Consider the following 115,343-nt stretch of genomic DNA (forward strand, 5'->3'; position numbering starts at 1 on the left):
GATCCAGCCGCCGGCGCGGCAACGCTTGAGGAATTCCGCCTGCCAGCCGGCGAACAGGCGCGCCTCATCGGACTGCGCCCCGGCCGGGTCGATCTGCCAGATGCGCGCCAGCGCCTGCGCCTCGACCGCCGAGGCGGCCATGCCTTGAATGTCGAAGAGCGGCGCCGCGGCGCTGTCGAGACCGTCGGCGATCACCGCCTCCCAGAGCAGGCGTTCGGCAAACGGATCGAGCGCCAGCGGCAGCTCGGCGATGCCACAGAGCAGCGCCTCCTCGCCGAGCTGCGCCAGCCACTGGCCGACGGTCAGCGCCGGCGGCGTCAGCCACACCGCGGCATCGGCCGGGCGCTGGCTGCGCCGGGTCTGGGCGAGGCGGGAGGTAGCGCAGAGCAGCAGCGAACTCATGTTGTCAGAAAACCGTCGATGATCGTCGAATGCTCACAGGTTCGGGCATGGGCACCGCTTCGCCCAACCCCAAACCCCTCCCAACCTCCCCTTGTCAGGGGAGGAGTCAGCGCATCCGGCGTCAGCTTGGCCTCCCTCCCCAGGCAAGGGAAGAACCGGGGAGGCTTCGATGACGAGATGCAGCGCTGAACGATGGCCTCCCTCCCCTGAAAAGGGGAGGGCTGGGGAGGGGTTTGCATGACAAGCAACAAGGCGTGGACTGCTTCCAAGGGAAAAAGGCCGAAAAAATTCAGTTGACCGCTGCCGGCCGCGCCGGAGCGGCGGGACGCGCAGGAGCTGCCGGATGGGCCGGCACAGCACCGGCGGGTGCCGCTGGATGCGCCGGCGGCGCGACCGAAGCCGGCTTGCCCGGCATGGCGGGACGGGCTGGCGCCGCAGGTGCGGCCGGTTTGGCGATGCCCGGTGCCGTGCTTGCCGGCGCGGCTTGCGCCTTGCCGGGCATGGCCGGGCGGGCCGGAGCGGCGGGCTGCGGGGCGGAACCGGAAACCCCACCCGCATCAGGTGCGCTCGCCGGTGTCACTTTGCCAGGCTGGGCGGGGCGAGCCGGGGCGGCCGGGCGCGGTGCTTCGGCGGCAACCGTGGCCGGTACGGCCGGCCGAGTGCCCGCCTGCGGCATCGCCGGTCGGGCTGGCGCCGGGGCGCTGCGCGGCATGACAGGAGCAAGACTGGGTTCACTGCGTGCCGGCGGCACGGGCACCAGTTCGCGCCGGGCCGGCGTTGCTGCAGCGGGGTTTACCGTCACCTCGCGGCGCAGGCCCTGCAATGTACTTTCGCCGATACCGGGCACCTGGCGCAGGTCGCTGACCGACTTGAACGGACCGTGCTGGCGCCGGTAATCGACGATCGCCTGCGCCTTGGCCGGGCCGATGCCTTTCAGGCCGTCAAGCTCTTCGACCCCGGCGCTGTTGAGATCGACGCGGGCCAGTGCCAGACCGGTCCACAGCAGGCCGGCGGCCAGAATCATCAGGAAACGCGTACGCATGAATTTCTCCCGGAAGCAGTAAGGCAGAAGTATGCCAGCCGGCAGCCCGAGCACAGTCAAGGCTTGCCGACGAAAAGGAAAATATTGGAGACCTTGCTCGTCGAGTAGCCGAAGCCCAGGTAGGCCGGGCCGAGCGGCGTTTGCCCGCCGAAGTAGAGGGCGAACGAGTTGAGCAGAGCATTGCTCTGCGTCTCGGTATAGCGCGTACCGACGTGCGCCGCCTCGATCGCGACACCGACCCGCATGTCGCCGCGCAGGCCGAGCGGCAGGCTGCCGACGATCTGTTCGGCGCGCAAGCCGGCGTAGATGACGTCATCGCCGAAAATCTGGTTCGGCGCATAGGCACTCAGATTGAGGAAGCCGCCCAGACGCGCCGCATCGAACGCGGGCAGACGGCCCTGCGGCGAACCGGTGTAATGCACACGGCCATTGAGCACGGTGCCGCCCAGTGCGTAGGCGGCACTCAGGTCGACGTCGGCGCGCGCGTAGCCGGCGCTCGCCGAATCGAAATAACTGAGTTGCGCCGCCCAGCCGCGGGTCGGGAAATACATGCGGTCGAACTGGTCGAAATCGAGCGCCGCGCGCCAACCGCCGAAGCGCGACTCGGCCGAGCGCAGCGAGGGCGCCCCGATGTCGCGGTCGAAACGCCGCTTGTGCTCTTCCCAGCCCAGGCTGACCTGGCCGAGCAGACCGATATTGGCACCGATGGCCAGGCCGAGCAGGTTGTTGGTTTGCCGGTACTGCGCGATGCGCTGGTCGTCCTCGTAGATATTGAAGCTCGACTGCTCGACACTGCCCTTCGTCTCGAGGAAATAGCGCTGGCGCGCATCGAGCGGCTGGTGGAAATTGACTGCGAAACGGTCGGTCGAGCCGACGTCGCCGGTCACCAGCAGTTCGCCGCCCAGGGAATTCAGCCAGGTCTTGTGATAGCCGAGGCGCAGGCCGAAGGTCGAGCCCTGGCTGTTGTCGGCATTGAGATTGACGGCGAAGCGCAGGTAATCCGGCCCCCAGCTCTTTTCCACCGGCATGACACGCAGGATGTTGCGTTCATGCTGGGTCAGCACCGTGTAGTCGACGCGCTCGTAGTAACCGTCGCCATACATGCGCAGCAGGTCGCGATTGATCTCGGCCGGGCGGATGGTCTGGCCCGGCTCAACATGCAGGTAACGCTGGACCATGGCCGGATTGACCCGGCCCAGGCCGACCACCTCGACCGCGTCGATACGCGGCGAGACGCGGCTGGCCACCTCGATGCCCTTCCACCACGCGGCATAGGCCGGCGCGTCGAGCGCCAGGCGGGCCAGTTGCGGCGCCATGGCCTCGGCGGCGGCACGACCGCGATCGGCAATCTCGCCGTTGCTCGAGAAGTCGCCGGCAGTAAAGCCCTGCAGATCGGGCTTGATGTAGATGTCGCCGGGCTTCAGCGTGGCCAGCGAGCGGGTGACATTCTGTTCGGTCAGGATATTGACCATCTGTGCCGAGACGGTGAGCAGCGAACCGACCTCCTCGGGCTTGAGCAGCGGCGAGCCGACATTGACCACGATCACCACATCGGCCTGGCAGCGCTCGCGCGCCTCGCCGATCGGCACGTTGTCGACCAGGCCGCCATCGACCAGCTTGCGACCGTTATAGTCGTGCGGCGCGAGCAGGCCGGGCACCGACATGCTCGCGCGCATCGCGCTGCTGAGCGGCCCGTCGCGAAAAACGACGCGCTCGCCGGTGCCGATGTCGGTGGCAATGATCGAGAGCGGCAGCGGCAGCTCTTCGATGCTGCGCTCGCCCTGGTTGGCGCGTACCAGTTGGTTGAAGAAGAGCTTGATCTTCTGGCCGGCAACGACACCGGCCGGATATTTGACCCCATCGGCCGTGACCCCGGACTCGGAACCGGGCAGGAAGTTGCGCGACACCTGCTTGTTGCGGTAACTCATCTCCGAATATTCCGGATTGTCGACAAACATGTCGTTCCAGTCCGCCCGCGCCAGGTTGTCGCGCATCACGCCGGGCGCCATGCCGGCCGCGTAGGAACCGGCAACCAGCGCGCCCATGCTGGTGCCGGCGACGCAGTCGACGGGCACGCGCAGTTTCTCCAGCACTTCGAGCACGCCGATATGCGCCGCACCGCGCGCTCCGCCGCCACCCAGCACCAGGCCGATACGCGGCCGGGGTGGCGCATCGGCCGCCTGGGCAAGGCTGGCCGCGGCAAGCAGGCAGAAGATCAGCGAACGGAGGAGGCGATGGCGGGCGGGCATGCGAGGAAATCCATGGTCATAAAAAAGCCCCGCGGCGCGGGGCTTTTGTTGAAGCGTCGGCAGATTACTTGGTGCCGATGACTTCGATGTCAACGCGACGATCCGGCTGCAGGCAGTCGATCAGGGCCTTGGTCTTGGCATTGCCCTTGCACTTGTCGCCGGTGACCGGTTGCTTTTCGCCCTTGCCTTCGGTGTAAACACGGTTGGCTTCGATACCCTTGGCAACCAGGTATTCCTTGACGGCAGCAGCGCGCTTTTCCGACAGCTTCTGGTTGTAGGCGTCACCACCGATACGGTCGGTGTGGCCAACGGCCAGGATCACTTCGAGCTTGATGGCCTTGGACTTGGCAACGACGTCGTCGAGCTTGGCCTTGCCTTCGGGGCGCAGGACAGCCTTGTTGAAGTCGAACAGGGCGTCGGCAGCGACGGTGATCTTTTCGCCGGACGGCTTCACACCGGCAACAGCCGGAGCAGCAGCGGCGGTCTTGGCGGCCGGGGCGGCACAGGCTTCAGCCGGCAGCAGGTCCTTGTCGCATTCGCAACCGGCCTTGTCCTTGGCGGCAGCAGCCGGGGTCCAGTAGCCATCACGCCAGCACAGGCCGAAACCGCTCTTGACGACGGTGTCGCGTTGGTCGATGGCGTAAACGCGTTCCTGGGCAACGGCAGAGAAGCCGATACCGGCGAGCAGGGCGAAAACGAGTGAATTCTTGGCGATGTTCTTGATCATAAGATTATCCCGGTGAGTAAATATAGACGGCGTATTGTAAGCCGAAATGACCACGCTTCATGACGCTTTGTTAGCGCTTGAGCGCGGTAACGCGCCGTTACCCCCTTTTTCGGTCGGTCCGCTAAGATCGGGGCTACTCATCCCGCACAAGAATGGAAATCCGCGCCCGATGGCAGCACTAAGCAAACTTTTCCGCGGCCTGTTCGCCCCCCGGCAGGATCCCGATGTCGCACTCGAACGCGCCCTCGTCGCCTTTCTTGACCCCGCGGCCGAGCCGCTCGAACTGGTGCGTCGCCTGGTCGCCAGCCTGCGCCCGCAAGGGCGCGGCGATAGCGGCGATAGCGGCCATGTCGAACGCCACGCACGCCTGCTGCAACGCCTGGAAGACGACGCCGAACTGCGCGCCGCGGTGATCGGCCATCTCGTGCATTTCGTCGCCAGCCGCCGGCTGATGACCTTTTTCACTGACAGCGGCATCCTGCCCGGCACCGGCTTTTTCTCGGAATGGTGGCGCATCCTCGGCAACCGCATCCTGCCGGAAGTGCCCGACGAGCGCCGCCTCAAGGATTGCCTGCACATCATCTACGAACGCAGCGACGACTGGCGCTGGCTGGAGCAGATCCCGCCCGAACTCGGCGAGCGTTTCTGGGCGCTGCTCGCGCCCTCGCGCGAATTGCGCCGCGTCGACTGGCGCGCCATCCAGGAACAGATGCTCGATGCCGTGCTGCTGCTCGCCCACCGGGTCAGCGGTCTCGGCGTCGAGAGCGAACTGATGCGCGCCTCGCCCGGCTTCGACGACGACCGGCCGCGCTTCATTGCCCTCTCGGCGGAGGCGCTCGATTTCGCCAACGGCCTGCGTGCCGCGCTCGACGATCCGGAGCAGCCGGGCGACGACGGCAGCCAGTTGCTGGTCATCGCCGACCAGTGCCTGGACACCCTGCAGCGCATCCGCAAGCGCGCCCTGACCGTCGGCACCAGCCTGCACCTGACCTACATCCTGACGCGCAGCGAGCAGAGCCTGCGCCGCCTGCACGAGCTGGTCGCCATTTTGACCGCCGCCGGCACGTCGACCGGTCGCCATGCCGCGTTCGATGCCTGGGCCGAATTCGCCGGCGCGGCGCTGCTCGCCGAGAACCGGCGCAACAGCCTGCGCTATTACCTGAGCCAGTTGTCCAGCCTGCTCGCCGTGCGCATCACCGAAAACGCCGCGCATTCCGGCGAACACTACATCTGCGAGACGAATGCCGACTACGGCGCCATGTGGCGCTCGGCAGCCGGCGCCGGCGTGCTGATCGGCGGCATGGCGCTGCTCAAGATCTTCACCGCCGGGCTGCACGCACCGCTCTTCGTCGAGGCCTTCCTGTTCAGCATGATCTACGGCCTCGGTTTCGTCGTCATCTTCCTGCTCGGCATGACCGTCGCCACCAAGCAGCCGGCGATGACGGCGCAAACGCTGGCCGGCCTGCTCGGCGATCTCAAGCCGAACCGCAGCGCCGATCTCGAACGCATGGTCGATGTCGTCGCCGCGGTCAGCCGCAGCCAGCTGGCGGCAATCGCCGGCAATGTCATGGTCGCGCTGCCGGTCGCCATCGCACTGGGCGCCGGACTCGGCGCGCTGTTCGGTACCCCGGTGATCAGCACGGAAAAGGGCGCCCACCTGCTGGGCGATCTCGATCTTCTGAGCTGGGCCCTGCCGCACGCGGCGATTGCCGGCTTCTACCTGTTCCTGTCCGGCCTGATTACCGGCTATTTCGACAACCAGGCAGCCTATGCCGACGTCGGCCAGCGCATCGCCCGCCTGCGCTGGCTCAAGCACCTCGCCGGCGAGGCGCGCGCGGCGCGCGTCGGCAGCTATATCCAGGAACACCTCGGCGGCATCATGGGGAATTTCCTGTTCGGCTGCATGCTCGGCTCGACCGGCGTCATCGGCACCATCCTCGGCCTGCCGCTCGACATCCGCCACATCGCCTTTTCGTCGGCCAATCTCGGCTACGCGCTGGTCGGCTTCCAGTTCGAACTGCCCTTGCAGGCGGTGTTCTGGGCGGCGCTCGGCATTGCCGCAATCGGCCTGACCAATCTCGCGGTCAGCTTCGCGCTGGCGCTGCGCACGGCGCTCGGTGCCCGCCGCATCCAGTTCGGCCACTGGGGCCTGCTGCTGCGCGCCATCGGCCGCCGCTTCCGGCGCCAGCCACGCAGTTTCCTGCTGCCGCCACGGCCAGCGGTCGACACCGCGCCAGGCGGGTAAACTCGCGGCGTGCCGATTCCGAATTTCCGTCGCCTGCTGCCGCCGCTCCTGCTCGCCCTTGCCCTGCCGGCCGGGGCGAACGAGCTTGTGCTGCAGGCGCCGGCCGACATCGAGCGCCTGCTCCGCCCGTGGTTGCCGGAAGAAGCCGGCAGCAGCCTGAAACTGCAGGGCCAGCTCGGCGAGATTCTCGCCACCGAAGGCTATTTCTCGCCGCAATTCGAATTCAGCGAGAGCGACAATGAATTGCGCCTGCAGCTCGATCCCGGCCCGCGCACGACCATCAGCGAAGTCGCCCTGACGGTCGACGGCCCGGTCGAGGCCAAAACCGTCGCTGCCCTGCGCGCCGACTGGCGCCTGCCGGTCGGCCAGCCTTTCCGCCAGGAAGACTGGAACGAGGCCAAGCAGCAGGCGCTGGCCGAACTGCTCGCGGTCGAGCATGCCGACGCCAAACTGCTCGACAGCCAGGCCGACATCGATGCCGAAAGCCACCAGGCGCAGCTGCGCGCCCATTACGACGCCGGGCCGCGCTACCGTTTCGGCGCCTTGCGCGTTGAGGGGCTGCAGCGCTACACGCCGGAACTGGTCGAGCGCTACAACCGCAGCGTGCGCGCCGGCCAGCCCTACCGCGAAGCGCAGTTGAACGCCTTGCAGACAACGCTGCTCGCGACGCCCTATTTCGCCTCGGTGCAGGCGACGCTGGACACTGCCGGCGCCAGCGTCAGCGACGGCATCGCCACCGCGCCGGTCGTCATCCGCGTGCGCGAGCGGGCGCCGCACCGCGTCGCCTTCGGTGCCGGTATCAGCTCCAACACCGGCGCCCGCGTCGAAGCCAATTACCACACGCCGGACGCCTTCAACCGCGCCTGGGAATTCGACAGCGGCCTGCGCCTAGAACAGAAGAAGCAGACCGCCTATGCCGACATCTTCCTGCCGCCGAGCGAGCGCCAGCACCGCAACAGCTTCGGGCTGATGCTGGAAAACACCGACATCCAGAGCCTGCGCACCAGCCGCTACGCCTTCGGCGCGCAGGACGTGCAGCAGCGCGGCCGTCTCGAACAACGCAGCTCGCTGAGCTGGCAGACGGAAAGACGCGAGCCGGCCGGCGCCACGGCCAGCACCAGCCAGGCACTGGTGCCCAACGTGATGTGGACCTGGCGCCGCGTCGACAGCGTGCTCGACCCGCATGACGGCCTCGTCCTCCAGGGCCAGGTCGGCGGCGGCGCCAAGGCGGCGCTCTCCGACCGCAACTTCGTCCGCCTGCACGGGCGCTACCAGCAGTTCATCCCGCTCGGCCGGCAGGACACGCTGACCCTGCGCGGCGAAGTCGGCTACACCGTCGCCGACTCGCGCCAGGGCATCCCGCAGGATTACCTGTTCCGCACCGGCGGCACCGGCTCGGTGCGCGGCTACGCCTACCAGAGCCTGGGCATCCGCGAGGGCAACGCCGTGGTCGGCGGCCGCTACCTCGCCATCGCCAGCGCTGAAGTCACGCACTGGCTCAACGACAGCTGGGGCATTGCCGCCTTCGTCGATGCCGGCGATGCGGTCGACAGTCTGGAAAACCTGAAAATGGCCGTCGGCTACGGCCTCGGCGCGCGCTGGCGCAGCCCGGCCGGTCCGATCGGCGCCGACCTTGCCTACGGCGAACGCACCGGCAGCGTGCAACTGCATTTCTCGCTGGCCATCCCGTTCTGACATGATGCTGCTGCCCAAATCCCGCAAGCTGATCGCCACCCTCGCCACGTTGGGTGCACTGTGCGGCGGCGCGGCCTGGCTGACCGGCAGCGAAAGCGGCCTGCAGACGCTGAGCGAACTGGCAAGCGACGCCAGCGGCGGTCAATTGCACATCGAACAGGCCAGCGGCCGCCTGCTCGGCCCGCTCACGCTAGCCCAGGTGCGCTGGAGCAGCCCCGACCTGCAAGTCGACATCGACGGCCTGCACCTGGACTGGTCGCCGGCCGAGTTGCTGCACGGCCATCTGCGGATCGGCGAATTGCGCATCGAACGCCTGCACATCACCAGCGCCGCGAGCAGCACGCCGCCGACGCTGCCGACCGACCTCAGCCTGCCGCTATCGGTCGACCTCGAAAAAACAGCGATTTCCCGCCTCGAATACGGCAACCTGCTGTTGGTGCGCGACCTTGCCGGGCACCTGCACAGCGACGGACGCAAGCACGCCCTCGACGACCTGTGCGCCACGCTCGGCGACGCGACCCTGAGCGGCCACGCCCGGCTCGCCGGCACAGCGCCCTTCGCGCTCGAAGCCAGCGCCGCGATCACCGGCCAGCTCGACAAACACGCCCTGGCGCTCAGCCTGCAAGCAAGCGGTCAATTGGAAAAAATCGCCCTCGCCGCCGTTGCCGAAAGCGGCATCAGCGGCCGTGCCGACGCCGTGCTGACGCCCTTCGCCAAAACCGCCTTCGCCAGCGCCCAAATCGCCATCGACGACTTCGACCCGGCCGCCTGGCAGGCCGGCGCGCCGAGCGCCCGCTTTGCCCTGCGCGCCGATCTCAAGCCGGACGCGGCCGGCATTGGCGGCCGCTTCTCGCTCGCCAACCGCATTCCCGGCCCGCTCGACCGGCAGCGCCTGCCGCTCGAACGGCTAGCCGGTCGACTCGTCTGGCAGGACGAAATTGCCCGCCTCGACGCCCTGCACGCGACGCTGCCCGGCCAGGGCGAGTTGAACGGCAGCGGCCGCTGGCAGGCCGGCACCTTGCACCTCGAGTTGCAGGCGAGCCGCCTCGACGCGGCGCAACTGGTCGCCGCCCTGCGGGCTACGCAACTGAACGGCCCGATTTCAGCCAATCTCGACGCCAACCGGCAAAGCCTGCAGCTCGACCTCAAGGACACGCGCTTCGCGCTGCGCGCCACGGCCAGCCAGGCGGCCGGCGAAATCGACCTGGCCAGCCTCGAACTGAGCAGCGGCCCGGCCCGCCTCAAGGCACGCGGCAAGCTGGCGCTGGGCAAGGACATGGCCTTCGGCGGCGATGGCGAACTTGAACAGTTCGACCCGAGCCGCTTCGCGCAAGTCACGCCGGCGCGCATCAACGCGCGCTTTGCGGCGAGCGGCAAGCTGCAGCCGCGGCCGCAGGTGGACGGCCATTTCGAACTCCGGGATTCACTGTGGGCCGGCCAGCCGCTGACCGGCCAGGGCCAGCTGAAAATAGACTGGCCGCAGATACCGCTGGCGGAAATTCACCTCCAGGCCGGCGTCAACCGTCTGGACACGCATGGCGCCTTCGGTCGCCCCGGCGACCGTCTGCAGGTCGAACTCGACGCGCCGCAACTCGCCCCCTACGGCATCGACGGCGGCGCCAGCGGCCACTTCGAACTGGCCGGCACGCCACAGCAACTGCAACTCGCCGCCCGCCTGCAAGCCGCCCGCCTCGGCCTGCCCGGCCGCGTCCGGGTCAGCGGTCTCAAACTCGATGCCACGGCCGGCGGCACCGCCAATGTCCCGCTCAAGCTCGACCTCGCCGCCGCCACGCTGGAAACGCCGGAGCGCCCCGCCCTGCTCCGCCAGTTGCGCCTCCAGATCAACGGCAACCGGCTGGCGCACCGCCTGAGCGCCAGCGCCGACCTCGCCGGCAAGAACCACCTGCTGCTCGAACTCGCCGGCGGCCTGCCCGAAACCAAAGACGCCCTGACCTGGCGCGGCCAGCTCGAACAGGCCAGCGTGCTCGCCGCCGACCCGGCGCGCAATGTCCGCCTCGTCGCACCGGCGCCGCTGCAACTCGCTGCCGAGCGCTGGCATCTCGGCCCGGCCAGGCTGGCCGGCGAACCGCTCGACTGGCAGGCGACACTGGACGTCGGCGCCGATCAGAAACAACTGGCCGCCAGCCTGCAGGCGCGCGGCTCGCGCGTCGGCCGGATCGACGCCCAATTGAACGCCGGCATGCAGGGCGCCTGGGCGCTCAACCGGCAGGCCGCCTGGCAGGGCAAACTGAACAGCGAAATCGCCGACCTCGCCTGGCTGGGTGAACTGATCGGCGAGCAATGGCGCACCGCCGGGCGCTTCAACGGCGAACTCAAGCTCGCCGGCACGCCCGACAAACCCGTCGCCAGCGGCCGTTTCCGCGGCAGCGAGCTGGCCCTGCGCCTGCCCGAACAAGGCCTCAACCTGAATCGCGGCGAGCTGGCCGTCGATCTCGACAACAACCTGCTGCGCGTCGGCAAGCTCGGCTTCGACAGCGTGCTGCAGGCAGCACCGCGCGCCCTGCAACTCTCCGGGCGCGGCGACCTGGCGGCGCTGACCGCGAAACCCGGCCGCCTCGAAATCACCGGCGAAATGCAGGTCGACCGTCCGGCCGGCGCCGAGCACGCCTTCCTCGACGTGCATCTCGACCGCCTCGGCGCCTGGCAGTTGCCCGACCAGTGGGTCAGCGTTTCCGGCAGCGGCCGCCTGAGCTGGCAGGACGGCACGCTGGGTGCCAAAGGCAAGCTCGCGGTCGACGCCGGCTACTGGCAACTGGCACGCAGCGGCGCGCCGCGCCTCTCCGACGATGTCGTCGTGCGCCGTGCCGGCCAGGAAAAAGCCAACACCAGCCTGCGCCCAAAACTCGATCTCGATGTCAGCACCGAGCTCGGCGACAACTTCCTGTTCTCCGGCGCCGGCCTCAACACGCGGCTGTCCGGCGACATCCGCCTGCGCGCCAGCGGCCGCGACCTGCCGCGCGCCAGCGGCACGATCCGCACGCGCGCCGGGCGCTTTGAAGCCTACGGCCAGCAACTCGCCATCGAGCGCGGCATCCTGACCTTCCAGGGCCTGCCCGACAATCCGGCGCTCGACGTGCGTGCCGTCCGCCAGGGCCTGTCCGTCGAGCCCGGCGTGCATATCACCGGCACGGCACAGCGCCCGGTCATCAAGCTGATCTCCGACCCCGAACTGCCGGACAGCGAAAAGCTCGCCTGGCTGGTCCTCGGCCACGGCCCGGAACAGATGGGCGCCGGCGACGCGACGGTGCTGCTCTCGGCGGCCGGCGGCCTGCTCGGCAACGACGCGGGCAATGTCGTGCAGCAATTGAAGAAGAATTTCGGTTTCGATGAACTCGGCGTGCGCACCGGCCAGATCGGCGACAACGGCAGCCGCCAGCAGATCAGCCGCGTCGCCGCCGGCACCTTCGACAGCACGGCCAGCACCGGCGCGCAGATTTTCAGCGTCGGCAAACGCCTGTCATCGAACGCCATGCTCTCCTACGAACAGGCACTGGGCAAGGCGGAAAGCGTCGTCAAACTGACCATCAGCCTGAGCCGGCAAATCTCGGTAATCGGCCGCGCCGGCAGCGACAACGCGGTCGACCTGTTCTACACGCTGACTTTCGGGCGCCCGGACAAAGCGGGCCCGCCCTAGGCGAAACTTACTTGCACAGCTTGGCGCTGTACTCGAGCTTGCCGATGAAGGTACTGTCGCGGCTGCTGTACTGATACTGGACGTCGTACAGGTTGATCAACTGCCGCTGCTGCGGATTGGTGCACCAGCTCGCCAGTTGCTTCGGATGCTACCTCTCGTCCGCTCAAGAGCCTTGCCAGGAAATAGAAGCTCTACTGTTTATGAAGCCCCGCACCAGGCACAAGGCAGAGAACACTTCTACCCCATTGGAAATATGCCAAATAATTGATTTCACAATGGATGAAGCATACAATCCGGTCCCATTCGACATTACAAAATCAAGTTTCGAGCGAACCCACTTGGAAGCAGGGGAATATGCAATTCAGGAATATCAGGAACGACCGGCTATTGTCGGCCGTTCTCATGATCGTGTGGAGCCTTGGCGCACACGGTCAGGCACTCAGAGATGAAGCTCGCCATTTAAGGGACGACGAGAAGCAACGGCAAAGGGATGAAGCGCTCGACAAACCCGCCCCGCCTATCGCCGGGCAGGCCAAGGACAGCGCGGAACTTGACGTTGCGCCCGACGCATTGGCAGAAACCGGGACGACATTCCAGATCAACGAGATTGCCATCGAAGGCGATACCGTTCTGGGTGACAGGATTCGACAACAAGTCGTCACGCCCTTCCTGGGTCTGGCGTTGGGTCAGCATCGTATCGACCTGCTGTTGCGCCGCCTGACGGCGGCATACCTTGATCGGGGTTATCCCACGACGCGCGCCTATCTCGCCCCACAAAACTTGGCCTCCGGTCGCCTGGTCATCTCCGTCGTTCCGGGGACAGTTGAGCGCATCGAGGTGGATGGCGCACCAATCAAAGGCCTCGCGGGTAGCGCATTCCCCTCTGGTGCAGGGGAAGCGTTACGGCTGAGCGACCTCGAACAGGCGGTCGACCAGATCAATCGCTTGCGTTCTCGCCAAGCCGAAGCGCGGATATTGCCCGGTCAGGCCCCGGGCGCTTCGACCATTGCCATCGACAGCCACGCTGAACGCCCGTGGCGTGTCGGCCTTGGCGCAGACAACTATGGGCAACGCGCCACCGGCGATCAGCGCCAGCGGCTTAGCGTCGAAGTGGATAACCTGCTCGGCGCCTGGGAAGCCCTGTCATTACAGCAACTGTATTCTCTCCACAGCCAGACCACCTTGTTCTCGTTAAGCGTCCCCCTGGGTTATGGGACCGTGAGCTACAGTTGGGCGGATTCAGAAAGCAGCGTAATGGTGACCGATACCATCAAGAGCCAGACGCAGGCCCAAAGTCACACGCTCGGCTGGAATTATGTGCTGACCCGGGACCAGATTTCGCGCTGGTCAATCGACGGCACCTTCTCGCATCGTACGGCGCAGCGCCGGCTCGATACCATTTCACTGCTGCCGCAGTACAACGCAAGCGGGCGCCTAGCGCTGAGCGGATTGCTGCGCGGACAGAAAGGTGCGCTGACCCTCGAAGTCGGTTATTCGCAGGGATTGCGTGCCTTTGGCGCGGACGGTGATGTCGACGGTTTGCCCAAGACGGCCCCGCATAACGAGTTCGAGAAATGGGATTTCGCCATCAGTGGGGCATGGACCCTGAGCCCGAGTCTGGCCTGGCGCACATCCATCGTTGGGCAGACTTCGCGGACCGGCCTTCCCGGTCACGAACAGCTATTTCTCGGTGGTAACGGAACCATCCGCGGATTTCGTGAAGGCATCATCGGTGCCGACAAGGGCGTCTATGTCCGTAACGAACTCCAATTCACCCGACTGCTCGACCAGGCAGCCAATGAGGCCGGCTGGCAATTTCAGCCCCTGGCCTTTCTTGACGCATCGTCTTCCCGGCTTCTTGCGGACACGACGTATCGACGCCTGACTTCTGTTGGGCTTGGGGTGCGGGCATCCTGGAAGGACATCAGTGCAGACGTTGCCTGGGGCAAGCCCCTGGACGCTTCTTCCGGTGTCGACAAAAGCGGCTGGGTGCATGCCGCAATCAATATTCAATTCTGAAAGCTGACATGAAACTCCATCGTTTGTTGTTGCCCCTGTGCGCCCTGTCTTTCTCCCTTCAGGTCTATGCCGCCGATGAACTGCGCGTCAATGGCGTGCTGATTCCGAATGCCCGTATCGAAGCGGCCATGCAGGCTGCGCTGGCCACCGGTGCCGCCGATACGCCGCCGCTGCGGATCGCGGTCCGTACCCAACTGACCACCCAGGAAGTGCTGCGCCAGGCCGCGCTCAAGAAGGGCTTCGACAAGGATCCCGCAGTGATCGCCTTGCGCGATGACACCATGATCCGGCGCTACCTGGCGGAAACGGTACGTCCGGCACCAATCCCGGAGGCGGAAATACAACAACGCTACTCGGGCATCATCGCCAGCCTTGGCGAAAAGGAATTCAAGTTCAGCCTGATTGCCGTCGATTCTGCGGACAAGGCCCGCGTAATTCTCGACAGCCTGGCCAAGGGTGCCAACTTTGCCGATCTTGCCCGCACGCAAAGCCAGCTTCCCTCTGCCCCACAGGGCGGCGCCCTCGACTGGGTTTCCTTCAAGCTGCCGGCCGTCGAAGGTAAAACCGCCGGTCTGCCGTTAGCTGTTGCACAGGCCATCGCCAGCTTGCCGCCCGGTGGTGTTAGCGCCGAGCCGCTCGTTCTGGATGCTCGCTTCTATCTGCTGCGGATGGATGATGTCCGGCCGACCCGCATACCGACCTATGCCGAGGCTGCGCCGATGTTGCGTCAGGTCCTGGAAGCCCAGGCCCGTGAGCGAGCCAGCGGGGATCTTGTTGCCCGCCTGATCAAAGAAGCCCGTGTAAGCCACTAATCCCCTCATTGAACCCCGAGTCCGCCCATGTCTTCTGCGCCTATTCCCGCCCACCCGGAAACTCCTCTCTGGAAACGCAGCCTGGCCGGGCTCATGACGGCGTGGTGCCTGTTGTCGCCCACCGGCCTGGTCTGGGCCGGACCGGTGGCCGACGCCACCGCCATTGCCTCGCAGCGCCCGACCATCAGCAGCACGGCCGCCGGCACGCCGCTCATCAACATCACGGCACCGAATGCGGCCGGGCTTTCCTACAACCGTTACCAGCGTTTCGACGTCGATTCGACCGGGGCCATTCTCAATAACAGCCTGGTGTCCGGCAGCAACTCGATGGGTATCCAGATTGGTGCCAATTCGAACTTCGCTGGGAAGAGCGCCACGGCCATCATCAACGAAGTCGTCACTGCGCTGCCCTCGCAGTTGTCCGGGCCGCTCGCGATCTTTGGTGACAAGGCGCGCATCATCGTGGTCAATCCCAACGGGATCACCTGCGATGGCTGTTCCTTCATCAATACCAGTGGCGTCACACTCACGACAGGGCAAGTCCAGTTCCTCAATGCGCCGGGGGGAACTGCCACCTCGTTTGACAACGCGACCGCCCTCTCCTTTGTCGTGAATGGTGGTCAGATTCGGGTGACCGGCAATGGCCTTGCCTCGCCACTGGCCCGTCTCGACCTGATCGCCCAGACCCTGAAACTCGAAGGGCCGACCAACGTCGGCAGCGGCAGCTTGAACCTGATCGCCGGCCGCAATACAGTCGATGCCGACACGCTGGCCATCCTGGCCCAAGGCAGCGGCAACGATGCCGCGACCCAGGGCGGCAGGCTGGCCATTGACGCCAGCCTGCTCGGCGCCATGACTGCCGGCAAGATTCTCATCGTGTCGACGGCCGCCGGCCTGGGCGTGCGCAGTGCGACCAACCTGGCGGCCTCGAGCGGTGATCTGCGGATTTCCGCCAATGGCGACCTGAGCCTGGCGCGCGCCGATGCGGCGGGCAACATCAACCTGTCTGCGGTCGGTACGCTTTCCCACACGGGCATTTCCGCCCAGGGCAATGCCGACCTGGCGGCCGCCGTGCTTAATAACCAGAATCAGACCATCGTTGCCCAAGGCAATGTCCGGCTCGTGGCACCGGCGCTGAACAACCTGGGCGGGCAGATTCTGGCGGGCGGAACGCTGAATGTTTCCGCGCCGGGTGGTGACTTCAATCTCTCGGATGGCACCCTCTACGGCACCAAAGGCCTGACGGTGGCCGCCCGCAACCTCAGCAACAGCGGCAACTTCTCGCACAGCCCGTCGGTCACCCTCGTTGCAGACAATTCGGTAAACAACACCGGCAGCTTCCTGGTCGGCGGCGATCTCGACATCACCGCCAGCACCCTGAGCAATGCCGGCACGCTCGGCAGTTTCGGCGCCTTCAAGGCCGCCTTGAGCAATCTGCTCAACCAGGGCACCCTGCAGTCGGATGGCGTACTCGACATCCGTGCCGTCAATCTGGACAACCAGAGTGGTGCGCAGCTCGTTGGTGGCGGCAACAGCCGGATCCTGCTCAGCGGTGCCTTGGCCAATGCCGGTACCCTCGCCAGCACGGGGGCATTGGAAGTTGCCGCCGATTCGCTGAATCACAGCGGGCGCACCGAAGCCCAGGGCGATCTGCAACTGAGCATTGCCGGCGCGGCCAGCAACAGCGGCCAGATGCAAGCCGGCGCCAAGTTCGACGGCAGTTTCGGCAGTCTCATCAACAGCGGCACCCTGCAGGCCGGGACGGATGCAAGTTTCAACCTGGGTGCGGCATCGGACAACACCGGTGGCCAGCTCCTCGCGATCCAAGATCTCAGCCTGACAACGACCCACAGCGGCGACCTCGGCGGCACCATCGGCGCCAACCGTGATGTCACCCTGAATTTCGGCAGCTATACCCACAACGGCGCCACCACCTTCCTGGCCGGCCGTGACCTGACGGTGAATGCCACGAACTTCACCAACAACGCCGTCATGGAGGCCTGGCAGAACCTCAACTTCAATGTCACCGGTACACTCGCCAATAGTGGGCAAATGCTGGCCGGCCAGGACATCACCCTCAAAGCCGGCACGCTGATCAACACCAGCGGCTTTGTTGAAGCCACCCGCGACCTGAACATCGAGGCCGACACGGTCATCAACACCCGGCTGCCGGTGACCACCGAACATACCAACTGGGGCGACAACGCACCGGCGGAATCAGTCAATTGCCGCTCCGATCATGGTTATTGTGAATCCTGGAAGCAGGTTGAAGCCGGACCGGCCGCCGTGCTGTGGGCGGGGCGCAATCTCAATGCCAAGGTCAGCGGCACGCTGACCAACGATGCCTCGCTGATCGCCGCGGTCGGTGATGTCTCGATCACGGCCGACACGTTTAACAATACTGCCCGGACCTTGACCACCACCTGGCACGGCCACTGGAAAGAATGGAAAGGTTCGTTGTGGGGCTACAAGGACCATGACGATTACGGCATCACGGTCACCGGCAATACCTCGGCGGATGTTAACGCTGGAGGCACCCTGACGGTCACGGCACCGAACCAGACCAACACCGGCAACCTGCTCGGCAACACCATCGCACTGGCCGGCACCCACCTGACCAACGGCCTGACCGATCCAAACCTGCAAACGCCGGCATCGACCGTCCCCTCGACCGAGCTGAGCCTGGGCGTGCCCGGCGTCAATGGCAAGAGCGTGCCGGCCAGCGTCAAATTCACCCCGACCGGCACCAGCTACTTCACAACGACCTCGCGCCTGGCCATGCTGGTGCCGGGGCTGGACATCAACAGCCTGTTGCCGGAGAGCCTGCGCAACACCGCCTCGCCCTTCCTGATGGATGCGTGGCTGGAACAACAAGCCATCCGGCAAGCGGCGCTGAGCGAAACCGGTCGGGCGAGCTTCCTCGCCATGAACGACCCGGCCGGCGAACGCGCCGTACTGCTCCAGGCCGGGGCAAGATTCGCCCAGGCCAACGGCATTCATCTGGGCGTTGCCCTGAGCGCAGAACAGGTCGCCAAACTCGACTCGCCGATTCTCTGGTACGTCTCTGAAAACTTCACGGGGCCGGACGGCAAGACCTATAGCGCGCTGGTCCCCAAGGTCTATTTGCCGGATGCGTCACGGATGGCGCTGGCCAATGTGGCCGGCGGCACGATTCAGGGCGGCACCGTCTCGCTGACCGGAGAGACGGTGCGCAACACCGGCTTCATCGTCGCCGACGGCAAGCTCTCGATGACCACCGAGAATCTCACCAATGAAAAGCGCTCGGCCGACCTCAACAACGGCGGCCAGGCGATGCGCCAATACGTCGGCACGCAAGGCTACTGGAAGATCACCGGCACAACCGTCCAGCCCGGCGGTTTCATCTCGGCGGCCGAACTCGATCTGAGCGCCAAGGCGATCAACAGCATCTCCGGTGAATTCATCGAGAAGAACCAGGATATCGGCGTCAAGCTGGCCGCAGCCATGGGCAACGGCTTCACGCTAAAGGAAGCCAAAGACGATATCCACCAGGACTACAAGCAACTGTCGAAGCCGAATGCTTTGGGGCAGGTGGTGGTGCTGGTGATTGTCGTGGTGGTATCGATTTATACCGCCGGCGCTGCTTCTGCCGCGATAGCCTCCGCGGCGCAAAGCTCTGCTCTTGCCTCGGGACTTTCTCTATCGGCTGCAGCCCAGGTTGGTGCTGCAGCGGCGAGTAGCACCATGGCGGTTGCGACTTCCGCTGCCATCGGAGGTATGGCGGGCAGTGCGACTTCCCAACTGCTGACTACAGGCAAGCTCGATGCCGGCCAGATGTTCAAGGCCGGCCTGACCTCTGGATTGACTGCCGGGATTACCAACGGTCTAGGCCTGGACAAACTCGATGGACTCTCAAATACGGCGAGTGGACCAGTAGCCACCGGTGCCAGTGCCACCAATTGGGGAGTGAAAGCCATGGGTTGGGCTGCCCGTGCCGGTGTCTCGGCAGGCGTCTCCACTGCGATCAACGGCGGTAGTTTCAAAACGGCTTTCGTCAATAACTTTGTTGCTAACGGTGCAGCCAGTATTGCCAACACCATCGGGGATCTTAAGCAGGACGGAACAATTAACGAGGTGCAGCGTGTTGCGGCCCATGCCGTACTCGGTTGTGCTGCTCAAGCGGCCAGCGGTGGGCAGTGCGCAGGTGGCGCCATCGGCGCGATGGCCTCATCGATTGCCGGCAACTTCGTGGATGACCCGAAAACACTGTTTGACAAGGCGCTGATCATTGGCGGGCTTTCGGGTCTGGGTGGGCTGGCGGCCATTGCTGCTGGCAAGGATGGTGTCTCTGGGTTTAATGCTGGAAAGAATGAGGTGCAGAACAATCGGTTGTTGCACCCGAAGGAAATCGAAAAAATTAAAGAATTGGCGAAAGCATATGCGGCCAAGTATCAACTTTCTCTTGCGGATGCAGAAGCCCAACTGACTGCACAAGCACTGCGCGATACAGATAAGGAATATCACGATGCGCACGCCCAAGAAAACTTAAATGCAGAAAAATTTTTGCGTTCGAATGCAACGAGTTTTGTTGACGAGCAAGGCCGAAAAATACTCATGTTCGCTAACAGTGGCTACTACAACGACTCAAGCATGTATGCCAACACCCGGCAAACCTATTCCAAGGAATACACGACAGCAGAACAAGTCGGAAAATTTGATCAACTGGATCGTAACAAACAAATCAACCAGGATACAGGCGGTCTATCGAAAATTGGTCCACTGGCAGTTGGTGCGGGGAAGGGAGCCGCTAAAGCGACCTATGAGTTAGTCGCTCCTGCCGGTGACCTCTTGCAAACAGGCAACGCTTTCGTTGGCTCTATTCTGACCGGAAAGCCCCAGGACTTTGACTGTTTAAGCAGTCTTTGCTCGCTGTCGAAGCAAGGAGCGTCTACCGGAGATCTCGTTACTGGAAGCTTCGATTACCTACTGAGGACGCCAGATCGGGCAATTGACGCTTACAACAAAGGTAATTACGACGGAACTGGCAAAGAAGTTGGTTCGCTTTTGCCTGGAATTGTCGTGGCGATTGAAGGGGGGCGCACGGGTTCCAGTGGTCGGACGACTGTTGTCGAGGAACCTCCTCTGACCAGTTCTAAAACGGTTCCCGAAGCGCCGAAAGTCGTCGAGATGCCTTCGCAAACGCCGGTGGTGGTTACGGAGGTGCCAGGACAAAAATCCGCAACCTTCTATGGCGAACCGGTAACCCCTTCTAACCAGTCAGCAGTATTTCATGGTACCAATAAGCAAACGCTGGGTCTGGATGGCATGACGAACATGGAGGCAGCGCAGCATCTGTACGAAAATGGACTCAATGCAAGAGGCACCAATATTGAACTTCAGGACCATGTTGCAGGAGTGCCGGATACGGCTTTCCGGGGCACCACAAACCAACTGAGTTCGCCCAACAAGGATGCTGGTGCTGTCTATTGGGCGGGGGATGATGGACTCGTCATCAAACTCAAGAATGTACCTGGCTATGACATCAACGAATTGCGGAACACCAGTTCGACAGGTGGTGGCCTGAGCGGTTATGTTCAAGGCAAGACAACCAGCGGCGAGTTGGAAATTTCGGTACCCGCCAAGATTGCGCCCGAGAATATCGAGAAGATATACATCAAAACAACAGATCCTGAATCAGGAAGAGTTAGCCTGACCGAGGTGAAAAGACAATGAAGCTTGAGGAACTGAAATCGCGCTGGCAGCAAGATGCGCTGCTAATCGAGGTTCGGGAAGTTTGCCTGACCAAAGTACCCCCCCGGCAAATATCCAGACGAGATTGGTATGAGCAATATTTTCCCAAAGAGGTCCATCCCCACACCAACGAGTATTGCAGAGATTTGAGAGGGATTGATCTGAGCGGCGGCGTCTTCGACAGTGACCACTGGTTTAGTGAGGCCCGCCTTGAGAATTCCAGCTTCAGGAAGGTCCGCATTGTTGAAACACACTTCCAGAACGCGGTATTGGCTTACGCCGATTTCTCCGGTAGTGAAATCACCGGAGGGCAGTTTCTGGTGATTTGTGCTCACCAGGCCAATTTCAGTCACTGTACGATCAACAAAAGCACCTTTGGAGGCTTCAATCCCATGAGGAATGGCCCAGGCCCCTTTGGTTACAGCGACCTGACCTCGTCGTCTTTTGCAGAGAGCACCGTCAGCAAAACCAGCCTGAACAACGTGGATTTCCGGGGGGCTGATTTCCAGGGAGCGGTATTCAGCGACTGCAACTTTACCGGCAGCGATCTGCGAGGTATTCAGCTCGACGAGCGTACACGGTTCATTCGTTGTGATTTCCGATGTGTCCTGTTGGACAATCGTCGGCCATTCAGGGCCATATTCCGGCACGGCCTTACGCCCGTGCTGGAGGATTGCCTGAATCTGGATGCCGTCAACTGGGTTCGGGATGCGAGCTTTCCCGATGATCCGGAATGGTTGCTGGATGCAGGCTTTGTGCTGCCCAAACGGCCGGTAACATTAGGCAATAAGGCACAATAAGGGGCCAGGCTCCAATGGCACTACCTTAGTATTTTGTCATCGAGCAATAAGGGGTCGGCTTGATTTGACTTTCACGCCACCGCTCATCCCAACCCGATTTCAATTTCAGCCCTTTTTTCCGGTTGACCGTAGAAGCCCGGTTTCACGCCATCCAAGGCCCCCGAGTTAGCAACCAAACGCCCATGTCTTCTGCGCCCATTCCCGCCCACCCGGAAACCCCCCTCTGGAAACGCAGCCTGGCCGGGCTCATGACGGCGTGGTGCCTGTTATCCCCAACCGGCCTGGTCTGGGCCGGACCGGTGGCCGACGCCACCGCCATTGCCTCGCAGCGCCCGACCATCAGCAGCACGGCCGCCGGCACGCCGCTCATCAACATCACGGCACCGAATGCGGCCGGGCTTTCCTACAACCGTTACCAGCGTTTCGACGTCGATTCGACCGGGGCCATTCTCAATAACAGCCTGGTGTCCGGCAGCAACTCGATGGGTATCCAGATTGGTGCCAATTCGAACTTCGCTGGGAAGAGCGCCACGGCCATCATCAACGAAGTCGTCACTGCGCTGCCCTCGCAGTTGTCCGGGCCGCTCGCGATCTTTGGTGACAAGGCGCGCATCATCGTGGTCAATCCCAACGGGATCACCTGCGATGGCTGTTCCTTCATCAATACCAGTGGCGTCACACTCACGACAGGGCAAGTCCAGTTCCTCAATGCGCCGGGGGGAACTGCCACCTCGTTTGACAACGCGACCGCCCTCTCCTTTGTCGTGAATGGTGGTCAGATTCGGGTGACCGGCAATGGCCTTGCCTCGCCACTGGCCCGTCTCGACCTGATCGCCCAGACCCTGAAACTCGAAGGGCCGACCAACGTCGGCAGCGGCAGCTTGAACCTGATCGCCGGCCGCAATACAGTCGATGCCGACACGCTGGCCATCCTGGCCCAAGGCAGCGGCAACGATGCCGCGACCCAGGGCGGCAGGCTGGCCATTGACGCCAGCCTGCTCGGCGCCATGACTGCCGGCAAGATTCTCATCGTGTCGACGGCCGCCGGCCTGGGCGTGCGCAGTGCGACCAACCTGGCGGCCTCGAGCGGTGATCTGCGGATTTCCGCCAATGGCGACCTGAGCCTGGCGCGCGCCGATGCGGCGGGCAACATCAACCTGTCTGCGGTCGGTACGCTTTCCCACACGGGCATTTCCGCCCAGGGCAATGCCGACCTGGCGGCCGCCGTGCTTAATAACCAGAATCAGACCATCGTTGCCCAAGGCAATGTCCGGCTCGTGGCACCGGCGCTGAACAACCTGGGCGGGCAGATTCTGGCGGGCGGAACGCTGAATGTTTCCGCGCCGGGTGGTGACTTCAATCTCTCGGATGGCACCCTCTACGGCACCAAAGGCCTGACGGTGGCCGCCCGCAACCTCAGCAACAGCGGCAACTTCTCGCACAGCCCGTCGGTCACCCTCGTTGCAGACAATTCGGTAAACAACACCGGCAGCTTCCTGGTCGGCGGCGATCTCGACATCACCGCCAGCACCCTGAGCAATGCCGGCACGCTCGGCAGTTTCGGCGCCTTCAAGGCCGCCTTGAGCAATCTGCTCAACCAGGGCACCCTGCAGTCGGATGGCGTACTCGACATCCGTGCCGTCAATCTGGACAACCAGAGTGGTGCGCAGCTCGTTGGTGGCGGCAACAGCCGGATCCTGCTCAGCGGTGCCTTGGCCAATGCCGGTACCCTCGCCAGCACGGGGGCATTGGAAGTTGCCGCCGATTCGCTGAATCACAGCGGGCGCACCGAAGCCCAGGGCGATCTGCAACTGAGCATTGCCGGCGCGGCCAGCAACAGCGGCCAGATGCAAGCCGGCGCCAAGTTCGACGGCAGTTTCGGCAGTCTCAGCAACAGCGGCACCCTGCAGGCCGGGACGGATGCCAGCTTCAACCTGGGTGCGGCATCAGACAACACTGGTGGCCAGCTCCTTGCGATCCAAGATCTCAGCCTGACAACGACCCACAGCGGCGACCTCGGCGGCACCATCGGCGCCAACCGTGATGTCACCCTGAATTTCGGCAGCTATACCCACAACGGCGCCACCACCTTCCTGGCCGGCCGTGACCTGACGGTGAATGCCACGAACTTCACCAACAACGCCGTCATGGAGGCCTGGCAGAACCTCAACTTCAATGTCACCGGTACACTCGCCAATAGTGGGCAAATGCTGGCCGGCCAGGACATCACCCTCAAAGCCGGCACGCTGATCAACACCAGCGGCTTTGTTGAAGCCACCCGCGACCTGAACATCGAGGCCGACACGGTCATCAACACCCGGCTGCCGGTGACCACCGAACATACCAACTGGGGCGACAACGCACCGGCGGAATCAGTCAATTGCCGCTCCGATCATGGTTATTGTGAATCCTGGAAGCAGGTTGAAGCCGGACCGGCCGCCGTGCTGTGGGCGGGGCGCAATCTCAATGCCAAGGTCAGCGGCACGCTGACCAACGATGCCTCGCTGATTGCTGCAGTCGGTGATATCTCGATCACGGCCGACACCTTTAACAATACTGCCCGGACCTTGACTACGACCTGGCACGGTCACTGGAAGGAATGGAAAGGCTCGTTGTGGGGCTACGACGACCATGACGATCACGGCATCACGGTTACGGGCAACACCTCGGCGGACGTCAATGCAGGCGGCACCCTGGCGATCAATGCCACGAACCAGACCAACAGCGGCAATCTGCTCGGCAACACCGTCGTGCTGGCCGGTACCCACCTGAGCAACGGCCTGACCGATCCGAAGCTGCAAACGCCGGCATCGACGGTGCCCTCGGCCGAGGTGACTTTGGGTGTACCCGGCGTCAACGGCAAGACCGTTCCGGCCAGCGTGAAATTCAACCCGACCGGCACAAGCTACTTCACAACGACCTCGCGCCTGGCCATGCTGGTGCCGGGGCTGGACATCAACAGCCTGTTGCCGGAGAGCCTGCGCAACACCGCCTCGCCCTTCCTGATGGATGCGTGGCTGGAACAACAAGCCATCCGGCAAGCGGCGCTGAGCGAAACCGGTCGGGCGAGCTTCCTCGCCATGAACGATCCGGCCGCCGAACGCGCCGTACTGCTCCAGGCCGGGGCAAGATTCGCCCAGGCCAACGGCATTCATCTGGGCGTTGCCCTGAGCGCAGAACAGATCGCCAAACTCGACTCGCCGATTCTCTGGTACGTCTCAGAAAACTTCACGGGGCCGGACGGCAAGACCTATAGCGCGCTGGTGCCCAAGGTCTATTTGCCGGACGCGTCACGGATGGCGCTGGCCAATGTGGCCGGCGGCACGATCCAGGGCGGCAACGTCTCGCTGACCGGCGATACGGTGCGCAATACCGGCTTCATCGTCGCCGATGGCAAACTCTCCATCGCCACCGAGAATCTCACCAACGAAAAACGCTCGGCCGACCTCAACAACGGCGGCCAGGCGATGCGCCAATACGTCGGCACGCAAGGCTACTGGAAGATCACCGGCACAACCGTCCAGCCCGGCGGCTTCATCTCGGCGGCCGAACTCGATCTGAGCGCCAAAGCGATCAACAGCGTCTCCGGTGAATTCATCGAGAAGAACCAGGATGTCGGCGTCAAGCTGGCCGCAGCCATGGGCACCGGCTTCACGCTCAAGGAAGCCAAGGACGATATCCACCAGGACTACAAGCAACTGTCGAAGCCGAATGCTTTGGGGCAGGTGGTGGTGCTTGTTATTGCTGTGGTGGTAGCTGTTTATACCGCAGGTGCTGCCTCGGCAGCGATTGCCAGCCAGTTTGGAACTGCGGCAGCGAGTAGCACGCTGGGAGTTGCAACCTCTGCTGCCGTAGGTGGTATGGCAAGTAGTGCGACTTCCCAACTGCTGACTACAGGCAAGCTTGATGCAGGTCAGATATTCAAGGCCGGCCTGACGTCGGGTCTGACAGCGGGGATTCTGAATGCTCCCCTACTCGAAGGTGGAGAGAGCATTAACCAGCTAGCCGGAATCAAAGATGTGGCCGGCACGGGCGCTCGCCTAGCGCACTTTGATCTTGGTACGTTAGGTCAGAACTTGGAAGGCATGGCCTTGCGTAGCCTGGTTACTGCCAGCGTGAAACAGTTAGTAAATGGCAAGGATGCAGGTGGTTTCGCTACTGCTTTCAGAGATAGTTTTGTTAATGATCTTGCGGCGGTTGGGGCTAATGCGATTGGGCAAGGTACGGATGTTCTCTCGCCGTTGAATGTCGGTAGCCACGCCCTGCTGGGCGCTGCGGCGGCCAAACTGCAGGGTAAGGATGCACTGGCCGGTGCCATTGGGGGAGCGGGTGGAGCCATCGTAAATCCGCTGCTCGACCCCTATACGAATTCGCTACAAGGAAGCGATTTGGTTGTGGCGCACCTGGCTACGTCAATGCTGGCTTCCGGTGCGGTCTCCTCTGCCTTGGGCCAGGATGGGGTTACGGCGGCCAATGCCGCCCAAAACGAGACGCTGAATAACTGGCTGTATCCCAAAGAGCAGACACTCAAGTGGCGGGCGGGCAAGGCGTGTGACGCGGGCAACGCTAGCGGCTGCCAGGTTCAAAAGGTCCTTCAGGCACGCGATGCCCAGCGCGAAAACACGCCAGAGGCAAAGTTCACACAGGGCTTCATTAATGCACTGGTTCAGGCGGGCGGCAGCTTCGTGCTCATGCCCGTCGAAATCAGTCAGGCTATTTCCGAAGGGCGCAGCCTGGATGCCATGGCCAATGCATTGAAGGGGCTGTCCAACCTGCCAAGCAGGCTGGCCGACGGGCTAAACTCAAGCGATCCTACGATCCGCGGAGCAGCTGTTGCAGAATCCGTAATGCTAGTGGCAGGCGCCGCATCCATTGCCAAAAATATCGTGTCGAGGGTATCTTCTTCCGGCGCAAAGGGCACAGGAATCCTTGCAGAGGGAGAATTAGCCGCATCAAAGGTTAAGTGGGTTGATGAGAATGCCGGCATGAGCCAAGCCGCACGTGATTACAATGACTCCGCAACAGGAGCACGCTCTAATCCCGTAACCAAAAGTGGTCAGGCGCCGGCTCTTGAACGGACAATGCCTGACGGCACAACACGACAGGTGAAATTCGACGGTGTAGATGGGGACGTGATGGTTGACCGAAAGACTTCGGTCGTTACGACGGAAAAAGCCAAGAATCAAGCACTTCGCCAATCGGAAGTGTTGAGTCAGAATGGGCTCACAGGAAGGTGGGAGGTTTCCTCTGACGCTCAGGCGGCTAGAGCTACCAAAATGTTTAATGATTTAGGAATTAAAAATATTCAAGTTAAGGTGGTAAAACCATGAGTAATGCTATTAGTCGCCACTTAGTTAAGGCCATTGCAGATATGGCAATTTTTCTGGAATTTACAAAAGAAGAATTATTGAACGCAGATACCTCTATAGAGGCGATGGAGCAATTGGCGATGGAGCTACAGCTTATGGAAAATGAAGATCGCTGCAACTTAGCGTTGCAGCTAAAAGATCTAAGTGCAGAGTATGGGGATGCACGTAGGGCGCAGTTCGTAGAGAATTTACCGGAGTCCCTAGGCCTAGAATAGGATTAAACGCCAGGGTCTCCGCACTCGGATTGAATAAAGCGATTCATCACAGGCGCCCTCAAGAACTCGTTTACCGTCAAGATAAAAGGGGCCAGGCTCAATTTAACTTGCTGGGCAAGGCGGAAAGCGTCGTCAAACTGACCATCAGCCTGAGCCGGCAAATCTCGGTAATCGGCCGCGCCGGCAGCGACAATGCGGTCGACCTGTTCTACACGCTGACTTTCGGGCGCCCGGACAAAGCGGGCGCGCCCTGACCCTCAGGCCAAGGCTACTTGCACAGATTGTGCGCGGTACTCGCGCCGCCCCGGCCAAGGTCTTGATGCGTTAGAAGCGCCAGAACGGGGCCTGGTTCGATTTAACTTGATAAACTGCCCTTCATGCTCCGTCGCCCCCCGCATTCACCTCGCTGGCATACCCCTGAAAATAATTTGAGCCTGGCCCCTTTTATTCGAAGCTCGATCTCGATGTCAGCACCGAGCTCGGCGACAACTTCCTGTTCTCCGGCGCCGGCCTCAACACACGGCTGACCGGCGACATCCGCCTGCGCGCCAGCGGCCGCGACCTGCCGCGCGCCAGCGGCACCATCCGCACGCGCGCCGGGCGCTTTGAAGCCTACGGCCAGCAACTCGCCATCGAGCGCGGCATCCTGACCTTCCAGGGCCTGCCCGACAATCCGGCGCTCGACGTGCGTGCCGTCCGCCAGGGCCTGTCCGTCGAACCCGGCGTGCATATCACCGGCACGGCACAGCGCCCGGTCATCAAGCTGATCTCCGACCCCGAACTGCCCGACTCGGAAAAGCTCGCCTGGCTGGTCCTCGGCCACGGCCCGGAACAGATGGGCGCCGGCGACGCGACGGTGCTGCTCTCGGCAGCCGGCGGCCTGCTCGGCAACGACGCGGGCAATGTCGTGCAGCAATTGAAGAAGAATTTCGGTTTCGACGAACTCGGCGTGCGCACCGGCCAGATCGGCGACAACGGCAGCCGCCAGCAGATCAGCCGCGTCGCCGCCGGCACCTTCGACAGCACGGCCAGCACCGGCGCGCAGATTTTCAGCGTCGGCAAACGCCTGTCATCGAACGCCATGCTCTCCTACGAACAGGCGCTGGGCAAGGCGGAAAGCGTCGTCAAACTGACCATCAGCCTGAGCCGGCAGATCTCGGTAATCGGCCGCGCCGGCAGCGACAACGCGGTCGACCTGTTCTACACGCTGACTTTCGGGCGCCCGGACAAAGCGGGCCCGCCCTGACCCTCAGGCCAAGGCTACTTGCACAGATTGTGCGCGGTACTCGCGCCGCCCAGGCCAAGGTCTTGATGCGTTGGAAGCGCCTGAACGGGGCCAGGTTCGATTTAACTTGATAAACTGCCCTTCATGCTCCGTCGCCCCCCGCATTCACCTCGCTGGCATACCCCTGAGAATAATTTGAGCCTGGCCCCTTTTATTGCGGCGCAAAGGGCACAGGAATCCTTGCAGAGGGAGAATTAGCCGCATCAAAGGTTAAGTGGGTTGATGAGAATGCCGGCATGAGCCAAGCCGCACGTGATTACAATGACTCCGCAACAGGAGCACGCTCTAATCCCGTAACCAAAAGTGGTCAGGCGCCGGCTCTTGAACGGACAATGCCTGACGGCACAACACGACAGGTGAAATTCGACGGTGTAGATGGGGACGTGATGGTTGACCGAAAGACTTCGGTCGTTACGACGGAAAAAGCCAAGAATCAAGCACTTCGCCAATCGGAAGTGTTGAGTCAGAATGGGCTCACAGGAAGGTGGGAGGTTTCCTCTGACGCTCAGGCGGCTAGAGCTACCAAAATGTTTAATGATTTAGGAATTAAAAATATTCAAGTTAAGGTGGTAAAACCATGAGTAATGCTATTAGTCGCCACTTAGTTAAGGCCATTGCAGATATGGCAATTTTTCTGGAATTTACAAAAGAAGAATTATTGAACGCAGATACCTCTATAGAGGCGATGGAGCAATTGGCGATGGAGCTACAGCTTATGGAAAATGAAGATCGCTGCAACTTAGCGTTGCAGCTAAAAGATCTAAGTGCAGAGTATGGGGATGCACGTAGGGCGCAGTTCGTAGAGAATTTACCGGAGTCCCTAGGCCTAGAATAGGATTAAACGCCAGGGTCTCCGCACTCGGATTGAATAAAGCGATTCATCACAGGCGCCCTCAAGAACTCGTTTACCGTCAAGATAAAAGGGGCCAGGCTCAATTTAACTTGCTGGGCAAGGCGGAAAGCGTCGTCAAACTGACCATCAGCCTGAGCCGGCAAATCTCGGTAATCGGCCGCGCCGGCAGCGACAATGCGGTCGACCTGTTCTACACGCTGACTTTCGGGCGCCCGGACAAAGCGGGCGCGCCCTGACCCTCAGGCCAAGGCTACTTGCACAGATTGTGCGCGGTACTCGCGCCGCCCCGGCCAAGGTCTTGATGCGTTAGAAGCGCCAGAACGGGGCCTGGTTCGATTTAACTTGATAAACTGCCCTTCATGCTCCGTCGCCCCCCGCATTCACCTCGCTGGCATACCCCTGAAAATAATTTGAGCCTGGCCCCTTTTATTGAACACCAGCCTGCGCCCGAAACTCGATCTCGACGTCAGCACCGAGCTTGGCGACAACTTCCTGTTCTCCGGCGCCGGCCTCAACACGCGGCTGACCGGCGACATCCGCCTGCGCGCTAGCGGCCGCGACCTGCCGCGCGCCAGCGGCACGATCCGCACGCGCGCCGGGCGCTTTGAAGCCTACGGCCAGCAACTCGCCATCGAACGCGGCATCCTGACCTTCCAGGGCCTGCCCGACAATCCGGCGCTCGACGTGCGCGCCGTCCGCCAGGGCCTGTCCGTCGAGCCCGGCGTGCATATCACCGGCACGGCGCAGCGCCCGGTCATCAAGCTGATCTCCGACCCCGAACTGCCGGACAGCGAAAAGCTCGCCTGGCTGGTGCTCGGCCACGGCCCGGAACAGATGGGCGCCGGCGACGCGACGGTGCTGCTCTCGGCGGCCGGCGGCCTGCTCGGCAACGACGCGGGCAATGTCGTGCAGCAATTGAAGAAGAATTTCGGTTTCGACGAACTCGGCGTGCGCACCGGCCAGATCGGCGACAACGGCAGCCGCCAGCAGATCAGCCGCGTCGCCGCCGGCACCTTCGACAGCACGGCCAGCACCGGCGCGCAGATTTTCAGCGTCGGCAAACGCCTGTCATCGAACGCCATGCTCTCCTACGAACAAGCGCTGGGCAAGGCGGAAAGCGTCGTCAAACTGACCATCAGCCTGAGCCGGCAGATCTCGGTGATCGGCCGCGCCGGCAGCGACAACGCGGTCGACCTGTTCTACACGCTGACTTTCGGGCGCCCGGACAAAGCGGGCCCGCCCTGACCCTCAGGCCAAGGCTACTTGCACAGATTGTGCGCGGTACTCGCGCCGCCCTGGCCAAGGTCTTGATGCGTTAGAAGCGCCAGAACGGGGCCAGGTTCGATTTAACTTGATAAACTGCCCTTCATGCTCCGTCGCCCCCCGCATTCACCTCGCTGGCATACCCCTGAGAATAATTTGAGCCTGGCCCCTTTTATTCTACGAACCGCTTGGTGATTCGCGCTTTCTCGACCGCATCGAACAAACCACAGGCCAGAGGCGCGAAGCGCGGCCACGGGGGCGCCCGAGGAAAACGGGCGAGGAGATCGCTGGCGCGCAAGAGCAGTTGCCATTAATAATTTGAGCCTGGCCCCTTTTATTCTAGCGGCGGGCGGCCCGGAAGTCGGCCATGAAGCCTACGAATAGGCGCCTATTAATCGGCAAGTTCGGCTATGGTTTTCCGAAGATTTTGCGGTGCCTGGAACAAAAAACTTTTGCCGATTTTTTGCTTGTCGAGCAGCCCAAGCTCGCTCAAACCCAATAGATCAGAACGTGCCGTTTGGTACACAACGGCATGGCTGCGTTGATGTCCGTCAATTTTATAAACCTCCCCCGGATGTTTGAGGGCATGCGTCAAAAGCGCTAATTGACGATGATTAAGCCGATTTCTCAGTTTTCCCGAGCCGACCAGAAGGCGTTCGGTCGATTTCTGCTCGGAGACCTTGCGCGCCAGGTACTCATGCAAGCCTTGAATGGCATTGCGCATGACCTCCAGTTGATGAATCAGGAAATACGTCGTGTCGTTCCCATCCGTTTCCGTATGGAGATAGGAGCGCACGTATTTACCTGGCGCCTTCCGCAAGTAATGCGAAATCGAAACGAATTCCATCAACCAATAGCCGCTACGCGCAATTGCCCAGTAGAACAAGGCCCGTGCCGTTCGCCCGTTACCGTCAACAAAGGGGTGATCGTAGCCGATCATGAAATGCAACAAGATCGCGCGCAGGACCGGATGTACGAAAGGCTTGGTGTTTTCATCTGCATTGGCAAAAGCACATAGCTTCTCGAGGCGTGCGCCAAGCTCCGTATGGCTGGGCGGCTGGTGAATGATGGTGCCGTCGCGATTGTCCACGACATGAACATCGTCGGTCATCCGTAAACGGCCAGCACCGGCAGGATCATCCAGAGTGCCCTCGGTCAGAATGCGATGCAGTTCAAGAATCCGGCTTGGCGTAATGGGCTCATTTCTGATTTCCCTGATCAGCTCCATGGCGTGAAAATTGTTGAAAATCATGCATTCGCTGTGATCTCGGGGTTTCCTGCCTTCGCGCAGCATGTCTTCGGCCACCTGGCGCGTTGTTGCGGCTCCTTCCATCTGGCTTGAAGTAATCGCTTCTTCGGCCATGGACTGGAAAAGATATCGGTCCCGGTTCTCCGAAGTCGTCACTTCAGCCGCAGACTGTATTTGTCCCGCTGCATCCTTATCGATGTGATGCAAGTGAATCAGGACATCTTCGGGAGTGGCAATCTGGAATGGTTTGCCTGCTTTGTCCAACAGCGGCAAGGATTGAAGCATCCCGGTCCGGGCCAGTTTGACCGCAGCCCACCACAGTTCGGACGTCATTCCCTCGGGAGGAGCACGATGCCGAAGCTGGTCCCAATGCAAATAGGCCCCTTCCACGGTTGGCGTGCTGGCAGCGTAGATGTGTCGGAACAGCTCGGGCTTCAAGCTGAGAAGAAGCACGTCAATATCAGGCGGCGCGAGAGGGATTTTCATTTTTTACTAAACTGACGGCAAATTAGTATTACCGAGTTTAGAGCCCCTTCCATATCAATGTCTACTAAACATAGTAGCAATTAGTAGACCGATATTTTCTTCTGATAGCCAGCAGGTGAACGAGGGTCTGTCGGCTCTATTTGCAATCATCTACTAATTCTTAACTTCATTAGTAGATTACTAGTAAATATCGCGCTTGTTTGAGTGGCGAAAAATGGGATCGGGTCAATTTGGCTATTACCACTACCGCTCATCTCAACCCAATTTGCAATTTTGGCCTTTTTTTCCGGTTGACCGTAGCGGAGCATGTCGACGCTGCAAAGCCTTAAATACGGGAAAAAGATGATGCATAGTGCGCCGGATAAACCCGGCGCCAGCCGCTAGCGCTGCTCAGCCTTGAAATCGGCCATGAAACCGGCGAGTTGCTCAACGGCCGACAACTGCAGGCCGTTGTAGAGCGAGGCACGAATGCCGCCGATGCTGCGGTGCCCGGCCAGGCCGGAGAAGCCGGCGGCCAGTGCGGCGCTGACGAATGCGTTTTCCAGCGCCGGGGTCGGCAGCTTGAAGGCGACATTCATCAGCGAGCGATCTCCGCTTGCCGCCCAGCCACGGTAGAAACCGTCGCTGGCGTCGAGTGCACCGTAGAGCAGTTCCGCCTTGCGGCGATTGATCCTGTCCATCGCCGCCAGACCGCCGATTTCGTCGCGCAGCCAGCGGCTGACCAGCAGCACGACATAGATGGCAAACACCGGCGGCGTATTGAGGATGGAATGCGCTGCGCCTTGTGCGCGGTAATCGAGAAAGCCCGGCAGATTGTCCGGCGCTGCCGCGAACAGATCCTTGCGATGGACGACCACGGTGACGCCGGCCGGCCCGATGTTTTTCTGGGCATGCGCGTAGATCAGCGCGAAACGCCTGAAATCGCCGGGCGCCGAGAGAAAGTCGGACGACATGTCGCAGATGCGCGGCACGCGGTCGTCGCCGAGCACGCGATGGAACTGCAGGCCTTCGACCGTTTCGTTGGAAACGTAATGCAGGTAGGGCGCATCCGGCCGCAGATCGAGTTCGGCATCGCCCGGCAGTTGCGCAAAGCCGCAGTCCTCGCCGCTCCAGGCGACCCGCACCGGCCCGACCCGGCGTGCCTCGGGCAGCGCCTTGCCGCTCCAGTAGCCGGTATGCAGGTAATCCGCCGGCCGTTCGGCGCCGGCCAGCAGGCTCATCGGCAGCATGGAAAACTGCTGCGTCGCGCCGCCCTGCAAAAAGAGCACGCGGTAATTCGCGTCCAGGCCCATCAGGCTCAGGATGTTGCTTTCCAGCTCGGCAATCACAGCGGCAAACCAGTCGGAACGATGACTGATGCCGAGTATCGACAAGCCGACGCCGGGCACGGCAATGATCGCCTCCTGCACCTGCTGCAGGACACTCTCCGGCAGCACGCCGGGGCCGCCGGAGAAATTCAGGCGGTTCAGCGGGTTCGCGGGCATCAGATCCATCGTCCAGTCTCAGGCGACATGCGCCGGGCGGGCGCGGTACAGGCCGTACAGGTAATTTTCGAAAGCGCGTTTGACCTTGCCCATGTGTTCCTGCTTGTAGGGAAACAGGTCGACCGGGTCCATGGCGTGAACCACCATGGCATGATCGATCTCGAAGACCAACAGGTCGCCGTCGCCGGTTTCGGCGCAATCAACGCAAACATAGTCGAGTTGCGAGCGCTGCCAGATCGCCTTGAGCGCTTTGGCGTGGCGCCGGGCGAAAGCCGAAAAGCCGCGCATGAAGCTTTCTTCCTCGGCGCGTTTGGCGGCATCTTCATACATGCCGGCGTTCAGGTAGTGAATCATCCAGTGCGCCGAAATCCCCATGTGACAGGCAAACGGCTGGCCATCGATGAGCGCGATCCGGTATTTTCGGAACACGCCGTTCGCATCGCTGTAGTCGATGAAGCGCGACAAATAAAAACTGGCAGCCGGTACTGCCTCGAGATAGCGGGCAAGGCCGGCCAGATCGTCGATGCGGGCCAGATCGCGGCCGGCGTGCGAACCGACCGGACGCAGGATGAGCGGCAAGCGGCAGTCGGCAAACACCTCGCCCAGGCTGGCTGCACCGCTGAGCAAGGCAAACAGGAAATCGCGGCTGACTGCGCGGGTCGGCGGCATGAGCAGGCCGGGAACGCCCTGCAGCAGATCGCTGGCCGCGCTGCGCTCGGTATTCGGGATATGTTCCGGCGCATTGATCACCGGCCGGGCCCAGTTGCGCAGCAGGCCGGCCAGCATTTTCAGCATGGGCCGGTTGTCGACCGCGTCGCAGATCGCTACCAGCACGGCATCGTGCGCCGGCAACTCGGCCGGCAAGGGTAGTTCCGGCGTCGCGTAATGGCAGATCAGGTCGATGTCGCAGTCTTCAAGCAGGCAGTCGAGCGGCGTGTTTTCGGCGATATCGCCGGCCACCATCAGCAGCAGCAAACGAAACCGAGCCGGTTGCCGCAGCGCCGGCAAGAGGTAGGTCTGGCGCATCTGCAGGGCCTGGGCCTGGATCGCCAGGCCAGTTTGGTGCTGCCCCATGGCGAAAAAAGCCGTCGCCAGGTTCATCCACAGATTGGCGTTGTCCTGTTCTTTCTCCTGCTCGCTGCCGGCCAGAGCCAGCAACGCCTGCGCAACCGGGCGCAGATCGCCGCCCGCGAGATTGAGGCGCAGAAAGGGAGCCAGGCCGCGAAAGGCGGTCGCAAATTGCTGAATCATGGTGCGGCGATATCGATGAAGTGGGTTCGCTTGAGGTCACACGCCGAGGCAATCGCCCCCGACGAGGGCGCCGATATTACCGTATTGCCCGGCCCGGCAGGAAAGCCGGCTGGCGAACTTTTCCGGCCCGAAACCTCACCAGGAGGAGATTCCGGCCGTCGAGCAAGCCGCTGACGCACTGTTTTGCCACACGACCAGACAGGGAAAGCCGGCACAGCAGCAGCCTTTGCACCCGGTTTTGCTCGCGCCGGACAGCAGGAATACCCCGCCAACCTCACGCCGCCAGATCCGGCGGGAATTTACCTAAATTAACACCTGGGGCCACCTGTCCAGGCGGACGGCAGTCACACCTACGACTTCCGGCTCAGCCACTGCAGCAGCGTCGCATACAGGCTGTCAGGATTCACCGGCTTGCTGATGAAGTCGTTCATGCCGGCCTGCGTGCAGCGCGCCTTGTCCTCGGCGAAGGCATTGGCCGTCATCGCCAGGATGGGCAGGGAATATCCCTGTTCGCGCAGGCGCCGTGTCGCCTCCAGGCCATCCATCTGCGGCATCTGCATATCCATCAGGATCAGGGCATAGTCGTTTTCGCCAGCCATCCGCAGCGCGGCAAGCCCATCGGGCGCCGTATCCAGGACCAGGCCGACATCCTCCAGAATGATCTGGGCGACTTCGCAGTTAACCGGCTCATCTTCCGCCAGCAAGATCCGCGTCCCGGAAAACCGGGCCTTCAGTATTTCCCCGGCATCAAGCATCGAAGGTGCGGCGCCCGATGCAGGCTGGACGCCCTTGGCCAGTCTGGCCGTGAACCAGAATTTGCTGCCGATGCCCGGCCGGCTTTCCGCGCCCGCATCGCCCCCCATCAAGCGGGCCAGCTTGCGGGTAATGCTCAAGCCCAGACCGGTGCCGCCGTATTTGCGGGTAATGCTGCTGTCCGCCTGCTCAAACGTCGAGAACAGTTTGCCCAGAACATCGGCTTCAATGCCGATACCGGTGTCTTCGACTTCGAAACGCAGCAAGGCGCTGGTCGCATCTTCCTCAAGCACGCGCGAGCGCAGGGTGATGCTCCCGGCGTCGGTAAATTTCAGGGCATTGTTGGCGTAATTGAGCAAGGCCTGCTGCAAGCGGGTAGCGTCGCCGAGCAGGTTGCGGGGCAAGGCCTGGCTGTCGATTGCCATGCGGATGCCCTTGGCCTGGGCATTGCCGTTGAGCATGGTAAAGACATTGCCCAGAATGCTTTCCCCCTGGAGCGGCGCCACTTCGAGGCTGAGCTTGCCGGCTTCGATCTTTGACAATTCAAGAATGGCATTGATGACTTCAAGCAGATGCACACCGGCTGATTCGAGCTTGTCGAGACGATCCGCCTGCTCGGGCAGCAAACCGCCACGCCGCATCAAGTGGGCCATGCCGGTAATGACATTCAGGGGCGTGCGTATTTCATGGCTCATGTTGGCGAGAAAAGCGCTCTTGGCTTCGGTTGCCACTTCCGCCGCCTGCTTGGCGAGCAGCAGTTCTTCCGTACGCTTGGCGACCAGTTCTTCAAGGTGGTCCCGGTGTTGCCGCAATTCTTCCTCGACCCGTTTCCGCTCGCTGATATCGCTGAAGATGCCGATGTAGTGGGTCACCTGGCCGCTGCCATCCTTCACCGCCGAAATCGTCAGCCACTCGGGGAAATCCTCGCCATCGCGCCGCCGGTTGCAGATCTCGCCGCTCCAGTAGCCTTTGCCATTGATGTCGGCCCACATCGCGGCATAGAAGGCCGCATCGTGTTTGCCGGAAGAGAGTTTTTTCGGCGTATCGCCCACGATCTGTGCCGACGAATAGCCCAGAATATTGGTGAAGGCCGGGTTAATCGAGATGATCTTCTGGTTGCGGTCGGTGATCATCAGCCCTTCCGCACTGCCGGAAAATGCCTTCTCGTAGAGGAGGATGGATTCCTGTGCCTTGCTGCGTTCGAGCACGATGCCGACGATCGAGGAGCCGATTTCCAGGAGCTTGCGGTGGAAGTTGCTCGGCGAGCGGTGTTCGAAACTGGACAAGGCAAAAGTCCCGACGACCTTGCCCTGGGCGGAAAAGACAGGCGTCGACCAGCACGAACACAGGTTGAAATCGAAGGCGAACTGACGCAGATCCTGCCAGCGCGGGTCGGTAAAGGTGTTGGGCACGAACTGCGGCTCGCCGCGGAACACCGCATTGCCGCAGGAGCCGCCCCCCGGCCCCGGACGCAGGCCGTTGAGCCGGGCCACGCCCTCGGGCGGCACGCTGGGTGCGGCATAGACGTTGAGAAACTCGTAGTTCTCGTCCATCAGCATGACGGAACCGACGGAATTGGGGAGCAGTTTCTCCTCCAGGCGACAGACCTGGTTGATCAGATCGAGCGTCTCGCCGCCCCGCGCCACCGACTCAAGAATATCCTGCTGCAGGTGCAGTATCGTTTCCTGCTCGTCGATGGACAGCGTGCTGTATTCGACAGAGGAAAGATTGATCGAGCAATTGAGCGGTGGGGTTTGCATTACGTCAGTCCTTTGTTTGCGACTTTATTGATTTCCTGCACAAGCTCAATGATAGACCCGGCGCCGCCCTTTGCCCTAGCCCGCCACCCGGTTGCGCCCGCTCTCCTTCGCCTGGTAAAGCTTCTCGTCGGCGACCGCGAGCAGCGCCTCGATACTGGCCGGTTGCCCCGGTGCGCCCGAGCTGACCGCGACGCCGAGGCTGACGGTATAGGCGGGCAGGCTCTTGTTCGGCCGTTTCTGGATTTCCTTGCGGATGCGTTCGGCGACCTGGCGCGCTTCGGCGAGGCCGGTGTCGGGCAGCAGGATGACGAATTCCTCGCCGCCGAAGCGGGCCAGCACGTCGGGGATGCGCAGCATCTCGCCGGTGCGCTGGCAGAAGTCCTTGATCACCAGATCGCCGACATGGTGGCCGTGCGTGTCGTTCACCTTCTTGAAGAAATCGATGTCGGAAGCGATCGCCGCGAGCGGCTGGCGCGAGCGCTTGCCGCGCGCCCACTCCAGTTCGGCGCGGCTGAAGAAGGCGCGCCGGTTGAGCGCGCCGGTCATCGGGTCGCGTGTCGCCATGAATTCGAGTTCGACGCGCAGGCGCTCGTTGGCGAGCAGGATCAGGCCGATCGACAGGCCGAGCACGCCGAGCGAGAAGAAGCCGAGATAGACCTGCTGGATCAGGCTGTGGTCGAAGATGTCGTCGGTCAGGTCGACGACGGCCGGCAGCGTCGCGATGCGATACAGCGCAACGAGCAGGCCGAGCAGGAAGAAGCCGCTCAGGAAGCGGCTGCCGAAGCCCTGCGGCGGCGCGCGCCAGGCGAGGAAGGCGCCGACCGCCGAGAAGACGATGTGAGCCAGGGCCATGACGAACAGCCGGCCCTGGTAATGCTGCGAGCCGTAGGTCAGCCAGATGATGACCAGGACCAGCGCGCCGAGGATGTCGAGCGCCGGCCGCCAGTGGATGGCGCGCCCGCTGTAGCGACGCAGGCCGACGATCAGCAGCAGTTGCCCGAACAGGAACATGGCGCTGGCGACAACCACGGTGAAGAAACTCGGCAGGACGCCGCGCAGGCAGGCCAGACCGGAGCCGCAGGCGATCAGCGCGACCGCTTTCGCCCAGTCGCCGAGGCCCTCGATCTCGCCGGGAAAGCTGCGTGCCTGGACAGCGAGCACCATGGCGCAGAGCAGGCCGAGCAGGCTGGCGACAAACAGGAAACTGCGGGGATCGATGAATTCCATGCGGCGGTGGAGCGAGTGTTAAGGAGACGGGCAGGGAAAAACGGTTTTGTCCCGCCGCCAGCGGTCAACCGCCGGAAATACCCGAAAATGCCTCGCGCAGACGCTCGATGGCGGCCGGCTCGCCGCGCACCTTGAACAAGGCACCGGCTTCGTCGGCACTTTCGCCGAGCACTTCGCAGGCAGCGTAGACGTCCTTGCGCAGTTGCTGTGCCGACCAGGGCAGGAAGAGTTCGGCCTCGACCAGGTCCTTCTGGAAGAAGGCGATGATGGCCAGGCGCAGTTGCGCAACCTCTTCCGGCCGGCGCGCGCTCATCACGATGCAGCCGGGGTAGCGCGTGCGCAGTTCGGCCTCGCACTCGGCCTGGGCGGCGGCATCGCCGACGTGGTCGATCTTGTTGAAGATGCGCAGGCGCGGCAACGCGTCGGCCTCGATTTCGGCCAACACATGGTCGGTGACTTCGAGCTGACGCTCGAAACCGGGGTCGCTGGCATCGATGACATGCAGCAGCAGGCCGGCGTCGAGGGCTTCGTCCAGCGTCGACTTGAAGGACGCGACGAGGCCGTGCGGCAGGTTCTTGATGAAACCGACGGTGTCGCTGACCAGCACGCGCGGCACACTTTCCGGATGCAGGGTGCGCACCGTGGTGTCGAGCGTCGCGAACAGCTTGTTGGCGACCAGCACCTCGCTACCGGTCAACGCCCGCATCAGGGTCGATTTGCCGGCATTGGTGTAGCCGACCAGCGCGACGCTGGCCAGGCCCTGGCGTTCGTGGCGACGAGCGCGCTGCGTCTTGCGCTCGGCTTCCATGGCGACGATTTCGAGCTGCAGCTCGGCGATGCGGTCGCGGATCTTGCGCCGGTCGAGTTCGGTATGCGATTCGCCGGCGCCGCGGCCGCCGACCCCGCTGCGCTGCCGGCCCTGCGGCCCGGCCAGCTTGGCGGCTTCGCGCAGGCGAGGCGCCATGTAGCCGAGGCGGGCGATTTCGACCTGCGCCTTGGCGGCACGCGAACGCGCGTTGTTGTGGAAGATCTCGAGGATGACCATGGTGCGGTCCATGACGCCGCAGCCGGTTTCCTTCTCCAGGTTGCGCGCCTGCGACGGCGAGATTTCATGATCGACGAGAATGGCCTCGATCTCGCACTCGGCTTCGTGCGCCGCGTAATGCTCGATTTCCTGGCGCTTGCCGATCCCGAGATAACCCGTCGTATCAAAACTCGCCCGCTTCTGGATGAAGGTGCGCACCACGGTGTAGCCCAGCGTCTTGGCCAACTCCCGCAACTCGGCCAGCGAGGCCTCGAATTCGATGTCGCTGACGTGCGGCAACTGGACGGACGCCGCAACGGCGTAAACGGGCTTCTCTTTGACTTCGGTCTGCATTCCTGGCGGGCTACTTTCTTTTTGGCGAAGGCGGATAGTAACCGGGTTCGTTGCTGGGGGTCAGGGTGGGGGTGGAAAGAGGGGGATCTGGACAAGGAAAAGGCACCCGCAGGTGCCTGAGTCTGGGTCGGCTATGTGCCCTAAGCGGAACTAGCAAATGATAGAAAGCCGACATCCAATGTTAGACATGAGAGGCGCGGGAGGCCTTAGGTCGCAAAGTGGTCTTTCGCTGGATGGCTTGGAAAGAAGTAGAGAGTGTCTTCACTAGGCTTGCCACCCAATGGCTTATTGCTCTGTTTCCCGCGGTCTCGTGAGGTACATCACCACTCCGGAAATAATTAGCACCGGGCCCGCTACGTAGGTTACGTAGACGCCGATGTATGAGACCGTCGCCCAGATGCCAATGTAAACAAACAGTGTCAAAAAGAAGATTACTTGTGATTTATCGTGAAACCATTGTTTCATCGTTTGTTTTCCTTCTTATGCACGGGAACGAAGCCCTGTCCATGCGGATTGCGGGCAAATGATCTGCCGACATTGGATTTCGCCCACGCCTTGGCCTCATCGAAGGTGCCGAATTGCAAGTCGACCTGATTTCTGGGGCTATTTTTTGGTTCATCGCGCTTTACCGGGGAATGCGGCCTTGATCTTCAGGAAGAAGTAGGCTGAGTCACGAAATCCGTAGGCCATGCGCTTGATGACCTTGATCCGATTATTGACGCCCTCGAGGATGGAGGAATTCATTGGGTAGATGGCGGAAGCGAGAATCCCACGGAGATACTTCCGTAATCGCCTAGCGAACTGGATGGCGGGAGCAAGTTGGCTTTCGATGGCAAGGCGATACCAGCGCCGCCACCGTTGTGCCCCCTCTCGGACGGACGGGGCAAACCAGATTTCCTTGAGTTCGGTTTTCAGGAGATAAACAGTTGCCAACGGTGCGTTGGCGGCAAGTAACTCCTCGAGTTTGACGGCCTGCTCCTCTTGCAGGTTATCCCGGTTGCGCAGCAGGAGCCAACGGCTGCGCTTGATCACTTTTCGAGCCGCGGGTTGCTCGCGCAGGGCGTTGGCCTGATCGACGCGAACGCGATCGACCACATCACGGCCAAAGCGCGCCACCACATGAAAGAGGTCATAGACGACTTCGGCATTGGGGCAGTGTTTGCGCACTTCCAAATCGAATGCGGTATTCATGTCCATCGCGACGGCTTCGATCTGTCGGCAAGCTTCCTCCCCGAGCAATTCAAAGAAAGGCCGAATGGCCTCCCGACTATTGCCTTCTCCGACCCAGAGTACCCGCATGCACTGGGCGTCCATGACGACGGTGGCGTAGCGATGCCCTTTGTGCAACGCAAACTCGTCCATGACCAAGCGCCGGCTCCCCTTGGCGTTGAATTCACCGTGCAGGCGCTCCAGGCGCTGATGGTCAATGGCCTTGATCGTGTGCCAGTGAAGCCCTGTCAGTTGGGCGACATGAGCAATCGGCAGGAGTTGCGCCAGGGCTTCCACCCAGGCCCGGACCCGGTGGGTGATTCGGCTGCGCTTGTCCAGCCAGGCAATCTGCTCCACCACCCGAGCACCACAGTGATGGCAGTCCATCCGGCGAATCGGCACATCCAACCAGACTCGACGATCAAACCAGTCGCGCTCTCTGATGCGTCGCCGATTCCGTTCGTGAACCAGAACGCAAGGGGCTTGGCAGGATCCGCAACAGGCGAGTATTTCTGGTGCTTCGGAGAGACTGATCAGCAGAGAGCCGTCGGCCTCTTCGCAACACGAATCAACAACATGCCCTTCCCAGAATTGAAGGGCCAACATAGCATTCGACATGGCAGGGGTTTGGAAGATTGACTTGTTTGGCGACGATCAATCTACCAACGCCGAACCCCTGCCTCCTATCTCCGCTTCAATCCGTCAAGCCCCGCTTCCCCGGTAAAGCGCGATGAACCTATTTTTTTGAGGCCTATCTTCCAGACTATCTAGGAATTTGTCGTAGTCATCAGGTGAGCCAGCATTCCACCCGTTGGATTCACAGAAGTCTTCCCAGTCACTCATCGGCTTTCCTTGAAACGGCACTCTCATTTGTAATATCTAAACAGCAGCAGAAGCAAATTGCATCCAATATGCGGGAATATCAGACAAATTGAAACGCTGATTCAGTATGGCATTGCGGGTTGTAAAGCGGATAACTACTACTATTGTACTTTCAAACAAAATAGGACAAGCCAAATCCAACCCGCTTGGCATGCGCGGCTCAACTTCGTGCCCCCTTCAAAACTCTAAGCAGAGCGGCAACGTCCGCATAAGAGCGACCGCACGAGTGGCTGCAAATGGCCGGTTCCCGCCCGAGAACGTATGCGCGTTCATAATGCAAACAACCGGTCGAGTATCAGTGATGCTGTACCCAATCACGCAAAGCAGCGTTAATCCTGGTCTGCCAGCCTTCGCCGCCGGACTTGAACGCTTCCAGAATGTCCACGTCTATCCGCAGATTGACCTTGGCCTTGTTGCTTCCGACCGGACGGCCACGGCGCTTGAATTGACCGAGCTGCTCGGCGGTCAATGGCTGATTGTCCGGGTCGCCCAGAGCGGCGGCCGTGATTGCCGCGTCCTCGTCATCGGAAGGCAGCGCAAGGACGCGCCCTGATCTGGTTTTAATCGTTTTCAACATAAAACATCACCTCTCGCTTGTTCGCTTTTCGCAGGCTGATGATTCGCCTCTGGCCATCGCGCTCGACATAGACGCAGCAGAACAACCTGTCATCAATCGGCGCGAGAGCAACCAGACGCGTCTCACCATATACCTTGCGCTCATCCGCCCAGACCAGAGCAGCATTCCAGTCAATCAGCCCGGCGTCAGCGAGTGAGACGCCATGCTTTGCCTTGTTGCTTGCATCCTTGTCCGGATCAAATGTATTCACTTGATTTATTGTAGAGGCAGAAATTCGGCTGGGCAATTCTTTTTTGTCTCTACAAAAAACCCATGGCATGAGCAATTTGCTTTGAACTGGAGACGGAGCAAGCGATGTTCATCAAGCCCCTCACTGCCCCTTCATCCCCAATCCGCCCCGCACCTTGCCGATCAGATCATCGATATAGGTAAACACCACCGGAATCACCAGCAGGCTTAAAAAGGTCGAGGTGATCAGGCCGCCGATGACGACGATGGCCATCGGGGCGCGGAAGCTGGGGTCGGTGCCGATGCCGAGCGCGATCGGCATCATGCCGGCGCCCATTGCGATGGTGGTCATGATGATCGGCCGCGCCCGCTTGCGGCAGGCGTCGAGCAGCGCGCTCCAGCGGTCGAGGCCGTGTTCGCGGCGGGCGAGGATGACGTAGTCGATGAGCAGGATGGAGTTCTTGGTGGCGATGCCCATCAGCATGATCAGGCCGATCATCGACGGCATCGACAGCGCCGTGTGCGACAGGAAGAGCGCCAGGAAGGCCCCCGGTACGGAGAGGATGAGCGCCGCCAGGATGGTCACCGGCTGCACGAAATCCTTGAACAGCAGCACCAGCACGATGTAGATGCAGAGCACGCCGGTCGCCATGGCGAGAGCGAAGCTCTGGAACAGTTCGCCCATCGCTTCGGCGTCGCCGACCGTGGTCTGGATCACGCCGGGCGGCAGCTTGCTCAGGCTGGGCATGGCGAGCGCGGCTTTTTCGACTTCGCCGAGCGGTTGACCGTTCAGCTCGATCTCGAAATTGATGTTGCGCAGGCGGTCGTAGCGGTCGATCTCGGCCGGGCCGCCGGCAATGCTCAGGGTCGCGACATTGGCGATCATCACCGGGCCGTACTTGCCCGGTACGGTCAACCGCTCCAGAAGGCTCAAATCCTGGCGCGCCGCAGGCGGCAGCTTGACGATGATGGGCACCTGGCGCTGCGCCAGATTGAGCTTGGCAAGGCCCTGGTCGTAGTCGCCGGCGGTGGCGATGCGCAGCGTGTCGGCGATGGCGGCCGAGGTCACGCCGAGATCGGCGGCGCGCGCGAAGTCGGGGCGGATGACCAGTTCCGGCCGCACCAGGCTGGCCGTCGAGGTCACGTTGCCGATACCGGGAATGCTGCGCAGGTCGCGCTCGACGAGGCGGGCGTGGGCAGAGAGCACCGGGCCGTTTTCGCTGGCCAGCACGAGCACGTACTTTTCGTTCGAGCCGCCGAAACCAACCTTGAGCTGGACGCCGGGAATCGCCGCCAGACGGGCGCGGAAATCGGCCTCGACGTCCTGCTTGGTGACGCCGCCGCGTTCCTTGCGCGGCGTCAGGTTGATGGTCAGCGTTGCCTTGCGCACCTCGTTTGCACCGCGCGGCGCAAACGGGTCGCTGCCGGCCGCACCGCCGCCGATGGCGGTATAGACCATCCGGACATGCTTGTTCTGCTCGACAATGGCGCGCGCCTGCTCGGCGGCGGCCAGGGTTTCCGGGAAGGTGCTACCGGGCGGTAGCGAGATGTAAACCTGCGTCTGCGACAGATCGTCGGGCGGCAGGAAACCGGTCGGCAAGAGCGGCACCAGCGCGAAAGAGCCGACGAAGAAAACGACGGTGGCCGCCATCGTCAGCAGGCGATGCTTCAGGCACCAGGCGGCCCAGCCGCCGTAGATGGTCAGCCAGCGCGGTTCGTGATCCGCATGCGCGAGCGGCTTGAGGATGTAGGCCGCCATCATCGGCGTCAGCAGGCGGGCGACGACGAGCGAGAAGAACACGGCAATCGCAGCGGTCCACCCGAACTGGACGAAGAATTTGCCGGCGACGCCGCTCATGAAGGCGGTCGGCAAAAAGACCGCGATCAGCGTGAAGGTGGTGGCGATCACCGCCAGGCCGATTTCGTCGGCCGCTTCCATCGCCGCCGCAAACGGCGTCTTGCCCATGCGCAGGTGGCGCATGATGTTCTCGATCTCGACGATGGCGTCATCGACCAGGATGCCGACCACCAGCGACATCGAGAGCAGGGTCACGACATTGAGCGTGAAACCCATCAGGTGCATCACGGCGAAGGCCGGGATGATCGACAGCGGCAGCGCCGTCGCCGAAACGAAGGTGGCGCGCCAGTCGCGCAGGAAGAGCCAGACGACGATCACGGCGAGGATGGCGCCTTCGATCAGCAGCGACATCGAGCCTTCGAAATTTTCCTCGACCGGATCGACGAAATTGAAGGCTTCGGTGATCTCGATGTCCGGGTGTTCGAGGCGCAGCTTGGCCAGCGTGGCACGCACGTTGTCGGCCAGTTCGACCTCGCCGGCGCCGCGGCTACGCACGATTTCGAAACCGACCACCGGCTTGCCGTTGAGCAGCGCCGCCGAACGCTTTTCGCCGACCGTGTCGCTGACCGTCGCGACCTGGTCGAGACGCACGCGATGCCCGTCCGAGAGCAGGATGTCCATCGCCGCCAGTTCGCTCGCCGTGGCAACGGTGGCGATGGTGCGCACCGATTGCTCGATGCCGCCGACGTCGGCCTTGCCGCCCGAGGCTTCCTGCTGGATCTTGCGCAGCTGGCGCGAAATGTCGGAAGCCGTGGCGTTGAGCGCGAGCAGGCGGGCCGGGTCGAGTTCGACGCGGATTTCGCGCGTCACGCCGCCGACGCGCGCCACCGAGCCGACGCCACGCACGCTGAGCACCGACTTGGTGACGGTGTTGTCGACGAACCAGGACAGCGCCTCGTCGTCCATCCGGCTCGACGCGACGGTGTAGGTCAGGATCGGGCTGCCGGCCAGGTCGACCTTGGCGATCACCGGGTCCTTGAGGTCGCCGGGCAGATCGGAGCGGATGCGCGAAACGGCATCGCGCACGTCGTCGACCGCATCCTGCGTCGCCTTTTCGAGGCGGAATTCGACGGTAACGACGGTGACGCCGTCCTGCACCTTGGTGTAGATGTGCTTGATGCCCTGCAGCGTCGCCACCGAATTCTCGATCTTGCGCGCCACTTCGGTTTCCATCTGCGCCGGCGCCGCGCCGGGCAGCGAGGCGGTGACCGTCACGGTGGGCAGATCGACGTCCATGAATTGCTGCACCTTCATCGCCTTGAAGGCCATGACGCCGAACAGCGTCAGCATGATGAAGAGCAGGATGGCCGGGGTCGGGTTCCGGATCGACCAGGCGGAAACGTTCATTGCGGCTTGCCGCCCGCCACGACCTTGACCGCATCGCCGTCGGCCAGGAAGCCGGCGCTGTTCTCGACGATCTGCGCGGTCGACGCGAGGCCCGAGGTGATTTCCAGGCGCTCGCCGAGACGGCGGCCGATGCCGACCTTGGTCTGCGCGACACGGCCGCCGTCCGCCGTCGCGTTCTCGAGGCGGAAGACGTAGGCAAAACCTTCGCGCAGCACGACAGCGCCCTGCGGCACGGTCAACGCCGGGCTGCGCCCCAATTCGAACTCACCGCGCGCAAACATGCCGGCCTTGATCGGCGCATCAGCTGGCAAATCGACATAGACCAGGCCGTTGCGCGTCTGCGGATCGACGCTGGGCGCCACGGTGCGCACCTTGCCGACGACGCGCTCGCCGTTCGGGTTGACCAGCGCCGCAACGGCGCCCGGCTTGACGCGCGCCAGATCGGCGGCCGGCACTTCGGCCCGCCATTCGAGACGGCTGCCGCGGATCAGGCGGAACAGTTCCTGCCCGGCTTGGGTCAGCGAGCCGACCACGGCCGAACGGGCCGAGATCACGCCGTCGTCGCTGGCCAGCACGACCGTCTTGCTCATGCGCACTTCGGCCGCCTGCAGGCGCGCCTGCGCCGCGGCGAGACGTGCTTGCGCCGTGTGTTCGGCCGTCTGGTACTGGGTGTTGAGTTGCGTGCTGTAGAAACCCTTGGCTTTCAGCTCGGTCGCCCGCTCGCTGTTGCCCTTGGCTTCGGCCGCCGTCGCGGCCAGCTCGGCCACCGCCGCCTTGGCTTCGGCCAGTTCGCTGGCCACGGTGTCGCTGGCGATACGCGCCAGCACCTGGCCCTTTTTGACCTTGTCGCCAACCTGGGCGGCCACTTCGGTGATCCGGTAATTGCTCAGTTCGGGGCCGATCACCGCTTCCTGCCAGGCCAGCACATTGCCGTTGGCGGGCAGCACCTGCGCCCAGTCTTCGCTCTGCGGCGTGATCAGGCTGACGGTCAGGGCCGGACGGGCGGCAGCCGCGGGCTTGGCCGACTCGGCCGGCGGTGCTTCGCCAGCACCGGAAAAGACAAAAACGCCGAGCGCAAGCAGCGCCGCCAGGGCAAGGGCAATGCGCGTCTTGCGCCCGGCAAGCGGGCCCGTGGAAATGAAATTCATAGAAAAACCTGTGTCGACCGCCAAGAATTGGCGAATGATACCTTGCCCCTCGCCAATGTCATCGCCGGCGGCCGCACCGCCGGATTCAATGCGCGCCGAGTTGCCCCTGCGCCTCGTCGGCGCTTTCGTAAAGATGCGGCGTGATCTGCTGGCGCGCCAGCGCTTCGCCCAGTTTCAGGCGCATGAAGGAACTCGCCGTGTAGCGCGTGACGTGATGGTAGTGGCGCGCCATGATGCCCTTGACGACGGCGATGTAGTCGTCGATCAGTTCGGGCGCGATGGCGAAGCGGTCGTAATTGACGATGGCGTTGACCTTGTGGCCGAGCGGCGCGAGGTGCGCCTCGACCGCCTCGAGAATGCGCGCGATGTCACTCGCACTGCGCACCGACAGGCCGGCGAAATCGACAAAAAAGAGGTTCTGCGCGGCATCGTAGGAAAGACGCTCGGCGAGCGGCCGCTCCAGCATGTCGGGGCGCAGGCTCATCAGTTCCTCGGTGAAGATGCGCGCGTCCATCAAGGCGGGCGGCTGCGGCATCAGCGGCTGGAAGTCCATGCGGTCAAGGATGTCCTTCTGCAGATCGACGCCGGGCGCAATCTCGATCAGTTCGAGACCGGCCGCGGTCAGGCGGAAGACGCAGCGCTCGGTGATGTAGAGCACCGATTTGCCGACCTTGGCCGCCTGCGAACCGCTGAAGGTGCGGTGCTCGACTTCATCGACGAACTTGACCGAGGCGCCGTCCTGCAAAATGGCCAGTTTTCCGGCGTTGACCGCTACGTCGAGATTGCCGGCGGTAAAGGTGCCGACGAAGACGACTTTCTTGGCTTTCTGCGAGATGTTGATGAAGCCGCCGGCGCCGGCCAGGCGCGGGCCGAATTTCGAGACATTGAGATTGCCTTCCTTGTCGGCCTGGGCCAGGCCGAGGAAGGCGATGTCGAGACCGCCGCCGTCGTAGAAGTCGAACTGGCTGGGCTGGTCGATGATCGCCTGGGCATTGGTCGCGGCGCCGAAACTCAGGCCGCCGGCCGGCACACCGCCGATCACGCCGGGTTCGGCGGTCAGGGTGAGCAGGTCGATGACCTGTTCCTCGGCGGCCACATTGGCGACGCCTTCCGGCATGCCGATGCCGAGATTGACCACGGCGTTCGCCGTCAGCTCAAGCGCCGCACGGCGCGCGATGATCTTGCGCTCGCTCATCGGCATCGCGGGAATCGCCGACATCGGCACCTTGAGTTCGCCGGCGAAGGCCGCGCTGTACGGCTCGCTGAAGGTCTGCATGTGATATTCCGGCTTTTCGGCAACCACCACGCAGTCGACCAGGATGCCGGGAATCTTCACCTGGCGCGGGTTGAGCGTGCCGCGTTCGGCAATGCGCTCGACCTGGGCGATGACCAGGCCACCCGAGTTGCGCGCCGCCATCGCGATCGCCTGCGCTTCCAGGGTCAGCGCTTCCTTCTCCATGGTGATGTTGCCGTCCGGATCGGCCGTCGTGCCGCGGATGATGCCAACGTTGATCGGGAAGGCCTTGTAGAACAAGTATTCCTCGCCGTCGATTTCCATCAGGCGGACGAGGTCTGCCGTCGTTTTCTCGTTGAGCTTGCCGCCGCCGAAACGCGGATCGACGAAGGTGCCGAGGCCGACGCTGGTGATCGAACCCGGCTTGCCGGCTGCGATGTCGCGAAAGAGATGCGCGATCACGCCCTGCGGCAGGTTGTAAGCCTCGATGCGGTTGGCCACGGCCAGTTGCTGCAACTTCGGCACCAGGCCCCAGTGGCCGCCGATCACCCGCGCCACCAGGCCGTCGTGGCCGAGGTGATTGAGACCGCGCTCCTTGCCGTCACCCTGCCCGGCCGCGTAGACCAGCGTCAGGTTGCGCGGACTGCCGAGGCCGTGAATGTCGCGCTCGGCGGCTTCGAGAAAGCGCTCCTCGAGCGCCACGGCAATGTTCTCGGCAAAACCGATGCCGACGAAACCGCCGGTGGCAACGGTGTCGCCATCCTTGATCAGACGAACGGCGTCGGCGGCCGATACCACCTTGCCGGTATCGGAAGCACGCAACGAACTCGCCATCGGGTGACGGGAAAGGGCCATGATCAATCTCCTCGCTATTTGTTTTTATCGCTGATCAGACAATACCAGTCATGTAGAACACTGCAATCACCACGAAGACGGCCAGCGTCTTGATGCAGGTGATGGCGAAGATGTCCTTGTACGACTGGCGATGCGTCAGACCGGTCACCGCCAGCAGCGTGATGACGGCGCCGTTGTGGGGCAGCGTGTCCATGCCGCCGGAAGCCATCGAGGCCACCCGGTGGAAAACCTCGAGCGGAATGCCCGCCGCCTGCGCGTTGGCAATGAAGGTGTCGGCCATTGCCGCCAGCGCGATGCCCATGCCACCGGAAGCGGAACCGGTGATGCCGGCCAGCGCGGTGACGGTAATGGCTTCGTTGATCAGCGGATTCGGGATCGAACCCAGCGCATTGGCGACCACCAGGAAGCCGGGCAGCGCCGCGATCACGGCACCGAAGCCATACTCGGAAGCGGTGTTCATGGTGGCAAGCAGGGCGCCGCCGATAGCGTTCTTGCTGCCTTCGGCAAACTTGGCGGAAACGGCGCGCCAGCCGAAGATGAAGACGGTGGCAATACCGACCAGCAGGGCGCCTTCAACGGCCCAGATGGCGGCCACGGCCTTGGTTTGCTGCACCACCGGCGCCGCCTTGCCGATCACCGCCGGAATGAAGGAAACCTTCTCGCCATAGAGCAGCGGGATGGCATTGGTGAACACCTTGTTCATGACGCCGACCATGACCAGCGGCAGGATGGCGATCAGCGGGTGAACCAGCTTTTCGTGCTCGAAGGCCTCCGGCTCGTTGCTGTGACCGTCGCCGTAACCTTCACCGGCGGCAGCCGCCCGCCGGCGACACCATTCGAGATAGGAAATGCCGCAAACCAGGATGAACAGCGCGCCTATCGTACCCAGCCACGGCGCGGCGTAGATATCGGTCTTGAAGAAAGTGGTCGGGATGATGTTCTGGATCTGCGGCGTACCGGGCAGGGAATCCATCGTGAAGGTGAAGGCGCCGAGCGCAATCGTGCCCGGAATCAGGCGCTTCGGAATGCCGCCCTGACGGAACATTTCGGCGGCAAACGGATAGACCGCGAAGACCACGACGAACAGCGAGACGCCGCCATAGGTCAGCAGGGCGCAGACGACGACGATGGCGAGCATCGCCCTTTCCCGCCCGATCAGGTTGATCACCGAGGCGACAATCGCCTTCGAGAAACCGGACAGCTCGATCACCTTGCCGAACACCGCACCGAGCAGGAAGACCGGGAAAAAGTTCTTCACGAAACCGACCATCTTGTCCATGAACAGGCCGGTAAACATCGGCGCCACCAGGCTGGGGTCGATCAGCAGAACGGCGCCAAGCGCACAGATGGGAGCGAAAAGGATGACGCTGTAGCCGCGATAGGCGACGAGCATCAGGCAGGCCAGGGCGGCCAGAACGATCAGGAAGTCCACTGTTGTCTCCATTGGATTTTATTGCGGAGCAACCCTCAGTGCACGGCCCATGCCAGGATGTTCAAGTCATTGAATCAGCTGAATATCACCACTTTCCTGACGCCGGCCACTTCCCGCTTCTGTCAGCCGGTCCGGACATTGTGTCCGCAATGACGGACAGCTCAAGCTGCGTGCGCGTCCACACCCAGTATGGCGATCTTCTCGTAAAGTGCGGCGCGCGAAATGCCCAGCAGGCGGGCCGCCTGGACCTTGTTGCCATGGCTGTTGCGCAAGGCGGCAAGAATGGCGGCACGTTCGGCACTGGCCACCGCCTCGGCAATGCCGATGACGTTGGCACCGGCGAAATTCGCTGGCGCTTTCGGTTTCGGCATGACCAGGTCGAGATCCTCGGCCTCGAGCACATCGCCATCGCTCATCAGCAGCGCCCGTTCGAGTACGTTGGCCAGCTCCCGGACATTGCCCGGCCAGTCGTGCTGTTGCAGCCGACTCAGCGCCGCCAGGCTGATCCCGTGCGGAGCCATGCCCTGCAGGCGGCAAATCGACTCGATCAGATGTTCGGCAAGCAGCGCCATGTCTTCCGGCCGGTCGCGCAGGGCCGGCGTGCGCAGCAGGATGACGTTCAGCCGGTAATAGAGGTCGGCGCGGAAGCTGCCGGCGGCAACCATTTCTTCCAGATTGCGGCTGGTCGCGGCGATGATGCGAACGTCGACCGCAATCAGCTTGTTCGAACCGACCGGCTCGAACTCGCGCTCCTGCAGGGCACGCAACAACTTGGCCTGGAGCGCCAGCGACATGTCGCCGATTTCATCGAGAAACAGCGTCCCGCCATCGGCCAGTTTGAACTTGCCATCACGACCGCGCCGCTCGGCACCGGTAAATGCGCCCGGTGCCACGCCAAAGAATTCGGCTTCGAGCAGGTTTTCCGGCACGGCGGCAATGTTGACCGCCACGAAGGGGCCGTTGGCGCGCGGACTGGCGGCATGCACCGCCTGCGCCAGCAATTCCTTGCCGGTACCGGTTTCGCCGAGAATCAGCACCGACGAAGAAGTCCGCGATGCCCGCCGGGCGGCCTGCTTGAGACTGCTGCAGGCCGGCCCGGCACCGATGAAACTGGAAAAGGTGTATTTGGTGCGCCGGGCATCGGCCAGCTTGCGCTCGGCCTCGGCCAGGTCCAGACGCAGTTTCTGGTAGCGGCTGACCACCGGCGCCAGATGGCGCAGGTCGTCAAAAATCATGAAGCCGACCCCGCCAACGACGGTGCCCTCGGCATTGCGCAGCGGCAGACGGGTGACGACAAAGGAGTCACCCTCGAAATCCATGACATCGAGCATGATCGGCCGGCCACATTCGACCACCTGGCGCATCTGGCTGTTCGGGATGATCTTCTCGACCGGCTGCCCGATCATCGCCGCCGGGTCGGCGATATGCAGGCGGCGCGGGTAGTGATCGTTCATCCAGACCACGTTGGCGCTGGCATCGACAATCACCACACCGGCACAGACATCGGCAAAATGCGCCAACAGCGACTGGTTGGCCAGTAATTGAAGCTCTTCCCGGGTAGTCATCTGGTCGTGATCAGTTGGCGAGCGCGGCTTCGATTTCGGCAAAGGTCGAGGCCAGCTCGAAACCAAGGACCGGCACGCCGAGCAGGCGACCGATCTGGGTCGCCGAGAAGATGCCGCGCACGCGGGGCAGACCGGTTGCCGGATCGACGTCTTCCACCATGATGTGCTGCCGGCCCTGATTTTTCAGGGCATTGAGGATATCGATGACGCGGGCGTGCATTACTTCGTTGAGATAGAGCGTGTCGATGTTGGCGAGCGGGCACATCAGGTCACGGACCGTCAGATCGTCGCGCTTGCCATTGCGGGCCTGGGCCAGTTGCAACGGCCGTTCACCGAGGATGTCGCGGGCGGTGATCAGGCCCAGCACCTCTTCATCGGCACTGACCACCATCAGCAGGCGGACGCCGCGCGAGATCATCGTGGCATTGGCTTCCGGCAGCGAAGCCGCGGCACTGATCGTAACCGCATGCACGCGGGAAAAATCGGTCATCGCCTCGATCGCCGGCGAATCGGCGCCGACCTGGTTGTAACCCGAGGTACACAGGGTGGCATTGGAAGATAGCTTGTGCGTACGCACCTTGGCAGAAAGTGTCATGTCTCGACTCCATTGGTCTGTTGTTTTTGGCCGTGGCGGCAAGCGCAACGGCAGCAGGCGGCAAGCTGATTTTTTTATTCCTGACGCCCGCTTGCAGTATTCGTAGAAGCGGCGGGCTTGACAAGGGGGGCGAGGGAAAACCCTAAGTGACAAAAATGCTGCAAGTGCACATTTTTCAGCTATTCCCGTCCGCATCTTAAGCCGCTAGAATAAGCGGCATGGGGGCGTAGCTCAGTTGGGAGAGCGATTGGTTCGCAATCAATAGGTCGGCGGTTCGATCCCGCCCGTCTCCACCATCCGGGAGCTTGCAAGCTCTCGTTTTTTTTCGCGGATGCGAAAACAAAAATGTCCGCTCGCGGCGGACATTCACTACCCGGACAAAACCAGCGTTCAGCGCCGCTGCTGCGCATCCTCGATCAGCGGTTTCAGCAGCAGATCGAACTTCATCATGTGCTGCAGCACCCAGCCGGAAACCTTGGGTGCGAGAAACTCGGCTGCACCATAACCGTCCGAGATCGAGGTCAGGTGAATCAGGGACATCTCGTTCATGATCTCGGTATGGGCAGCCACATGTTGCTCGAACAACTCGCCCTGCAGGCCGATCTTTTTCATCAGGGCTTCTTCGTAATCGAAGTGCTGGGCCATTTTCCCGGTCAGCTCCGACATGATTTCATTGCACTTGTAGCCGGACACATCGTCAGAGAGTTTCTTCAATGCATCCAGACACTCGAACAGCCCTTCGTGCTGACTGTCGAGCAACTGGTCACCAAGAACAAACGGCGCAGGCAGGAAACGAAAATTCTGGCTGAACATGAAATCTCTCACCTCAAGATGTCAGCATAGCATGCACCTGAACTCAGGACTGCCCGGCACCGGCGACGGCGCGCCGCAGGCGGTCGGCGACGGCCGCCCAGGCCGGGGTTTCCGGCAGCGCTTCGACGGCGATCAGGTCGACACCGGCATGGTCCATGTCGCGCATGGCGGCATACAGGCCGTGCGCGTAGCCGACCGGGTCAGCCGGCAGCAGCTGCCAGGCGTGCGGCATGCCGGCCTGCGGCGGCTGGCTGTGGGCGATGACACCGCAGCGGTCACCCTTGTGACGCTGGGCATTGATGAAATCAAGCAGACGTTCGCCAGCGACCAGGCGCATCGGCGTCTGCGGCGCGTAATGTGCGGCCAGCGAACCGGAGACGCGCGGCGCGCCACTCGCCGTCTCGATCGACGGCAGACGCCCGAGCACGGCTTCGAGATGGGCCGGCGCGATATGGCCGGGACGCAGCACCACCGGCTCGTCACGCGAGCAGTCGACGATGGTCGATTCGATGCCGACCGCGCATGCTCCGCCGTCGAGGATCATGGCGACGCGGTCGCCGAGTTCTTCGCGCACATGCTCGGCCGTGGTCGGGCTGATCCGCCCGAAGCGGTTGGCCGAAGGTGCGGCAATACCGGCGTGTTCGCCGGTTGCCGCAGCAAAACGCCGCAGCAGCTCAAGCGCCACCGGATGCCCGGGAACGCGCAGGCCGACAGTGTCCTGGCCGCCGGTCACGGCGTCCGGCACCCAGGCCTGTTTCTTCAGAATCAGGGTGAGCGGGCCGGGCCAGAAGGTTTCCATCAACTCCCAGGCGACGGCAGGAACCTGCTCCGCCCAGCGGTCGACCGCGTCGTGACCCGACAAATGCACGATCAGCGGATGATCGGCCGGCCGCCCCTTGGCGGCAAAGATTTTCGCGACCGCCGCCGGATTGGCGGCGTCCGCGCCCAGACCGTACACTGTCTCGGTCGGCAGGGCGACCAGTTCGCCGGCGCGCAGCAGCGCGACGGCGCGGTCATAGTCCGGGCTCAGTGGCAACAAGGGCTCAGACCAGATCCGGCAGGGTCTTGGCCAGAACCTTTTCGGTCTGGTTGACACGGAACTGGGTCAGCTTGTCGGCGACACCAGCGTCGCCCAGGGCGAGGATGGAGACGGCGAACAGCGCAGCATTGGTCGCACCGGCTTCGCCGACGGCGAAGGTGGCAACCGGAATGCCGCCCGGCATCTGCACCATGGAGAGCAGCGAGTCGAGACCCATCAGGTGCTTGGACGGCATCGGTACGCCGAGCACCGGGATCTGCGTCTTGGCGGCGAGCACGCCGGCCAGGTGGGCAGCACCGCCGGCAGCGCCGATCAGCACCTTGATACCGCGTTCGGCAGCAGTGGCGGCGTAGTCGAGCGCCTGATCCGGCGTACGGTGCGCCGACAGCACCTTGGCTTCGTAAGGAATGCCCAGGTTCTTCAGGGTTTCGGCGGCGGCCTTCATGATCGGCCAGTCGCTGTCCGAACCCATGACGATACCAACCAGGACTTCTTTGCTCATGTTTTTTCCTTCAGGAATAAGGGGATAGATGAAAGTCGCGGGACCGGGGCCCGCGTCGGCTGGCCTTGGTCAACAATCCGGTGAATTAGTTTCCGGCTGCTTTGCGCTCGGCCGCCTCGATGGTGTTGGCGAGCAGCATGGTGATGGTCATCGGGCCGACGCCACCCGGCACCGGCGTGATCTGGCCGGCGGTTGCGAGGCAGTCGGCAAAATCGACGTCGCCGCAGAGTTTACCGTCCGGCAGGCGGTTGATGCCGACGTCGATGACGACAGCGCCCGGCTTGATCATGTCGCCGGTCACGAATTTCGGCTTGCCGACCGCGGCAACGACGATGTCGGCACGGCTGGTGTGGAACTTCAGGTCGCGCGTACGCGAATTGCAGACGGTGACCGTGGCGCCGGCATTGATCAGGAGCAGGGCCATGGGCTTGCCAACGATGTTGGAACGGCCGATGACGACGGCTTCCTTGCCGTTCAGATCGACATTGCCTTTCTCGAACATCTTCATGACGCCGTAGGGCGTGCACGGGATGAAACGCGGATTGCCCTGGGCCAGCGCGCCGACGTTCTCGGCGTGGAAGCCGTCGACATCCTTGTCGGCAGCAATGGCTTCGAGCACTTTTTCTTCGTCGAAATGCTTGGGCAGCGGCAGTTGCACGAGGATGCCGTGAATCGCCGGATCGGCGTTCAGCTCGGCGATCTTTTTGAGCACGATTTCCTGGTCGACCGTTGCGTCGTAGGTAATCTTCTCGGAGTGCATGCCGATCGCCAGACAGCCATTGACCTTGTTGCGGACATAGACTTCGGAGGCCGGATCGGCACCAACCAGAATGACCACCAGGCCGGGTTTGTGGCCCTTGGCCGTGAGCGCTTCCACGCGCGCCTTGAATCCCTGGCGCAGTTCTTCAGCCAGGGCCTTGCCGTCGATAATTTGTGCCGTCATCGTCGCCTCCACCAGAAATGAAAAGGGGAAAGGCGGGCGCCTTTCCCTTTGAATTGGCTGAATTTTACCAGAATCAGGCCAGCGCAGCCTCGGCCGCGCCCACCGCCGCCCGCCCGGCGGCAAAAGCCCGCCGGTTCAGCTCGACCAGTTTTTCGCCCTTGCGCTGGAAACGCTGCAGCACGCAGGTGAGCAGATCATCGGCCGAGAACGGCAGGTGATCGGCAATCGCACCAAGCATCACGGTATTGCCCAGACGGATGTCGCCGAGTTCGAGCGCGATGGTCGTCGCGTCGAAGGCGACGACCTTGTTGCCGCCCTTTTTGACCTCGGCAATCGGGTCGACCGGATAGTCGAACAAACCGAGTTCGACCACCGGCGGCACCAGGCGCGCCGTATTCATCAAGGTGATACCGCCCGGCCGCAACATGTGCTGCCAGCGCATCGCTTCGGCCGACTCGAAACCGAGCAGCACGTCGGCCGTGCCCGGCGTGATCTGCGGCGACAGGACCTTGGCGCCGAAACGCAGGTGCGACGAAACGACGCCGCCGCGCTGCGCCATGCCGGCGACTTCGGTTTTCTTGGCATCCTGGCCGAGCGCGATCGCCGCTTCGGCAAGGATTTCGGTAGCGGTCATGACGCCCTGGCCGCCGATGCCGACGACGAGAATGTTGGTCGTAGCGCTCATCAGTGACAGCCTCCCTTGACCAGCGCAATCGGCGAGACCGGGACGTAGTGCTCGATGGCTTTCGGTGCACAGGGCTGCACGCACAGGCCGCAACCGGTACATACCGAGGACTCGATGCGTACGAAGGCAAGATCGACAACCCGCCCGTTCGGCTTGGTTTCCTGGCCGCGCCGGGTAACGTGGATGGCCGGACAGCCGACGTCGATACAGTTGCCGCAACCGGTGCACTTGTCTTCGACGACGGTAAACGGCTTCAGCTTGTGATAATCCTTGACCAGCACACAGGGCTGGTCGGTGATGATGACCGAGACTTCCGGCACCTTCACTTCTTCACGTATGGTCTTGAACAGCACGGGCAGTTCGTAGGGATTGACCTTGTGCACGCGCTCCGGCTTGACGCCCAGCGACTCGACGAGCTTGACGAAATCGACGCGCGGCGCCTCCTCGCCATGGATGCCGTAGCCGTTGCCCGGATTGTTCTGGCCGCCGGTCATGCCGACCGCGCGGTTGTCGAGCAGCAGCACGGTGACATTGCCCTTGTTGTAGACCATGTCGAGCAGGCCTTGCATGCCCATGTGCAGGAAGGTCGAATCGCCGATCACGGCGAGGATGCGCTTGTCCTTGTCGGCTTCGCCGCGGCCCTTGTCGAGACCGAGCGCGACACCCATCGAAGCACCCATCGAGACACAGGTATCGAGTGCATTCCACGGATGCCCGGCGCCGAGCGTGTAGCAGCCGATGTCGCCGGCAATGGTCAGGTTGCGCACCTGCGACAGGGTGTAATAAACGCCGAGATGCGGGCAGGCGACGCACATCGTCGGCGGCCGCGGAAAGACCGGCAGCGGTGCGACGGCCTGGGCGGCCGGCACTTCTTCGCCAAGCAGTCTGGCGATCGCCGGCTTCAGCACATTCGGCGACAGCTCGCCCTGGCGCGGCAGGATGTCCTTGCCGAGCACGGCCAGCCCGGCCGCCTTGAGTTCGGTTTCGACCAGCGGCTCGACTTCCTCGACGACCACAACCTGGTCGACCAGCGCCACCAGCTCGCGGCACTTGTTGAACGGCAGCGGGCAGGAAAAGCCGAGCTTCAATACCGGTGCGTCCGGGAAGGCTTCCTTGACATGCATGTAGGCCGGGCCGGAGGTGATGAAGCCGACGCGCCGGTCGCTGCCCGGCTCGAGCACATTGAGCGCCGAGTTTTCGGCCATTTCACGCAGTTGACCGTCACGCTCGAACATCAGCGGAATGCGCTTGCCGGCATTGCCCGGCACCATCACGAAACGGCCCGGTTCCTTCTTGAAGCCGGCACCGCTGTGCGGCACGCGCTCGCCGACCGTGACCAGCGCCTTGACGTGGTTGATGCGGGTCGTCATGCGCAGGATGACCGGCACCTGGAACTGTTCGGAGAGTTCGAACGCCTGCTTGGTCATCTCGTAGGCTTCCTGCGAGTCGGCCGGCTCGAACAGCGGAATGTGGGCAAAACGCCCCCAGTAGCGCGAATCCTGCTCGTTCTGCGAGGACGACAGGCCGACGTCGTCGGCGATGGCGATCACCAGGCCGCCGACCACACCGGTCAGGGTCAGCGTCATCAGCGCATCGGAGGCGACGTTCATGCCGACATGCTTCATGCAGCAGAAGGCGCGCGAGCCGGCATAGGCCGCACCAATCGCGACTTCCAGCGAAACCTTTTCATTGACCGACCACTCGGCATAGAGATCCGGATAGGTCGAAATGACTTCAAGCATCTCCGTGGCCGGCGTTCCCGGATAGGCCGCAGCGACCTTGACACCGGATTCCCAGACGGCACGTGCCACTGCTTCGTTGCCGGACAAAAACAACCGGCTGGCCGCCGGTGCAGGCATAACTGCCGCCATGAAAACTCCCGTAATCAATCGCAAAGCCTTCAATTTTAAAAGCGTGCAACAAGCCTCGATTTGATACAGCGCAACCCCTTCGCGGATTTTTTTTGAATGACTTTCGCGGCAGGAAAAATATGCACGGGATATTGCACGATGCGAACTTTGTTTTTACAATGCGAAAAATCAAGTAGGTGTAAACACGGGCTCGCGAACCGACCCATTAAGCGCTAGAGTTGTTTTGCTCAACAGGCAAAACAGAATGAAGACCAATCTTGGAGACAAAACCATGGCCAATCAGCCCAACGCACTGCCTGACCCTGCCGACGTAGATCCGCAGGAAACCAAAGAATGGATCGACGCCCTCGACGGCGTCATTTCCCAGGAAGGCCCGACCCGGGCCCACTACCTGATCGAGAAAGTCATCGGCCAGGCGCGCCTGCAGGGTGTGGACATCCCCTACTCGGCCAATACCGAATACATCAACACCATTCCCGCCGATCAGCAGCCCAAGTACCCGGGCAACGCGGACATGGAAATCAAGATTCACTCCTACATCCGCTGGAACGCCATGGCCATGGTCGTGCGTGCCAACAAGGACACCAACGTCGGCGGCCACATTGCCTCCTTCGCCTCGGCTGCCGCGCTTTACGACGTCGGCTTCTCGCACTTCTGGCGCGCCCCGTCGGCCGACAACGGCGGCGACCTGATCTTCTTCCAGGGCCACTCCGTACCTGGCGTCTATTCTCGCGCCTTCATGCTCGGCCGCCTGACCGAGGAGCAGATGGACAGCTTCCGCCAGGAAACCGACGGCAAGGGCATCTCGTCCTACCCGCACCCGTGGCTGATGCCGGACTTCTGGCAATTCCCGACCGTTTCGATGGGCCTCGGCCCGATCCAGGCCATTTACCAGGCCCGCTTCATGAAGTACCTCGACTCGCGCGGACTGGCCAAGGCCGGTGATCGCAAGGTGTGGGCCTTCCTCGGCGACGGCGAGACCGACGAAGTCGAATCGCTCGGCGCCATCGGCATGGCCGGTCGCGAAAAGCTCGACAACCTGATTTTCGTCATCAACTGCAACCTGCAGCGCCTGGACGGCCCGGTGCGCGGCAACGGCAAGATCATCCAGGAACTCGAATCCGAATTCCGCGGTTCCGGCTGGAACGTCATCAAGCTGGTCTGGGGCACGCAGTGGGACACGCTGTTCCAGCGCGACAAGAAGGGCATCATGAAGCAACGCATGATGGAACTGTGCGACGGCGAGTACCAGACCTTCAAGGCCAAGAACGGCGCCTACGTGCGCGAGCATTTCTTCAACACGCCGGAACTGCGCGAACTGGTTGCCGACTGGACCGATGACCAGGTCTGGCAACTGAACCGCGGCGGCCACGACATTTTCAAGATCTTCGCCGCCTACAACGCCGCCGTTAACCACAAGGGCCAGCCGACGCTGATCCTCGCCAAGACCATCAAGGGCTTCGGCATGGGCCAGGCCGGCGAAGCAATGAACATCTCGCACCAGCAAAAGAAAATGGACATCGAGCAGATCGGCCGTTTCCGCGACCGTTTCGACCTGCCGGTGCCGGACGACAAGCTGGCCGAACTACCCTACCTCAAGTTCGCCGAAGACTCGCCCGAGTACCAGTACATGCGCCAGCGCCGCATGGATCTCGGCGGCTTCCTGCCGTCGCGCCGCCGCAAGGCCGAGCCGCTCGCCATCCCGGCGCTCGACAGCTTCACCGCCCTGTTGAAGGCATCCGGCGAAGGCCGCGAGCTGTCCACGACGATGGCCATCGTGCGCATCATGAACATGATGTTGAAGGACAAGAATGTCGGCAAGAACGTCGTGCCCATCGTGCCGGACGAATCGCGCACCTTCGGCATGGAAGGCATGTTCCGCTCGGTCGGCATCTGGAATCAGCAAGGCCAGAACTACGTGCCGGAAGACCACGACCAGCTGATGTTCTACAAGGAATCGAAGACCGGCCAAGTCCTCCAGGAAGGCATCAACGAAGCCGGCGCGATGAGCGACTGGATCGCTGCCGCCACCTCCTACTCGGTGCATAACGTCCAGACCATTCCGTTCTACATCTGCTACTCGATGTTCGGCCTGCAACGCACCCTCGACCTGTGCTGGGCGGCTGGCGACCAACGCGCCCGCGGCTTCCTGATCGGCGGCACCGCCGGTCGCACGACGCTGAACGGCGAAGGTCTGCAGCACGAAGACGGCCACAGCCTGATCCTCTCCAACCTGATCCCGAACTGCATCTCCTACGACCCGACCTTCCAGTACGAAGTCGCCGTCGTGACGCAAGACGGCATGCGCCGCATGTTCCAGGAACAGGAAGACGTCTTCTATTACCTGACGGTGATGAACGAAAACTACGAGCACCCGGAAATGCCGGCCGGCTCGGAAGCCGACATCATCAAGGGCATGTACTCGTTCAAGAAGGGCGCCGAGTCTGCCGGCCCGCGCGTCCAGTTGCTCGGCTCCGGCACCATCTTCCGCGAAGTCATCGCCGCCGCCGATCTGCTCAAGGCCGATTGGGGTGTCGAAGCCGACCTGTGGGGTTGCCCGAGCTTCAACGAACTGGCCCGCAACGGCCAGGACGTGCAGCGCTGGAACCTGCTGCATCCGCTCGAAGCACCGAAGCTGTCGCACGTCGAAGAAAAACTGGCTGGCGCCAAGGGCCCGGTCATCGCCGCCACCGACTACATCAAGCTATTCTCCGAGCAGATCCGTCCCTTCGTCAAGGCACCGTATGTCACGCTGGGCACCGACGGTTTCGGCCGTTCCGACACCCGCGAGAAATTGCGCCACTTCTTCGAGGTCGACCGTCACTGGGTGACGCTGGCTGCCCTCAAGGCACTGGCCGACAACGGCGAGATCGAACGCGAGAAGGTTGCCGCCGCCCTGGTCAAGTACAACCTTGACCCGAACAAACCCAACCCGATGTCGGTTTAACGAGGGAGAGACGACATGAGCCAAATCATTGAAGTCAAAGTCCCGGACATCGGCGATTTCGACGAAGTCCCGGTTATCGAACTGTTTGTGAAGGTCGGCGACACGATCAAGGTCGACGACGCCATCGTCACGCTTGAATCCGACAAGGCCACGATGGACGTGCCCTCGACGGTAGCCGGCGTGGTCACCGAGGTTCTCGTCCAGCTCGGCGCCAAGGTTGCCGAAGGCGCCCTGCTGATCAAGGTTGAAACCGGTGGCGCCGCTGCCGTCGCCGCCCCGGCCGCTGCAGCTCCCGCTCCGGCCGCAGCGCCGGCGCCGGTTGCCGCACCGGTGGCAGCCGCCCCCGCGGCCGGCGGTGGCGTGGTCGAAGTCAAGGTGCCGGACATCGGCGACTTTGACGAAGTCCCGGTCATCGACCTGTTCGTCAAGGTTGGCGACAACATCAAGGTCGACGACGCGATCGCCACGCTCGAATCCGACAAGGCAACCATGGACGTGCCGTCCACCGTTGCCGGCGTCGTCAAGGAAGTGCTCGTCCAGCTCGGTTCCAAGGTCGGCGAAGGCACGGTCCTGATCAAGGTTGAAACCGGTGCCTCGGCCCCGGTCGCCGCAGTGCAGGCCGCTGCTCCGGCTCCTGCTGCTGCAGCCCCGGCAGCTGCGCCGGTCGCCGCTCCGGCTGCCGCCGCACCCGCCGCGCTTGCCCCGGCCCTGCCGCTCGGCGCCAAGGTACATGCCTCGCCCTCGGTCCGTGCCTATGCCCGCGAACTCGGTGTCGATCTGTCCAAGGTTCCGGCCACCGGTCCGAAAGGCCGCATCGTCAAGGAAGACCTGACCAAGTACGTCAAGGGCGTCATGTCCGGTGCCATTTCCGGCCCTGTGGCAGCGTCGACCGGTGGCGTCACCGGCGGTGGCGTGCTCGATCTGCTGCCCTGGCCAAAGGTCGATTTCGCCAAGTTCGGCGAGATCGAAGTCAAGCCGCTGTCGCGCATCAAGAAGATTTCCGGCCAGAACCTGTCGCGCAACTGGGTCATGATCCCGGCCGTCACGTATCACGAAGATGCCGACATCACCGATATCGAAGCCTTCCGCGTGCTGCTCAACAAGGAAAACGAAAAGGGTGGCGGAGCCAAGCTCACGATGCTCGCTTTCCTCATGAAGGCTTGCGTCAAGGGCCTGCAGAAGTTCCCGGAATTCAATTCCTCGCTCGACGGCGACAACCTGGTGCTGAAGAAGTACTTCAACATCGGTTTCGCAGCCGACACCCCGAACGGCCTGGTCGTGCCGGTGGTCAAGAACGTCGACAAGAAGTCGGTCTTCGAACTGGCGCAGGAATCCGGCGATCTGGCCAAACAGGCACGTGACGGCAAGCTCAAGCCGGCCGACATGTCCGGTGCCTGCTTCACGATTTCCAGCCTGGGCGGCATCGGCGGCACCTACTTTGCACCTATCGTCAATGCACCGGAAGTCGCAATCCTCGGCGTCAACAAGTCGGCGATGAAGCCGGTCTGGGACGGCAAGCAATTCGTGCCGCGCCTTGTCCTGCCGCTGTCGCTGACCGCCGACCATCGCGTCATCGACGGTGCGCTGGCGACCCGCTTCAATGTCTATATCGCCCAGTTGCTGGCCGACTTCCGTCGCGTCGCGCTGTAAGGGGGGAGAACACCATGAGCAATCTGGTAGAAGTCAAAGTCCCCGACATCGGCGATTTCGCCGAAGTGCCGGTCATCGACCTGTTTGTGAAGGTCGGCGATACGATCAAGGTCGACGACGCCATTGTCACCCTCGAATCCGACAAGGCCACGATGGATGTGCCCTCGACGGTCGACGGCGTGGTCAAGGAAGTTTTGGTCCAGCTCGGTTCCAAGGTTGCCGAAGGCGCCCTGCTGATCAAGGTCGAAACCGGTGCTGCTGCGGCGGCTCCCGCCCCGCAAGCCGCCGCGCCGGCGGCTGCTCCTGCAGCTGCGCCGGTCGCGGCGCCGGTCGCCGGCAGCCATGCCGGCGGTGCCGATCTCGAGTGCGAAATGCTCGTTCTCGGCGCCGGTCCCGGCGGCTACTCGGCCGCCTTCCGCTCGGCCGACCTCGGTATGAAGACCATCATCGTCGAGCGTTACGCAACGCTCGGCGGCGTCTGCCTCAATGTTGGCTGCATCCCGTCCAAGGCCCTGCTGCACGTTGCCGCGGTGATCGAGGAAGCCGAACATGCCAATGACCTCGGCGTCACCTTTGCCGCCCCGACAGTCGACATCGACAAGCTGCGCGCCCACAAGGACAAGGTCGTCGGCAAGCTGACCGGCGGTCTGGCCGGCATGGCCAAGGGCCGCAAGGTCGACATCGTGCGCGGTTTCGGCACCTTCCTCGACCCGCACCACATCGAGGTCGAAGTCACCGACGGCACGGGGCAAGACAAGACCGGCGCCAGGAAGGTCATCAAGTTCCAGAAGTGCATCATCGCTGCCGGCTCGGCGGCCGTGCATCTGCCCTTCATCCCGAAGGATCCGCGCATTGTCGATTCGACCGGCGCGCTCGAACTGCGCTTCGTGCCGAAGAAGATGCTGGTCATCGGCGGCGGCATCATCGGTCTGGAAATGGCCACCGTCTACTCGACGCTGGGCGCCAAGGTCGATGTCGTCGAAATGCTCGACGTGCTGATGCAGGGCCCGGACCGCGATGCGGTCAAGGTCTGGGAAAAGCAGAACACGCACCGCTTCGACAAGATCATGCTGAAGACCAAGACGGTTGCGGTCGATGCCAAGGAAGACGGCCTGTGGGTCAAGTTCGAAGGTGAAGGCGCGCCGAATGTCGACGCCACCCGCTACGACATGATCCTGCAAGCCGCCGGCCGCGCGCCGAACGGCAAGAAGATCGGTGCCGAGAATGCCGGCGTCGCGGTCACCGACCGCGGCTTCATCAACGTCGATGCCCAGATGCGCACCAACGTGCCGCACATCTTCGCGATCGGCGACATCGTCGGCAATCCGATGCTGGCGCACAAGGCGGTGCATGAGGCGCACGTCGCGGCGGAAGTCGCGGCCGGGCACAAGGCTGCCCTCGACGCGCAGGTCATCCCCGGCGTTGCCTACACCCATCCAGAAGTGGCATGGGTCGGCTACACCGAAGACCAGGCCAAGAAGGAAGGCCGCAAGGTCGAAGCCGCAAAGTTCCCGTGGGCAGCCTCCGGCCGCGCCATCGCCAACGGCGCCGAGTACGGCTTCACCAAGCTGATCTTCGATGCCGAAACGCATCGCGTGATCGGCGGCGCCATCGTCGGCCCGAACGCCGGCGACATGATCGGCGAAGTCTGCCTGGCCATCGAAATGGGCTGCGATGCAGTCGATATCGGCAAGACCATCCACCCGCACCCGACGCTGGGCGAAACGGTCGGCATGGCGGCCGAAGTCGCGCACGGCTCCTGTACCGACGTGCCGGCACCGCGCAAAAAGTAAAACCCGGCGCCACCGCCGGGTCCAAAAAAGGCGACGGATTCCGTCGCCTTTTTCACGTTCACCGCTCAGCGAGCCAGCGCTGCCAGCGCCTCGGCCGTGGTCCACACGCCGCTCGCGATCATGCCGTAATTGACCAGCGCCGCCTGGTAGGCCGCGTCGCCTGGCGCAGCGACGGCATCCTTGACGACATAGACCTTGAAACCGTTCTCCATCAGCGTGCGCATGTGCGAATCAACGCACAGGTTGGCAACCATGCCGCCGAGGATCACGGTATCGATGCCGCGACTGCGCAACTGGTAGATCAGGTCGTTGCTCTCCGGCCCGTACATCTTGTGCGGCGCGGCAATCACCGTCTTGCCGTCGTCGATGTAGGGCTTGTAGGGCGCGTAGAAATCCGCCCCCGCACTGCCGGCACGCAAGGCCTGCATGTCGAGCAGTTGGCGCTGCAGTGTGCCGGCCTGCGTCCAGTCACTATCGCTTTTGCCGAAAACCAGCGGGTCGACCGCCAGGAGCACTTTCTTCTCCTTGGCGGTACGCATCAACGCCGCGAGGTTGTCGATGGTGCCGAGCGCCTTCAGGTTGTCGGCGAGCAGGCCGTACAACTTGCCGTCCTCGCGCAGGAAATCGTTTTGCGGATCGGTGATGAGCACGGCGGTGCGTGCCCGGTCAAGCGGCGCCAGGCCGCCGCCGGCTTCGGCCGGCAGGGCGCAGAACAGGATGGGCAGGGCGAAGGCGAAGCCGAACAAGCGATTTTTCATGATGCGGACCTTTCCTTGATACGGTTGAAATGGGCGGCCGGAACGCCCGGCCGTGCGGCGCATCCTGCCCGGCCGCCCGGGACCGGTCTGTAGCAAGGGTTACACAAGGCGGATCGGCGCCCAGCGTGACTTTTGCTACATATCCGGCGCCAGCCGGCGGCTATCGTTCGCTCCATTCCTTCTCGTGGAGCACGACATGAACAGCGAACTCACCGACCTGCTCGCCATCGGCATCCCGGCCACCGGACTCGGCATAGCCGCCCTCGCCCTGATGATCCACCAGGAGCTCGGCCCCTTCGCCAGCCTCGACCGCGCCGGCAAGTGGCTGCTCAGCGCCGCCTTCGGCATGGGGTTGCTCGCCTTCGGACTGAAGATGGCGGTCGCCGTCGCCATCGAAGGCAACCCCGGCCATCTCGCCGCGCCGCACCTGCCTTTCCCTCTGTTGCCGCAGGCGGCAACCGCAGCAGAAGGCGTCGAGTTCGCCAACCCGGCACCGCCGCGAAGCGCGCGCCATGTGTGGGCGGCCTTGCCCGAGGTCGCACCGGCCCCGGCCGACAACCCGACCACGCCGGCCCGGGTGGCGCTCGGTCGACGCCTGTTTTTCGAGAAAAAACTGTCCGGCGACGGCAGCCTGGCCTGCGCTTCCTGCCACGACCTGTTCGCCTCCGCCGGCGCCGACGGCCGGCCGACGGCCAAGGGGATCGCCGGGCAAGTCGGCATGCGCAACACGCCGACCGTCTGGAATGCCGCCTTCCAATCCGTGCTGTTCTGGGACGGCCGCGCCGCCTCGCTCGAAGAGCAGGCCATGGGCCCCATCCTCAACCCGCTCGAAATGGGCCTCGCCTCGCCGGCCGAGGCGGAACGGCGGCTCAATGCCGATGCCGCCTACCGCGCCGAATTCCAGGCCGCTTTCGGCGACGCGGCGCCGATCAGCTTCGTGCGCATTGCCCAGGCCATCGCCGCTTTCGAACGCACCCTGATCACGCCCGACAGCCCCTACGACCGCTTCGTGCGCGGCGAGACCGGGGCGCTGACGCGCGCCCAGCTGCGCGGCATGGCGCTGTTCGAAACGGTCGGCTGCGTACTCTGCCACCGCGGCCCCAATTTCAGTGACGCCAGCCTGCTCGGCGGCGAGAACGCGCGCCGCGTCTTTCCCGCCAATGCCACACCCTACGAAACCAAGTACGGACTGCTCGTCAATGGCGAACGCGCTGCCTGGCGCGTCGCCTCGCTGCGCAACGTGGCGCTGACCGGCCCTTGGCTGCACAACGGTTCCGTCGACTCGCTGCCCGAGGTGGTGCGCATCATGGCCGGCGCCCAGCTCGGGCGCTCGGCCGGCCTGACCACCTGGCTGGACGAAAAACGCGTGCTCGGCAAGGTCGACCGCTCGCCACTCGGCGAGCGGGAAATCGCCGACCTCGTCGCCTTTCTCGAGGCCCTGAGCAGCGACTCCCTGCGCGCCCGCATGTCGGCAGAAAAATCAGGATGAATGCATGCGACCGGCCCGGCGGAGCTAGAATTCCCCTCCTCTATCCGCCGCCTGCCGGAACGTCGGCGGTCGACGCGGCCCGGGAGGGGAAAATGCCGACACTGGAAGACTACAAGCCGTTCTGCCAACTGAGCGCCGCCGGCAAGGTGCGCCTGCGCGAAGCCCAGGTCAGCCACCATTGCGCCTCGGCGACACCGCTGCTGGTCAAGGGACAGCGCGTCTCGGGTGCCTACTTCGTGCTCGAAGGCCGCTTGCGCGTCTTTTCCCTGGCCCCGAACGGCAACGAGGCAACGCTGTATTGCATCGAACCGGGCGAAACCTGCGTCTTCGCGCTAAACAGCCTGTTCAACGACCTGCTTTACCCGGCCTGGGTGCAGGCCGTCGACGCCACCACCATCGCGCTGCTGCCCGGCCCGCTCTTCCACCACCTGTTCGCCGGTGAAGCGGTGATCCGCGACCTCACGGTGCGCACGTTGTCCACGCTGGTTTTCCGCCTCATGGCCGAACTCGAGGAAGTGCATTCCTACAAGCTCAACCAGCGCCTGGCCAACCTGCTGCTGGTCCACGCCTCGGGCAACGGCGAATTACGCATGACGCAGCAGCAGATGGCCTGCCATCTCGGCACCAGCCGCGAGGTCGTCGCCCGCCTGATCGGCGAACTGGTCGGCGCCGGCCTCATCGAGACCGGGCGCGGGCGCAGCCTGATCCGCGATGCACGCGGTCTGGCGGCACTGATCAACGGTACGGCCGGCAACGCGGGTTAAACTTGCGCCTGACGGGAACCCGTCGCCCCCCATCCCTGTCTGTAGAAAACGATGACCGCCCACCCCGCCCTGCCCCGCCGCTCACCCGAAGAACAAGCCCGCCTCGAAACCTCGTTGCGCGATGTCTTCGAACACAAGCTCTGCTTCAACGAACTGCTCGGTTTCAAAGTCGAATCGCTGGATCCGGAAGCGCCGCAAATCAGCTTTGCCATGCGCAAGGACCTGATCGGCCACTTCCTGCATGGTCGCCTGCACGGCGGCGTGATCGCCACGGTCCTCGATACCGTTGGCGGTCTGGCCGCCACGGTGGCGATTGCCGAAAAATTCAACGACGAGAGTACCGAACAGGTTGCCCATCGTTTTGGACGCATCGGCACCATCGACCTGCGTACCGATTTCCTGCGCCAGGGCATAGGCAAAAAATTTACGGCCACCGGCCGGGTAACCCGTCTCGGTGGCCGTCTGGCCTCGGTGCAGATGACGCTGGAAAACGAAGCCGGCCTCTTGATCGCAACCGGCTGCGCTTCCTACGTGATCAGTTAAAGGATAGGCACGCCCTGCTGCTCGCCACGCTCGAAAACGACGTTGGCGCGGCCGACGATCAGCGGATCGAGATTGCCGATGCGGTCGGTATCCTTGTTGGTGTAGGGCAGCTTGTGCAGCACGTAACGCATGGCATTGAGGCGTGCGCGCTTCTTGCAGTTCGACTTGATCACCGTCCACGGCGCATCGGCGGTATCGGTATGGAAGAACATCGCCTCCTTGGCCTTGGTGTAATCGTCCCACTTGTCGAGTGAGGCCATGTCGATCGGCGACAGCTTCCACTGCTTGAGCGGATGCACCTTGCGCTCGCCGAAACGGCGACGCTGCTCTTCCTGGCTGACCGAGAACCAGAACTTGATCAGATGCGTGCCGTTACGCGCCAGCATGCGCTCGAATTCCGGCGCCTGACGCACGAACTCGCTGTATTCCTGATCGGTACAGAAACCCATGACCCGCTCGACGCCGGAGCGGTTGTACCAGGAACGGTCGAACAGCACGATTTCGCCGCTGGTCGGCAGGTGCTGCACGTAGCGCTGGAAATACCACTGGCCGCGCTCCATCTCGCTCGGTTTTTCCAGGGCGACCACGCGTGCGCCGCGCGGATTCAGGTGTTCCATGAAACGCTTGATGGTGCCGCCCTTGCCGGCCGCATCGCGGCCTTCGAAGAGGATGACGACCTTCTGCCCGGTTTCCTTGACCCAGGCCTGCAGCTTGAGGAGCTCAACCTGCAGGCGGTATTTCTGCCGCTCGTAGTTGCGGCGCTGCATCAGGTTCTTGTACGGGTAGCCGCCTTCGCGCCAGTCCTTGACCAGTTCCTCATCCGGGCTGACCGGCAGCTGTTCGTTGCGCAGGCCTTGCTGCTTGAGCAGGTCGCGCAACAGGGCGACCTTTTCGTCGGCGGGCATGCCGGCGATGACATCGCGCATGGCGCCCAATTTCGACTCCTGGGCAGCGTCGACCGCTGCGTGCACGGTAAATCCTTCAATTCCTTCCGGCGTCAGTACCGGGGGAATATCTCCGCTGGCGACGGAACGCTGACGCGGCTTGCGAACCGCTGTCTTTTTCGGGGTGGCAGCAGATGCTGCCGGCGGGGTTGCCGTTGTCTTTTTTGTTGAAACCATACCCTCTTCTCCAAGCGTTGAAGCGAAAGGGCTTATTTCACGCCTAAGCGGCGCGCTTGTCTAGTCCAGCAATTCGGCTGGAATGACCGCGCGCAGCACGGTTTGCGTTTCGCCGCGACGGACGCGGTTGCTCAGCCACCACAAGGCGCCCTTCTTGATCGTCCATTCCGACTCATGGCCGGCGAGCAACAGCGACGCCATGCGCCCCAGGGATGGCTGGTGACCGACGATGAGTACCGAACCATTGGCATTCGGCCAGCCGGAAGCAGCAATCAGTTCCGAAACGCAGGCGTCGGGACCGATCTTGCGATGCGTTTCGAAAGGCAGCTTGAGCGCCTCGGCAGTCTGCTGCGTGCGGATCGCCGGGCTGACGATGATGCGCATATCCTTGAGCTGACGCTTATGCAGCCAGGCCGCCATGCTGTGTGCCTGCTTTTCGCCACGCTCGGTCAGACGCCGCTTGAGGTCATCCTCGCCGTCTTCGGCTTCGGCATGGCGCCACAACAAGAGATCCATCGTTCAGCCCCTTTTTGGAAAGTGCATTATCATGAGGTACGCATGTTACGACAATATTGCAACATCATGAACTGCGCACTTGAATTGAATAGTTGACAGACGTAGTCAACTTTATTAGAGTTCGTTCATCCCAAGGGGGAGTAGCTCACTTCCGGCCTGTCGTCATCACGAAGCGCAAGCTTCCGGCAACCGGGCAGCGCACCACGCTGCGAGCAAGACCTTTGCCGCGACGGCGAGGCTCCTTTGGCATTCCACGGCCCCTGCCCATCCGGCACGGGCCGTTTGTTTTGTGGAATGCGCAAAAGGAAATTGATATGGAAACCATAGGCAGTACCGGTTTGTGGCTCGCCTTCACGGGCATCGTCCTCGTCATGCTGGCGATCGACCTCTTCGTGGTCGGCGGCGGCAAGGAACACCGCGTCAGCTTCAAGGAGGCCGCCGTCTGGTCGGTGATCTGGATCAGCATCACGCTGGCCTTCGCCGGCGGTCTGTGGTGGTACCTCGACGGCAGTCTGGGACGCGAAATCGCCAACACCAAGACACTGGAGTTCATCACCGGCTACCTGATCGAAAAGGCGCTGGCGGTCGATAACGTCTTCATCTGGCTGATGCTCTTCTCCTTCTTCGCCGTACCGCTGGAATTGCAGAAGCGCGTGCTGCTCTACGGCGTGCTCGGCGCCATCGTCATGCGCACCGGCATGATCTTCGCCGGCGCCTGGCTGATCACGCAGTTCCACTGGATACTTTATGTCTTCGGCGGCTTCCTGCTGCTCACCGGCATCAAGATGTACTGGTTCGCCGACGAACAGCCCGACCTCGAGAACAATCGCCTGATCAACTGGCTGCGCCGCCACATGAACATCAGTTCGAGCTTTGACGGTCAACGCTTCTTCACGCGGCAAAATGGGGTCCGCTACGCGACGCCGCTCTTCCTTGCCCTGGTGCTCGTCGAACTGTCCGACCTGATTTTCGCCGTCGATTCGATCCCGGCCATTTTCGCGATCACCACCGACCCGTTCATCGTGCTGACCTCGAACATCTTCGCCATCCTCGGCCTGCGTGCCATGTACTTCCTGCTCGCCGGCGTCGCCGACCGTTTCTCGCTGCTCAAGTACGGTCTCGCCGTGGTCCTCATGTTCATCGGCGTCAAGATGCTGCTGCTCGACATCTACACGATCCCGGTCGGCTTCTCGCTCGCCGTCGTCGCCACCATCATCGGTGCCTCGGTATGGGCTTCCCTGCGCAAGGAAGCCCGCGAGCGGAAGAACGGCTAACGGTTCTCGAAGCGGCTGTAGTCAAGAATGGCCGCATCCTGCGGTGCGATCCGGCGCCATTCGGCGTGGATCGCATCGCTCAGCGGCCAGAAGCGGCGGTCAGTGCGGCGCACGCCGAAACGGTCGGTGAGGGCGATCAGGTCGTCCTCACTGCCCAGGCGGACGACGGCATCGGTGAAATTGGCCAATTCTGCGACGTCGACCGTATAGAAGGCATTGGGGTAGGCGCCGACGACCCCGTTGAGCGCCAGCAGCGTGTCCTCCTGCGGCAGACGGCGGGCCGACTCGCCAAACAGCTCGGCAACATTGCTGTGCGCACTGTTGCGCACCAGCGACACCAGACGCAGCCTGCCGTCCGGATAGCGGATGCTGAGCAGGCTGTTTTCCGGCAAGACCGACGCCGGAATACCGCGCACCTGATTGAGCCGCTGGAATTGCGCCACTTCCCGCCCCGACCAGCCATTTGCCGACCAGTCCAGGCTGCGTTCGCGCACCGGCTCGACCCTTGCCTGCAATTCGGCATAGAGCTCGCTCAGATGATCCTGGCTGCGATAATGCATGCCGCTCTCTTTCGGGAAAAATGCCGCGGCATCGGCAAACTGGCGGATATGCGGCTCGCTGCGACCGCGATACCAGTGATCGAGTACCGCCTGCCTATCCTTGAGCGGCAGCAGCGTCAGGAAATTCTGCTCGCCTTCCATGCGCAGGAAGTCCATGTAGAGGCGGGTCGCCACCTGGTGACCAAGATTGCCGTAAACATCGAAGCCGGCGACCAGCAGGTAATGCATGCGCTCGAACAGCGGATAACCAAGCAGCAGGGTCGTCTGCGGCCGCTCGCCAACCAGGCCGCGCAGCACCGAGGCACTGTCGAAATGGCGGAACACGGTCAAGGCTGCATTCGGATTCTGGCCATCGCCATTCCACAACTTGTCCGGTGCCGGCAGGTAGTCCCGGCTGGCAAATTTGGCGAGCACCGAGCTCTTCGCTTCCAGATACTTGTTTTCCAGCCTGGCATACTGGCGCCAGGTGAGCGGTCCGATCGACCCCTCGCGCTCGGCAGGCAGGCGCAGGTTCGGCATTGCCGCATCCAGCATGGCATTCATCAACCGGGTTTCCTTGCTGTCCGGCGCAACGAAAACCACCCAGAAATGATCGTTGATGACGTTAAGCGCCACCTGACCGCGACAAACCGGGCCTTTCATGAAGCCCATCAACGTGAATTGGGCATCATCAAGCATGAAGCGGTAGCGGGCATCGACCGGCAGCGCCCGGAAAGTCACGAAAGGATTCGCCGCCACCTCCGGCGCATAGCCGGGCAGATCGCCGACCGGATAGTCCGCCGCCAGGAACCAGCCGCGCAGACGCTCCATGCGTGCCGCATCAAGCTTCAGCGGCATGTGCTTCTTGGCGACAGAACTCGCCTCCATGCGCTGCAAACGGTAGTAAACCCGCTCGACACCGGGGTCGTCATACGGTCGACGCGTGGCAATCAGGTCAATTGGCTGACCGGCCGGCGTCCGGCTGCGCACCAGTTCGAAAAACTGCCGGGGCATTTCGTCAAAGTACAGGTGCCCGATATACCAGTGCTCGTAGATATAGCGGGCCATCAGCTGTTCCTTCAGGCTGTCGCCATTCAGGAAGCGTTCCCAGTCGGCCAGCCGGCGCTGGACATTGGCCGGCAGAGCGGCCGGCAGTTGATAGGGGGCACCGGCCTCCAGCCAGCGGCTCAGCGTCTGATGCTCGGTAGCACTCAGCGGCGGCAGACCGAAGGGCATGCCGCGTGCCGGATGGCGCAAGGCATAGTCGTCGAGTCCCTCGGCCCGGACACACATCTGGGCGCGATCCAGCGAAAAATCGAAATCTTCATCCGGCAAGGGACCGCTCGCCGGCCCCGGATTGAGGCGCTTCATTTCCAGCAGGCGATGCAGCACGCCCCCCACCCGGTTGGCCTCCGGTGTCGAGACGCGCTCGTTGAGCACCGGGAAGAAACCCATCTGCCGCCATTGCACGGTGGTCGCCGCATCAATGCCGAGGCGGGTCGGCGGATCGGCCAGCAGGCGGATCGCAGAGTAGACGACGTCAGTATTGGCGCCGCGCGTCAGCCCGGCATAACTGCTCAGGTTGAGCTGGCAAGGCGCATCGTAGCAGGCATGGCAACTGACGCAGCGCTGGTCGAGAATCGGCCGCACCTCTTTCCAGTAATCCGGCGCCGCCGCGTTGGCAAGGACAGGAAAGCGATCGAAACGCGCCGGGTTGGGCAGGCCGAAACGGTCGTCGAGGCGCAGGGAAACGACCGTGGCACAGGCCGCCAGGAAGAGAAACAGCAGGGGGGCAAACTTGCGCATGACTGGACTGAGAAAAAATGGCCCACCGGCATGGCAAGGCCCTGATTTAAAAAAGCCCGCGAGGAATCAGTAATGCCGGGATCCCTCTCGCCACCTCAACGGGCACAGTAACTGCGAACCAACTCCTCGGCTGAGAGCGGGGTTGCGAACAAATAGCCCTGACCGATGTTGCAGCCCAGATCGCGCAGTACATCCAGCTGCTCCTGCGTCTCTATACCCTCGGCCACCACCGAGAAGCCGAGGGTTTGCGACATCGCCAGAATGGTCTGGGCGATGGCCCGGTCGTCGAGATTCTGGGCAATATCGGCAACGAAGGACTTGTCGATTTTCAGCTCGTCGAGCGCGAAACGGCGCAGGTAGGCAAGCGAGGAATACCCCGTGCCGAAGTCGTCGATACTGAGCTGGACGCCCAGGGTCTTCAACTCGCGCAGCATTTGCTGCACCCGGTCGACGTTGTCGAGCAGGGCACTTTCGGTCAGCTCGACGACGAGCCGGGTTGCATCGAGGCGGTAATGGCTGAGCAGGCGACGCATCAGCACCGGCAAGTTGGTACGCCGCAACTGCTCGGCCGAAACATTGATCGAAATGCGGGGCACGTGATGTCCCTGGGCAATCCACAGCGCCATCTGGCGACAGGCGGTCGCCGCCACCCATTCGCCCACCTGGTCGATCAGACCGTTCTTCTCGGCCAGCGGGATGAACTTCATCGGAGCAATCAGGCCGTCTTCCGGATGCTGCCAGCGCACCAGTGCTTCGACACCAATCAGGCGTCCGGTCGCAATGTCGATCTGCGGCTGATAAAGCAGGAACAGCTCGTTTTTCTCGACGGCGTGACGCAGGCCGGTTTCGATCTTGAGACGTTCCTCGGCCGCACGACGTAACTCGTCGGTAAAGAAATGGTGCGTGCTCTTGCCGCCATCCTTGGCCTGGTACATCGCGCTGTCGGCGTTCTTGAGCAGGGTTTCGGCATCCTGCCCATCATCCGGGAAAATGCAGATGCCGATGCTGGCACTCGGATAAACGCTCTGCCGACCGATCAGGTAAGGCCGCTGCATGGCTTCGGCAATCCGCCGCGCCGTCATTTCGGCGTCCTCGACGGAAGCATCCTCAAGCAGCAGTGCGAACTCATCACCACCGAAGCGGGCCACCGTATCCGATCCGCGCACGCATTCACGCATGCGCCGGGCGATTTCCATGAGCAGCTCGTCACCGGCAGCATGCCCCATCGAGTCGTTGACCACCTTGAAATTGTCGAGATCGATGAACAGCACCGCGAACGTTGCTTCAGAGCGCGCCGTGCGCGCCACGGCCTGACGTGCCCGGTCGAGGAACAGGGCACGATTGGGCAGCGAGGTCAGTTCGTCATGCGTGGCCAGGAACTCGACCCGGCGCTGCGACTCCTTGACGATGGTGATATCGCTGAAGATGCCGACATAGTTGACGACCTTCCCTGCCGTATCCTTGACCGAATTGATGGTCAGCCACTCGGGATAGATTTCGCCGTTCTTGCGCCGATTCCAGATTTCGCCCTGCCACCAGCCCTGGGTTTGCAGATGCGACCACATGTCGAGATAGAAATCCTCGTTATGCCGGCCGGAGGCGAGCACGCTCGGGCTCTTGCCGATGACTTCCTCGGCGGAGAACCCGGTGACATTGGTAAACGCTTCGTTCACGGTGAGAATGGTCTGGCGCGAATCGGTCACGACGATCCCCTCGCCGGCCCGGTCAAAGACACGGGCGGCAAGCCGCAACTGGTCCTCGGCGTGCTTGTGTTCGGTGACGTCGATCGACTGGGTACAGATGCTGTACACCACCCCGTCTTCGGTCAACAGCGGAAAACGGATCGAATTCAGGTAACGGTCGCTCTGCGCCGCAAAAACGAGATGGTCCTCGAATTCGACCGCGGCGCGCTGCCGGACAACTTCCAGCTCCTTGGCACGGAAATCGTCCGCCAGCTTGCGTGGAATGACCTTGGCATCGGTCTTGCCAATGACCTTGTCGGCCTCGATGTCGAAAAAGGTTTCGAACTTGCGGTTAACGAATTCGTAGCGACCGGACAGATCCTTCAGCGTGATGATGGAGGTCGAATTGTTCATGATCGCCAACAGCATCTCGCGATTCTTGCGCACCTCCCGCTCGGCGGCCAGGCGTTCCGTATGGTCAAGCATGACGACGATCGCACCGCGATTGCCGCGCACCTTGGTCTCGTACGGCGAGACATGGATCAGGTAATGCCGTTCGCTGGAGAAAATCGGCGCCTCAACCGGCCGGTTGGTCTCGATCGCCTGCCGCACCACGGGGAGAAAATCCTGCATGCCGGGCGGCAGGCGCAGCAAGGCCATCGGTTGCTTGATCGACGCCGCGGAAAGCGAGAAAAGCGCAGCGGCCGGACTGTTGAAGCGCGACAACCCGAGATCCTCGTTACAGACCAGGATGGGAAAGCCGACGCTGTTCTGGATATTTTCCAGATCATTCAGCGTATCCGCCAGTTCGCCCGTGCGAACCTGCAACTCCTCGTTAACCGTGGTCAGCTCTTCATTGGTCGACTGCAGCTCTTCGTTGGCAGCTTCCAGTTCCTCGTTCGACGACTGCAGCTCCTCGTTGGCGGCAACCACTTCTTCGTTGAGCGCCTGCATTTCCTCGTTCGAGGTTTCCAGTTCCTCGATCACCGTCTGCAAACGCTCACGGGTAGACATCAGCTCGTCTTCGAGGTCGCGAACATTGCGCCCGTCCTCGGCAGTTCCCCGCAGACCGGACTCCGGCTCAACCACCTCCACCGGCGGCAACGGCTCGAAACAAACCAGATAGAACGGGCTGACCACGCCCCGCTCCAGCGGATGCACGACCAGTCGCACATCCCGCGGCCCTTCCAGGGTCTTGATACTGTGCCGGCGGCCACAGGCCGACTCATGCTTGTGCTCGGCCTGGTGTTGCAGAAGCTGCAGGTCGGCCCGCATTTCACGGCGCAGCAGATGCTGCAGGTTGAAATTGGGTTTGCCCGGCAAAACCGTCAGATAGGCGCTGACATCCCCATGCATTTGCAGGATGTCGAAAGTCGCATTGACCAGTACCGAAGCCGGCACATAACGGCGGATCGCCGCATCGAGGAGACGACGCTCGGCATCCGGCGGCGTTGCCACCACCGTACGGTCGACATTGTCAGGCAGGCGAAAAGACGGGACCGTCAGGCGTGACTCGCCCGCCCGACGGCGATAGATGCGCGCCGATTTGTCGATGACTTCGTACAGTGACTCCTGCTGGAAAATCCCTTCCGACTTGCCGAGGAAGAGGAGTCCGCCAGGATTGAGGCCGTAATGGAAAGTGGCCAGCACTTTTGCCTGCGGCTCGTTCTGCAGGTAAATCAGCAGATTGCGGCAGCTGACCAGGTCGAGGCGCAAAAACGGTGGATCCTGGATGATGTCCTGACGCGCCACAACCACCATGTCACGCAAATGACGGGCGACTTCCAGGCGATTGCCGACCTTCTGGAAATAACGCACGACCAGACCGGGCTCGAGATCGGCCAGGGCGCTTTCGGCGTACGAGCCCTTGCGCGCGATGGCCAGCGCGTTGAGATCGATATCCGTGGCAAAGATCTGGATGCGGTACTGGGCTGCAGTCGGCCCCAGCGCTTCGGCAATCAGGATGGCGATGGTGTAGGCCTCTTCACCGGTTGCACAGCCCGGCACCCAGACCCGGATTTCATCCCCCGGCAGCTTGTTCAACAGCATTGTTCGCACCAGCGTGCGCAAGGCCAAGAACGACTCCGGGTCGCGGAAGAAAGCAGTGACCGAGATCAGGATATCCTTGCCCAGATGCTCCAGCTCTTCCGGATTGGACTCGACCAGAGTCAGATAGTCGGTCAGATTGGTCACATGCTTGGCCGCCATGCGCCGCTCGATCCGGCGCCATAGCGTGCCTTCCTTGTAGCCGGAAAAATCAATGCGCGTCTGCTGCTTGACCTTCATCAGCAACTTCTTCAACGCTGTCGCCGCCACCGGCGGCTTGGTGGCCACCGTCACCGTGCCATGCGAGCGGGCAATGATGGCAATTTCGGCAGCAATGCCATCCGGCGGCAACACCCAATCAACGCAGCCGGTATCGATCGCCGACTGCGGCATGCCGGCATACTTGGCGCTCTGCGGATCCTGGGCAAAGGTATAACCGCCGGCAGCCTTGACATCGCGCAGACCGGCGGCGCCGTCACTGCCCGTGCCGGAGAGGATGACGCCGATCGCATCCTCGATTTTTTCGGCGGCCAGGGAGGTCAGGAATACATTGACCGAGGGCCGCGGCATCGCCTCACGCGGACCTTCGATCAGCACGAAGCAACCATCCTTGAGAATCACGTTGCGACTGGCTGGCGCCACATAAATCGTGTCCGGCTCAGGCTGCCCGCCATGCTCGACTTCCCGTACCGCCATCGCGGTTTCGCGCCCCAGCAGTTGCACCATCATGCTGCGGTGGGTCGGCGAAAGGTGTTGCAGCACGACGTAGGAAATACCCAGATCCGTCGGCAAGGCAGCAATCAGGGCCGAAAGCGCCTCCAGCCCGCCGGCAGAGGCACCGATGCCGACCAGATAGGGGCGGAGGGGAATGGCAGATTGTGCTGCAACATTGTCAGGAACTGCCAATGCCGCTTTGCGGCGGGAAGGACGAGCATTCGCAGCAACCGGCTGCTTTTCCTTACTGTTTGTTTTCGCAGTCATAAAACGACATTTGTCCTGATCGGCAACATGGGGAGCTACTACGCTTTTTTTGCCGCGAAACTATAGCTTATTCCTTATTGACATGAAGGATTTGGGTAGCAAAAACCCCTGCCTGTCACAATTGAGCAGGGCAAGGCGAGCCGCCCTATCGCCGCAAAATGGCGAAAATGCCCATTGAATCAAACACCCCAGGAGATAATGGAAGGCTGACCAGATGGGTCATTTTGAAAATTCAAAATATAAAATCAGGAGATGGATCAATGTTCTGGAACAGCTCAGGCAAACAGGAGGCCCTGCACAGGGAGCTTGCCGAAACCCAAAGCCGCGAGCGGGCACTGCGCGATGAACTAGCCAGCCTGCAGCTCAAGCTCGACAGCAATGCGCAAGCCGCAGCGAGCAAGGAACGCGAATGCGAGATCCTGCGCTCGATTTTGCGCAACCTGGCCTCCTTCAGCGAAACGCTCTCCGGATCGCAAAACAGCCTGGGGCAAATGGCCCACCAGCTCAGTGAAGAAAAGGCGCAAGCCGTGGAAGCGGCAGAGGTTTCCATCAGCAGCGGCCAGACAACCACTGAAATTGCGGCCAACCTGCATCAACTGGCGAGAGACTCCGCGGTCAGCGCCAACGAAGTTGATGCACTCGCCCGCGAAGCCAGCGAAATCAGCGCCATTGTCCAGCTGATCCATGAAATTGCCGACCAGACCAACCTGTTGGCGCTCAATGCAGCTATCGAGGCTGCCCGTGCCGGTGAAGCCGGACGTGGCTTTGCAGTTGTCGCCGATGAAGTGAGAAAGCTGGCTGAGCGCACCTCGAAGGCAACCAAGGATATTGACGGCCTGGTGACCAGCATCCGGCAAAACTCCAACTCCGCCAAGAACGCCATGGAATCGCTATCAAAGGCCGCCGAAAACTTCAGCGAACGCGGCAATCAGGCAACGGAAGACATGCAGCGCCTGATGGGACTATCCCGCCAGATGGAAGAGGTCATTGCCGGCAGCGCCCTGAAGAGTTTTATCGAACTGGCGAAGGTCGACCATCTGGTCTTCAAGTTCCGCATCTATATCGGCTTGTTCGGCCTGGAAAATATCGCACCGAGCTCGGTTGCATCGCACAAGACCTGCCGCCTTGGCAAATGGTATTACGAGGGCGAGGGACATGACTGCTTCAGCAAGCTCCCCGGCTATCGCGAAATCGAAGCACCTCACGTCGATGTCCACAAATTCGGCATCGCCGCCCTCGAGGCAAAAGGCTGCGGCGAAATGGACGCCATGCTGCGGCACGTCGAAGCGATGGAAAGCGCCAGCCTGCGCGTTGTAGACAACCTGCAACTGATGGCGGAAAAGGCCACCGGCGAACATGCACTGGGCTGCCATCACCAGGGCAGCTAAGTACCAGAAAAAACGGCAGCCGACCCAGGTTGCCGTTTTTTCATCCGGCTCATGTGGAACAAAATGCGAGCGCAAGCATTGCCGGATCATCAAGCAAATTCAGCAGGGCATAGGCGGCAAGGCGATTGATCGCCGACCACGCAAATTCAGACAGTTGCTGCAAGCTCCCGGCCACAGGATCACCTTCCCCTGGCTGGCGACGGATGAGAACAACAGGGAGTCCGGCGAACATCCCGGCAAGGTCCGGACATCGTCAGCATCCGCTCACACCCGAACCTTCAATGCCTTCTTGGCATAAATATCTAAGCGGCTGGATTTGCCTTCGAGAACATGGCTCGGAGCTCGTCCCGCCACGCCCGGCGCCTTGCGCGGTCGCTTGACGACAACCCGGTGCGTCGCCAGATCCAGCGCGGCAGCCAGGAGTTGCGGCGCATCATCGTCATCCCCCACCAAGGGCCGGAAGAGACGCATCTCCTTCTTCACCAGGGCACTCTTGTCGCGATGCGGGAACATCGGGTCAAGATAAATGACTTGCGGCGGATCACCCTGCCATGCCGTCATCAAATCGATCGCATTACCCTTTTGCAGGTGCATGCGCTGCACGATAGGACCAACCTCGGCATCGGATAAAGCGCGCGTCAGCCCGTCGGCAAGCAAGGCAGCAATCAGAGGATGACGCTCGATCAGCACGACATCACACCCAAGCTGGGCCAGCACGAAAGCATCGCGCCCCAGACCAGCCGTGGCGTCGAGAATTGCCGGCCGGATACCGGACTGGATACCGACCGCCTTGGCTATCATCTGGCCAGCACCTCCGCCTTGCTGGCGACGATGTGCCATTGCCCCCTCGAGAAAATCGACACGGACCGGGCCCGCCGCATCCGCACCAAGTTCCTGCAGTTGCAAACCGGCATCGCCCAGCTGCAGGGCGAAATCAGCGACGCCGCCAAGCGGCAAGCGCAGTTCATCGGCCAATGCAGCAACCGCGTCAGAGAACTCCGGCGCCAGTGCCTCGATACGAATGCTTGCCTTGATATTCATGTCGTGCGTCAGTCAATGTGCAACCACCCCGGCCAACCTGCACCGGGCAGTTTTCCGGCTAGGGCGTGCCACTGCCTTCCGGCACACTCGTCGCAGCCACGGGAAGCTCGTCGTGCACCACGGCTTCACCGGCATTGGCCCCGACATTACCCGCCAGCTTCTGACGACGCTTTTCTTCCTGCTTGTTCTTCTTGGCGAGATCTCTCTGGCGCTTTTCGAACTGGTAGTTGGGTTTGGCCAAGATGCATCCTCTATTCGCCGATCGGCGGCTGGAACAACAAGCAGTCAGCACCGGCGAAATGCCGGGCATATGAACTACGGATCCGCAATGCAAAACGCCAACCGCTTGGGGTTGGCGTTTTTCCCTGAGTTACCAGGAAGTATTCTGGTGGCCAATCGCGGAATCGAACCACGGACACGCGGATTTTCAATCCGCTGCTCTACCAACTGAGCTAATTGGCCAAAAGGAGGGCGCATTATAGCGATGCGAGTCGCCTCTGGCAAGAGAAAAGCGCAATTTTCCGGACTCCGGATACAAAATTGATTACCTTGCGTTCCCCCTAGGTACCGATCGGAGGCGACTGACGATAGAGTTCGGAATAGTCATCCGGCTCCGGTGGCGGAGGTGGTGGCGGCTGCCAGGCGGCAAATAGGACATGGGCCACGGCCCCACGACCACGCGGATTCGGCCGCAAGCTGGCGCGCGAGCCGTGCTGCATGGCGATCTCCTGAACAATGGCCAAACCGAGACCACTGCCCTCCGTCGTCGCATCATCAACGCGGTAGAAGCGCTCGAATACCAGTTCGGCCTGCTCCTCGCTGATACCGACACCATCATCTTCAACCTCGAGCAGAACGGTCGCCTGATTGGCCAGTATCCGGCAGGTAACATGCCCTCCGGACGGCGTATAGCGCAGGGCATTGTCGACCAGGTTCTTGGCCAGTTCGCGCAACAGGAATGCGTTGCCGACGATCATCGCCTCACCGTCCGCCTCGTAGCCGAGATCAATCCCCTTCTCGATGGCCTGCATCACCCAGTCTTCGACCACCTCCCTGACCAACAGGGCGAGATCGAGCGGCTCATGCTTTTGTTGTGCCGGCTCGCCACCCTCGGTGCGCGCCAGCGTCAGCAACTGGTTGACCAGACGCCCGGCCCGATCGACGCCGGTGGCAATCTGGCGCAGGGCGTGGCGCAATGCCGCCGGATCGGTTTCGCGCATCGCGAACTGGGCCTGCGTCTTGAGGCCGGTCAATGGCGTCCGCATCTGATGCGCTGCATCAGCCACGAAGCGCTGCTGCGCCTCGACGTTTTTCTTCATGCGTTCAAGCATCGCGTTGAAGGCTTCAACCAGTGGCTCCAGCTCCTCCGGCACCCGCCGCGTCGCAATCGGCGAAAGATCCGCCGGCTCGCGTGTCTCGATCATCTGGCGCAACCGGGTCAATGGCCGCAAGCCGCGCGACAGGCCGAACCAGACCAGCATGACGGCGAGCGGAATGATGATGAATTGCGGCAGGATCACGCTGGCCACGATCTTGTTGGCAAGCTGCGTGCGTTTTTCGGTGGTTTCGGCCACTTCGACCACAATCCAGCGCCCGCGCGGCAGCTGAGCGTCGGCCAGATAGGTGTAGGCCATACGCAGATCCTGGCCGTTGTACTCGGCATCACGCAGATAGATTTCGCCGGAGAATGGCGAGTCGTCTGCAATTTCCAGCGTCGGCATCGGCAACTCCTTGTCGCCGGCGAGCAGCTTTCCATCCTGCGTCACGACATGAAAATAGACACTGTCGGTCTCGTCCGCCCGCAACAGCGCACGCGCCGATGCCGGCAGGGTCAGTACCGGCTTGCCACCAACCAGCTTGACCTGGCGGGCAATCGCCGCGACGTGCTCACGCAAGGCCTGATCGTAGGGGAAATTGGCGACGTTGTTGGCGAAGTAATGCGTGAAGGCGATGCTGAGCGGCCAGACAAAAAGCAGCGGCGCCAGCATCCAGTCAAGGATTTCGCCAAAAAGGGAGCGCTCGGTTTCGCTGCCGGAAAGATTGCTCAATTACTCACCCTGTGGCCGCTCGAGGCAATAGCCCAGACCGCGCACGGTCGCAATCTTGACGCCACCTGCCTCCAGCTTCTTGCGCAGGCGATGCACATACACCTCGATGGCATTGTGACTGACTTCCTCCCCCCAGCCGCACAGGTGATCGACCAGTTGATCCTTGCTGACCAGACGTCCCATGCGCGTCAGGAGAACCTCCAGCAAACCGATTTCGCGTGCTGACAGGTCCAGCGAGTGTCCCTGGATCTGCGCCACCCGCCCCACCTGGTCATAGGTCAGCAGGCCGCACTGAATGGTCGGCGTGGTACCGGCCGAACGCCGGGTCAGAGCCCGCACACGCGCCTCCAGCTCGACCAGCTCGAAGGGCTTGACCATGTAGTCATCCGCCCCCAGATCGAGCCCTTTGACACGGTCACCCGTACCATCAAGCGCGGTCAGGATCAGCACCGGCACCTGCGAATTGCGCGAGCGCAGACGCTTGAGGACTTCCAGGCCCGGCAGCTTGGGCAGGCCGAGATCAAGGATCAGCAAATCGTAGGAAACCGTCATCAAGGCTGCATCAGCCTCCAGGCCATTGGGTGCCCAGTCGACGGCGTAGCCGCCCTGGCGCAGGGAGCGCACCAGACCGTCGGCAATGATGGTGTCGTCTTCAGCGATAAGAATGCGCATTTGTTCGTTGCCTGTACTCGCGTAAGATTTTTGTAAGCCTGCTGCATTATTCTGCGCGGGCTGTTCTCCTTTTATGGTCTCGGAGCCTGCGGTTCAACCGCAGCTCAGGGGGTGGCCCGATCCTGCACTGGGTAACCCCCTACCGTTTTTTTCCCCTAAAAAGCCTGACAAGTCTAACAAATAAACTGCACTGCAATTTCCGCAGTGCACAAGCACGTCCACTGTATTTTCACCCCAGGCGGTCGACTGCCTTTTTATTGCCAAAATCAGGACGAAAAAAAGCCCGGGTCGAAACCCGGGCTTTTTGCTGACAGCGAGCTGTCGGCTTAGTGACCGCCGGAGGTGGATGCACCCAGGCCGGTTTCCGAACGGATCAGCTGATCCGGGAACAGGGCACGTTCCTTCTTGGCCTGCTCGGAGTTGTCCAGGATGGACACGAGCCAGATCGTGAAGAAAGCCAGGGTCATCGAGAAGATGGCCGGCGAAGAGTACGGGAACGGAGCCGAGCCCTTCGGGTTGTGCAGCACGGCTTCCCAGACGTTGGCCGACATCACGGTCAGGGCAACGGCGGCGAAGAGGCCGACGAAACCACCGATGGTAGCGCCCTTGGTCGTGCAGTTCTTCCACAGAACGGACATGAACAGAACCGGGAAGTTGGCAGAACAGGCGATGGCGAAAGCCAGCATCACCATGTAAGCCACGTTTTCCTTTTCGAACAGGATGCCGAGAACAACAGCCAGTGCGCCAAGGCAGATGGTGGTGATCTTGGAAACGCGCAGTTCGTCTTCGGAAGAAGCCTGGCCCTTCTTGAACACCGTAGCGTACAAGTCATGCGACACGGCAGAAGCACCGGACAGGGTCAGACCAGCCACCACAGCGAGGATGGTTGCGAAGGCCACGGCGGAGATGAAGCCGAGGAACAGGTCGCCACCAACAGCCTTGGACAGATGCACAGCAGCCATGTTGCCGCCGCCCTTCAGGCCCTTGGCGATTTCGCCGCCGACGTAGTAGTCAGCCGGGTTCTGCACCAGATTGACGATGGCGCCGAAGCCGATGATGAAGGTCAGGATGTAGAAGTAGCCGATCCAGGTGGTCGCCCAACCCACGGACTTGCGAGCTTCCTTGGCAGACGGCACCGTGAAGAAGCGCATCAGGATGTGCGGCAGACCAGCCGTACCGAACATCAGGGCCATACCGACCGAGATCGCGGAAATCGGATCCTTGATCAGGGCACCCGGCGACATGATGGCGTCGTGCTTGGAGTGAACTTCAACAGCCTTGGTGAACAGCGCTTCCGGGCTGAAACCGAACTGCAGCAGCACGGAGACGGCCATGAAGGTCGCACCGGTCAGGAGCATGACGGCCTTGATGATCTGCACCCAGGTCGTTGCGGTCATACCGCCGAACAGCACGTACATCATCATGATGATGCCGACCATGATCACGGCGTAGGTGTATTCCAGACCGAAGAGAACCTTGATCAGCTGACCGGCACCAACCATCTGCGCAATCATGTAGAAAGCGACGACGACCAGGGAGCCGGTAGCGGCAAAGGAACGAACCGGGGTCTGGGCGAAACGGTAGGCAGCCACGTCAGCGAACGTGAACTTGCCGAGGTTGCGCAGACGCTCAGCCATCAGGAAGGTGATGATCGGCCAGCCGACCAGCCAGCCGATCGAGAAGATCAGGCCGTCGAAGCCGTTGGCGAACACCAGACCGGAAATACCCAGGAAGGAAGCGGCAGACATGTAGTCGCCGGCAATTGCCAGGCCGTTCTGGAAGCCGGTGATACCACCGCCGGCCGTGTAGAAGTCAGCAGCCGTCTTGGTCTTGCCGGCGGCCCACTTGGTGATGTACAGGGTGAAACCGACGAAGGCGCCGAACATGGCGATCGCGGTCCAGTTGGTTGCCTGCTGGGTCGTCTGACCCAGATCGGCACCGGCAGCAGCGGCGGCGCCGGCTGCCAGCAGGGCGATCAGGCCGCCCAGGATGTGTTTGTAGTTGGCGTTCACTGACCGGCCTCCTTCAGAACTTGGGCGGCTTCGTCGTCGAATTCCGTATTGGCACGACGTACGTAGATGTTGGTGAGAACAATGGTGAAAATGATGACGCCCAGACCCATCGGGATGCCGATGGAAGTGGTGTAACCCTCGCCGATCTTCGTGGCCAGCCACTCCTTGTTGAAAGCGATCAACAGGATGTAGCCGTAGTACACGATCATCATGAGCGAAGTCATCATGAACGCGTAGGCGTTACGCTTGGCGATCAGCGACTTGAATTTCGGGTTGTCCCGAATCTGCGCATAGCTGCCGGTGTGCTGTGACATTGATTTGCTCCTCAGACTATATTGTTTATAGAGGCATTGCTGCGGAGCGTAATTTAGGCGGAGCGTCTTACAGCCAACTTACAGCGCGTAAGCGATTTCGAAATAGTTAATTTATTGCAGGTAGCATTAACAAGGCACCAGACAAAAAAAGCCCCGCGCAAGGCGGGGCTCTTCTCAAACGGTGAGGCCTGGACGGGGCAATTACATGCCCATGCCGCCCATACCACCCATGCCGCCCATACCGCCCATGTCAGGCATGCCGCCGGCCGGCTTGTCATCAGCCAGTTCAGCAACCATGCATTCGGTGGTCAGCATCAGGGCAGCCACGGAAGCGGCGTTCTGCAGTGCGGTGCGGGTGACCTTGGTCGGATCCAGCACGCCCATTTCAACCATGTCGCCGTACTCGCCGGTGGAAGCGTTGTAACCGTAGTTACCCTTGCCACGCTGCACCTTGTCGACCACAACCGACGGCTCGTCACCGGCATTGGCGACGATTTCGCGCAGCGGCTGTTCCATGGCGCGCAGCACGATCTTGATGCCGGCATCTTGATCGTGGTTGTCACCCTTGAGCTTGCCAACGGCAGCACGGGCGCGGATCAGGGCAACGCCGCCGCCGGCGACGATACCTTCTTCCACGGCAGCGCGGGTAGCGTGCAGGGCATCTTCAACACGAGCCTTCTTTTCCTTCATTTCGACTTCGGTCGCTGCACCAACCTTGATGACGGCAACGCCGCCAGCCAGCTTGGCAACACGTTCCTGCAGCTTTTCCTTGTCGTAATCGGAAGTGGCTTCTTCGATCTGGATACGGATCTGCTTGACGCGGGCTTCGATGGCAGCAGCTTCGCCGGCGCCGTCGATGATCGTGGTGTTTTCCTTGGCGACTTCGATGCGCTTGGCCTGGCCCAGATCCTTCAGGACAGCCTTTTCCAGCGTCAGGCCGGTTTCTTCGGCGATCACGGTACCGCCGGTCAGGATGGCGATATCTTCCAGCATGGCCTTGCGACGGTCACCAAAGCCCGGGGCCTTGACGGCAACGGTCTTCAGGATGCCACGGATGTTGTTGACGACCAGGGTAGCCAGGGCTTCGCCATCGACATCTTCAGCGATGATCAGCAGCGGACGGCCGGCCTTGGCGACTTGTTCCAGGATCGGCAGCAGGTCGCGGATGTTCGAGATCTTCTTGTCGAAAAGCAGGACGAACGGGTTTTCGAGCAGGGCTTGCTGCTTGTCACCGTTGTTGATGAAGTACGGCGACAGGTAGCCGCGGTCGAACTGCATGCCTTCGACGACGTCGAGTTCGTTGGCCAGGGACTTGCCGTCTTCAACGGTGATGACGCCTTCCTTGCCGACCTTTTCCATGGCATTGGCGATGATTTCGCCGATGTCAGCATCGGAGTTGGCGGAAATGGAACCGACCTGGGCGATTTCCTTGGTCGTCGTGCAGGGCTTGGAGAAAGCCTGCAGTTCGGCGATGGTGGCGACCACAGCCTTGTCGATACCGCGCTTCAGGTCCATCGGGTTCATGCCGGCGGCAACGTACTTCATGCCTTCGCGGACAATGGCCTGGGCCAGAACGGTTGCGGTCGTGGTGCCGTCACCGGCGATGTCGGAGGTCTTGGAAGCAACTTCCTTGACCATCTGGGCGCCCATGTTGGCGAACTTGTCTTTCAGTTCGATTTCCTTGGCGACGGAAACGCCGTCCTTGGTGACGGTCGGGCCGCCGAAGGAACGCTCGAGCACGACGTTGCGACCCTTCGGGCCGAGGGTAACCTTGACTGCATCAGCCAGGATGTTGATGCCTTCGACCATGCGGGCACGGGCGGAATCACCGAATTTGACTTCTTTAGCTGCCATTTATAGCTCCTGAATTTTGATCTGTTTTTCCGGTTGACCGCTGGCCAACCGTAGCTTCTCGGGGTGCAGGAATTACTTCTGCAGAACGCCCATGATGTCTTCTTCACGCATGACCAGGACTTCCTGGCCATCGACCTTGACGGACTGGCCGGCGTACTTGCCGAACAGAACGCGGTCACCCACCTTGACGTCCAGGGCGATCTGCTTGCCGTTGTCGTCGCGCTTGCCCGGGCCAACGGCCAGGATTTCGCCCTGATCCGGCTTTTCGCCGGCGGAATCAGGAATGACGATGCCGGAAGCGGTGGTGCGTTCGGCTTCAACGCGCTTGACGATCACACGGTCGTGCAAAGGACGGATATTCATAAGACTAACTCCTCGTGGTTCACAGAGATGAAATTGGCCGGCACACCCGAAGGCGCCCGGGAACGGAGCGGGCTTTGTTAGCACTCGCATCCGGTGAGTGCTAAATAATAAGGTCGCCCCCCCGGGATTTCAAGAGGCGACCATAAAATAGAGATTCTCAGCCACCCGGCTGACGAATCGACTCACCTTGATTCGGCATGGCAATAACACGGCTCGGGAAACTTTTTCCACTATTAGCACTCACAGGCAGCGAGTGCTAGAATGTATTTGCAACCCTTGAAGGAGAAAACCACGCTATGACCCAAGCCTTGGCGCTTCCCATCCCGTCAGCAGTCGGTAACATCGATGCCTATATCCAGGCCGCGAACCGTTACCCCATGCTTTCCGAGGCTGAGGAGATCAGGCTGGCCGAGCGTTTCCATGATGAAGGTGATGTGGAAGCGGCCCGCCAGCTCGTGCTCTCGCATCTTCGCCTCGTCATCTCCATTGCCCGCGGCTATCTCGGCTACGGCCTGCCGCATGCCGACCTCATCCAGGAAGGCAACATCGGCCTGATGAAGGCAGTCAAACGCTACGACCCGACGCGCGGCGTGCGTCTGGTTTCGTTTGCCATGCACTGGATCAAGGCCGAGATTCACGAATACATCCTGAAGAACTGGCGCCTGGTCAAAGTGGCGACGACCAAGGCGCAGCGCAAGCTGTTCTTCAACCTGCGCAGCCTGAAGAACGACTACGAAGGCGTCGATACGCTGTCCGGCACGCAGGCCGGCGAAGTGGCGACCCGTCTCGGCGTCAAGCCGGAAGAAGTGGTCGAGATGGAAACCCGCCTGACCGGCCGCGACCTGGCGCTGGAAGGCAGCCCGGACGACAGCGACGAAGCTTTCGCGCCGATCGATTACCTTGCCGACTCGCGCTACGAGCCGACCCGCGTCATCGAGAACAAGGCGATTGCCCGGCAGCAGAACGAAGGCCTGCAGGAAGCGCTTGGCACACTCGATGCGCGCAGCCGCCGCATCATCGAGGCGCGCTGGCTGCATGACGGCGAAGCAGCAACGCTGCACGACCTGGCCGACGAGTTCTCGGTGTCGGCCGAGCGTATCCGCCAGATCGAAGTCAAGGCGCTGCAAAAGATGCGCGGCGCGCTGGCCGAAGCGGCCTGATCCCGTACAGGACATCCAGAAAGGGGAGCTTCGGCTCCCCTTTTTGTTGATGCAGGCTGGACTCGCCAATGCCATGCTCATTTCGCAAACGAAGCTGCTAGGATTGCCGTCCGCCCGCGAAAAGGAGTTACCACCTTGAAACTTGCCGCATTCCTTTGCCTCGCCGCGCTGAGCGCCGCAAACGCCGCCGCCGAGGGTTACGGTTTCCTGTGCTGCAACATGCGCACCGACGGCAACTGGATCAGCGACATCAATTATGCCGACAGCGGCAAGACGATGATTCCAGCCGGCACGCCACTGTCGATGGACGGCTACGGCAAGCACCGCGTCCTGTTAACGATCAATGGCCGCCGCCAGGCAATCGGCAATGACTACAGCCGCAACATGTCGCTCGATGCCTTCGCCAAACGCTATATCGTCGAGCAGGACCCGCTGATCAAACTGAAGTCTTATCCGAAAAAAATCCAGGAAGCGATCGGCAGCGCCCGCCTGATTCGCGGCATGAATCGCGAACAGGTGCTGATGGCGGTCGGCTATCCGGTCTATGACGAGAACCCGCTGATCGAGAGCAAGACCTGGCATTACTGGTTGAGCAGTTTTGAGGGCTTCGACGCCATTTTTGACGAAAACGGCGTGTTGACCGCTATCGAAGCCAGGCCGGAAGTCCGCCGCAAGGTCGTTGCGGAATAAGGACGGAGTCAGCCCAGCCCGGGCAATACGCGCCGGGCGTTGGCTGCGGTGATCGCCGCCAGCTCGTCCGGCGCCATGGCGCGCAACCCGGCCAGCACCTTGGCGATGCGCGGCAGTTCGGCTGGCGCATTGCGGCCGCGCGCCAGCCAGGCCGGCGGGATGTCCGGCGCATCGGTTTCAAGCACGATGGCGTCGAGCGGCAAATTCGCCGCCAGATCGCGGATACGCGTCGAGCCGCTGAAGGTCATGGCGCCGCCGAAGCCCAGCTTGAAGCCCAGTTTGATGAATTCGTCCGCCTGCTGCCGGCTGCCATTGAAGGCATGCGCGATACCGCCGCAGACCGGATGCCGGCGCAGGTATTTGAGCACCTGATCAACCGCCCGCCGGACATGCAGCAATACCGGCAAGTTGAATTCCTGCGCCAGTTTCAGTTGCTCGACGAAGAAAAAGGCCTGGCGCTCGGGATCGAGCCCGGCGACGTAATAATCCAGCCCGATCTCACCGAGCGCAACCGGCTGTTCAGCGCGCAGCCAGTCGCGCAATACGGTCAGATCTTCGTCTTTGGCCTGCATCACGTAAAGCGGATGAATGCCGTAGGCGGCGACACAGCCGGCATAACGGGCGACCGTGGTTTTGACCGCCGGAAAGGTGTCGACCGCTACGGCCGGCACCACGATGCGCCCGACGCCGGCGGCCAGCGCCGCCGCATGCACTGCATCGCGATCCGGCGAAAACTCGGCCGCATCGAGATGACAGTGGGTGTCGATCAGCATCGGATGAAGGGGAAATCCGGCGCCGCGCGCTGACCGCTCATCAAGTCGGCCAATGCCGCCGCCGAACCGCAGGACAGCGTCCAGCCCAGCGTGCCATGGCCGGTGTTGAGCCACAGGTTGTTGTAACGCGTGCGGCCGATGTACGGCAGATTGGACGGCGTCGCCGGGCGCAGGCCGCACCAGTATTCCGGCTCGGCGGCCAGCTCGAGGCCGGGAAACAGGCGCTGCGTGCGCTCGATCAAGGCCCGGCTGCGCACCGGATTGAGTTCGAGGTTGTAGCCGTTGAACTCGGCCGTGCCGGCGATGCGCAGGCGATTGCCGAAGCGCGAAAAGACCAGCTTGCGCTCGTCATCGGTCAGGCTGACGGTCGGCGCGACGCAACCATCGGCCAAAGTCAGCGTCGCCGAATAGCCCTTGGCCGGATAGACCGGCAAACCGATGCCGAGCGGTTTGAGCAGCAAGGGCGAATAGCTGCCCAGCGCCAGCACGTAGGCATCGGCGCGCAGCATGCGCGAAGTCTCGCCGTCATGCACCTGCACGCCGCTGATCCTGCCGTCAGCCGCCTCGATACGGTCGACCGTCGTATTCAGGCAAAAATCAACGCCGGCCGCCTGCGCCTTGTCGGCCAGCGCACGCGTGAATTTGTGGGCGTCGCCCGACTCGTCCGACGGCGTGTAATCGCCACCGACCAGCAGATGACGGGCGCCGCTCAGGGCCGGTTCGATTTCCAGGCATTTTTCGACGTCGACCGTCACACGATCCAGCCCGAATTCGCGCATGATGCGCGCCGCCTCGACGGCGCGTTCGCACTCGTCGGCTTCGGTGTAGATGTGCAGGATGCCGCGCTCGAGATGGTCGTAGCGCAGATCAAGTTCCTGGCGCAGCGCCTGCAACTGGCTGCGGCTGTAGAGCGCGAGGGCGACGATCGCCGCAATGTTGTGGCGCGTCCGGCCGGGCAGGCATTCGCGCAGGAAACGCAGGCCCCAGGCGAGTTGTGCCGGATCGGCCCGCCAGCGCCAGAGCAAGGGCGCATCCTCGCGCCCCAGCCATTTCAGCAAACGCGGCAGGACGTGCGGATTGGCCCAGGGTTCGGCATGCGAGACGGAAATCTGGCCACCGTTGGCAAAACTGGTCTCATTGCCCGCCACCGGCTGGCGATCGACGACCGTCACCGCGTGTCCGGCGCGGGCGAGATACCATGCGGTCGTGGTGCCGACAACGCCGGCCCCCAGCACGAGTACCCTCAAACCTCGCCCCCACGCTCCCGCACGATGCGGGTGACTTCCGGAATATGGCGCATGCCGCGCATCACGGCTGCCAGATGGTTGCGGTGCGCAACCTGGATGGTGAAGCGGAGCAGCGTGAACAGGTGCTCGGAATCGGCATCCATTGAGACATGCTCGATGTTCGAGCCGGCTTCGGCGATCGCCGCGGCAACCTGGGCGAGCACGCCACGCGTGTTCTTGACCTCGACCTTGATGCGGATGTCGAACAGTTTGCCCTCTTCCGGCTCCCATTCGACGTCGATCCATTTCTGCGGCTCGGCCGAGCGCGATTTGCGGATGCTCGGGCAATCGTGGGTATGAATCACCAGACCGCTGCCCTTCCTGATCGAACCGATGATCGGATCGCCCGGTATCGGCTGGCAGCAACGTGCCAGCTGGATCGCCATGCCCTCGGTGCCATGGATGGCGAGCGCCATGTTGCCCGGCTGGTCGGTGCCCATGTCCTCGCGCGCCAGCAGGCGACGGGCCACCACGGAAGGCAGGCGCTTGCCGAGGCCGATGTCGGTGTAGATCTCTTCGATGTTCTTCTGGCCGCTCGACTTGACCATCTGGTCCCAGGCATCGGCCGGAATCGAGATCGGCACGACGCCGAGCGAGAGCAGTTCCTGGCGCAGCAGGCGCTCGCCCAAACGCGACGACTCCTCGTTCTGCATGGTGCGCAGGAAGTGGCGGATCTTGCTGCGCGCCCGCCCGGTCTTGACGTAAGTCAGCCAGACCGGATTCGGGCTGGCCTGCGCCGAGGTGATGATCTCGACCAGATCGCCATTGCGCATCTCGGTGCGCAGCGGCGCCAGCTCGTGATTGACGCGCGCCGCCGAGCAGTGGTGGCCGACGTCGGTATGCACGGCGTAGGCAAAGTCGACCACGGTGGCGCCGCGCGGCAGTGCCATGATCTTGCCCTTGGGCGTGAACACGTAAACCTCGTCCGGGAAGAGGTCGATCTTGACGTTCTCGAAGAACTCGGACGAGTCGCCACTCTGCATCTCGAGCAGGGATTGCAGCCACTTGTGCGTCTTGATCTGCAGATCGGCGCCGCTATCCTCGATGTCCTTGTACAACCAGTGGGCGGCAACGCCCTCCTGCGCGACATGATGCATCTCGTGCGTGCGGATCTGCACTTCGACCGGCGTGCCGTACGGACCGATCAGCGTCGTGTGCAGCGACTGGTAGCCGTTCGCCTTGGGGATCGCGATGTAGTCCTTGAACTTGCCGGGCACGGGCTTGTAGAGACCATGCAGGGCGCCAAGGGCAAGGTAGCAGGTCGGCACATTCTCGACCACCACGCGAAAACCATAAATATCAAGCACCTGCGAGAAGGAGAGATGCTTTTCTTTCATCTTGCAGAAGGTTGAATACAGGCTCTTTTCGCGCCCGAATACCTCGGCCTTCAAGCCGGCACCGGAAAGCTTGTCGCGGATGCCGTCGAGGATGCGCGACAGCAGCTCCTTGCGATTGCCGCGCGCCGCCTTCATCGCCTTGGTCAGCACCTCGGCACGATGCGGGTGGATCAGGCGGAAACAGGTGTCCTGCAATTCGCGGTACAGCTTGTTCAGGCCCAGACGCAGCGCGATCGGCGCGTAGATCTCCAGGGTCTCGCGCGCAATGCGGGCGCGCTTGTCCTGGCGCATCGCCGACATCGTCGCCAGATTGTGCTGGCGGTCGGCGAGCTTGATCAGCACGACGCGCAAGTCGCGCGCCATCGCCATCAGCATCTTGCGGAAATTCTCGGCCTGCGCCTCCTGGTAGGAAGCGAACTCCATCTTGTCGAGCTTGGAGAGACCATCGACCAGCTCGGCGACTTCCTTGCCGAACAGGTCGGCCAGTTCGCGCTTGCTGGTGCCGGTGTCTTCCAGCACGTCATGCAGCAGCGCCGCCATCACGGCGTCGGCGTCCATGCGCCACTCGACGACGGCACCGGCCACGGCCAGCGGATGCGTGATGTAGGCTTCGCCGGACATGCGCTTCTGGTGCGCATGTGCCTTGGCCGAGAAGGCATACGCCTTCTCGATCTGGGCTACTTCATCCGGAGAAAGATAGTCGAGACTATCGAGAAAAACCCGGTAGGCGGGTTCTTCCATGGCAGGCGGTGGTGATGACGGCGTTGACCCCATCAGCATTCACCGCGCCGAACTCAGCCCAGACTGCGGTTGAGAATTTCGATGCCGATCTTGCCGGCACCCACTTCGCGCAGGGCAACGACCGTCGGCTTGTGCTTGCCGGCTTCGACCAGCGGCGTCGCGCCATTGGCCAGCTGACGGGCACGGTTAGCCGCCGTCAGGGTCATCTGGAAGCGGTTGGGAATTCTTTTCAGGCAGTCATCAATCGTAACGCGAGCCATGTAAAACCTCGGAAAATCAGATCATTCGGTCGAAGAGGGCAGCGTGCCGGGCAGCTTGCGCGGCGTACTGCAGACGGGATGCACGCACCACGGCGCGCAGATCAAGCAAAGCCTCTTCCAGTTGGTTGTTAATAATAACATAGTCGAATTCCCCGACATGGTGCATCTCGGCCTGTGCCGCGGCCAGACGGCGGGCAATGACGTCGGCGGCATCGGTGCCGCGCCCGGTCAGCCGGCGTTCCAGCTCTTCCATCGAGGGCGGCAAAATGAAGATGCCGATCGCGTCGGGAAACTGCTGCCGCACCTGCTGTGCGCCCTGCCAGTCGATTTCGAGCAAAACATCGGCGTCGACCGCCAGCTGGTCGGCAATCCATTTTTTCGAGGTGCCGTAGAAATTGCCGTGTACCTCGGCCCATTCGAGAAACTCGCGCCGCTCGATCATGGCGCGGAAGGTTGCCGTATCGACGAAATGGTATTCGCGGCCATCCTGCTCACCCGGCCGCGGCTGGCGGGTGGTGAAGGAGATCGACAGGCGCACCGGCTCGGCTTCGAGCAGGAGACGTACAAGCGTGGTCTTGCCGGCGCCGGACGGGGCGGCGACGACATAAAGATTTCCGGCCATGGTTTATTCCTGGGTTGGGCGTTTCTGATCAGCGACTGCCCGCGGCAGCCAGTGCAGCAGTTTACTGAAAAGTAGCTCCGGGTTGACCGGCTTCGGAATGTGATCGTTCATTCCCGCCACCAGACAACGCGCCCGATCGGCATCGAAGGCATTGGCCGTCATCGCCAGAATCGGCGTCTGGCGGTAGGCGGGCATGGCGCGAATCAGTCGCGTTGCTGTGAAACCATCCATCTCCGGCATCAACAGATCCATCAGGATCAGGTCGTAGCAGACAGCGCCTGCCATGCGCACGGCCAGCACACCGTTCTTGGCCAAATCAACTTGCAGCCCGGCAAAGTCGCGCAGCAATTCCAGCGCCACCTCCTGGTTGATCTCATCGTCTTCAACCAGCAGCAGGCGGGCGGTGCAGCAACTTTCCCGAAGTTCGGCTTCATTGCTTGCCGGGGCGGTGAAATTGACCTCTTCCGGACGGTCGACCGCTGCCAGCTTGCCAAAACGGACATTGATCCAGAAGGTGCTGCCGACACCCAGCGTGCTCTCGACACCAACCGCGCCCCCCATCAGCTCACCCAGCCGCCGGTTGATCGCCAACCCGAGACCGGTGCCGCCATACTGGCGGGTCGTCGAGTTGTCCGCCTGCTCGAAGGCCATGAAGAGACGCGGCAACACCTCCGCCGCAATGCCGATCCCGCTGTCCTGCACTTCGAAACGGGCGAGCAGCGAGCTTTCGTCTTCCTCGATCACCCTTGCCCGCAATTCGATGCCACCCGTCGCGGTGAACTTGATCGCATTCGCCAGGTAGTTGAGCAGCGCCTGCGACAAACGCGTCCGGTCGCCCACCACCAGCGGCGGCAAATCACCCGCCGAGGTCGTGAATGACAGGCCCTTGGCCTGCGCCCGCCCGGCATATAGCCCGCCCAGTTCGGCAAGCACATCGGCCACGGCAAAAGGCGCCGACTCGATGACCAGCTTGCCCGATTCGATCTTCGAGATATCGAGCACGTCGTTGATGATCGCCATCAGGTGACGGGCCGAGCTTGATATCTTGTCCAGACGGTCAGCCTGCGCCGGCGTCAGCAACTCCCGCTGCAACAGATGGGTCAGGCCGATGATGGCATTCATCGGCGTCCGGATCTCGTGACTCATGTTGGCCAGGAAGCTGCTCTTGGCGCGACTGGCCGACTCTGCCGCCTCCTTGGCGCCCTCCAGTTCGACCGTACGTTCGCGCACCAGACTTTCGAGGTGCTGGCGATAGTTTTCCAGCTCCTTTGCGTTGTTCTTCTGCTCATCGATATCGGTGATCAAGCCGACCAGCCCGACCGGATAGCCGCGCCCATCCAGCAGGGGCCGGGCACAGAGAAAACCCCAGAACATGCTGCCATCACCGCGCCGATAAGCCCGTTCATGGCGGGCAAAGGGCACCTCGGCCGTGAGCAGGCGTCGCAACAAGTCTGCGGCCACCGCGCGCTCGGCATCGACAACATATTGCAGGTAATCGCTACCGGTCAGCTGCTCGAGCCGGCAAGCCAGCATCACGGCCATGCGCTCGTTGGCATGCGTGATCCGCCCCTGCGCATCAAGCAGAAATATGGCGCCGTCGGATGCCTCGAAGATGGTCCGCAGCATCCCTTCGCGATCCGCCAGACGCCGCGCATAACGCTGCAGGAGCAACACGCACAGACCACTCAGCACGATGAAGACGACCAGCAGCACAAGCGTCGTCCACACCTGGTTGCGCCAGGGAGCGAGGTAATCGTCTTCGGCCACCCCGACATTGACATAGAAGCGGTACTGCGGATTGAAGCGGAAAACATGCAGGCGCGGCATCCCGTCAACACTGCTGTCACCCGCCCGATAAACCCCGTGCAAAGGGTTCTCCGCAAGCGCCGCGTGATAATCGTCGGAAACCACCGTCGAGCCATACTTCACCACCGCGCCAATTTTCGGCAGGCGAACAATCACCCCGAGATCGGCATCGCGCAGACTGACCGTGCCATGCGCTCCCAGTTGCAAGGCGCCGAAATGCTTTTCGAAATGTTCAAGACTCAGACTGGCGTAGGCAACCCCGGCAAACGCCCCGTGCCGGTCGTTGAGACGGCGCGCCAGGACGATTGCCCACTTGCCGCTGATCCGGCCGACGACCGGCTTGGAAATGACCAGTCCGGCAACCGGATCAGTCCGCAGGCGATTGAAATAGTCACGATCGGCCAGGCTCGAATTGGCCCCGGTCTCGCCGCCCGCATCGGCAATGCTCAGGCGCTGCATCGACTCCTGACGGGCCGCCAGACGTTCCAGGAACGCATCCATGTCGCTGCGCCCCACCGGACCGAGCTGCGCCCGCCGCTCATATTCATCGGCTACCGAGCGCAGGATCAGATCAACTTTTTCCAGCGAAGCCGCGACATCGCGTTCAAGCACCTGGGTCAGGTTCTCCGCCTCCAGCGTGGCACTGGTTCGGACGTGCTCGAGACCTGCCCGGAGAAACAAGCCGGCGAATGCGCAAATGCACAGGACCACCGCCAACCAGCCGGCAAACAGTTGCCAGGCCAGCATCCGCGGCGAAACCGTCGAGGCATTTTGAATCGGGATCGGCACGCCGGGCAGCCTCCTTTGCTGGACCTGAAAAACCCGGAATGCGGACAAGCAACGCACTGGGGTAGCAAATGCCTTATGAAAAAGGCATTGCCAGTCTAGCGCAAAAAGAGGTGAGGCAGCACAGCAGGAATGCATCGGGCATGCGATGCCCGGTCGCGAAAAGCAAGCCGGGCTTGCCCCGACCTGCCCGCCCCGAAAACGCCGGCCTTATTCCAGGTTCTGGATCTGCTCGCGCATCTGCTCGATGAGCAGTTTGAGATCGACCGAGGCTTGCGACACCTCGGTAATCGCCGATTTCGAACCGAGCGTATTGGCTTCGCGATTGAGTTCCTGCATCAGGAAATCGAGACGCTTGCCGCTGGCGCCGCCCTGCCGGAGGACGCGTTCGACTTCATCGAGATGCGTGCCGAGACGGCTCAGTTCTTCGGCAACATCGATGCGCGTCGCGAACACGGCGACTTCCTGCATGATGCGGTCGTCGCTGGCATTGCCGAGGGCTTCCTGCAGACGCTGGCGCAGCTTGTCGGCAAACAGGGCCTGCGCTTCGGGAATGCGCGGCGCCACGTTGCGCACGATGTCGCGCATGGCGTTCACCCGGTCGACGATCATTGCAGCCAGTTTTTCACCTTCACGACCGCGGCTGGCGGTGAATTCGTCGAGCACTTCGCGGGCCAGCGCCAGCACCGGTGCATTGAAGGTGGCAAAGTCAATCGACTGGTCACCGAACATGCCCGGCCAGCGCAGCACGTCATTGACCGAGAGCGGCCGCGCTTCCGGCATCGCTTCGCGAACGCGCGCATTGAGCACGGTCAGCGAGCCGAGCAGATCGGCGTTGAGTTCGAGCTGGTCGGCGCGCGCCGCCGAGGCATTGAAGGACAGACGACACTCGATCTTGCCGCGCGCCAGACGCGAGGCAAGCAGTTCACGCAACGGCATCTCGAGCGCACGCAAATCTTCGCTGATGCGAAAATGAAAATCGAGATAGCGGGAATTGACGCTTTTAAGCTCAAGTTGCAGCGTTCCGCGCTCGATATCGCGCGTTTTAACTGCATAACCGGTCATACTTGAAATCATGTCTGGAGTGTCTCCGCTTTACAGGCCGGACAACACGCCCGAAAATGCCTGATACGCATCATAACCGCGAGCCCAATGGCGCAACAAGCCAATCAGCCGTTACCCAACGGCTTCCAACTGGAAGAGTACACGATAGACCGCCAGCTCTCGCTCGGCGGCTTTTCCATCGTCTACCTGGCGACCGATGCCGACGACCAGCAGGTCGCGATCAAGGAGTACCTGCCGAACAGCCTGGCACTGCGCAATGACGGCGACGTCAAACCGGTGATCACGGCCGAGCACCTCGGCGCCTTCCGCTACGGCATGAAGTGCTTCTTCGAGGAAGGCCGCTCGCTGGCCAAGCTGTCGCACCCGAACGTGATCCGCGTGCTCAACTTCTTCCGCGCCAACGACACCGTGTACATGGTCATGGAATACGAACACGGCCGCACGCTGCAGGAATTCATCCACAAGCATCAGGGCCACATTTCGGAACGTTTCATCCGCGGCGTCTTCACCCGCATGCTGAACGGCCTGCGCGAGGTGCATGCGCACAAGCTGCTGCACCTCGACCTCAAGCCCTCGAACATCTACCTGCGCGGCGACAACACGCCGGTCCTGATCGACTTCGGCGCCGCCCGCCAGACTCTGGTCACCGACCAGCCCATCCTCAAGCCGATGTACACCCCGGGCTTTGCTTCGCCCGAGCACTACGGCTCGCGCAAGGATCTCGGGCCGTGGAGCGACATCTACAGCGTCGGCGCCTCGATGTATGCCTGCCTGGCCGGCTCTGCGCCGCAGGCCGCCGACGAGCGCATGAAAAAAGACACGCTGGGCCCGGCGATGATGCGCTGGGAAGGCCAGTACTCCGACCGCCTGCTCGAGATCATCGACTGGTGCCTGAACCTCAACCATCTTTACCGGCCGCAAAGTGTCTTCACGCTGCAGAAGGCACTGGTCGAAACGATTACGCCGCCCAGCCCCAAGGATGCCGAGCACTGGCTGGACCGCCTGGTCGGAAAATTCCGGAAGCCGACTAAATGAGATTCAGCATTTATCAGGACAGCCTGCAGGGCGGCCGCGCCAACAACGAGGACCGCACCACCTATTGCTACTCGCGCGACGCACTGCTGATGGCGGTGGCGGACGGCATGGGCGGCCACCATTACGGCGAGATCGCCGCGCAGATCGCCATCCAGACACTGGCCGACAGCTTCCAGCACGAAGCGCAGCCGCTGATCGGCGACCCGTTCCGCTTCCTGCAGAAGGCAATGAGCAATGCGCACCACGCCATTCTCGATTACGCGACCCTGCATCACCTGAAGGACTCGCCGCGCACCACCTGCGTCGCCTGCCTGGTCCAGGACAATGTCGCCTACTGGGCGCATGCCGGCGACTCGCGCCTGTTCCTGATGCGCGATGGCAAGGTCATTACCCAGACACGCGACCACTCGCGCGTCCGCCTGCTCATCGAGGAAGGCCTGATTACCGAAATCCAGGCCGCCCATCACCCGGACCGCAACAAGATCTACAGCTGCCTGGGCAGCCCGACCCCGCCGGAAATCGAGTTTTCGCGCAAGACGCCGCTCGAACACGGCGACATCCTGCTGCTCTGCAGCGACGGCTTGTGGGGCGTCACGTCCGGCGAGCAGATGGCGATCAGCCTGCATGGCACCAACCTGCTCGAAGCCGTGCCGACCCTGATGAAACAGGCCGAAATCAAGGGTGGACCGCATGGCGACAACCTCTCCGTGGTTGCCGTGCACTGGGAGCAAAGCTATGTCGAGGAAGCAACCAGCTCGATCTCGACGCAGACCATGACCCAGGGCGAAGTGACGACGCGGCTTGAAGAGTTCGGGCGCAACCCGGCTTACAAGAGCGATCTGACCGAAGACGAAATTGAAAAGGCGATTGAGGAAATCCGCAACGCCATCGACAAATACAACCCGAAAAAATAAGGAATTCCATGCGCCCCAGCCAACGCCAGGCCGACCAGCTCCGCCAGGTCCGCATCACCCGCAACTTCACCCGCCACGCCGAAGGCTCGGTGCTGATCGAGATGGGCGACACCCGCGTCCTGTGCAATGCCAGCGTCGAAGAAAACGTGCCGCCCTTCCTGCGCGGCAAGGGCCAGGGCTGGGTCACCGCCGAATACGGCATGCTGCCGCGCGCCACCCATTCGCGCAGCTCGCGTGAAGCCGCCAAGGGCAAGCAGACCGGCCGCACCCAGGAAATCCAGCGCCTGATCGGGCGCAGCCTGCGCGCCGTGGTCGATCTCAAGGCCCTCGGCGAACGTCAGATCACGCTCGACTGCGATGTTCTGCAGGCCGACGGCGGCACCCGTTGTGCGTCGATCACCGGCGCCTGGATCGCGCTCTACGAAGCCTGCGAGAAGCTGGTCACCGCCGGCAAGCTGCCCGCCAACCCGGTGCGCGACCACGTCGCCGCCGTTTCGGTCGGCATCTACAACGGCGCCCCGGTACTCGACCTCGATTACCCGGAAGACTCCAACTGCGATACCGACATGAACGTCGTGATGACTGGCGCCGGCGGCATCGTCGAAGTCCAGGGCACGGCCGAGGGCGAACCGTTTACCCGCCAGCAGATGAACGTACTGACCGACCTCGCCGAAGCCGGCATCCGTCAACTGATCGCCGCGCAGCAAAGCGCGCTGGCCAGCTGAGCATTTTTCCCATTTTCCAGCGGTCGACCGCTGGAAAAAGCACTTTTTCAGATTTCTGAACCATGAAAAAACTCGTCCTCGCCTCCAACAACGCCAAGAAGATGAAGGAACTCAACGCGCTGCTCGCGCCGCTCGGTTTCGAGGTCATCGCGCAGGGCGAGCTCGGCATCCCGGAAGCCGAAGAGCCGCACAGCACCTTCGTCGAGAACGCGCTGGCCAAGGCGCGCCATGCATCCAGGCTGTCCGGCCTGCCCGCCCTCGCCGACGACTCCGGCCTGTGCGTTGCGGCGCTCGGCGGCGCCCCCGGCGTCTATTCGGCGCGCTATGCCGGAGAGCCGAAATCGGATGCGCGCAACAATGAAAAGCTGTTCGCCGAGCTCGGCAGCAACCCGGACCGGCGCGCCCATTTCGTCTCGGTACTGGTGCTGGTCCGCCACGCCGACGACCCGCAACCGCTGATCGCCGAAGGCGAATGGCACGGCGAAATCCTGCCGGCTTCGCGTGGCGACGGCGGCTTCGGCTACGACCCGCTGTTCTTCGTGCCGGCCTTCGGCCAGACCGCGGCCGAACTCGACGCCGACACCAAAAACCGCGTCTCGCATCGCGGCCAGGCCATGCAGAAGCTGATCGAGCGGCTGCCGGCCCTGTAAACAGCACGGCAATATCGTCGCGGGACTAAGCAACAGCCATTGGAAATGGCGTGCGGAAAAAGCGGGAACAACATACCAGCCCATTTTTCAGGGAGATAATTCACCCCCGCATTTTTTGCGCGACGCGTGGATACGCAAAATTTTTAACATGAGGCGCATGTCGTGTTAAAAATCAGTTGTTTTTGTAACACGAAAAATATCTCCTGTTATCCCGCCGCATGCATCACGGAGTCTCGCCATGGCCTTGCAGCCCAATTACCCGATCCCCGAACTACCGCCAGCCGGCGTCGATTTCCAGTCGCCGGAACTGCTGCGAGCGCTGGTGGCGGCACATCGGCATCTGGCGGAACTCAAAGGCTGCGCCGCCAGCATCCCGAACCAGGCCATCCTGATCAACACGCTGGCGCTGCAGGAGGCCAAGGCAAGCTCCGAAGTCGAGAGCTATGTGACGACGCAGGACGAGTTGTTCCAGGCCGACCTGCACATTGCCGAATGGATTTCGCCGTCGGCCAAGGAGGTCGCGCGTTACCGCGAGGCGCTGATGCACGGTTACGAACGCATGCGCCAGCAGCAGGGCATTCTCGGCAACGGCACGCTGATTTCGATGTTCCAGTTGCTCAAGAACAGCAGCGAGGCTTTTCGCACCAGCGGCGGCACGGTGCTGAAAAACGAGCGCACCGGCACGACGGTCTTCGTCCCGCCGCAGGATGGCCCCAGCGTGCAGTCCCACATGCAGGCGCTGGAGAGTTTCATCAACGATGACGCGCTCAGCGACCTGGACCCTATCGTCAAGATGGCGCTGATCCATCATCAGTTCGAGAGCATTCACCCGTTCAGCGACGGCAATGGGCGGATCGGGCGGATTCTCTGCGTGTTGTATCTGGTGCGTTCGGGCCTGCTCGATTCGCCGGTGCTCTATCTGTCGCGCTACATCAACCGCAACAAGGACGACTATTACCGCCTGCTGCAAGCCGTGCGCGACGCAGAACCGAATGGAGAGGAGTGGCAGGCCTGGGTCAGGTTCATGCTGCAGGGCGTCGCGGAAACCGCCCGGCGCGCCGTTCGCCTGGTCGGCGAGATGCGGACGCTGATGGCGGAAACCAAGCAGCGCATGCGCAGTGCTTTGCCCAAGCTGTATTCGCAGGACTTGCTGAACAATCTCTTCCGCCATCCCTACACGCGCATCGAGTTCGTCCAGCGCGACCTGAACGTCACCCGGCAGACCGCGGCCCGCTACCTGCGCCAACTGGCCGACGCCGGACTGGTCAGGGAACACAGCCAGGGCAAGCACCTCTATTTCATCAATGTTCCCCTGATCGACTTGCTGTCGCAGGGAGAGAAGGAATGAACGCCATGCCGTCTCCCAGCAACCGGCCAGCGCCAGTCTGGCCCCATCGAATCAGGCCGCAAGCGTGAGCACAGCCCGCACCATTCCCATTTTTGCCCAAAAACCGGCGTCGACCGCCCAGGCGCTCGAATTCCGCGTCTCGCCGCCGCTCGCGCTCTACGTGCATGTGCCGTGGTGCGTGCAGAAATGCCCCTACTGCGATTTCAACTCGCATGAGGCCAACGGCGAGATACCCGAGCGGCAATACGTCGACGCGCTGATCGCCGACCTGCAGTCCGCCCTGCCGTTGATCTGGGGCCGGCCGGTGGTCAGCGTTTTCTTCGGCGGCGGCACGCCCAGCCTGCTCTCACCGGCCGCCATCGACGAACTGATCACCGCCTTCCGCACCCTCGCCATGCTGGCGCCGGACGCCGAGATCACGCTCGAAGCCAACCCCGGCACGGTGGAAGCGGAAAAATTCGCCGGCTTTCGCGCTGCCGGCGTCAATCGCCTGTCGCTCGGCATCCAGAGTTTCAACGAAGGCCATCTCAAGGCGCTCGGCCGCATCCACGATGCCGGCGAGGCCAAACGCGCCGCGCAACTGGCCGGTGAGCACTTCCCCGCCTTCAATCTCGACCTGATGTACGGCCTGCCCGGCCAGACGCTGGAGCAGGCGCTCAGCGATGTCGACACCGCGCTCGGTTTCCAGCCCGGCCATCTCTCCTGCTACCAGCTGACGCTGGAGCCGAACACCCGCTTCGCCGCCTTCCCGCCCGAACTACCCGAAGGCGACACCTGCGCCGACATGCAGGATGCGATCGAGGCCAGGCTCGCCGCCGCCGGCTTCACGAATTACGAAACCTCGGCCTTCGCCCAGCCCGGCCGGCAATGCCGCCACAATCTCAATTACTGGTATTTCGGCGACTACCTCGGCATCGGCGCCGGCGCCCACTCCAAACTGACGCTGCACGACCGCGTGCTGCGCCAGATGCGCTGGAAACACCCCAAGGCCTATCTGGAAAACGTCGCCAGCGGCAATCCGGTACAGGAGTCGAACGAAGTCGCCGCCACCGACCTGCCCTTCGAATTCATGATGAACGCCCTGCGCCTCGCCGACGGCTTCCACCCAAGCCTGTTCGAAGCGCGCACGGCGCAACCGCTCGGCCTGATCCTGCCACAATTGAAAGCGGCGGAAGCCGAGGGACTGCTTGAGGTCGGCCCGGAAAAGATTGCGCCGACGCTCAAGGGACGGCGCTTTTTGAATGTGTTGCTGGAGCGGTTTCTCGAGCGGGAATAGGCGGCGGGAAGGCAGCTTTGTGCCCTTTGCGGACGTAGGCTAGTTGGAATAGCGGTCATTCAGGAACGTTTTAGGTAAGGGGCGCCCCGCTTGCGGGACGTCCAGCGGAGGCCGAAGGCCATAGCGACCTTGACCGATCAGTTTCCTTGCTTTTTGGGGGAGTCCATATACGGAATGTTAGGGTTCATTTTGGCGAGAAAACCTGAGAATTTGTAACTGTCGAGTTGTGCCGATAACCAAAATCAAAGCTGGCCAAATACGCATAGGGATTGCGAAGAGCGGTATGGCAGCAAGAAAAATAGCAAGTGATACACCTGTCAGTAACTCGGTAATTGCATATAGGCGAGCAATTTTCTTTCGGTTTTTGAGCGGTTCGCCGTTCCAAGACTTGACGAGATGAAGGACGTTTTTCACCCCGACTTGGTAGGCGCGTACCAAGAAATAGCCGGCGACACCCCACATGACTATGTAACAGGCAAAAGCAATCCAGAAGAAATCGCTCATGAGTCGGATGGTGTGCCTTGAACCCTAACGAATAGCGTTTATCCGCCGACGCGGACGAGTTTGAAGAGGGCAGGAAGTCATATTGGCGGATAAACCTCGTTGGACTGGACCGCCGGACGGGCGATGGTTATGGGGATTGTAAGGAGCGGCGGTTTGAAGTCAATCGCATGGCATGAACCAAGGTGTTGGATTGATGCGGGAGCTACGCGTTTGGCTACTATGGACGCCGAAACACAGGCTTAAGCTTGGAGATCAGCGCTCGTAGCCACCTGACGGCATGCGCGATGGCAGCCACCCAAAAGACTCAATAAAAGGGGCCAGGCTCAAACTATTCTCAGGGGTAGGCCAGCGAGGGGGGGAAACTGAGATGACGGGGCATGAAGGAGTGTCTGTCAAGTTAAATCGAACCTGGCACCTTTAATTTTTCAGCCCGGCCGGCAATGCCGCCACAATCTCAACTACTGGTATTTCGGCGACTACCTCGGCATCGGCGCCGGCGCCCACTCCAAACTGACTTTGCACGACCGCGTACTGCGCCAGATGCGCTGGAAACACCCCAAGGCCTACCTGGAAAACATCGCCAGCGGCAATCCGGTACAGGAGTCGAATGAAGTCGCCGCCGCCGACCTGCCCTTCGAATTCATGATGAACGCCCTGCGCCTCGCCGACGGCTTTCACCCAAGCCTGTTCGAAGCGCGCACGGCGCAACCGCTCGGCCTGATCCTGCCGCAGCTGAAAGCAGCCGCAACCGAGGGACTGCTTGAAGTCGACCCGGAAAAGATTGCGCCGACGCTCAAGGGACGGCGCTTTTTGAACGTGCTGCTGGAGCGGTTTCTGGAGCGGGAATAGGCGGTGGGAAGGCAGCTTTGTGCCCTTTGCTGCCGGTCGGGCCGTGGAAAAGCGGACGTTCAGGAACGTCGAGCTAACCGGCGCTGCGCGGTTTTATCGCGCAGCGTCCAGCGACCGAAGGGAGCGAGGTGGAGCACCATGTTAGACGGGCTTGATCAGCAGCATTTCATTGCCGCCTCGCTGAAACTCGTAAGGAACGCGCTTAACTTCTACCATGAAGCCATGGTTCGCAAGATGTTCGCTCACAAAATGGAGATGGGGTGATAAAGCACCGTCGAGCGTAAGCATAGGAAAAACGCGCACTTCGCAAGCTACACGCAACATTTCTTGAAGTGCCTGAAGATGAAACTCTGCGGACAAATGGGCGCTGTACAAAAACAAGAAATGAGACGACAAGGCGATGTCGAACTTTCCATTTTCAAAAGGAAGTGACGGCAACTCCCCGGGGACGTATCGGCCTTCGTTTTTTCCCGCATCGAAGTCAGCGAGAAATGTTTCCATCGCAGACATGCGAAGATGCCCAAGTTGCTCAACCGACGGAATGGCTTCCCAGACGTAGTCGCTTTGGTTCCCGCGCATTTGTGCCATAACGGTTTCATACGTTTCGGAGATGCGGCCCCTGATCTGTTCAGCCTCAAAAACGTAGATTGGATCTACCGAGACGATGTTCCCACCTTGTTTGGTCAGCACTGTATTAAACGCCGCAGGGCCATCACCACAGCCAAGAATGCGAAGCTCAAGATCGACCTCGGAAAGGCCAAACATGCTGACGTATTCTTCATAAGAACGTCCCCACGGTACAACTTTTTCGAGTGTAAATCCCATGATGACCTGCCTGTCTAACGTGCAGCTTGAGCCGACGCCGGAGCGCGCAGCGCGGAGGGAACCCAAAAGCGTAGCTTTTGGGCGGTCGGCTCGAAGCGTTTGTTAGGTTTGATGGGTGTCAGAGCCATTTTTATTATTGATTCCCTTAATGATGTCGTTAATACCGACACCAAACGCCACGAATGCAATGCTGTAGTTGGCAAAGCTGACCAATGGCTTGGATGACGAGAAAAACCACCCCCAAAGGATTGCGAAGCAGCCAAGCGCAAGAAATTTGATTCCCGATCTGATCAAGTTCTCTGGCGGCATCATCATGACGAAACCTAACGAAGCTGTAGAAAAATAGTATCCATGCCCGCATCGTGCCGTGAACCATATGGAATAACAAGGCTCCAACCTGAAGACGAGTTCAGGAGAAGGCCATGGCCCGCTACAAAGCAATCGACACCAGCCCGAGGTTCCTGGCGGTGGATCTGGAGAAGCAACTCCTGCCGGGCAGTTTCGAACATGCCGTGCATCACCTGCTTGAGCACGAATTTGACCTTTCCCTCTTCGACACCCGTTACCGCAATGACCAAAGCGGCGCCTGCGCCTATCCGCCGGGGATGCTGCTCAAGGTCATTCTCTGCGCCTACGCCCAGGGCGTCGTGAGCAGCCGGGGCATTGAGCGGCTGTGCCGCGAACACGTCACTTTCATCGCTCTCAGCGGCGACTCCGCGCCGCACTTTACGACGCTGGCCGCCTTCGTTTCCAGCCTCGACGAGGAAGTCGCCCAGCTCTTTGCCCAAGTGCTTTACCTCTGCGACCGGCAAGGCCTGATCGGCCGGGAGATGTTCGCCATTGACGGCGTCAAGTTGCCAAGCAACGCCTCCAAAGCCAGAAGCGGCACGCGCGCTGACTTCGCCCATCAAGCCGACAAACTCGAAGCCGCTGCCAGGAAGATGCTTGAGCGCCACCGCGCAAATGACAGCCTGCCCGTCGAACCCGACCTTGCCGAGAAATCCCGGCAAAAGGCCGAAAGCCTGGGGCGTGAAGCCGCCGAACTGCGCCAGTGGCTGGCCGATCACCCGAAGGATCGCAAAGGCAGCAAAGGCGCCATCAGGAAGAGCAACCGCACCGATCCGGACAGCGCCAAGATGGCGACCGGCAAAGGCGTCATACAAGGCTTTACTGGCGTGGCAGCGGTCGACGCCAAAAATCAGGTCATTATCGAAGCGCAAGCCCATGGCACCGGTTCGGAACAGGAACTGCTGCTGCCGGTCGTGCGCGCCACGCAAGCCCAGGCCACCCCGGATACGCTCTACACGGCCGATGCCGGCTACCACTCAGAACGCAACCTCAAGGAACTGGCCAAAGAGAACATCAACGCCCTGATTGCCGACAACGGCATGCGCCAACGCGACGAACGCTTCAAGGACCTGGGAAAACACAAGCAGAAGCCTGATCCGCTCTACGACAAGGCGCACCCGAAGAAAGCCGCCAAACGTTACCGGCCGCAGGACTTCACGCTCGATCCGGCCACTGGTATTTGTAGCTGTCCAGCCGGCAAGCAGCTCTACCGCAACGGCACGAACTGCATCCACAACGGCCGCCTCGCCACGAAATACAGCGGCACTCTGCGCGATTGCCTGCCCTGCGAACAACGCGCCAAATGCCTGCGCACGCCGGAGAAGACTCAGGTTCGGCAGGTTGCTTTCTTCCGCGGCAAAGCCAATACAACCGAAGAAAGCCACACCGACCGGATGAAGCGGGCCATCGACAGCGAAGAAGGCAAAGCCCGTTACGGGAGGAGGTTTGCCACGGTCGAGCCGGTGTTTGGCAACCTGCGGCACAACAAGCGGCTGGATCGGTTCACGCTACGCGGGCGCAAGAAGGTCGACACGCAATGGAAGCTGTATTGCCTGGTGCACAACATCGAGAAACTGGCGCATCACGGGTTCGGGCAGTAGGCGAAGAAGGGGGGATCTCCTCGCCAGATGGTCGCCGCCATCACCGACAGCAGGACACAGCGGTTGACCAGTTCAAATGCATGAAAAAGCAAAAAGGCGCAGAGAAAACCTGCGCCATTTTTTTGCTGGAAGTCGGGCTGGAAAAGGGTTTTTCTACAGCGTCAACGTGAAGCTAACCGGCGCGGCGCGGCTTTATCGCGCAGCGTCCAGAGAGCGAAGCGAACGGGGTTGAGCGTAGGGTTATGCGGCATGGTTTGCTCCGGACAGGCGGTACAGAACGTGCTGACGTAGGCCGGTGTCTTTCGGAACGTGGGGATGCTCGAAGGTGCCAGACTCCCGCATACCTAGACGCTCCATAACGGCACGAGATCTGCGGTTGCCGAGCGTTGTGAAGGACACGATTTCAGACAACTGGAGCACTTGGAAACCGATGCGAAGAGCCTCCGATGCAGCTTCGGTGGCAAACCCCTTGCCCCAATGCTGAAACGTAAGACGCCACCCCACCTCAACGCAGGGAGAGAAGGGAAGCTCTGCCGATGGCGTGTGCAGGCCGACAAAGCCAATGAACTCTTGTGTGGCTTTGCATTCGGCGGCCCAAAAACCCCACCCACGCTCCTCGATGAGTGACTGGCAACGGTTAGCTATGGCATCACTCTCCGCACGCGTAAGGAGAGTGGGGAAGAACTCCATTACCTTTGAATCTGAGTTGAGCGCAGCAAATGGCTCGCGATCTGCGGGGAGCCATTGCCGCAAACGAAGCCGCTCGGTTTCAAATTCGATCAGATTAACCATGAGCCAGACTGTAGTGCCGCATAACGTAAAGTGGACATCAATATTGCAGGGTTTCTCTCCTGCTTGAGATCTATATCGGCGCGAGGCATGTCTGTAATCGTCCTTGTCATTGGGTTTTTCGCGCCTATACTGTGTTTATGTACAGCACTAAATATCCAGTCAAACCCTGCAAGCCTGCCGACAGGCCACCGCTTACATCGGTGCGCTTGCTCGATCAGGTGCGTGAGCGTATTCGGTACAAGCATTACAGCATACGTACTGAGGAGTCTTATGTCTATTGGGTACGTGGATTCATACGGTTTCATCAGTTGAAACACCCCAAGGAGATGGGCTCCGTCGAGGTTACGGCGTTCTTGTCGTGGCTGGCGGCAGAGCGTGGAGTTGCTCCGTCCACACACAAGCAGGCGTTATCAGCACTGTTGTTTCTGTATCGCGAGGTGCTGGAAATCGACCTACCGTGGATGAACGAAATTTTGCGTCCAAAGGATCGTGTCCGGGTTCCAACGGTACTTTCGGTAGGCGAGGTGGCACGCTTGTTTGCGGCTCTGGAAGGCCCGATGGCATTGCTCGGACGTTTGTTTTATGGCACAGGACTGCGCTTGATGGAAGCGTTGCGCCTGCGGGTCAAAGATGTTGATTTCGAGCGCAGGGAAATTGTGGTACGAGCCGGCAAGGGAGACAAGGACCGGCGGGTAATGTTGCCTGAGTCGTTGGCCGCGCCGCTTAAGGAGCAGTTGGCGCATGCCCGTTTGATTTGGTCGCAAGACCGTCTACACAGCTTGCCGGGAGTGTTTATGCCGGACGCACTGGATCGGAAATATCCAAACGCTGGGACGCAATGGGCGTGGTTCTGGATGTGGCCGGCGCCCGATCTGTCAGTTGATCCGCGTAGCGGCATTCGTCGCCGTCACCACCTCTACGAACAACGCTTGCAACGTGCTATCAAGCAGGCGGTATCACTGGCTGGGCTAAGCAAACAGGTGTCGGTACATACTTTGCGCCATTCCTTCGCCACACATCTGCTGGAAAGCGGGTACGACATTCGAACAGTGCAGGAGTTGTTGGGGCACAGCGACGTCAGCACAACGATGATTTACACCCACGTGCTCAATCGTGGCGGGCGCGGTGTGGTGAGTCCAGTAGATCGAGTGTGTGCAGGGGCGCTTACCAGTTGAGTGGTTGCAAATGTGCCAGGCTGACCTTAACGGAATGACCGCTTTGCGGATGCAACTTCAGCCGGCCGCTCATGGCCGTTCTCTGCCCTACCCCACAAACAAAAAAGCCCCGCCATTCCGGCGAGGCTTTTCAGGTCGGGCAAGCCTGCTCAGCTGAACAAACGGCCCTTGAGCAGATCCAGTCCCTGCGCCAGCAAGTCGCCGCCTTGCGGGACTTCGCCGTTCGGGGTCAGTTGGTCGACGACCTGCGGCAGCATGGCGGCAAGACCGCCCGAGATCTGTTCGTTCGACATGCCGAGTTTGGCGGCGAGATCCTGCAGCGTCGAGTTGCCGAGTACGGACTGGATCTGTTCGGCCGAGATCGGCAGGTTCTGACCGGTCGACACCCAGGAATTGACGATTTCTGCCAGGCCGCCCTGCTGGAAGGACTGGACGAGACCGCCCAGGCCGCCGGTTTGCGGGTTGTTGACGAGTTGCAGCACCGTTTCCAGCAAGGCGTTGCCGCCACCGGACTGATTGCCGGAAAGTGCGCCGACTACCTGATCGAATAAGCCCATGACTGTTTCTCCAATGAATGATTGTCAGGGCATGCTAGCCGATCGAGATGACGGGAAATGTGAAAAATTGCGAACATTCCCCGTCCGCCGAATGACTGCCAAAGCGTCAGGCAGCTGCCTTCTTCTGTGCCGCGGCAGCCTCTTCGCGGACGCGCTTGGCTTCGTCGAGCAGGTAGCGCTGGTAGTCCTCGAGGTCGCCGTCGAACGGCTCGACGCCGCCCTTGGAAACCAGCCAGAACTCGTCGCAAACCGAGCGCAGCATGGCGCGGTCGTGGCTGACCAGCATGACGGTGCCTTCGAACTCGTTGAGCGCCACGGCCAGTGCCTCGCGGGTATTGAGGTCGAGGTGGTTGGTCGGTTCGTCGAGGAGCAGCAGGTTGGGGCGTTGCCAGACCAGCATGCACAGCACCAGGCGGGCCTTTTCGCCGCCGCTCATGGTACCGACCGCCTGCTTGACCATCTCGCCGCCGAAATTGAAGGTACCGAGGAAATTGCGCAGTTCCTGCTCGCGCCCCGGCACGTTGCTGCGGCCGTTGGCGATGGCTTCCTTGGCCAGCCGGACCATGTGTTCGAGCGGCGTGTCCTGCGGCCGCAGCACGTCGAGTTCCTGCTGCGCGAAGTAGCCGATGTTGAGGCCCTTGCCTTCGGTGACGTCGCCGCTGATCGCCGCGATGTCGCGGGCGATGGTCTTGACCAGCGTGGACTTGCCCTGGCCGTTGGCGCCGAGGATGCCGATGCGCTGGCCGGCCATCACCGAGCGGTTGATGTTGCGCACGATGGTGGTCGGCGGCGTGCCGGCCGGCGCATCTTCCGCCGGCGCGTAGCCGATGCTGACATCCATCATCGAGAGCATCGGGTTGGGCAGGTTCTGCGGCTCCTGGAATTCGAAGGTGAATTCGGCATCGGCCAGCACCGGCGCGATCTTCTCCATGCGCTCCAGTGCCTTGACCCGGCTCTGCGCCTGCTTGGCCTTGCTCGCCTTGGCCTTGAAGCGGTTGATGAAGGACTGCAGGTGGGCGATCTTGTCGGCCTGCTTGGCCATCGCCGCCTGTTGCAGCAGCATCTGTTCGGCGCGCATGTCCTCGAACTTGCTGTAGTTGCCGCCGTAGCGGACCAGCTTGGCGTTGTCGATGTGCAACGTGACGCCGGTGATGGCGTCGAGGAATTCGCGGTCGTGGCTGATCATGATCAGCGTGCCCGGATAGCGCTTGAGCCAGGCTTCGAGCCAGACCAGGGCGTCGAGGTCCAAGTGGTTGGTCGGTTCGTCGAGCAACAGGATGTCGGACGGGCACATCAGGGCGCGCGCCAGTTGCAGGCGCATGCGCCAGCCGCCGGAGAAGCTGTCCACCGGGTTGTGCAGTTCCGAAACCTTGAAGCCGAGCCCGAGGATCAGCGACTGGGCGCGCGCTTCGGCATCGTGCTCGCCGGCATCGTTCAAGGCCATGTAGGCCTCGGCCATGCGCATGCCGTCGTCGCTGGCTTCGGCGTCGTGCACCTCGTTGCGCGCGGCGAGCAGCTTGGTGTCGCCGTCGATGACGAAGTCGGTGGCCGATTGCGCCGTTTCCGGCATGTCCTGCGCCACCTGGCCCATCTGCCATTGTTTCGGAATCGAATAGTCGCCGCCATCCTCGTGCAGCGTGCCGTTGAGCAGCGCGAACAGCGTCGATTTGCCGGCGCCGTTGCGCCCGACCAGGCCGACCTTCTCACCCGGGTTGATGGTGACGGAGGCCTTGTCGAGCAGCACTTTCGAGCTGCGACGCAGGGTGACGTTCTTGAGAATGATCATGCGGAATTCTTTTCCTGGGGATTGAGGTCGCCGTCGACGTAGTACCAGCGCCCGTCCTCGCGGACGAAGCGGCTGATTTCATAGAGGCGGTAGCCGCGCCCGCCGATGCGGTAGCGGGCGATGAATTCGACGACGGCGTGATTCTCGTCGATCACCTGGTGGCGCTTGATGTTGAGGCCCAGCCATTTCGTGCCGTCGTCGCTCAGATCGAGTTCGGGCGGGCGCGTCGAGGCGTGCCAGCTGCTCAGCAGGTAGGGCGCCAGGTTGAGCACGTAAGCGCTGTAGCGCGAGCGCATCAGGGCCTCGGCGGTCGGGGCATTTTCGGCCCCGGCGTGCAGTGGACCGCAACAGGCCGCGTAGGGCTTGCCGCTGTTGCAGGGGCAAGCCGCTGCCGGCTTCATGGCGTGTCGACGACTTCGCCGCCCAGAGCTTCAACGATTTGCGGCAGGAAACGCGCGAACTCGCCGGTCATCAGCGCGAAGTCGGCATCGAACTGCTCGTCGGCGCGCTCGGCGCTCTTCTCGGCTTCTTCCTTCAACAGGTCGAGGAAGGCGAGGCGCTTGATTTCCAGCTTTTCGCCGAGCACGAAGGAGATGCGGTCGTCCCAGGTCAGCGCCAGCTTGGTCGGCAGCTTGCCGCTCGCCAGGTGGGCCTTGATCTCGCCGGCAATCTCGTCGCCGTCGAGCGGATGCTTGACGTAACGCACCGCCGATTTTTCCTCGCCGGCCGCCTTCAGTTCGCAATCGCGGTCGATGGTGAAACCGGCCGGGGCGTCGCCGCCGGCCAGCCAGTCGGCCATCACCGTTTGCGGCGAAAGCTTGGTGTGGAGCATGGTCAGCGGGAATTCGTCGAGGCAGTGGCGCAGGTGCTCGATGACTTCCTCGGCCTTGGCCGGGCTGGCGGCATCGACGCAGAACCAGCCGTTCTGCGGATCGATCCAGACGAAAGTGGTGCGGCGGCGCGTGAAGGCGCGCGGCATCAGCTCTTCGGTGACGCGCTCGCGCAGTTCCTTCAACTGCTTGCGGCCCGGCGCGTAACCCTGCTGCGCTTCGATCGCTTCGGCGCGTTCCTTGACTTCCTCATTGACCACAGAGGACGGCAGCAGGCGCTGCTCGACCGAGAGGGCGATCATCCACTGCCGACCGAGTGAAAAGACCAGCGCGCCGTCGCGGCGCGGCGACACCCAGCCGCGACTCATCGGCTGGTTGCTCGGGCATTTCACGAAGGGACCGCGCGCCAGCAACTCCTCGAACTTGGCGAGATCGATATTCCACGGCGTCGGCAGCCGGTAAACCTGAAGATTCTTGAACCACATGACAGTATTGAAGCTTTCAAAAAAGTTTGCTGATCGCCTGCTGTTCGCGCAGGGCGAGTTTTTCTAGGCCTTTGACGACTTCGCCAGAGGCCCCTTGGCGTGCTGCGTGTGCGAGAAAATCGCTCAGCGCCGGCAGCAGCGGCGCCTCCGACTCCCGCCAGACGGCGTTGAATTCCTGCTTGCTACGGCGGTTGACCGTCAGCCGGCCGCTTTTCATCGGCACCAGGCGGACGTTTTCACCATCATGACGAATGACAATGGCGAGATCGGCCTGGGCATTGCGGACCAGCATGGCAGTCTCCGGAAAGGGATCGGGGCGGAAGTTTAGCAGCCCCGACGCATTGCCGCACGACGCGTGGCGGAATACACTGCCGCCATGCGTCCAAGCCTGCGCCTCCTGCTGTTGCTGATTCTCTCGATTGCCCTGCGCGGCTTTTCGGGGATGGCGTTCGCGGTGCCGCAGATGCCGCACGCAGCACCCGGCGCAGCTGCCATGACCATGAGCATGGCCGACTGCCCGGAACACCAGAGCGCGCCAGCAACGCCGCTCGCTGCGCATCATCAGCCGGGCGACAAAGCCTGCCAGATCAGTTGCGACCTGGCCGCCGCACCGGCCCTGCTGAGCAGCCTGAGCGTTCCGGCCGGTCCGCTGCCGGCCACCTTGTACCCGACCCGACCGATCCTGACGGTCAGTGAAGCACCACCGCCGGATCACCCGCCCCCGATCTGCTGATTCTCCCCCTGCCTGTTCATTACCGCCCGACAGCCGTCGGCGCGGCATTCA

At 62.0% G+C, this 115,343-nt stretch carries 90 protein-coding genes and 2 tRNA genes (1 of these 92 cut by a window edge); 37 read left to right on the plus strand and 55 right to left on the minus strand.

What is annotated here, in order from left to right; translation table 11 throughout:
• From KI612_RS17780 to KI612_RS17795, 4 genes are all read right to left on the minus strand, one after another.
• Positions 1 to 402 carry the 5' portion of a PD-(D/E)XK nuclease family protein gene (locus tag KI612_RS17780; protein WP_226441390.1) on the minus strand. It extends 2,274 nt beyond the left edge of the window, so the window shows 402 of its 2,676 coding nt (coding positions 1–402); the start codon lies at positions 400 to 402; its stop codon lies beyond the left edge, outside the window.
• 289 nt (positions 403 to 691) lie between these two features.
• A complete protein-coding gene (locus KI612_RS17785; protein ID WP_226441391.1) occupies positions 692 to 1,444 on the minus strand; it encodes a ComEA family DNA-binding protein in 753 nt (250 codons plus the stop codon).
• Between the two features lie 56 nt (positions 1,445 to 1,500).
• Positions 1,501 to 3,693 carry a patatin-like phospholipase family protein gene (locus tag KI612_RS17790; RefSeq protein ID WP_226441392.1) on the minus strand — a complete coding sequence of 731 codons (2,193 nt, stop codon included), beginning with the start codon at positions 3,691 to 3,693 and terminating at the stop codon, positions 1,501 to 1,503.
• A 64-nt stretch (positions 3,694 to 3,757) separates the two neighbouring features.
• The gene (locus tag KI612_RS17795; RefSeq protein ID WP_226441393.1) at positions 3,758 to 4,420 is read right to left on the minus strand and encodes an OmpA family protein; all 663 of its coding nucleotides are present in this window, start codon (positions 4,418 to 4,420) and stop codon (positions 3,758 to 3,760) included.
• A 169-nt stretch (positions 4,421 to 4,589) separates the two neighbouring features.
• Here KI612_RS17795 and KI612_RS17800 point away from each other — a divergent pair, with 169 nt between their 5' ends.
• The 15 genes from KI612_RS17800 (at position 4,590) to KI612_RS17870 (ending at position 30,343) form a co-directional block, all read left to right on the plus strand.
• Positions 4,590 to 6,665 carry a site-specific recombinase gene (locus KI612_RS17800; RefSeq protein ID WP_226441394.1) on the plus strand — a complete coding sequence of 692 codons (2,076 nt, stop codon included), beginning with the start codon at positions 4,590 to 4,592 and terminating at the stop codon, positions 6,663 to 6,665.
• Positions 6,666 to 6,674: 9 nt separating this feature from the next.
• The gene (locus tag KI612_RS17805) at positions 6,675 to 8,360 is read left to right on the plus strand and encodes an autotransporter assembly complex protein TamA (RefSeq protein WP_226441395.1); all 1,686 of its coding nucleotides are present in this window, start codon (positions 6,675 to 6,677) and stop codon (positions 8,358 to 8,360) included.
• A 1-nt stretch (position 8,361) separates the two neighbouring features.
• The gene (locus KI612_RS17810) at positions 8,362 to 12,015 is read left to right on the plus strand and encodes a translocation/assembly module TamB domain-containing protein (protein ID WP_226441396.1); all 3,654 of its coding nucleotides are present in this window, start codon (positions 8,362 to 8,364) and stop codon (positions 12,013 to 12,015) included.
• A gap of 354 nt (positions 12,016 to 12,369) precedes the next feature.
• On the plus strand, positions 12,370 to 14,034 hold the full coding sequence (locus KI612_RS17815; RefSeq protein WP_226441397.1) for a ShlB/FhaC/HecB family hemolysin secretion/activation protein: 1,665 nt from the start codon (positions 12,370 to 12,372) through the stop codon (positions 14,032 to 14,034).
• Between the two features lie 8 nt (positions 14,035 to 14,042).
• On the plus strand, positions 14,043 to 14,846 hold the full coding sequence (locus KI612_RS17820; protein WP_226441398.1) for a peptidylprolyl isomerase: 804 nt from the start codon (positions 14,043 to 14,045) through the stop codon (positions 14,844 to 14,846).
• A gap of 144 nt (positions 14,847 to 14,990) precedes the next feature.
• Positions 14,991 to 20,558, plus strand: coding sequence for a two-partner secretion domain-containing protein (locus KI612_RS17825; RefSeq protein ID WP_226441399.1), 5,568 nt, complete (start codon positions 14,991 to 14,993; stop codon positions 20,556 to 20,558).
• Entirely contained in the window at positions 20,555 to 21,376 is an 822-nt protein-coding gene (locus tag KI612_RS17830) for a pentapeptide repeat-containing protein (protein ID WP_226441400.1), read from the plus strand. The genes KI612_RS17825 and KI612_RS17830 overlap by 4 nt, the downstream gene beginning before the upstream one ends.
• A gap of 122 nt (positions 21,377 to 21,498) precedes the next feature.
• Positions 21,499 to 26,706 carry a two-partner secretion domain-containing protein gene (locus KI612_RS17835; protein ID WP_226441401.1) on the plus strand — a complete coding sequence of 1,736 codons (5,208 nt, stop codon included), beginning with the start codon at positions 21,499 to 21,501 and terminating at the stop codon, positions 26,704 to 26,706.
• The gene (locus tag KI612_RS17840; protein ID WP_226441402.1) at positions 26,703 to 26,960 is read left to right on the plus strand and encodes a hypothetical protein; all 258 of its coding nucleotides are present in this window, start codon (positions 26,703 to 26,705) and stop codon (positions 26,958 to 26,960) included. Before KI612_RS17835 ends, KI612_RS17840 begins: the two co-directional genes overlap by 4 nt.
• A gap of 107 nt (positions 26,961 to 27,067) precedes the next feature.
• On the plus strand, positions 27,068 to 27,214 hold the full coding sequence (locus KI612_RS17845; RefSeq protein ID WP_226441403.1) for a hypothetical protein: 147 nt from the start codon (positions 27,068 to 27,070) through the stop codon (positions 27,212 to 27,214).
• 239 nt (positions 27,215 to 27,453) lie between these two features.
• Complete coding sequence (locus KI612_RS17850) at positions 27,454 to 28,206, plus strand: translocation/assembly module TamB domain-containing protein (protein ID WP_226444285.1); 753 nt, start codon at positions 27,454 to 27,456, stop codon at positions 28,204 to 28,206.
• Between the two features lie 275 nt (positions 28,207 to 28,481).
• A complete protein-coding gene (locus tag KI612_RS17855; protein WP_226441404.1) occupies positions 28,482 to 28,826 on the plus strand; it encodes a hypothetical protein in 345 nt (114 codons plus the stop codon).
• Positions 28,823 to 29,080 (plus strand): hypothetical protein, encoded by a 258-nt coding sequence (locus KI612_RS17860; protein WP_226441402.1) that lies wholly within the window; start codon positions 28,823 to 28,825, stop codon positions 29,078 to 29,080. The genes KI612_RS17855 and KI612_RS17860 overlap by 4 nt, the downstream gene beginning before the upstream one ends.
• Positions 29,081 to 29,187: 107 nt before the next feature.
• Positions 29,188 to 29,334 (plus strand): hypothetical protein, encoded by a 147-nt coding sequence (locus tag KI612_RS17865; protein WP_226441403.1) that lies wholly within the window; start codon positions 29,188 to 29,190, stop codon positions 29,332 to 29,334.
• Positions 29,335 to 29,527: 193 nt separating this feature from the next.
• A complete protein-coding gene (locus KI612_RS17870) occupies positions 29,528 to 30,343 on the plus strand; it encodes a translocation/assembly module TamB domain-containing protein (protein ID WP_226441405.1) in 816 nt (271 codons plus the stop codon).
• A 409-nt stretch (positions 30,344 to 30,752) separates the two neighbouring features.
• On the opposite strand, the gene KI612_RS17875 is transcribed toward KI612_RS17870, so the two are convergent.
• The 15 genes from KI612_RS17875 to KI612_RS17945 all read right to left on the minus strand — a co-directional run bounded on the left by KI612_RS17875 (position 30,753) and on the right by KI612_RS17945 (position 52,879).
• Positions 30,753 to 32,096: a Fic family protein gene (locus KI612_RS17875; RefSeq protein WP_226441406.1), complete on the minus strand. Its 1,344-nt coding sequence runs from the start codon at positions 32,094 to 32,096 to the stop codon at positions 30,753 to 30,755.
• A 380-nt stretch (positions 32,097 to 32,476) separates the two neighbouring features.
• The gene (locus KI612_RS17880; protein ID WP_226441407.1) at positions 32,477 to 33,589 is read right to left on the minus strand and encodes a phosphoserine transaminase; all 1,113 of its coding nucleotides are present in this window, start codon (positions 33,587 to 33,589) and stop codon (positions 32,477 to 32,479) included.
• A gap of 9 nt (positions 33,590 to 33,598) precedes the next feature.
• Positions 33,599 to 34,831 carry an ATP-grasp domain-containing protein gene (locus tag KI612_RS17885; RefSeq protein WP_226441408.1) on the minus strand — a complete coding sequence of 411 codons (1,233 nt, stop codon included), beginning with the start codon at positions 34,829 to 34,831 and terminating at the stop codon, positions 33,599 to 33,601.
• Positions 34,832 to 35,181: 350 nt separating this feature from the next.
• Positions 35,182 to 37,344 (minus strand): response regulator, encoded by a 2,163-nt coding sequence (locus KI612_RS17890; protein WP_226441409.1) that lies wholly within the window; start codon positions 37,342 to 37,344, stop codon positions 35,182 to 35,184.
• Positions 37,345 to 37,419: 75 nt separating this feature from the next.
• Positions 37,420 to 38,571, minus strand: coding sequence for a GGDEF domain-containing protein (locus tag KI612_RS17895; protein ID WP_226441410.1), 1,152 nt, complete (start codon positions 38,569 to 38,571; stop codon positions 37,420 to 37,422).
• A 64-nt stretch (positions 38,572 to 38,635) separates the two neighbouring features.
• A complete protein-coding gene (gene hflX / locus KI612_RS17900; RefSeq protein ID WP_226441411.1) occupies positions 38,636 to 39,949 on the minus strand; it encodes a GTPase HflX in 1,314 nt (437 codons plus the stop codon).
• Positions 39,950 to 40,564: 615 nt separating this feature from the next.
• Positions 40,565 to 41,776 carry an ISL3 family transposase gene (locus KI612_RS17905; protein ID WP_226441412.1) on the minus strand — a complete coding sequence of 404 codons (1,212 nt, stop codon included), beginning with the start codon at positions 41,774 to 41,776 and terminating at the stop codon, positions 40,565 to 40,567.
• 559 nt (positions 41,777 to 42,335) lie between these two features.
• Complete coding sequence (locus KI612_RS17910) at positions 42,336 to 42,617, minus strand: BrnA antitoxin family protein (RefSeq protein WP_226441413.1); 282 nt, start codon at positions 42,615 to 42,617, stop codon at positions 42,336 to 42,338.
• Positions 42,601 to 42,867, minus strand: coding sequence for a BrnT family toxin (locus tag KI612_RS17915; RefSeq protein ID WP_226441414.1), 267 nt, complete (start codon positions 42,865 to 42,867; stop codon positions 42,601 to 42,603). Before KI612_RS17915 ends, KI612_RS17910 begins: the two co-directional genes overlap by 17 nt.
• A 120-nt stretch (positions 42,868 to 42,987) precedes the next feature.
• A complete protein-coding gene (locus KI612_RS17920; protein ID WP_226441415.1) occupies positions 42,988 to 46,050 on the minus strand; it encodes an efflux RND transporter permease subunit in 3,063 nt (1,020 codons plus the stop codon).
• Complete coding sequence (locus tag KI612_RS17925; RefSeq protein ID WP_226441416.1) at positions 46,047 to 47,198, minus strand: efflux RND transporter periplasmic adaptor subunit; 1,152 nt, start codon at positions 47,196 to 47,198, stop codon at positions 46,047 to 46,049. The genes KI612_RS17920 and KI612_RS17925 overlap by 4 nt, the downstream gene beginning before the upstream one ends.
• Before the next feature lie 85 nt (positions 47,199 to 47,283).
• Positions 47,284 to 49,287: an acyl CoA:acetate/3-ketoacid CoA transferase gene (locus KI612_RS17930; protein WP_226441417.1), complete on the minus strand. Its 2,004-nt coding sequence runs from the start codon at positions 49,285 to 49,287 to the stop codon at positions 47,284 to 47,286.
• A gap of 34 nt (positions 49,288 to 49,321) precedes the next feature.
• Complete coding sequence (locus KI612_RS17935) at positions 49,322 to 50,719, minus strand: GntP family permease (protein WP_226441418.1); 1,398 nt, start codon at positions 50,717 to 50,719, stop codon at positions 49,322 to 49,324.
• Positions 50,720 to 50,880: 161 nt separating this feature from the next.
• The gene (locus tag KI612_RS17940; RefSeq protein ID WP_226441419.1) at positions 50,881 to 52,284 is read right to left on the minus strand and encodes a sigma-54 interaction domain-containing protein; all 1,404 of its coding nucleotides are present in this window, start codon (positions 52,282 to 52,284) and stop codon (positions 50,881 to 50,883) included.
• A 10-nt stretch (positions 52,285 to 52,294) separates the two neighbouring features.
• Positions 52,295 to 52,879, minus strand: coding sequence for a CBS domain-containing protein (locus KI612_RS17945; protein ID WP_226441420.1), 585 nt, complete (start codon positions 52,877 to 52,879; stop codon positions 52,295 to 52,297).
• A 220-nt stretch (positions 52,880 to 53,099) separates the two neighbouring features.
• Here KI612_RS17945 and KI612_RS17950 point away from each other — a divergent pair.
• Positions 53,100 to 53,175, plus strand: a tRNA-Ala gene (locus tag KI612_RS17950).
• 94 nt (positions 53,176 to 53,269) lie between these two features.
• Here KI612_RS17950 and KI612_RS17955 read toward each other — a convergent pair.
• The 6 genes from KI612_RS17955 to KI612_RS17980 form a co-directional block, all read right to left on the minus strand.
• Positions 53,270 to 53,692 carry a bacteriohemerythrin gene (locus KI612_RS17955; protein ID WP_226441421.1) on the minus strand — a complete coding sequence of 141 codons (423 nt, stop codon included), beginning with the start codon at positions 53,690 to 53,692 and terminating at the stop codon, positions 53,270 to 53,272.
• A gap of 43 nt (positions 53,693 to 53,735) precedes the next feature.
• Positions 53,736 to 54,728 carry an L-threonylcarbamoyladenylate synthase gene (locus KI612_RS17960; protein WP_226441422.1) on the minus strand — a complete coding sequence of 331 codons (993 nt, stop codon included), beginning with the start codon at positions 54,726 to 54,728 and terminating at the stop codon, positions 53,736 to 53,738.
• Between the two features lie 7 nt (positions 54,729 to 54,735).
• The gene (gene purE / locus KI612_RS17965; RefSeq protein WP_226441423.1) at positions 54,736 to 55,233 is read right to left on the minus strand and encodes a 5-(carboxyamino)imidazole ribonucleotide mutase; all 498 of its coding nucleotides are present in this window, start codon (positions 55,231 to 55,233) and stop codon (positions 54,736 to 54,738) included.
• A gap of 85 nt (positions 55,234 to 55,318) precedes the next feature.
• On the minus strand, positions 55,319 to 56,176 hold the full coding sequence (folD, locus tag KI612_RS17970) for a bifunctional methylenetetrahydrofolate dehydrogenase/methenyltetrahydrofolate cyclohydrolase FolD (protein ID WP_226441424.1): 858 nt from the start codon (positions 56,174 to 56,176) through the stop codon (positions 55,319 to 55,321).
• 73 nt (positions 56,177 to 56,249) lie between these two features.
• Positions 56,250 to 56,861, minus strand: coding sequence for an indolepyruvate oxidoreductase subunit beta (locus tag KI612_RS17975; protein WP_226441425.1), 612 nt, complete (start codon positions 56,859 to 56,861; stop codon positions 56,250 to 56,252).
• The gene (locus tag KI612_RS17980) at positions 56,861 to 58,732 is read right to left on the minus strand and encodes a thiamine pyrophosphate-dependent enzyme (protein ID WP_226441426.1); all 1,872 of its coding nucleotides are present in this window, start codon (positions 58,730 to 58,732) and stop codon (positions 56,861 to 56,863) included. Before KI612_RS17980 ends, KI612_RS17975 begins: the two co-directional genes overlap by 1 nt.
• 271 nt (positions 58,733 to 59,003) lie before the next feature.
• Here KI612_RS17980 and aceE point away from each other — a divergent pair, with 271 nt between their 5' ends.
• Genes aceE through lpdA form a run of 3 tightly spaced genes read left to right on the plus strand, consistent with a single transcriptional unit; the run spans position 59,004 to position 65,122 of the window.
• Entirely contained in the window at positions 59,004 to 61,679 is a 2,676-nt protein-coding gene (gene aceE, locus KI612_RS17985) for a pyruvate dehydrogenase (acetyl-transferring), homodimeric type (protein ID WP_226441427.1), read from the plus strand.
• Positions 61,680 to 61,694: 15 nt separating this feature from the next.
• Positions 61,695 to 63,329 carry a dihydrolipoyllysine-residue acetyltransferase gene (gene aceF / locus KI612_RS17990; RefSeq protein ID WP_226441428.1) on the plus strand — a complete coding sequence of 545 codons (1,635 nt, stop codon included), beginning with the start codon at positions 61,695 to 61,697 and terminating at the stop codon, positions 63,327 to 63,329.
• Positions 63,330 to 63,343: 14 nt separating this feature from the next.
• Complete coding sequence (lpdA, locus tag KI612_RS17995) at positions 63,344 to 65,122, plus strand: dihydrolipoyl dehydrogenase (protein ID WP_226441429.1); 1,779 nt, start codon at positions 63,344 to 63,346, stop codon at positions 65,120 to 65,122.
• 65 nt (positions 65,123 to 65,187) lie between these two features.
• Here lpdA and KI612_RS18000 read toward each other — a convergent pair whose 3' ends face one another.
• Positions 65,188 to 65,880 carry an isochorismatase family cysteine hydrolase gene (locus tag KI612_RS18000; RefSeq protein ID WP_226441430.1) on the minus strand — a complete coding sequence of 231 codons (693 nt, stop codon included), beginning with the start codon at positions 65,878 to 65,880 and terminating at the stop codon, positions 65,188 to 65,190.
• Positions 65,881 to 66,076: 196 nt separating this feature from the next.
• Between KI612_RS18000 and KI612_RS18005 the strand changes: the two genes are divergently transcribed.
• The 3 genes from KI612_RS18005 (at position 66,077) to KI612_RS18015 (ending at position 68,676) form a co-directional block, all read left to right on the plus strand.
• Positions 66,077 to 67,369, plus strand: a complete 1,293-nt coding sequence (locus tag KI612_RS18005; protein ID WP_226441431.1) for a cytochrome-c peroxidase — start codon at positions 66,077 to 66,079, stop codon at positions 67,367 to 67,369.
• A 92-nt stretch (positions 67,370 to 67,461) separates the two neighbouring features.
• Complete coding sequence (locus KI612_RS18010; protein ID WP_226441432.1) at positions 67,462 to 68,133, plus strand: Crp/Fnr family transcriptional regulator; 672 nt, start codon at positions 67,462 to 67,464, stop codon at positions 68,131 to 68,133.
• 51 nt (positions 68,134 to 68,184) lie between these two features.
• A complete protein-coding gene (locus KI612_RS18015) occupies positions 68,185 to 68,676 on the plus strand; it encodes a thioesterase family protein (protein WP_226441433.1) in 492 nt (163 codons plus the stop codon).
• Here the strand turns inward: KI612_RS18015 and ppk2 are convergent.
• Both ppk2 and KI612_RS18025 read right to left on the minus strand, forming a co-directional pair.
• Entirely contained in the window at positions 68,673 to 69,797 is a 1,125-nt protein-coding gene (gene ppk2, locus KI612_RS18020; protein WP_226441434.1) for a polyphosphate kinase 2, read from the minus strand. The genes KI612_RS18015 and ppk2 overlap by 4 nt on opposite strands.
• 60 nt (positions 69,798 to 69,857) lie before the next feature.
• The gene (locus KI612_RS18025) at positions 69,858 to 70,313 is read right to left on the minus strand and encodes a SixA phosphatase family protein (RefSeq protein ID WP_226441435.1); all 456 of its coding nucleotides are present in this window, start codon (positions 70,311 to 70,313) and stop codon (positions 69,858 to 69,860) included.
• 314 nt (positions 70,314 to 70,627) lie between these two features.
• On the opposite strand from KI612_RS18025, the gene KI612_RS18030 reads away from it, so the two are divergent.
• The gene (locus KI612_RS18030) at positions 70,628 to 71,587 is read left to right on the plus strand and encodes a TerC family protein (protein ID WP_226441436.1); all 960 of its coding nucleotides are present in this window, start codon (positions 70,628 to 70,630) and stop codon (positions 71,585 to 71,587) included.
• Here KI612_RS18030 and KI612_RS18035 read toward each other — a convergent pair.
• Positions 71,584 to 73,932 (minus strand): fatty acid cis/trans isomerase, encoded by a 2,349-nt coding sequence (locus KI612_RS18035; RefSeq protein WP_226441437.1) that lies wholly within the window; start codon positions 73,930 to 73,932, stop codon positions 71,584 to 71,586. The two genes, KI612_RS18030 and KI612_RS18035, sit on opposite strands and share 4 nt — an antisense overlap.
• A 95-nt stretch (positions 73,933 to 74,027) precedes the next feature.
• A complete protein-coding gene (locus KI612_RS18040) occupies positions 74,028 to 78,566 on the minus strand; it encodes an EAL domain-containing protein (RefSeq protein ID WP_226441438.1) in 4,539 nt (1,512 codons plus the stop codon).
• A 335-nt stretch (positions 78,567 to 78,901) separates the two neighbouring features.
• On the opposite strand from KI612_RS18040, the gene KI612_RS18045 reads away from it, so the two are divergent.
• Complete coding sequence (locus KI612_RS18045; protein WP_226441439.1) at positions 78,902 to 80,029, plus strand: methyl-accepting chemotaxis protein; 1,128 nt, start codon at positions 78,902 to 78,904, stop codon at positions 80,027 to 80,029.
• A gap of 49 nt (positions 80,030 to 80,078) precedes the next feature.
• Here the strand turns inward: KI612_RS18045 and KI612_RS18050 are convergent, their stop codons facing one another.
• The 10 genes from KI612_RS18050 to KI612_RS18095 form a co-directional block, all read right to left on the minus strand.
• On the minus strand, positions 80,079 to 80,261 hold the full coding sequence (locus KI612_RS18050; protein ID WP_226441440.1) for a hypothetical protein: 183 nt from the start codon (positions 80,259 to 80,261) through the stop codon (positions 80,079 to 80,081).
• 32 nt (positions 80,262 to 80,293) lie between these two features.
• Complete coding sequence (locus tag KI612_RS18055; protein ID WP_226441441.1) at positions 80,294 to 81,070, minus strand: class I SAM-dependent methyltransferase; 777 nt, start codon at positions 81,068 to 81,070, stop codon at positions 80,294 to 80,296.
• Between the two features lie 58 nt (positions 81,071 to 81,128).
• Complete coding sequence (locus KI612_RS18060; RefSeq protein ID WP_226441442.1) at positions 81,129 to 81,311, minus strand: hypothetical protein; 183 nt, start codon at positions 81,309 to 81,311, stop codon at positions 81,129 to 81,131.
• A 145-nt stretch (positions 81,312 to 81,456) separates the two neighbouring features.
• Positions 81,457 to 81,532, minus strand: a tRNA-Phe gene (locus KI612_RS18065).
• 98 nt (positions 81,533 to 81,630) lie between these two features.
• A complete protein-coding gene (locus tag KI612_RS18070; protein ID WP_226441443.1) occupies positions 81,631 to 83,118 on the minus strand; it encodes a sensor histidine kinase in 1,488 nt (495 codons plus the stop codon).
• Positions 83,119 to 83,790, minus strand: coding sequence for a response regulator transcription factor (locus tag KI612_RS18075; protein ID WP_226441444.1), 672 nt, complete (start codon positions 83,788 to 83,790; stop codon positions 83,119 to 83,121).
• A 326-nt stretch (positions 83,791 to 84,116) separates the two neighbouring features.
• Entirely contained in the window at positions 84,117 to 85,802 is a 1,686-nt protein-coding gene (locus tag KI612_RS18080; RefSeq protein ID WP_264180751.1) for a cation acetate symporter, read from the minus strand.
• On the minus strand, positions 85,799 to 86,116 hold the full coding sequence (locus KI612_RS18085) for a DUF485 domain-containing protein (protein ID WP_226441445.1): 318 nt from the start codon (positions 86,114 to 86,116) through the stop codon (positions 85,799 to 85,801). The genes KI612_RS18080 and KI612_RS18085 overlap by 4 nt, the downstream gene beginning before the upstream one ends.
• A gap of 201 nt (positions 86,117 to 86,317) precedes the next feature.
• Positions 86,318 to 87,970 carry a chaperonin GroEL gene (gene groL, locus KI612_RS18090; RefSeq protein ID WP_226441446.1) on the minus strand — a complete coding sequence of 551 codons (1,653 nt, stop codon included), beginning with the start codon at positions 87,968 to 87,970 and terminating at the stop codon, positions 86,318 to 86,320.
• A gap of 72 nt (positions 87,971 to 88,042) precedes the next feature.
• Positions 88,043 to 88,333, minus strand: coding sequence for a co-chaperone GroES (locus KI612_RS18095; RefSeq protein WP_226441447.1), 291 nt, complete (start codon positions 88,331 to 88,333; stop codon positions 88,043 to 88,045).
• A 296-nt stretch (positions 88,334 to 88,629) separates the two neighbouring features.
• On the opposite strand from KI612_RS18095, the gene rpoH reads away from it, so the two are divergent.
• Complete coding sequence (gene rpoH / locus KI612_RS18100; protein ID WP_226441448.1) at positions 88,630 to 89,493, plus strand: RNA polymerase sigma factor RpoH; 864 nt, start codon at positions 88,630 to 88,632, stop codon at positions 89,491 to 89,493.
• Between the two features lie 135 nt (positions 89,494 to 89,628).
• Entirely contained in the window at positions 89,629 to 90,183 is a 555-nt protein-coding gene (locus KI612_RS18105) for an outer membrane protein assembly factor BamE (protein ID WP_226441449.1), read from the plus strand.
• An 8-nt stretch (positions 90,184 to 90,191) separates the two neighbouring features.
• Here KI612_RS18105 and KI612_RS18110 read toward each other — a convergent pair whose 3' ends face one another.
• From KI612_RS18110 to KI612_RS18140, 7 genes are all read right to left on the minus strand, one after another.
• Positions 90,192 to 90,956 carry a TatD family hydrolase gene (locus tag KI612_RS18110; RefSeq protein ID WP_226441450.1) on the minus strand — a complete coding sequence of 255 codons (765 nt, stop codon included), beginning with the start codon at positions 90,954 to 90,956 and terminating at the stop codon, positions 90,192 to 90,194.
• Positions 90,950 to 92,203, minus strand: a complete 1,254-nt coding sequence (locus tag KI612_RS18115; protein WP_226441451.1) for a D-amino acid dehydrogenase — start codon at positions 92,201 to 92,203, stop codon at positions 90,950 to 90,952. The genes KI612_RS18110 and KI612_RS18115 overlap by 7 nt, the downstream gene beginning before the upstream one ends.
• Positions 92,200 to 94,353 (minus strand): RelA/SpoT family protein, encoded by a 2,154-nt coding sequence (locus tag KI612_RS18120; protein WP_226444289.1) that lies wholly within the window; start codon positions 94,351 to 94,353, stop codon positions 92,200 to 92,202. The genes KI612_RS18115 and KI612_RS18120 overlap by 4 nt, the downstream gene beginning before the upstream one ends.
• A 20-nt stretch (positions 94,354 to 94,373) precedes the next feature.
• Complete coding sequence (gene rpoZ, locus KI612_RS18125) at positions 94,374 to 94,580, minus strand: DNA-directed RNA polymerase subunit omega (RefSeq protein WP_226441452.1); 207 nt, start codon at positions 94,578 to 94,580, stop codon at positions 94,374 to 94,376.
• A 16-nt stretch (positions 94,581 to 94,596) separates the two neighbouring features.
• Positions 94,597 to 95,202 carry a guanylate kinase gene (gmk, locus tag KI612_RS18130; protein ID WP_226441453.1) on the minus strand — a complete coding sequence of 202 codons (606 nt, stop codon included), beginning with the start codon at positions 95,200 to 95,202 and terminating at the stop codon, positions 94,597 to 94,599.
• A gap of 3 nt (positions 95,203 to 95,205) precedes the next feature.
• A complete protein-coding gene (locus KI612_RS18135; RefSeq protein ID WP_226441454.1) occupies positions 95,206 to 97,797 on the minus strand; it encodes an ATP-binding protein in 2,592 nt (863 codons plus the stop codon).
• Between the two features lie 207 nt (positions 97,798 to 98,004).
• Positions 98,005 to 98,871: a YicC/YloC family endoribonuclease gene (locus KI612_RS18140; protein ID WP_226441455.1), complete on the minus strand. Its 867-nt coding sequence runs from the start codon at positions 98,869 to 98,871 to the stop codon at positions 98,005 to 98,007.
• 75 nt (positions 98,872 to 98,946) lie between these two features.
• Here KI612_RS18140 and KI612_RS18145 point away from each other — a divergent pair, with 75 nt between their 5' ends.
• The 6 genes from KI612_RS18145 to hemW all read left to right on the plus strand — a co-directional run bounded on the left by KI612_RS18145 (position 98,947) and on the right by hemW (position 104,807).
• The gene (locus KI612_RS18145) at positions 98,947 to 99,894 is read left to right on the plus strand and encodes a serine/threonine protein kinase (protein WP_226441456.1); all 948 of its coding nucleotides are present in this window, start codon (positions 98,947 to 98,949) and stop codon (positions 99,892 to 99,894) included.
• Positions 99,891 to 100,808: a PP2C family protein-serine/threonine phosphatase gene (locus KI612_RS18150; RefSeq protein ID WP_226441457.1), complete on the plus strand. Its 918-nt coding sequence runs from the start codon at positions 99,891 to 99,893 to the stop codon at positions 100,806 to 100,808. Before KI612_RS18145 ends, KI612_RS18150 begins: the two co-directional genes overlap by 4 nt.
• An 8-nt stretch (positions 100,809 to 100,816) precedes the next feature.
• Complete coding sequence (gene rph / locus KI612_RS18155; RefSeq protein ID WP_226441458.1) at positions 100,817 to 101,533, plus strand: ribonuclease PH; 717 nt, start codon at positions 100,817 to 100,819, stop codon at positions 101,531 to 101,533.
• 62 nt (positions 101,534 to 101,595) lie between these two features.
• The gene (rdgB, locus tag KI612_RS18160) at positions 101,596 to 102,183 is read left to right on the plus strand and encodes an RdgB/HAM1 family non-canonical purine NTP pyrophosphatase (protein WP_226441459.1); all 588 of its coding nucleotides are present in this window, start codon (positions 101,596 to 101,598) and stop codon (positions 102,181 to 102,183) included.
• Positions 102,184 to 102,421: 238 nt separating this feature from the next.
• Positions 102,422 to 103,531, plus strand: coding sequence for a Fic family protein (locus KI612_RS18165; protein ID WP_226441460.1), 1,110 nt, complete (start codon positions 102,422 to 102,424; stop codon positions 103,529 to 103,531).
• 64 nt (positions 103,532 to 103,595) lie between these two features.
• Entirely contained in the window at positions 103,596 to 104,807 is a 1,212-nt protein-coding gene (gene hemW, locus KI612_RS18170) for a radical SAM family heme chaperone HemW (RefSeq protein ID WP_404818065.1), read from the plus strand.
• Between the two features lie 177 nt (positions 104,808 to 104,984).
• Here hemW and KI612_RS18175 read toward each other — a convergent pair whose 3' ends face one another.
• A complete protein-coding gene (locus KI612_RS18175) occupies positions 104,985 to 105,311 on the minus strand; it encodes a hypothetical protein (protein WP_226441461.1) in 327 nt (108 codons plus the stop codon).
• Positions 105,312 to 105,827: 516 nt separating this feature from the next.
• Here KI612_RS18175 and KI612_RS18180 point away from each other — a divergent pair.
• A complete protein-coding gene (locus KI612_RS18180; RefSeq protein WP_226441462.1) occupies positions 105,828 to 106,160 on the plus strand; it encodes a hypothetical protein in 333 nt (110 codons plus the stop codon).
• 141 nt (positions 106,161 to 106,301) lie between these two features.
• On the opposite strand, the gene KI612_RS18185 is transcribed toward KI612_RS18180, so the two are convergent.
• Complete coding sequence (locus tag KI612_RS18185; RefSeq protein ID WP_226441463.1) at positions 106,302 to 106,985, minus strand: class I SAM-dependent methyltransferase; 684 nt, start codon at positions 106,983 to 106,985, stop codon at positions 106,302 to 106,304.
• 196 nt (positions 106,986 to 107,181) lie between these two features.
• Between KI612_RS18185 and KI612_RS18190 the strand changes: the two genes are divergently transcribed.
• Together KI612_RS18190 and KI612_RS18195 are read left to right on the plus strand one after the other, a co-directional pair.
• Positions 107,182 to 107,331, plus strand: coding sequence for a hypothetical protein (locus KI612_RS18190; RefSeq protein ID WP_226441464.1), 150 nt, complete (start codon positions 107,182 to 107,184; stop codon positions 107,329 to 107,331).
• Between the two features lie 76 nt (positions 107,332 to 107,407).
• Complete coding sequence (locus KI612_RS18195) at positions 107,408 to 108,934, plus strand: transposase (protein ID WP_226441465.1); 1,527 nt, start codon at positions 107,408 to 107,410, stop codon at positions 108,932 to 108,934.
• 240 nt (positions 108,935 to 109,174) lie between these two features.
• Here the strand turns inward: KI612_RS18195 and KI612_RS18200 are convergent, their stop codons facing one another.
• A complete protein-coding gene (locus KI612_RS18200; RefSeq protein ID WP_226441466.1) occupies positions 109,175 to 109,726 on the minus strand; it encodes a GNAT family N-acetyltransferase in 552 nt (183 codons plus the stop codon).
• A gap of 200 nt (positions 109,727 to 109,926) precedes the next feature.
• Between KI612_RS18200 and KI612_RS18205 the strand changes: the two genes are divergently transcribed.
• A complete protein-coding gene (locus KI612_RS18205) occupies positions 109,927 to 110,901 on the plus strand; it encodes an integron integrase (RefSeq protein WP_450088462.1) in 975 nt (324 codons plus the stop codon).
• A 149-nt stretch (positions 110,902 to 111,050) separates the two neighbouring features.
• On the opposite strand, the gene KI612_RS18210 is transcribed toward KI612_RS18205, so the two are convergent.
• The 5 genes from KI612_RS18210 to KI612_RS18230 form a co-directional block, all read right to left on the minus strand.
• Positions 111,051 to 111,458 (minus strand): YidB family protein, encoded by a 408-nt coding sequence (locus KI612_RS18210; RefSeq protein WP_226441468.1) that lies wholly within the window; start codon positions 111,456 to 111,458, stop codon positions 111,051 to 111,053.
• Positions 111,459 to 111,564: 106 nt separating this feature from the next.
• The gene (locus KI612_RS18215) at positions 111,565 to 113,244 is read right to left on the minus strand and encodes an ABC-F family ATP-binding cassette domain-containing protein (protein WP_226441469.1); all 1,680 of its coding nucleotides are present in this window, start codon (positions 113,242 to 113,244) and stop codon (positions 111,565 to 111,567) included.
• Entirely contained in the window at positions 113,241 to 113,645 is a 405-nt protein-coding gene (locus KI612_RS18220) for a YchJ family protein (protein ID WP_226441470.1), read from the minus strand. The genes KI612_RS18215 and KI612_RS18220 overlap by 4 nt, the downstream gene beginning before the upstream one ends.
• Entirely contained in the window at positions 113,642 to 114,559 is a 918-nt protein-coding gene (locus KI612_RS18225) for a recombination-associated protein RdgC (protein ID WP_226441471.1), read from the minus strand. The genes KI612_RS18220 and KI612_RS18225 overlap by 4 nt, the downstream gene beginning before the upstream one ends.
• Before the next feature lie 16 nt (positions 114,560 to 114,575).
• Positions 114,576 to 114,851: a hypothetical protein gene (locus KI612_RS18230; RefSeq protein WP_226441472.1), complete on the minus strand. Its 276-nt coding sequence runs from the start codon at positions 114,849 to 114,851 to the stop codon at positions 114,576 to 114,578.
• Between the two features lie 84 nt (positions 114,852 to 114,935).
• Here KI612_RS18230 and KI612_RS18235 point away from each other — a divergent pair, with 84 nt between their 5' ends.
• Positions 114,936 to 115,292: a hypothetical protein gene (locus tag KI612_RS18235; protein ID WP_226441473.1), complete on the plus strand. Its 357-nt coding sequence runs from the start codon at positions 114,936 to 114,938 to the stop codon at positions 115,290 to 115,292.
• The last annotated feature ends 51 nt before the right edge of the window (positions 115,293 to 115,343 follow it).

Origin of the sequence: Quatrionicoccus australiensis (assembly GCF_020510525.1) — a bacterium.
GTDB lineage: Bacteria > Pseudomonadota > Gammaproteobacteria > Burkholderiales > Rhodocyclaceae > Azonexus > Azonexus australiensis_B.

Excerpts from the sequence above, each read along its gene's own strand:
- KI612_RS17785 (WP_226441391.1), bottom strand. The coding sequence starts at position 1,444 with ATGCGTACGCGTTTCCTGATGATTCTGGCCGCCGGCCTGCTGTGGACC.
- KI612_RS17790 (WP_226441392.1), bottom strand. The coding sequence starts at position 3,693 with ATGCCCGCCCGCCATCGCCTCCTCCGTTCGCTGATCTTCTGCCTGCTT.
- KI612_RS17795 (WP_226441393.1), bottom strand. The coding sequence starts at position 4,420 with ATGATCAAGAACATCGCCAAGAATTCACTCGTTTTCGCCCTGCTCGCC.
- KI612_RS17800 (WP_226441394.1), top strand. The coding sequence starts at position 4,590 with ATGGCAGCACTAAGCAAACTTTTCCGCGGCCTGTTCGCCCCCCGGCAG.
- KI612_RS17810 (WP_226441396.1), top strand. The coding sequence starts at position 8,362 with ATGATGCTGCTGCCCAAATCCCGCAAGCTGATCGCCACCCTCGCCACG.
- KI612_RS17815 (WP_226441397.1), top strand. The coding sequence starts at position 12,370 with ATGCAATTCAGGAATATCAGGAACGACCGGCTATTGTCGGCCGTTCTC.
- KI612_RS17820 (WP_226441398.1), top strand. The coding sequence starts at position 14,043 with ATGAAACTCCATCGTTTGTTGTTGCCCCTGTGCGCCCTGTCTTTCTCC.
- KI612_RS17830 (WP_226441400.1), top strand. The coding sequence starts at position 20,555 with ATGAAGCTTGAGGAACTGAAATCGCGCTGGCAGCAAGATGCGCTGCTA.
- KI612_RS17840 (WP_226441402.1), top strand. The coding sequence starts at position 26,703 with ATGAGTAATGCTATTAGTCGCCACTTAGTTAAGGCCATTGCAGATATG.
- KI612_RS17855 (WP_226441404.1), top strand. The coding sequence starts at position 28,482 with ATGAGCCAAGCCGCACGTGATTACAATGACTCCGCAACAGGAGCACGC.
- KI612_RS17860 (WP_226441402.1), top strand. The coding sequence starts at position 28,823 with ATGAGTAATGCTATTAGTCGCCACTTAGTTAAGGCCATTGCAGATATG.
- KI612_RS17875 (WP_226441406.1), bottom strand. The coding sequence starts at position 32,096 with ATGAAAATCCCTCTCGCGCCGCCTGATATTGACGTGCTTCTTCTCAGC.
- KI612_RS17880 (WP_226441407.1), bottom strand. The coding sequence starts at position 33,589 with ATGGATCTGATGCCCGCGAACCCGCTGAACCGCCTGAATTTCTCCGGC.
- KI612_RS17885 (WP_226441408.1), bottom strand. The coding sequence starts at position 34,831 with ATGATTCAGCAATTTGCGACCGCCTTTCGCGGCCTGGCTCCCTTTCTG.
- KI612_RS17890 (WP_226441409.1), bottom strand. The coding sequence starts at position 37,344 with ATGCAAACCCCACCGCTCAATTGCTCGATCAATCTTTCCTCTGTCGAA.
- KI612_RS17895 (WP_226441410.1), bottom strand. The coding sequence starts at position 38,571 with ATGGAATTCATCGATCCCCGCAGTTTCCTGTTTGTCGCCAGCCTGCTC.
- hflX (WP_226441411.1), bottom strand. The coding sequence starts at position 39,949 with ATGCAGACCGAAGTCAAAGAGAAGCCCGTTTACGCCGTTGCGGCGTCC.
- KI612_RS17905 (WP_226441412.1), bottom strand. The coding sequence starts at position 41,776 with ATGTCGAATGCTATGTTGGCCCTTCAATTCTGGGAAGGGCATGTTGTT.
- KI612_RS17910 (WP_226441413.1), bottom strand. The coding sequence starts at position 42,617 with ATGTTGAAAACGATTAAAACCAGATCAGGGCGCGTCCTTGCGCTGCCT.
- KI612_RS17920 (WP_226441415.1), bottom strand. The coding sequence starts at position 46,050 with ATGAACGTTTCCGCCTGGTCGATCCGGAACCCGACCCCGGCCATCCTG.
- KI612_RS17925 (WP_226441416.1), bottom strand. The coding sequence starts at position 47,198 with ATGAATTTCATTTCCACGGGCCCGCTTGCCGGGCGCAAGACGCGCATT.
- KI612_RS17930 (WP_226441417.1), bottom strand. The coding sequence starts at position 49,287 with ATGGCCCTTTCCCGTCACCCGATGGCGAGTTCGTTGCGTGCTTCCGAT.
- KI612_RS17940 (WP_226441419.1), bottom strand. The coding sequence starts at position 52,284 with ATGACTACCCGGGAAGAGCTTCAATTACTGGCCAACCAGTCGCTGTTG.
- KI612_RS17945 (WP_226441420.1), bottom strand. The coding sequence starts at position 52,879 with ATGACACTTTCTGCCAAGGTGCGTACGCACAAGCTATCTTCCAATGCC.
- KI612_RS17955 (WP_226441421.1), bottom strand. The coding sequence starts at position 53,692 with ATGTTCAGCCAGAATTTTCGTTTCCTGCCTGCGCCGTTTGTTCTTGGT.
- purE (WP_226441423.1), bottom strand. The coding sequence starts at position 55,233 with ATGAGCAAAGAAGTCCTGGTTGGTATCGTCATGGGTTCGGACAGCGAC.
- folD (WP_226441424.1), bottom strand. The coding sequence starts at position 56,176 with ATGACGGCACAAATTATCGACGGCAAGGCCCTGGCTGAAGAACTGCGC.
- KI612_RS17975 (WP_226441425.1), bottom strand. The coding sequence starts at position 56,861 with ATGAGCGCTACGACCAACATTCTCGTCGTCGGCATCGGCGGCCAGGGC.
- KI612_RS17980 (WP_226441426.1), bottom strand. The coding sequence starts at position 58,732 with ATGGCGGCAGTTATGCCTGCACCGGCGGCCAGCCGGTTGTTTTTGTCC.
- aceE (WP_226441427.1), top strand. The coding sequence starts at position 59,004 with ATGGCCAATCAGCCCAACGCACTGCCTGACCCTGCCGACGTAGATCCG.
- aceF (WP_226441428.1), top strand. The coding sequence starts at position 61,695 with ATGAGCCAAATCATTGAAGTCAAAGTCCCGGACATCGGCGATTTCGAC.
- lpdA (WP_226441429.1), top strand. The coding sequence starts at position 63,344 with ATGAGCAATCTGGTAGAAGTCAAAGTCCCCGACATCGGCGATTTCGCC.
- KI612_RS18000 (WP_226441430.1), bottom strand. The coding sequence starts at position 65,880 with ATGAAAAATCGCTTGTTCGGCTTCGCCTTCGCCCTGCCCATCCTGTTC.
- KI612_RS18005 (WP_226441431.1), top strand. The coding sequence starts at position 66,077 with ATGAACAGCGAACTCACCGACCTGCTCGCCATCGGCATCCCGGCCACC.
- KI612_RS18010 (WP_226441432.1), top strand. The coding sequence starts at position 67,462 with ATGCCGACACTGGAAGACTACAAGCCGTTCTGCCAACTGAGCGCCGCC.
- KI612_RS18015 (WP_226441433.1), top strand. The coding sequence starts at position 68,185 with ATGACCGCCCACCCCGCCCTGCCCCGCCGCTCACCCGAAGAACAAGCC.
- ppk2 (WP_226441434.1), bottom strand. The coding sequence starts at position 69,797 with ATGGTTTCAACAAAAAAGACAACGGCAACCCCGCCGGCAGCATCTGCT.
- KI612_RS18025 (WP_226441435.1), bottom strand. The coding sequence starts at position 70,313 with ATGGATCTCTTGTTGTGGCGCCATGCCGAAGCCGAAGACGGCGAGGAT.
- KI612_RS18030 (WP_226441436.1), top strand. The coding sequence starts at position 70,628 with ATGGAAACCATAGGCAGTACCGGTTTGTGGCTCGCCTTCACGGGCATC.
- KI612_RS18035 (WP_226441437.1), bottom strand. The coding sequence starts at position 73,932 with ATGCGCAAGTTTGCCCCCCTGCTGTTTCTCTTCCTGGCGGCCTGTGCC.
- KI612_RS18045 (WP_226441439.1), top strand. The coding sequence starts at position 78,902 with ATGTTCTGGAACAGCTCAGGCAAACAGGAGGCCCTGCACAGGGAGCTT.
- KI612_RS18050 (WP_226441440.1), bottom strand. The coding sequence starts at position 80,261 with ATGTTCGCCGGACTCCCTGTTGTTCTCATCCGTCGCCAGCCAGGGGAA.
- KI612_RS18055 (WP_226441441.1), bottom strand. The coding sequence starts at position 81,070 with ATGAATATCAAGGCAAGCATTCGTATCGAGGCACTGGCGCCGGAGTTC.
- KI612_RS18075 (WP_226441444.1), bottom strand. The coding sequence starts at position 83,790 with ATGCGCATTCTTATCGCTGAAGACGACACCATCATTGCCGACGGTCTG.
- KI612_RS18085 (WP_226441445.1), bottom strand. The coding sequence starts at position 86,116 with ATGTCACAGCACACCGGCAGCTATGCGCAGATTCGGGACAACCCGAAA.
- groL (WP_226441446.1), bottom strand. The coding sequence starts at position 87,970 with ATGGCAGCTAAAGAAGTCAAATTCGGTGATTCCGCCCGTGCCCGCATG.
- KI612_RS18095 (WP_226441447.1), bottom strand. The coding sequence starts at position 88,333 with ATGAATATCCGTCCTTTGCACGACCGTGTGATCGTCAAGCGCGTTGAA.
- rpoH (WP_226441448.1), top strand. The coding sequence starts at position 88,630 with ATGACCCAAGCCTTGGCGCTTCCCATCCCGTCAGCAGTCGGTAACATC.
- KI612_RS18110 (WP_226441450.1), bottom strand. The coding sequence starts at position 90,956 with ATGCTGATCGACACCCACTGTCATCTCGATGCGGCCGAGTTTTCGCCG.
- KI612_RS18120 (WP_226444289.1), bottom strand. The coding sequence starts at position 94,353 with ATGGGGTCAACGCCGTCATCACCACCGCCTGCCATGGAAGAACCCGCC.
- rpoZ (WP_226441452.1), bottom strand. The coding sequence starts at position 94,580 with ATGGCTCGCGTTACGATTGATGACTGCCTGAAAAGAATTCCCAACCGC.
- gmk (WP_226441453.1), bottom strand. The coding sequence starts at position 95,202 with ATGGCCGGAAATCTTTATGTCGTCGCCGCCCCGTCCGGCGCCGGCAAG.
- KI612_RS18140 (WP_226441455.1), bottom strand. The coding sequence starts at position 98,871 with ATGATTTCAAGTATGACCGGTTATGCAGTTAAAACGCGCGATATCGAG.
- KI612_RS18145 (WP_226441456.1), top strand. The coding sequence starts at position 98,947 with ATGGCGCAACAAGCCAATCAGCCGTTACCCAACGGCTTCCAACTGGAA.
- KI612_RS18150 (WP_226441457.1), top strand. The coding sequence starts at position 99,891 with ATGAGATTCAGCATTTATCAGGACAGCCTGCAGGGCGGCCGCGCCAAC.
- rph (WP_226441458.1), top strand. The coding sequence starts at position 100,817 with ATGCGCCCCAGCCAACGCCAGGCCGACCAGCTCCGCCAGGTCCGCATC.
- rdgB (WP_226441459.1), top strand. The coding sequence starts at position 101,596 with ATGAAAAAACTCGTCCTCGCCTCCAACAACGCCAAGAAGATGAAGGAA.
- KI612_RS18165 (WP_226441460.1), top strand. The coding sequence starts at position 102,422 with ATGGCCTTGCAGCCCAATTACCCGATCCCCGAACTACCGCCAGCCGGC.
- KI612_RS18175 (WP_226441461.1), bottom strand. The coding sequence starts at position 105,311 with ATGAGCGATTTCTTCTGGATTGCTTTTGCCTGTTACATAGTCATGTGG.
- KI612_RS18185 (WP_226441463.1), bottom strand. The coding sequence starts at position 106,985 with ATGGGATTTACACTCGAAAAAGTTGTACCGTGGGGACGTTCTTATGAA.
- KI612_RS18195 (WP_226441465.1), top strand. The coding sequence starts at position 107,408 with ATGGCCCGCTACAAAGCAATCGACACCAGCCCGAGGTTCCTGGCGGTG.
- KI612_RS18200 (WP_226441466.1), bottom strand. The coding sequence starts at position 109,726 with ATGGTTAATCTGATCGAATTTGAAACCGAGCGGCTTCGTTTGCGGCAA.
- KI612_RS18210 (WP_226441468.1), bottom strand. The coding sequence starts at position 111,458 with ATGGGCTTATTCGATCAGGTAGTCGGCGCACTTTCCGGCAATCAGTCC.
- KI612_RS18215 (WP_226441469.1), bottom strand. The coding sequence starts at position 113,244 with ATGATCATTCTCAAGAACGTCACCCTGCGTCGCAGCTCGAAAGTGCTG.
- KI612_RS18220 (WP_226441470.1), bottom strand. The coding sequence starts at position 113,645 with ATGAAGCCGGCAGCGGCTTGCCCCTGCAACAGCGGCAAGCCCTACGCG.
- KI612_RS18225 (WP_226441471.1), bottom strand. The coding sequence starts at position 114,559 with ATGTGGTTCAAGAATCTTCAGGTTTACCGGCTGCCGACGCCGTGGAAT.
- KI612_RS18230 (WP_226441472.1), bottom strand. The coding sequence starts at position 114,851 with ATGCTGGTCCGCAATGCCCAGGCCGATCTCGCCATTGTCATTCGTCAT.
- KI612_RS18235 (WP_226441473.1), top strand. The coding sequence starts at position 114,936 with ATGCGTCCAAGCCTGCGCCTCCTGCTGTTGCTGATTCTCTCGATTGCC.